107 protein-coding genes and 1 tRNA gene (1 of these 108 only partly in view) are annotated in these 113,310 nt (G+C 60.4%); 40 read left to right on the top strand and 68 right to left on the bottom strand.

Annotation, left to right across the window (positions count from 1 at the left end):
- Positions 1–337: the 3' end of an SAVED domain-containing protein gene (locus ACJ8OK_RS14635; protein WP_289528283.1), read on the top strand. It extends 770 nt beyond the left edge of the window; the window shows 337 of its 1,107 coding nt (coding positions 771–1,107); its start codon lies beyond the left edge, outside the window; the stop codon is at positions 335–337.
- Positions 338–555: 218 nt separating this feature from the next.
- On the opposite strand, the gene ACJ8OK_RS14630 is transcribed toward ACJ8OK_RS14635, so the two are convergent.
- From ACJ8OK_RS14630 to ACJ8OK_RS14585, 10 genes are all read right to left on the bottom strand, one after another.
- Entirely contained in the window at positions 556–2,889 is a 2,334-nt protein-coding gene (locus ACJ8OK_RS14630; protein WP_289528282.1) for a primase-helicase zinc-binding domain-containing protein, read from the bottom strand.
- A 10-nt stretch (positions 2,890–2,899) separates the two neighbouring features.
- Positions 2,900–3,235: a DUF5375 family protein gene (locus ACJ8OK_RS14625; RefSeq protein ID WP_289528280.1), complete on the bottom strand. Its 336-nt coding sequence runs from the start codon at positions 3,233–3,235 to the stop codon at positions 2,900–2,902.
- Positions 3,232–3,495, bottom strand: coding sequence for a hypothetical protein (locus ACJ8OK_RS14620; protein ID WP_043146645.1), 264 nt, complete (start codon positions 3,493–3,495; stop codon positions 3,232–3,234). The genes ACJ8OK_RS14625 and ACJ8OK_RS14620 overlap by 4 nt, the downstream gene beginning before the upstream one ends.
- Positions 3,492–4,037, bottom strand: coding sequence for a host cell division inhibitor Icd-like protein (locus tag ACJ8OK_RS14615; protein ID WP_289528277.1), 546 nt, complete (start codon positions 4,035–4,037; stop codon positions 3,492–3,494). The genes ACJ8OK_RS14620 and ACJ8OK_RS14615 overlap by 4 nt, the downstream gene beginning before the upstream one ends.
- Positions 4,024–4,236: a hypothetical protein gene (locus ACJ8OK_RS14610; protein ID WP_289528333.1), complete on the bottom strand. Its 213-nt coding sequence runs from the start codon at positions 4,234–4,236 to the stop codon at positions 4,024–4,026. Before ACJ8OK_RS14610 ends, ACJ8OK_RS14615 begins: the two co-directional genes overlap by 14 nt.
- A complete protein-coding gene (locus tag ACJ8OK_RS14605) occupies positions 4,236–4,499 on the bottom strand; it encodes a helix-turn-helix transcriptional regulator (RefSeq protein ID WP_442530655.1) in 264 nt (87 codons plus the stop codon). The genes ACJ8OK_RS14610 and ACJ8OK_RS14605 overlap by 1 nt, the downstream gene beginning before the upstream one ends.
- An 808-nt stretch (positions 4,500–5,307) precedes the next feature.
- The gene (locus tag ACJ8OK_RS14600; RefSeq protein ID WP_176326458.1) at positions 5,308–6,483 is read right to left on the bottom strand and encodes a tyrosine-type recombinase/integrase; all 1,176 of its coding nucleotides are present in this window, start codon (positions 6,481–6,483) and stop codon (positions 5,308–5,310) included.
- Between the two features lie 162 nt (positions 6,484–6,645).
- Positions 6,646–6,740, bottom strand: a tRNA-Sec gene (locus ACJ8OK_RS14595).
- Positions 6,741–6,837: 97 nt separating this feature from the next.
- Complete coding sequence (locus tag ACJ8OK_RS14590) at positions 6,838–8,181, bottom strand: esterase-like activity of phytase family protein (RefSeq protein ID WP_060558052.1); 1,344 nt, start codon at positions 8,179–8,181, stop codon at positions 6,838–6,840.
- A 75-nt stretch (positions 8,182–8,256) separates the two neighbouring features.
- Positions 8,257–9,456: a cyanate transporter gene (locus tag ACJ8OK_RS14585; protein ID WP_060558050.1), complete on the bottom strand. Its 1,200-nt coding sequence runs from the start codon at positions 9,454–9,456 to the stop codon at positions 8,257–8,259.
- Positions 9,457–9,582: 126 nt separating this feature from the next.
- Between ACJ8OK_RS14585 and ACJ8OK_RS14580 the strand changes: the two genes are divergently transcribed.
- The 4 genes from ACJ8OK_RS14580 (at position 9,583) to ACJ8OK_RS14565 (ending at position 13,534) form a co-directional block, all read left to right on the top strand.
- Positions 9,583–10,437 carry a LysR family transcriptional regulator gene (locus ACJ8OK_RS14580; RefSeq protein ID WP_033631422.1) on the top strand — a complete coding sequence of 285 codons (855 nt, stop codon included), beginning with the start codon at positions 9,583–9,585 and terminating at the stop codon, positions 10,435–10,437.
- Positions 10,438–10,567: 130 nt separating this feature from the next.
- A complete protein-coding gene (locus ACJ8OK_RS14575) occupies positions 10,568–11,956 on the top strand; it encodes an amidohydrolase family protein (protein ID WP_033631421.1) in 1,389 nt (462 codons plus the stop codon).
- A gap of 100 nt (positions 11,957–12,056) precedes the next feature.
- On the top strand, positions 12,057–12,608 hold the full coding sequence (locus tag ACJ8OK_RS14570; RefSeq protein WP_004934049.1) for an isochorismatase family protein: 552 nt from the start codon (positions 12,057–12,059) through the stop codon (positions 12,606–12,608).
- A 2-nt stretch (positions 12,609–12,610) separates the two neighbouring features.
- Positions 12,611–13,534 carry a GlxA family transcriptional regulator gene (locus ACJ8OK_RS14565; protein ID WP_033631420.1) on the top strand — a complete coding sequence of 308 codons (924 nt, stop codon included), beginning with the start codon at positions 12,611–12,613 and terminating at the stop codon, positions 13,532–13,534.
- On the opposite strand, the gene ACJ8OK_RS14560 is transcribed toward ACJ8OK_RS14565, so the two are convergent.
- Positions 13,529–14,521, bottom strand: a complete 993-nt coding sequence (locus ACJ8OK_RS14560) for an acyltransferase (RefSeq protein WP_049278450.1) — start codon at positions 14,519–14,521, stop codon at positions 13,529–13,531. The genes ACJ8OK_RS14565 and ACJ8OK_RS14560 overlap by 6 nt on opposite strands.
- Positions 14,522–14,738: 217 nt before the next feature.
- Here ACJ8OK_RS14560 and ACJ8OK_RS14555 point away from each other — a divergent pair, with 217 nt between their 5' ends.
- Positions 14,739–15,986: an MFS transporter gene (locus tag ACJ8OK_RS14555; RefSeq protein ID WP_033633516.1), complete on the top strand. Its 1,248-nt coding sequence runs from the start codon at positions 14,739–14,741 to the stop codon at positions 15,984–15,986.
- A 53-nt stretch (positions 15,987–16,039) separates the two neighbouring features.
- On the opposite strand, the gene ACJ8OK_RS14550 is transcribed toward ACJ8OK_RS14555, so the two are convergent.
- Positions 16,040–16,666: a LysE family translocator gene (locus ACJ8OK_RS14550; protein ID WP_033631418.1), complete on the bottom strand. Its 627-nt coding sequence runs from the start codon at positions 16,664–16,666 to the stop codon at positions 16,040–16,042.
- Positions 16,667–16,787: 121 nt separating this feature from the next.
- Here ACJ8OK_RS14550 and ACJ8OK_RS14545 point away from each other — a divergent pair, with 121 nt between their 5' ends.
- Positions 16,788–17,699, top strand: coding sequence for a LysR family transcriptional regulator (locus tag ACJ8OK_RS14545; RefSeq protein ID WP_033631417.1), 912 nt, complete (start codon positions 16,788–16,790; stop codon positions 17,697–17,699).
- A gap of 11 nt (positions 17,700–17,710) precedes the next feature.
- On the opposite strand, the gene ACJ8OK_RS14540 is transcribed toward ACJ8OK_RS14545, so the two are convergent.
- The 10 genes from ACJ8OK_RS14540 to fdnG all read right to left on the bottom strand — a co-directional run bounded on the left by ACJ8OK_RS14540 (position 17,711) and on the right by fdnG (position 28,560).
- Positions 17,711–17,986: a type II toxin-antitoxin system RelE/ParE family toxin gene (locus tag ACJ8OK_RS14540; protein ID WP_033631416.1), complete on the bottom strand. Its 276-nt coding sequence runs from the start codon at positions 17,984–17,986 to the stop codon at positions 17,711–17,713.
- Positions 17,986–18,246: a CopG family ribbon-helix-helix protein gene (locus ACJ8OK_RS14535; protein ID WP_033631415.1), complete on the bottom strand. Its 261-nt coding sequence runs from the start codon at positions 18,244–18,246 to the stop codon at positions 17,986–17,988. The genes ACJ8OK_RS14540 and ACJ8OK_RS14535 overlap by 1 nt, the downstream gene beginning before the upstream one ends.
- A gap of 82 nt (positions 18,247–18,328) precedes the next feature.
- The gene (gene selB / locus ACJ8OK_RS14530; protein ID WP_060558044.1) at positions 18,329–20,170 is read right to left on the bottom strand and encodes a selenocysteine-specific translation elongation factor; all 1,842 of its coding nucleotides are present in this window, start codon (positions 20,168–20,170) and stop codon (positions 18,329–18,331) included.
- On the bottom strand, positions 20,167–21,561 hold the full coding sequence (gene selA, locus ACJ8OK_RS14525) for an L-seryl-tRNA(Sec) selenium transferase (RefSeq protein ID WP_033631413.1): 1,395 nt from the start codon (positions 21,559–21,561) through the stop codon (positions 20,167–20,169). The genes selB and selA overlap by 4 nt, the downstream gene beginning before the upstream one ends.
- A gap of 69 nt (positions 21,562–21,630) precedes the next feature.
- Entirely contained in the window at positions 21,631–22,236 is a 606-nt protein-coding gene (locus tag ACJ8OK_RS14520) for a glutathione S-transferase (RefSeq protein WP_060558041.1), read from the bottom strand.
- Positions 22,237–22,271: 35 nt separating this feature from the next.
- Entirely contained in the window at positions 22,272–22,922 is a 651-nt protein-coding gene (locus ACJ8OK_RS14515) for a DcrB-related protein (protein ID WP_060558038.1), read from the bottom strand.
- Positions 22,923–23,036: 114 nt separating this feature from the next.
- A complete protein-coding gene (fdhE, locus tag ACJ8OK_RS14510; RefSeq protein ID WP_004934019.1) occupies positions 23,037–23,966 on the bottom strand; it encodes a formate dehydrogenase accessory protein FdhE in 930 nt (309 codons plus the stop codon).
- Positions 23,966–24,601 (bottom strand): formate dehydrogenase cytochrome b556 subunit, encoded by a 636-nt coding sequence (gene fdoI / locus ACJ8OK_RS14505; RefSeq protein WP_060558037.1) that lies wholly within the window; start codon positions 24,599–24,601, stop codon positions 23,966–23,968. Before fdoI ends, fdhE begins: the two co-directional genes overlap by 1 nt.
- Positions 24,598–25,500, bottom strand: coding sequence for a formate dehydrogenase subunit beta (fdxH, locus tag ACJ8OK_RS14500; RefSeq protein ID WP_004934014.1), 903 nt, complete (start codon positions 25,498–25,500; stop codon positions 24,598–24,600). Before fdxH ends, fdoI begins: the two co-directional genes overlap by 4 nt.
- A 12-nt stretch (positions 25,501–25,512) precedes the next feature.
- Entirely contained in the window at positions 25,513–28,560 is a 3,048-nt protein-coding gene (gene fdnG, locus ACJ8OK_RS14495; RefSeq protein ID WP_139792507.1) for a formate dehydrogenase-N subunit alpha, read from the bottom strand.
- A gap of 416 nt (positions 28,561–28,976) precedes the next feature.
- Here fdnG and sodA point away from each other — a divergent pair, with 416 nt between their 5' ends.
- The 4 genes from sodA (at position 28,977) to ACJ8OK_RS14475 (ending at position 33,302) form a co-directional block, all read left to right on the top strand.
- Positions 28,977–29,597 (top strand): superoxide dismutase [Mn], encoded by a 621-nt coding sequence (sodA, locus tag ACJ8OK_RS14490; RefSeq protein ID WP_004934003.1) that lies wholly within the window; start codon positions 28,977–28,979, stop codon positions 29,595–29,597.
- Positions 29,598–29,722: 125 nt separating this feature from the next.
- Positions 29,723–31,651 carry a methyl-accepting chemotaxis protein gene (locus ACJ8OK_RS14485; RefSeq protein WP_060558033.1) on the top strand — a complete coding sequence of 643 codons (1,929 nt, stop codon included), beginning with the start codon at positions 29,723–29,725 and terminating at the stop codon, positions 31,649–31,651.
- Positions 31,652–31,749: 98 nt separating this feature from the next.
- Entirely contained in the window at positions 31,750–32,421 is a 672-nt protein-coding gene (gene yiiM / locus ACJ8OK_RS14480; protein ID WP_033631409.1) for a 6-hydroxyaminopurine reductase, read from the top strand.
- A 101-nt stretch (positions 32,422–32,522) separates the two neighbouring features.
- Positions 32,523–33,302, top strand: coding sequence for a class I SAM-dependent methyltransferase (locus tag ACJ8OK_RS14475; protein ID WP_033631408.1), 780 nt, complete (start codon positions 32,523–32,525; stop codon positions 33,300–33,302).
- Between the two features lie 10 nt (positions 33,303–33,312).
- Here the strand turns inward: ACJ8OK_RS14475 and ACJ8OK_RS14470 are convergent, their stop codons facing one another.
- Both ACJ8OK_RS14470 and ACJ8OK_RS14465 read right to left on the bottom strand, forming a co-directional pair.
- Entirely contained in the window at positions 33,313–33,675 is a 363-nt protein-coding gene (locus ACJ8OK_RS14470) for a YibL family ribosome-associated protein (protein WP_004933989.1), read from the bottom strand.
- Positions 33,676–33,748: 73 nt separating this feature from the next.
- On the bottom strand, positions 33,749–35,215 hold the full coding sequence (locus ACJ8OK_RS14465) for an aminotransferase-like domain-containing protein (protein ID WP_004933986.1): 1,467 nt from the start codon (positions 35,213–35,215) through the stop codon (positions 33,749–33,751).
- 142 nt (positions 35,216–35,357) lie between these two features.
- Here ACJ8OK_RS14465 and ACJ8OK_RS14460 point away from each other — a divergent pair, with 142 nt between their 5' ends.
- Positions 35,358–35,966, top strand: coding sequence for a LysE family translocator (locus ACJ8OK_RS14460; RefSeq protein ID WP_033631407.1), 609 nt, complete (start codon positions 35,358–35,360; stop codon positions 35,964–35,966).
- On the opposite strand, the gene ACJ8OK_RS14455 is transcribed toward ACJ8OK_RS14460, so the two are convergent.
- The 7 genes from ACJ8OK_RS14455 to ACJ8OK_RS14425 form a co-directional block, all read right to left on the bottom strand.
- Positions 35,963–36,514, bottom strand: coding sequence for an MltR family transcriptional regulator (locus ACJ8OK_RS14455; RefSeq protein WP_016929575.1), 552 nt, complete (start codon positions 36,512–36,514; stop codon positions 35,963–35,965). The genes ACJ8OK_RS14460 and ACJ8OK_RS14455 overlap by 4 nt on opposite strands.
- Positions 36,515–36,608: 94 nt before the next feature.
- On the bottom strand, positions 36,609–37,754 hold the full coding sequence (locus tag ACJ8OK_RS14450) for a mannitol-1-phosphate 5-dehydrogenase (RefSeq protein WP_021504154.1): 1,146 nt from the start codon (positions 37,752–37,754) through the stop codon (positions 36,609–36,611).
- Positions 37,755–37,812: 58 nt separating this feature from the next.
- The gene (locus tag ACJ8OK_RS14445; protein ID WP_048326771.1) at positions 37,813–39,726 is read right to left on the bottom strand and encodes a PTS mannitol transporter subunit IICBA; all 1,914 of its coding nucleotides are present in this window, start codon (positions 39,724–39,726) and stop codon (positions 37,813–37,815) included.
- A 541-nt stretch (positions 39,727–40,267) separates the two neighbouring features.
- Positions 40,268–40,987: a DUF3053 domain-containing protein gene (locus ACJ8OK_RS14440; protein ID WP_015376162.1), complete on the bottom strand. Its 720-nt coding sequence runs from the start codon at positions 40,985–40,987 to the stop codon at positions 40,268–40,270.
- Between the two features lie 319 nt (positions 40,988–41,306).
- The gene (gene glyS / locus ACJ8OK_RS14435; RefSeq protein WP_082997389.1) at positions 41,307–43,376 is read right to left on the bottom strand and encodes a glycine--tRNA ligase subunit beta; all 2,070 of its coding nucleotides are present in this window, start codon (positions 43,374–43,376) and stop codon (positions 41,307–41,309) included.
- 9 nt (positions 43,377–43,385) lie between these two features.
- Positions 43,386–44,303 carry a glycine--tRNA ligase subunit alpha gene (glyQ, locus tag ACJ8OK_RS14430; RefSeq protein ID WP_004933966.1) on the bottom strand — a complete coding sequence of 306 codons (918 nt, stop codon included), beginning with the start codon at positions 44,301–44,303 and terminating at the stop codon, positions 43,386–43,388.
- Between the two features lie 767 nt (positions 44,304–45,070).
- A complete protein-coding gene (locus ACJ8OK_RS14425; RefSeq protein WP_060558025.1) occupies positions 45,071–47,059 on the bottom strand; it encodes an autotransporter outer membrane beta-barrel domain-containing protein in 1,989 nt (662 codons plus the stop codon).
- 196 nt (positions 47,060–47,255) lie between these two features.
- On the opposite strand from ACJ8OK_RS14425, the gene ACJ8OK_RS14420 reads away from it, so the two are divergent.
- The 8 genes from ACJ8OK_RS14420 (at position 47,256) to ghrB (ending at position 54,682) form a co-directional block, all read left to right on the top strand.
- Positions 47,256–47,822, top strand: a complete 567-nt coding sequence (locus ACJ8OK_RS14420; protein WP_033631404.1) for a DNA-3-methyladenine glycosylase I — start codon at positions 47,256–47,258, stop codon at positions 47,820–47,822.
- Entirely contained in the window at positions 47,819–48,271 is a 453-nt protein-coding gene (locus ACJ8OK_RS14415; protein WP_015376160.1) for an N-acetyltransferase, read from the top strand. The genes ACJ8OK_RS14420 and ACJ8OK_RS14415 overlap by 4 nt, the downstream gene beginning before the upstream one ends.
- A gap of 247 nt (positions 48,272–48,518) precedes the next feature.
- On the top strand, positions 48,519–49,181 hold the full coding sequence (locus ACJ8OK_RS14410; RefSeq protein ID WP_033631402.1) for an OmpA family lipoprotein: 663 nt from the start codon (positions 48,519–48,521) through the stop codon (positions 49,179–49,181).
- Positions 49,182–49,306: 125 nt separating this feature from the next.
- Complete coding sequence (locus ACJ8OK_RS14405; RefSeq protein WP_004933951.1) at positions 49,307–50,341, top strand: LacI family DNA-binding transcriptional regulator; 1,035 nt, start codon at positions 49,307–49,309, stop codon at positions 50,339–50,341.
- A gap of 165 nt (positions 50,342–50,506) precedes the next feature.
- On the top strand, positions 50,507–51,259 hold the full coding sequence (locus tag ACJ8OK_RS14400; RefSeq protein WP_442530654.1) for a sugar phosphate isomerase/epimerase family protein: 753 nt from the start codon (positions 50,507–50,509) through the stop codon (positions 51,257–51,259).
- Between the two features lie 7 nt (positions 51,260–51,266).
- On the top strand, positions 51,267–52,232 hold the full coding sequence (locus ACJ8OK_RS14395; RefSeq protein ID WP_033633515.1) for a sugar kinase: 966 nt from the start codon (positions 51,267–51,269) through the stop codon (positions 52,230–52,232).
- 130 nt (positions 52,233–52,362) lie between these two features.
- Complete coding sequence (locus ACJ8OK_RS14390; RefSeq protein ID WP_049187072.1) at positions 52,363–53,631, top strand: MFS transporter; 1,269 nt, start codon at positions 52,363–52,365, stop codon at positions 53,629–53,631.
- Positions 53,632–53,704: 73 nt separating this feature from the next.
- Positions 53,705–54,682 carry a glyoxylate/hydroxypyruvate reductase GhrB gene (ghrB, locus tag ACJ8OK_RS14385; protein ID WP_442530664.1) on the top strand — a complete coding sequence of 326 codons (978 nt, stop codon included), beginning with the start codon at positions 53,705–53,707 and terminating at the stop codon, positions 54,680–54,682.
- Position 54,683: 1 nt separating this feature from the next.
- Here the strand turns inward: ghrB and ACJ8OK_RS14380 are convergent, their stop codons facing one another.
- Positions 54,684–54,836, bottom strand: coding sequence for a hypothetical protein (locus ACJ8OK_RS14380; RefSeq protein WP_015376155.1), 153 nt, complete (start codon positions 54,834–54,836; stop codon positions 54,684–54,686).
- Between the two features lie 195 nt (positions 54,837–55,031).
- On the opposite strand from ACJ8OK_RS14380, the gene ACJ8OK_RS14375 reads away from it, so the two are divergent.
- The 4 genes from ACJ8OK_RS14375 (at position 55,032) to ACJ8OK_RS14360 (ending at position 59,157) form a co-directional block, all read left to right on the top strand.
- On the top strand, positions 55,032–57,095 hold the full coding sequence (locus ACJ8OK_RS14375; protein ID WP_033631398.1) for an alpha-amylase: 2,064 nt from the start codon (positions 55,032–55,034) through the stop codon (positions 57,093–57,095).
- A gap of 135 nt (positions 57,096–57,230) precedes the next feature.
- On the top strand, positions 57,231–58,481 hold the full coding sequence (locus tag ACJ8OK_RS14370; protein ID WP_004933935.1) for a valine--pyruvate transaminase: 1,251 nt from the start codon (positions 57,231–57,233) through the stop codon (positions 58,479–58,481).
- 74 nt (positions 58,482–58,555) lie between these two features.
- Positions 58,556–58,777, top strand: coding sequence for a ribbon-helix-helix domain-containing protein (locus ACJ8OK_RS14365; protein ID WP_166730463.1), 222 nt, complete (start codon positions 58,556–58,558; stop codon positions 58,775–58,777).
- Complete coding sequence (locus ACJ8OK_RS14360; protein ID WP_004933929.1) at positions 58,777–59,157, top strand: type II toxin-antitoxin system VapC family toxin; 381 nt, start codon at positions 58,777–58,779, stop codon at positions 59,155–59,157. The genes ACJ8OK_RS14365 and ACJ8OK_RS14360 overlap by 1 nt, the downstream gene beginning before the upstream one ends.
- 10 nt (positions 59,158–59,167) lie before the next feature.
- On the opposite strand, the gene ACJ8OK_RS14355 is transcribed toward ACJ8OK_RS14360, so the two are convergent.
- From ACJ8OK_RS14355 to ibpA, 3 genes are all read right to left on the bottom strand, one after another.
- On the bottom strand, positions 59,168–60,826 hold the full coding sequence (locus ACJ8OK_RS14355) for a putative transporter (RefSeq protein ID WP_033631397.1): 1,659 nt from the start codon (positions 60,824–60,826) through the stop codon (positions 59,168–59,170).
- Between the two features lie 167 nt (positions 60,827–60,993).
- The gene (gene ibpB, locus ACJ8OK_RS14350; protein WP_004933922.1) at positions 60,994–61,422 is read right to left on the bottom strand and encodes a small heat shock chaperone IbpB; all 429 of its coding nucleotides are present in this window, start codon (positions 61,420–61,422) and stop codon (positions 60,994–60,996) included.
- A gap of 107 nt (positions 61,423–61,529) precedes the next feature.
- Complete coding sequence (gene ibpA / locus ACJ8OK_RS14345) at positions 61,530–61,943, bottom strand: small heat shock chaperone IbpA (protein WP_004933919.1); 414 nt, start codon at positions 61,941–61,943, stop codon at positions 61,530–61,532.
- 309 nt (positions 61,944–62,252) lie between these two features.
- Between ibpA and ACJ8OK_RS14340 the strand changes: the two genes are divergently transcribed.
- On the top strand, positions 62,253–62,600 hold the full coding sequence (locus ACJ8OK_RS14340) for a YceK/YidQ family lipoprotein (protein WP_082997390.1): 348 nt from the start codon (positions 62,253–62,255) through the stop codon (positions 62,598–62,600).
- Positions 62,601–62,630: 30 nt separating this feature from the next.
- Here ACJ8OK_RS14340 and ACJ8OK_RS14335 read toward each other — a convergent pair whose 3' ends face one another.
- Complete coding sequence (locus ACJ8OK_RS14335; protein WP_442530653.1) at positions 62,631–63,911, bottom strand: DUF3748 domain-containing protein; 1,281 nt, start codon at positions 63,909–63,911, stop codon at positions 62,631–62,633.
- A gap of 38 nt (positions 63,912–63,949) precedes the next feature.
- Positions 63,950–64,267, bottom strand: coding sequence for a hypothetical protein (locus ACJ8OK_RS14330; RefSeq protein ID WP_134942504.1), 318 nt, complete (start codon positions 64,265–64,267; stop codon positions 63,950–63,952).
- A gap of 136 nt (positions 64,268–64,403) precedes the next feature.
- On the opposite strand from ACJ8OK_RS14330, the gene ACJ8OK_RS14325 reads away from it, so the two are divergent.
- Positions 64,404–65,372 (top strand): threonine/serine dehydratase, encoded by a 969-nt coding sequence (locus ACJ8OK_RS14325; protein WP_033631394.1) that lies wholly within the window; start codon positions 64,404–64,406, stop codon positions 65,370–65,372.
- A complete protein-coding gene (locus ACJ8OK_RS14320) occupies positions 65,359–66,300 on the top strand; it encodes an ornithine cyclodeaminase family protein (protein WP_213929647.1) in 942 nt (313 codons plus the stop codon). Before ACJ8OK_RS14325 ends, ACJ8OK_RS14320 begins: the two co-directional genes overlap by 14 nt.
- A 25-nt stretch (positions 66,301–66,325) precedes the next feature.
- On the opposite strand, the gene yidA is transcribed toward ACJ8OK_RS14320, so the two are convergent.
- From yidA to dnaA, 5 genes are all read right to left on the bottom strand, one after another.
- On the bottom strand, positions 66,326–67,141 hold the full coding sequence (gene yidA, locus ACJ8OK_RS14315; RefSeq protein ID WP_021504165.1) for a sugar-phosphatase: 816 nt from the start codon (positions 67,139–67,141) through the stop codon (positions 66,326–66,328).
- 124 nt (positions 67,142–67,265) lie between these two features.
- On the bottom strand, positions 67,266–69,680 hold the full coding sequence (gene gyrB, locus ACJ8OK_RS14310) for a DNA topoisomerase (ATP-hydrolyzing) subunit B (RefSeq protein ID WP_004933898.1): 2,415 nt from the start codon (positions 69,678–69,680) through the stop codon (positions 67,266–67,268).
- A gap of 18 nt (positions 69,681–69,698) precedes the next feature.
- Complete coding sequence (gene recF / locus ACJ8OK_RS14305; RefSeq protein WP_004933895.1) at positions 69,699–70,784, bottom strand: DNA replication/repair protein RecF; 1,086 nt, start codon at positions 70,782–70,784, stop codon at positions 69,699–69,701.
- Between the two features lie 45 nt (positions 70,785–70,829).
- Positions 70,830–71,930: a DNA polymerase III subunit beta gene (gene dnaN / locus ACJ8OK_RS14300; protein ID WP_004933892.1), complete on the bottom strand. Its 1,101-nt coding sequence runs from the start codon at positions 71,928–71,930 to the stop codon at positions 70,830–70,832.
- Between the two features lie 4 nt (positions 71,931–71,934).
- A complete protein-coding gene (gene dnaA / locus ACJ8OK_RS14295; RefSeq protein WP_004933889.1) occupies positions 71,935–73,329 on the bottom strand; it encodes a chromosomal replication initiator protein DnaA in 1,395 nt (464 codons plus the stop codon).
- Positions 73,330–74,011: 682 nt separating this feature from the next.
- Between dnaA and rpmH the strand changes: the two genes are divergently transcribed.
- The 9 genes from rpmH to ACJ8OK_RS14250 all read left to right on the top strand — a co-directional run bounded on the left by rpmH (position 74,012) and on the right by ACJ8OK_RS14250 (position 81,517).
- Complete coding sequence (rpmH, locus tag ACJ8OK_RS14290) at positions 74,012–74,152, top strand: 50S ribosomal protein L34 (protein WP_000831330.1); 141 nt, start codon at positions 74,012–74,014, stop codon at positions 74,150–74,152.
- Between the two features lie 17 nt (positions 74,153–74,169).
- The gene (gene rnpA / locus ACJ8OK_RS14285) at positions 74,170–74,529 is read left to right on the top strand and encodes a ribonuclease P protein component (RefSeq protein ID WP_004933883.1); all 360 of its coding nucleotides are present in this window, start codon (positions 74,170–74,172) and stop codon (positions 74,527–74,529) included.
- Positions 74,493–74,750 carry a membrane protein insertion efficiency factor YidD gene (gene yidD, locus ACJ8OK_RS14280; RefSeq protein WP_004933881.1) on the top strand — a complete coding sequence of 86 codons (258 nt, stop codon included), beginning with the start codon at positions 74,493–74,495 and terminating at the stop codon, positions 74,748–74,750. Before rnpA ends, yidD begins: the two co-directional genes overlap by 37 nt.
- A 2-nt stretch (positions 74,751–74,752) precedes the next feature.
- Entirely contained in the window at positions 74,753–76,390 is a 1,638-nt protein-coding gene (gene yidC, locus ACJ8OK_RS14275) for a membrane protein insertase YidC (RefSeq protein ID WP_004933876.1), read from the top strand.
- A 96-nt stretch (positions 76,391–76,486) separates the two neighbouring features.
- Complete coding sequence (gene mnmE / locus ACJ8OK_RS14270) at positions 76,487–77,851, top strand: tRNA uridine-5-carboxymethylaminomethyl(34) synthesis GTPase MnmE (protein ID WP_099982549.1); 1,365 nt, start codon at positions 76,487–76,489, stop codon at positions 77,849–77,851.
- 149 nt (positions 77,852–78,000) lie between these two features.
- Complete coding sequence (locus tag ACJ8OK_RS14265) at positions 78,001–78,801, top strand: MBL fold metallo-hydrolase (RefSeq protein ID WP_060558010.1); 801 nt, start codon at positions 78,001–78,003, stop codon at positions 78,799–78,801.
- Between the two features lie 133 nt (positions 78,802–78,934).
- Positions 78,935–79,660 carry a 4'-phosphopantetheinyl transferase family protein gene (locus tag ACJ8OK_RS14260; RefSeq protein ID WP_004933861.1) on the top strand — a complete coding sequence of 242 codons (726 nt, stop codon included), beginning with the start codon at positions 78,935–78,937 and terminating at the stop codon, positions 79,658–79,660.
- A 161-nt stretch (positions 79,661–79,821) separates the two neighbouring features.
- Positions 79,822–80,388 carry an NADPH-dependent FMN reductase gene (locus ACJ8OK_RS14255; RefSeq protein ID WP_442530652.1) on the top strand — a complete coding sequence of 189 codons (567 nt, stop codon included), beginning with the start codon at positions 79,822–79,824 and terminating at the stop codon, positions 80,386–80,388.
- Positions 80,389–80,464: 76 nt separating this feature from the next.
- Entirely contained in the window at positions 80,465–81,517 is a 1,053-nt protein-coding gene (locus tag ACJ8OK_RS14250; RefSeq protein ID WP_033631390.1) for a hypothetical protein, read from the top strand.
- Between the two features lie 35 nt (positions 81,518–81,552).
- On the opposite strand, the gene ACJ8OK_RS14245 is transcribed toward ACJ8OK_RS14250, so the two are convergent.
- Positions 81,553–82,890 (bottom strand): NCS2 family permease, encoded by a 1,338-nt coding sequence (locus ACJ8OK_RS14245; RefSeq protein ID WP_033631389.1) that lies wholly within the window; start codon positions 82,888–82,890, stop codon positions 81,553–81,555.
- Between the two features lie 234 nt (positions 82,891–83,124).
- On the opposite strand from ACJ8OK_RS14245, the gene ACJ8OK_RS14240 reads away from it, so the two are divergent.
- Both ACJ8OK_RS14240 and yieH read left to right on the top strand, forming a co-directional pair.
- A complete protein-coding gene (locus ACJ8OK_RS14240) occupies positions 83,125–83,529 on the top strand; it encodes an NUDIX hydrolase (RefSeq protein WP_033631388.1) in 405 nt (134 codons plus the stop codon).
- A 46-nt stretch (positions 83,530–83,575) separates the two neighbouring features.
- A complete protein-coding gene (gene yieH, locus ACJ8OK_RS14235) occupies positions 83,576–84,244 on the top strand; it encodes a 6-phosphogluconate phosphatase (protein WP_033631387.1) in 669 nt (222 codons plus the stop codon).
- Here the strand turns inward: yieH and ACJ8OK_RS14230 are convergent.
- The 23 genes from ACJ8OK_RS14230 to asnC all read right to left on the bottom strand — a co-directional run bounded on the left by ACJ8OK_RS14230 (position 84,241) and on the right by asnC (position 106,871).
- A complete protein-coding gene (locus ACJ8OK_RS14230; RefSeq protein WP_015376138.1) occupies positions 84,241–84,981 on the bottom strand; it encodes an amino acid ABC transporter permease in 741 nt (246 codons plus the stop codon). The two genes, yieH and ACJ8OK_RS14230, sit on opposite strands and share 4 nt — an antisense overlap.
- Position 84,982: 1 nt before the next feature.
- Complete coding sequence (locus tag ACJ8OK_RS14225) at positions 84,983–85,696, bottom strand: amino acid ABC transporter permease (protein WP_015376137.1); 714 nt, start codon at positions 85,694–85,696, stop codon at positions 84,983–84,985.
- A gap of 81 nt (positions 85,697–85,777) precedes the next feature.
- Positions 85,778–86,617 carry an ABC transporter substrate-binding protein gene (locus tag ACJ8OK_RS14220; protein ID WP_019455482.1) on the bottom strand — a complete coding sequence of 280 codons (840 nt, stop codon included), beginning with the start codon at positions 86,615–86,617 and terminating at the stop codon, positions 85,778–85,780.
- Between the two features lie 168 nt (positions 86,618–86,785).
- Positions 86,786–87,520 (bottom strand): phosphate signaling complex protein PhoU, encoded by a 735-nt coding sequence (phoU, locus tag ACJ8OK_RS14215; RefSeq protein WP_004933833.1) that lies wholly within the window; start codon positions 87,518–87,520, stop codon positions 86,786–86,788.
- Positions 87,521–87,531: 11 nt separating this feature from the next.
- A complete protein-coding gene (gene pstB / locus ACJ8OK_RS14210; protein ID WP_016929614.1) occupies positions 87,532–88,302 on the bottom strand; it encodes a phosphate ABC transporter ATP-binding protein PstB in 771 nt (256 codons plus the stop codon).
- 54 nt (positions 88,303–88,356) lie between these two features.
- Positions 88,357–89,247: a phosphate ABC transporter permease PstA gene (gene pstA, locus ACJ8OK_RS14205; RefSeq protein WP_004933824.1), complete on the bottom strand. Its 891-nt coding sequence runs from the start codon at positions 89,245–89,247 to the stop codon at positions 88,357–88,359.
- A 1-nt stretch (position 89,248) separates the two neighbouring features.
- Positions 89,249–90,205: a phosphate ABC transporter permease PstC gene (gene pstC, locus ACJ8OK_RS14200; protein WP_004933822.1), complete on the bottom strand. Its 957-nt coding sequence runs from the start codon at positions 90,203–90,205 to the stop codon at positions 89,249–89,251.
- 91 nt (positions 90,206–90,296) lie between these two features.
- On the bottom strand, positions 90,297–91,337 hold the full coding sequence (pstS, locus tag ACJ8OK_RS14195) for a phosphate ABC transporter substrate-binding protein PstS (protein WP_004933819.1): 1,041 nt from the start codon (positions 91,335–91,337) through the stop codon (positions 90,297–90,299).
- Positions 91,338–91,672: 335 nt separating this feature from the next.
- Complete coding sequence (gene glmS, locus ACJ8OK_RS14190) at positions 91,673–93,502, bottom strand: glutamine--fructose-6-phosphate transaminase (isomerizing) (protein WP_004933817.1); 1,830 nt, start codon at positions 93,500–93,502, stop codon at positions 91,673–91,675.
- Between the two features lie 151 nt (positions 93,503–93,653).
- Positions 93,654–95,027, bottom strand: a complete 1,374-nt coding sequence (glmU, locus tag ACJ8OK_RS14185; RefSeq protein WP_033631386.1) for a bifunctional UDP-N-acetylglucosamine diphosphorylase/glucosamine-1-phosphate N-acetyltransferase GlmU — start codon at positions 95,025–95,027, stop codon at positions 93,654–93,656.
- 290 nt (positions 95,028–95,317) lie between these two features.
- Entirely contained in the window at positions 95,318–95,737 is a 420-nt protein-coding gene (locus ACJ8OK_RS14180; protein WP_004933814.1) for a F0F1 ATP synthase subunit epsilon, read from the bottom strand.
- Between the two features lie 20 nt (positions 95,738–95,757).
- Complete coding sequence (gene atpD, locus ACJ8OK_RS14175) at positions 95,758–97,140, bottom strand: F0F1 ATP synthase subunit beta (RefSeq protein ID WP_033631385.1); 1,383 nt, start codon at positions 97,138–97,140, stop codon at positions 95,758–95,760.
- Between the two features lie 32 nt (positions 97,141–97,172).
- Entirely contained in the window at positions 97,173–98,036 is an 864-nt protein-coding gene (gene atpG, locus ACJ8OK_RS14170; RefSeq protein ID WP_004933811.1) for a F0F1 ATP synthase subunit gamma, read from the bottom strand.
- Positions 98,037–98,095: 59 nt separating this feature from the next.
- Complete coding sequence (atpA, locus tag ACJ8OK_RS14165; RefSeq protein WP_004933808.1) at positions 98,096–99,637, bottom strand: F0F1 ATP synthase subunit alpha; 1,542 nt, start codon at positions 99,635–99,637, stop codon at positions 98,096–98,098.
- A 12-nt stretch (positions 99,638–99,649) separates the two neighbouring features.
- Positions 99,650–100,183 (bottom strand): F0F1 ATP synthase subunit delta, encoded by a 534-nt coding sequence (gene atpH / locus ACJ8OK_RS14160; protein WP_004933806.1) that lies wholly within the window; start codon positions 100,181–100,183, stop codon positions 99,650–99,652.
- 14 nt (positions 100,184–100,197) lie between these two features.
- Entirely contained in the window at positions 100,198–100,668 is a 471-nt protein-coding gene (atpF, locus tag ACJ8OK_RS14155; RefSeq protein WP_004933804.1) for a F0F1 ATP synthase subunit B, read from the bottom strand.
- Positions 100,669–100,725: 57 nt separating this feature from the next.
- On the bottom strand, positions 100,726–100,965 hold the full coding sequence (gene atpE, locus ACJ8OK_RS14150) for a F0F1 ATP synthase subunit C (RefSeq protein ID WP_004093904.1): 240 nt from the start codon (positions 100,963–100,965) through the stop codon (positions 100,726–100,728).
- Positions 100,966–101,014: 49 nt separating this feature from the next.
- Complete coding sequence (gene atpB / locus ACJ8OK_RS14145) at positions 101,015–101,794, bottom strand: F0F1 ATP synthase subunit A (protein WP_015376132.1); 780 nt, start codon at positions 101,792–101,794, stop codon at positions 101,015–101,017.
- A gap of 22 nt (positions 101,795–101,816) precedes the next feature.
- On the bottom strand, positions 101,817–102,200 hold the full coding sequence (gene atpI / locus ACJ8OK_RS14140; protein ID WP_004933796.1) for a F0F1 ATP synthase subunit I: 384 nt from the start codon (positions 102,198–102,200) through the stop codon (positions 101,817–101,819).
- A 639-nt stretch (positions 102,201–102,839) separates the two neighbouring features.
- A complete protein-coding gene (gene rsmG, locus ACJ8OK_RS14135) occupies positions 102,840–103,460 on the bottom strand; it encodes a 16S rRNA (guanine(527)-N(7))-methyltransferase RsmG (RefSeq protein ID WP_060558005.1) in 621 nt (206 codons plus the stop codon).
- Positions 103,461–103,598: 138 nt separating this feature from the next.
- Complete coding sequence (gene mnmG / locus ACJ8OK_RS14130; protein ID WP_033631384.1) at positions 103,599–105,488, bottom strand: tRNA uridine-5-carboxymethylaminomethyl(34) synthesis enzyme MnmG; 1,890 nt, start codon at positions 105,486–105,488, stop codon at positions 103,599–103,601.
- A gap of 380 nt (positions 105,489–105,868) precedes the next feature.
- Positions 105,869–106,309 (bottom strand): FMN-binding protein MioC, encoded by a 441-nt coding sequence (gene mioC / locus ACJ8OK_RS14125; protein WP_016929621.1) that lies wholly within the window; start codon positions 106,307–106,309, stop codon positions 105,869–105,871.
- Positions 106,310–106,409: 100 nt separating this feature from the next.
- Positions 106,410–106,871: a transcriptional regulator AsnC gene (gene asnC / locus ACJ8OK_RS14120; RefSeq protein ID WP_004933786.1), complete on the bottom strand. Its 462-nt coding sequence runs from the start codon at positions 106,869–106,871 to the stop codon at positions 106,410–106,412.
- 155 nt (positions 106,872–107,026) lie between these two features.
- Between asnC and asnA the strand changes: the two genes are divergently transcribed.
- Positions 107,027–108,019 carry an aspartate--ammonia ligase gene (gene asnA / locus ACJ8OK_RS14115; protein WP_442530651.1) on the top strand — a complete coding sequence of 331 codons (993 nt, stop codon included), beginning with the start codon at positions 107,027–107,029 and terminating at the stop codon, positions 108,017–108,019.
- A 6-nt stretch (positions 108,020–108,025) separates the two neighbouring features.
- Here the strand turns inward: asnA and viaA are convergent, their stop codons facing one another.
- Together viaA and ravA are read right to left on the bottom strand one after the other, a co-directional pair.
- Positions 108,026–109,489 carry an ATPase RavA stimulator ViaA gene (viaA, locus tag ACJ8OK_RS14110; RefSeq protein WP_033631382.1) on the bottom strand — a complete coding sequence of 488 codons (1,464 nt, stop codon included), beginning with the start codon at positions 109,487–109,489 and terminating at the stop codon, positions 108,026–108,028.
- Positions 109,490–109,491: 2 nt separating this feature from the next.
- A complete protein-coding gene (gene ravA / locus ACJ8OK_RS14105) occupies positions 109,492–111,000 on the bottom strand; it encodes an ATPase RavA (protein ID WP_099032659.1) in 1,509 nt (502 codons plus the stop codon).
- 283 nt (positions 111,001–111,283) lie between these two features.
- Here ravA and kup point away from each other — a divergent pair, with 283 nt between their 5' ends.
- Complete coding sequence (gene kup, locus ACJ8OK_RS14100; RefSeq protein WP_015379467.1) at positions 111,284–113,152, top strand: low affinity potassium transporter Kup; 1,869 nt, start codon at positions 111,284–111,286, stop codon at positions 113,150–113,152.
- Positions 113,153–113,310 lie beyond the last annotated feature (158 nt).

Below are 113,310 nucleotides of genomic sequence, written 5' to 3'. Positions count from 1 at the left end.
CCCCGCCTACCCGCTGTCGCATCTCTCGCTGAACGCCACAACGCTCGGTAATCACTGGTCACAGTCCAAACAAACCCGGCTGGCGCTGCAATTTATCGAACAGGTCAAAATGCTGACGGCGTGCGGCGCCGAACGCATCCACGTGATTTTGGCCGCCCCCAGCAGCATTGCGCTCAATTTCGGCCGCCGTTATGACAATCGCAATCTGGCGCAGCTCATTGTTTATCAATACGAGAAAGAACAGCAGCCGGCCTACCCCTGGGGGGTGGTGATGCCGACACAGGGGCAACGGCGAGGCGCGGTGGTTAAGCCTCCCACCGTTCCCTCATCCAACTGACTGTCGGACTGGGGCGAAACGAGGATATAAAAAACCGGCCTGAGCCGGTTTGGGAGCACTTGTCATTATTAGATCGGCCGTAGAACGGTCGGGGTAATGCCCTGGTGTTGCTGCGTATTTTCACTGTCACTATAGGCGGTGCGATGATTGAGCGTCCAATGGGTTCGGCAGATCAATAAAGGGCGATTGATCGGCCCGACCGATCGTCCAGCTCATCGTCACACCGCCCCACACTTCGGCAGCCAGTCCGCTTCGCACTCTTCACTCAATACCACATTGGTCTGCATCCCCAGCCGGGTTTTACGCTTGAGCAGGGTTTTCTCATACTCTCTCAGCGTCTGTGGCACCGCCAAACCAAAGGCCGTCAGGTTCATCACGTGCTGATAGCCCCGTGCCGCCATAAACGACAAGTAGGCGTGATACAGGTAGCGGCGCGGGTTCGGTGGGGTGATGTTGGCATTGCCTATCATCATCCCTTCCGGGGTGCCTAGCACCGTCAGGTAGCCGCAAAAATCAACCAGCGGGTCAGCCTGGCGTTTGATGGTCAGCGCCTCGTCCGAGCTTTGCTGCGCCTGAAGCAAGGTACGGGCCTCGTTCGGGTTGGCAAAACGCTGCATCAGGTGACGCACAATCACCGCCAGCTCCTGGGTGATTTTGTCCAGCAACTGCGGGTCGCGCTCGGCCAGCGGTATCGCGTCCGGGAAGGTGATAATCACCCGCCGACGGGATACCCCACCGCTGCGGTCGCTGAACTGCATCGGGTTGTTGTTCACCGCCAGTATCACCGCCGGGATGTAGGCGGCGTAGGCGTCGCGGTATTTCGGGTCAATGGCGACCGCATCGCCGCCGGTGATGGCCTTGATACCCGCCCCGTCTCCGCTCCACTTTTCCTGGTCAGGCAGGAGTATCAGCGAGTAACCCACCACACTGGCCCGCTCGCGCGCCGACTCCAGGTTGTCGATGGTGGCGGAGGTGGTGTTGTCGGCTCCGGCCAACAGCCGGGCGATGGCCGCCATCACGCTCTTGCCGCTGCCGCCGGGGCCGGTCACTTCGAGGAACAGCTGCCAGTCGTAGCGGTTGGCCAGCACCATAAAGAGTGCCGCGAGGATACGTTCTTGCTTGTCGTAATTGCCCCCGGCGGCCCGCGTCAGCCACTGCCAGAAGTGCGGTGCATGGTCGGCCAGGTTCTCCCCGGCGCGCGGCGGCGTGTAGTCCACGCTGTTGACGGTGCGCAGCCAGTGCTCTTGCCGGTGGGCGCTGAACTGCCCGCTGACGGTATCGAATACCCCGTTACGAAAGCCTATCAACCGGCGGGCCGGGTCGCCCATCTGCGGCACCATCAGCTTGAGGGTGTCCAAAATACTGTTGATACCCGCAGCGGAGAACGGCGCGCGCACCTTCTGGAACAGCGCGGCAATCTCCCGGCTCAGCTGCCGGTGCGGCAGCACCTGCCAGGCGCCGCGCGTATAGCGGCACAGCTCTTCCCCCACCGGCGGCACCGCCAGGGTGTTGCCGTAATGCTCGGCCAGCAGCCCGGCCTTCTCACTGGCGCTCATGGCTTTGAGGTCTGCATCGCTCAGCGTGTCGAACGGGCTCGGCTGCGACGGCTGGCTGAACGCCTGGAGCTGTGCGCGCGTGGCCTCGGCCCCTTCCCGGCCATAAACGTCGTTCCAGTCGCCTTCCGAGGGCGGCAGTGCCGGGATACCGCCGGTGACTGTGGCCGCCTCGGCGGCGCGGGTCTGTCCGGTGCCGCTGCGGTCATTATCAGCCGCCAGCAGCAGCCGCGCATCCGGGTAGTGGCTGCGCAGCTGCTCCGCCACCGCCGTCAGGTTATTGGCGCTGAGCGCCACGCACACCGTTTCGCCGGTCAGGCGATGCACGGTGAGGCCGGTGGCGTAGCCTTCGGTGAGCCAGATAACCGCGTTGTCCGGGCCGCTCAGGGTGTGGCAGGCAGCCTTGACCTGCCCGCCTGCCAGCATGCGCTTGTCACCGTTGGCGTTAATCAGCTGCACGTTGACCACCTCGCCCCCGGTATTGTGCAGTGGCAGCAGCAGGTCGTCGGGGTGGAAGGTGATACCGCCAACGCGCAGCGACTGGCCGTGCAGGGTCAGGGTGTCCACCTCCGGCCAGCCCTTGGCGCTCAGGTAGGCATTGCCGCTTTTGCACTGAGCGGCAGCCACCAGAGCCTGTGCCTGTCGCGCGGCCTTGCGCTGGGTCTCGGCCTTGTCTTGTGGTGAATGACCGGCCTCAGCGGCCGGTGGCAGAGCGTTGGTGTTTTCTCCCATCACGGCGGCCACCTGTTCGGCGGCAGCTTTTGCTGACAGCGACAGGGCTTTTTCCACCAGATTGAGGCCGTCACCGGCTCCGCACTGATTGCAGAACCAGGTGCCGCGCCCGTCCTGGTTATCGAAGCGGAAACGGTCTTTGCCGCCGCAGGTCGGACACGGCTGCAGTTTGCCGTTCGGCTGTAAGGCGATACCGAGAGCCGGGAGTATCACCGGCCAGTGGCCGGTGGCGGTGCGTACGGTCTGGGAAACGAACTGGGCGCTCATGCTCTTCTCCTCAGTGTACGGTGGCGCTCTGCGCTGCCGACAGGCGCTCGCAGCACAGCTCGTCCATCATCTTTTGCCCGAGCGCGGTCAGGCGCGGCGCGGCCACCAGAACATCCGGCTGCACCATGTCGCTCAACATCGTGCATGCCATGTCCATGCCATCCTCTGCGCCGTACTGACGCACAAAGAGCCCTTCCAGACGCAGGGCAATCGTCATCTGCAGTTCGTCCAGCGTGTAACCCAGGCTCACCCGGTAAAAGGCGCAGGTATCCAGATAGGCTTGCGCCACGGCGCGACGGAAAACGGCGGTGCGGACTTCAATCGGTAAACAGGATGCAGTGTTCATGCGGCGGTGGCCTCCATGCGGGCAAGGATTTGGGATTCACAGGTGTTGACGACGTGGCCGAGCTGGTCGGTCAGCAGGGCAATGACCGAGGCAAACGACGCCTGTTGCGTGGCATCGGGGCGCTGCCCGCCGAGGTCGAGGGTGTCCAGCAGGTCGAGGAACAGCACGCCGGTGGCGTGCGCATGCTGGAGACGCAGAAAATCGGCGTGCGGGATAGGGTAATGGGTATCGCGGTAGTAGCGGTCGGCCAGGGTGTTCATGCTGCTGCCTTAACCGGCAGACGACCGGCAAAGGACAACACATAATCACGGGCCAGCAGGCGGCGAGCGTTGTGCTCAGAATCCGCCACGGTACGTACGATGCGCGGTGACGCCGTCAGCGCAGAGCGGCGTACGGCCGCAAACAGGAAGCAGAATGTCGGGAGAGTCGGGGTGAGGGTCGTAGCCATGGTGGCAGCCTCCAATAAGTATTGGTTATTGCTACCACCGAAGTTCCTACACTTATGGGTGGTAGCCCAGACGGGGGTAGGAATACCGGCCTTATTGGAAACCGGCCAGCCCGAAGGCTGCCCCGCCTGAGCCACCATTGATTGACTGCTGCGATAGCATAACATCCACCGCGCAAAAAATGAGCGCACTAAGGCCACGACATAAAAAAACACGCCTGGCGCGTGTTGTGTCGCCAATAAGTAACACGGGTTCCTACGCCCGGCTGCCGATTTTGCGGCAGCGGGAGGACTATAGCGCAAGGCCGGACGTGGGAGCAAGCCGTAAGACGCCCCCGGACGTTCAATCGATCGCATTGTGATCAACCACATTACCAACGCAGAACTGACGCTGTTCGGCTTGCCGGTTCGTCAGACGAATAACATTGTGTTTTTCGCTGCGGTGCTCCGGCAAGACGATGCCAGGCTCTTTACGCTGTAACAGGATAGCTTCCGCGATAAACATTGCGTCATTGTCGCTCAGGGTAAAACTGTGCCGACCGAGGATTAACTGCATCACTTGGCGCTCTCCTGATGACGGTTGGCAATACGTTCGTCCATCCATAGTTCGACCTCAGAGGCCAGCCAGGCAACATTTTTACCGCCGAGGGAGACCTGAGCCGGGAACTGTCGGCGACTCATCATCTCGTACACGGTGGAGCGGGACAGACCGGTGGTGTAAAGCACTTCGGGCAGGCGGATAAAGCGCTCGCGCGGGGTGTAGCCGTTCTGAAGCACCGGCGACGGGGTGGATGGGGTGGGAGTGGAAACGGTCAACATAAAACGCTACCTCTTTGTGTCCGGCCAACGCTGGCCGGGACTGTGTGAACTTCGGTAGCGCCCTATTATGTGAATATTTACCAGGGTGGCAACAAGGCGTTGTTGTGTGGTGGGAGAGCTTTTTAGTTTGTTTTTCAATCAAATGGGCATATAGGTTAATATTGACCTTTATTGGCAAACCTTGGCAAACCCAAAGAAATGAACGAGCCATGAATAGCCGTTTATTAATAGGCAGAAACAGGCGTACAGGCACAACCCCAGGCTAGCCAGAGAAAAGGCCCTTTTTAGCCGAGTGAGCAGTAGTGAACACCGGGTGATGAGTTAAAAATTCACTAACCACCATTTTTTCTATTGATTTAGCTATCTTTTTTACTTTTATGAATAGTAGTGAAGAGTTTAGAGAAGAACTAAAATCGCAAAAGTGATTTTGCAGTCAATATCTGAGGCGGCTGCACAACGAAAACGCTGGCGGGAAAAATACAATAGGCTCACACCGGAGGCACAAAAGCTTCATTACGGACCTCGTCCTGATTGGATAATCAGGTCCACTTCCATCACGCTACCTCCTCCCTATCCTTCCCCCGAAAACAGCCTTTTTCCTGGCTAGCGGGTGCCAAATAACGCGTGCATGGATAAGGTGCATGATTTTGCATGTAAGAAAATGCATTTTTTACCCCCTGCCGCACCAGCAGCGACGCGGCCTGCGGCCCCTCATGCACCTGCATGAAAATCGACACATAAAGCGGGCAGGCGAGGCGGGGGTAGCATTGCGCGCCAAGGGGTTTTAACGATTTATTGGCAGCATTTTCTAGCGAGCAAGGCCCGAGATAAAATCGGCGTACCATTGCAGCATCTCACGGCGTTTCTCAAGGTACTGCGCATGGTTGTAGGTACCGCGAATACCGTTCTTGTCCACGTGGGCAAGCTGCATCTCTATCCATGCAGACTCAAACCCCTGTTCATGCAGGATAGTAGACATCGTATGTCTAAAACCATGTCCAGTGGCTCTCCCTTTATATCCCAGCAGCTCAATCACCTGATTCACGCTTTCTTTACTTATAGGCTTTCTACGGTTGTTTCGTCCAATGAAAATGTAAGGATAGTGACCGGTGATCGGTTGAAGCTGTTTAAACAGCTCAATCACCTGAGTAGAGAGCGGCACTATATGGGGGCGGCGCATTTTCATGCGTGCTGCGGGGATCTCCCAGATGGCACGCTCAAGATCGATCTCTTCCCACGTGGCAAAGCGCATTTCTTGCGTGCGCACGCCGGTCAGCATAACGATCTTCGCTGCATTCTTAGTGATGATGCTGCCGGTATATCCTTCCAAATCCTTAACAAAGTAAGGTAGTTCCTCGGCCGAAAGGAATGGATGGTGCTTTTGTTTGGGAACGGCTAGCGCGCTGGCGAGATCTGGGGCTGGGTTATACTCCGCCCTGCCAGTAATAATTGCGTAGCGGAAGACCTCTCCGCAGCGCTGGCGTACCTTACGGGTCTTCTCCAATGCCCCACGCTTCTCAATGCGCCGTAGCACTTCCAGCAACTCTAACGGCTTAATCTCGGCAATGGGGCGTTGACCAACATACGGAAACACATCCTGCTCAAAGGTGCGCATGATTTCTTCCCTGTAGGCTAGAGTCCACCGGTCAGCCTTGTTCGTGTGCCATTCACGGCTAATCGCTTCAAAAGAGTTCTCGACAGAAAGCTTCTGAGCGAGCTTTTGCGCCTTTTTCTCGGCTACAGGGTCAATGCCATTAGCAACCTGCTTGCGAGCCTCTCCGCGCTTTTCTCGCGCCTCAGCCAGCGTTATCAATGGGTAGGTACCAAAGGACATCAGCTTGGCTTTTCCGGCATAGCGATATCGAAAACGCCAACCTTTACTCCCATCCGTATTGATAAGAAGGGACAGGCCTTGGCCGTCGTTGAGGGTGTAGGGTTTTTCCTGCGGTTTGGAACGTCGAATTTGTATGTCAGTTAGAAGCATGTGTATAAGTGGATTCTGTGTATAAAAATGTTATACGCACCATTATACACATTTATCTCGGATTCAGACGGTTATACACGGACTCCAGCGGACAAAGAAACCATATAATCAATTGATTTTATGCATTTTAATGGACTTTTCAGGAGCTACTCGGACAAGCTTTGGCGGAAGATCACAGGAGTCGAACCTGCCCAGGACCGCTGGCGGCCCCAACCGGATTTGAAGTCCGGCCGCCCCACCGGGGACGAGGATCTTCCTTGGAGAAGAGGGAAGCAAGGCGCTGATTATAGCGCAGTTTGTTCGCTGCGCTAAGCGGGAAATGGCGGCCGCCGGCGATTCGGCGGCCGGGGGGAGCTACTTCAGGAAATCCTTCACGTCCAGCAGGATGAACTCGTTGTCATCCGCCATATTGGGCTGGCGGCTGGAGGAGAACGGGAAGTTGTTGTCGTTGCCGACGATGATGTGGTTGGCGTCCACCACGTCCACGTTCTCGATGGTGAAGAACGGGAAGGTCAGCACGCCGTCGTTCAGCGGCTTGCGCGCCAGCTTGTTCGGATCCTGAATGTTCATCAGGTCGATATAACCCAGTTTCTCGACCGGTTTGCCGACGTTGGCGTCCGAGAAAGCGATTTTATACACTCGCTTAAACTTGGCTACCTGGCTGAAGCAGTTGTCGGTTGGCGCACCGACGGCGCAGGCTTTGTCCGGCGTGCCTTCGCCGTTGTCGCGCTCGATCACCAGCCCGTGGGTGGCGTCGATCATGTTGAAGTCGCCGATGGCGTTTTGGTTGTCTTCCAGTACGTACTGCCAGCTGCGGCCGGTCCAGGCCTGCTGTTTGACGTCGAACTCCAGCACCCGCAGGTAGCGTTTGCCGCCGACGTTCTCGAACTGTTCGCCGTCCCACAGCGCCCCTTCCAGCAGCGGGTACAGCTTGCTGCCGTCCGGCGAGGCAGCCATGCCTTCAAAGCCTTTGGAACGCGCCACCTGGAAGTTCTGTTTGCCGTCCGGCGCGCCCGGCAGGGTCAGCGTCGGGTTGTCCGGCGATTTCACTACTTTGCCATCCACCTGGGTGTCGAACACCGCCAGCACTTTGCCGTTCAGGTCGGCCTTGATCAGGTAAGGCCCAAATTCTTCGCCGATCCACAAGGCATCGTCGGCAAACTGGAAGCTTTCCGGATCGAAATCGCTGCCGGTCAGATAGCGCTGCTCGGTGCTCTCGTTGATGATGTGGAACGGCACCTTTTTATCCGGATCGTGCAGGAACACCGTCTTCAGCGGCGCGACCGTGCCGTCTTTGAAATCGATCTTGTAGTGGTTGAGGTACAGCATGGCGTCCGGCGAGTTGGCCTTGCTGCCGAAACCATTGTCGGTCAGCACCCAGTAAGTGCCGTCGGGCATGTGTTTGATGCCGGAGTGGCCCTGCAGCGGCTGGCCGTTGATCGGCAGGCCGATCCCGGTCAGGCGATCGGCGGATTTGCCCGCCACGCTGCCCAGCTCGGTGATGCGTTTGCCGCTGGTGTATTTGCCGCTCTGCTGCAGATCGCTCGGCGCGTCCTTCGGTGTGGCAACGGTGGATTTCACCGGCAGCAGCGCATGCCCGGCCAGCGTCGCCTGCACCGGCTGCGCCTCGGCCCACAGGTTGGCGCTCAGCGCCATGCAGCCGACCAGCAGCGCCAGCCGGGTTTTGGTGTTGTGCATGTCATTATCCCTTTTCGTTGTTATCGCCCAGAAGTAAAAGCAACGTCACTATAGGGAGCGGCAATGACAGAAATATTATTCGGCGAACGCCCGTCGGTAGCTGTGCGGGTGGAAGCGCCAGGTAATGGCGATCAGCACCACCACCAGCAGCGCATGGATCTGCCAGTCCAGCTCGAAGCCGCCGCTGTAGTCGCGCAGCAGGCCGGAGAGGTAGGGCGTCACGCCCGCCAGCAGAAACCCGACGCCCTGCATAAAGGCCACCAGCCGCCCGGCCGCCGCCGGCTGGTGCAGGTGATCGAGCGCCAGCACCAGGCACAGCGGGAACGCGCCGCCCAGCCCCAGTCCGGAAAGCAACACCCACAGCCACGGCAACGTCTGCGGCAGATAAATCAGGCCGATAAAGCCGATCAGTTGCATCATCAGCGCCAGCAGCAGCAGCGGCCGCCGGTCATGATTGCGCGCCAGCGCCGGCAGCAGCAGCGCGCCCATCACCTGGCCGAAAGTCATCAGCGCCAGCAGCGAACCGCTGGCCTGCGGCTGCCAGCCAAGCTGCATGTAATACGGCGGCAGCCAGGCGATCAGGCTGGTATAGCCGCCGTTGATCAGGCCGAAATAGGCGCCGAGCAGCCAGGCGCGCCGGTTGCGCAGCAGGCTTGAGCCTCGGTGTTCGCCCGCCGCGCCCAGGCGAGACAGCCCGCGGCTGACCGGCCACCAGGCCAATAGCGCCACCAGGGCCGGCAACGCCCACCAGGCCAGCGCGCTGTGCCAGTCATGCCCCGCGCTCATCAGCCACGGAGCGATCGCCGCCCCCAGACCGCCGCCGCCCATCAGCGCCGCCGACCACAGCCCGGCCACCAGCGCCATGCTTTTAAGGAAGTGATGCTTGATGATGCCGGGCATCACCGCCTGGATCACCCCGATGCCGAGCCCGCCCAGCACCGCGCTCATTAACAGTTGCACGCTGCCGGGGGCCAGTTCGCGCCAAAGCGCGCCCAGCCCGATCGCCAGCAGGCTCAACGCCACGGCGCTGCGTTCGCTGAACAGTCGGTTGATGGCGCCGCCCGCCAGCGCCATCAGCCCCATCATCAGCACCGGCAGCGTGGTCAGCAGCGCCGCGCCGCCAAAACTCAGCCCGGTGGCCTGGCGCAACGTCGGCAGCAACGGGCCGATCGAAGTCAACAGCGGCCGCATGTTCAGGCCGATCAACACCAGCGCCAGCAACAGAGGGTTGAGCCAGCGACGTGGAGAAGGTGAATTAACAGAATGATTTAACACGGTATATTCCTGGTACTGCAAAATGAAGAGTGCGGCGTCACAGCGCGATCGCCGCAGCGTTGCGTTACTGTAGGCAACGCCGCTAGTATTGGGAAATTAAATAATAAAATAGCCAACAGTGGGAAAATGAATCGCTACCCGATGTTCAATCCGCAGCTGCTGCTCAGCTTCGTCGCCGTGTGCGACAGCAACAGCTTCACCCGCGCCGCAGAGCGGGTGTTCTTGTCGCAGTCCACCGTCAGCCAGCAGGTGCGCCGGCTGGAAGAGATGCTGGGCAAGCCGCTGTTTGAACGCTCCTCGCATCAGGTGCTGCTGACCGAAGAAGGCGTCAAGCTGTTGAGCTACGCGCGCCGCATTATCGCGCTGAATGAAGAAGCCCATGACGCGCTGACCGGCATCTGGCGCGACGGCGTGCTGCGAATCGGTATGCCGGAAGATTTCGCCGTGCCCACCACCGAGCTGCTGGCGGAATTCAGCCGCGAGCACCCGCACCTGCGGCTGGACGTCGCCAGCGGCCTGAGCGCCGATCTGCACAGCGCCTACGCGCGTGAAGAGCTGGATCTGATCCTGGTGAAGCAGCGCCGCCAGCAACCGCCGCGCGCCGCGCGGCCGGAACCGCTGCTGTGGCTGGACAGCCTGGCCTTCCCGGCCATCGAACAATCGCCGGTGCCACTGGCGGTGTTTCCGCTCAGCGGCCTGTACCGCGACGAGCTGTGCCAGGCGCTCGACAACCTCGGCAAACGCTGGCGCATCGGCTACAGCAGCGCCAGCCTGGCGGCGCTGACCGCCGCTTCCGCCGCCGGGCTGGGCGTCACCCTGCTGCCGGCCGGCTGTCGTTTACCCACGCACCGGGTGCTGGGGGCGGCCGAAGGATTGCCGCCGATAGACAGCTTCGAACTGGCGCTCTACTACCGCGACGGCGCCCCCGCCGCCACGCTGGCGCTGGCCCAGCGTCTGACGGTGTTTTGCGGGTTGATATAAACGCCAGCGCACGCCGGTCATTACCAAATCGAATAGTTACCAGTGGCAAATGTCGCTGCCAACCGGCCGGTTCCTCTCCTAAATTGGGGGATGTTTTCACCCACCTCACCTCTGGATTAAGGAACCGAACGTGGAAAACCCTCAACAACCGGGCCGCAGAGCCTTCCTCAGCCAAACCGGCAAACTTACCACCGCCTGCGCGGTGATCGGCCTGACCGGCGGCATGGCGCAGGCCGCTTCGCCTAGCGGCGAGCCGTGTGCGCCAACGCCGATGACCCTGACCGATCGCCATTACTGCCTGAGCGAGGTGCGGCTGGAAGACGGCTTTGAATACGACGGCGACACGGTGATCGGCACCCGCACCGCGCTGTACACGCTTGAGATCAAAGACGGCAAGATCGCCGCCATTCACGCCGCCAACGCCGCGTTGCCCGCCGGCGTGCCCCGCTATCAGGCGCAGGGCCAGCTGCTGCTGCCGGCGTTTCGCGATATGCACATCCACCTGGACAAAACCTTCTACAGCGGCCCGTGGCAGGCGCCGCGCCCGCGCCAGGGCAAAACCATCATGGACATGATCGCGCTGGAGCAGACGCTGATCCCGAAACTGCTGCCCACCTCGCAGCAGCGGGCGGAAAATCTGATCGCCCTGCTGCAATCCAAAGGCAGCACCGTGGCGCGCAGCCACTGCAATATCGATCCGGTCAGCGGCCTGAAAAGCCTGGAGCACCTGCAGCGCGCGCTGGAAAACCACCAGGCGGACTTCAGCTGTGAAATCGTCGCCTTCCCGCAGCACGGCCTGCTGCACTCCAGGGTCGATGCGCTGATGCGCGAAGCGATGCAGATGGGCGTGCAGTACGTCGGCGGGCTGGATCCGACCAACGTCGACGGCGCGATGGAGAAATCGCTGGACGCCATGTTCCAGATCGCCCTCGATACCGGCAAAGGCGTGGATATCCACCTGCATGAAACCAGCCCGGCCGGGGTCGCCGCCATCAACTACATGATCGCCACCGTGGAGAAAAACCCGGCGCTGCGCGGCAAGGTCACCATCAGCCACGCTTTCGCCCTGACCACGCTGACGCCGGGCGAACTGGCGGAAACCGCCACCCGGCTGGCGGCGCAGCAGATCACCATCGCCTCCACGGTGCCGATCGGCAGCCTGATGATGCCGCTGCCGCAGCTCAGCGAGAAAGGGGTGTTCGTGATGACCGGCACCGACAGCGTGATCGACCACTGGTCGCCGTTCGGCACCGGCGACATCCTGGAGAAGGCCAACCTGTACGCCCAGCTGTACCGCGGCTCCGACGAGTATCACCTGTCGCGCGCCATGGCCATCTCCACCGGCGGCGTGCTGCCGCTGGACGATAAGGGCCAGCGCGCCTGGCCGAAAGCCGGCGATGCCGCCGAGTTCGTGCTGGTCAACGCCAGCTGTTCCGCCGAGGCGGTCGCCCGCCTGCCGGCGCGCAGCGCCACCTTCCATCAGGGGCGCCTGGTGGCTGGACAGGTGAGCAAAGCCTAAGGTCGGTCCGCTGTTGTCATCATGATGGCCGTTTTTGGCCTTCTGCCAGAGTAAGGCGCGGCGCAATATGGTCGCTACACACACTGGCGGAGGGCCGAAAATGTCACAGAGCGCGTTATTGATCATCGATGTCCAGCAATCATTCCAGCACCGTCCATTCTGGCAGGAGGACGATCTGCCGGCGTTTCAACAGGCGCTGACCCGCCTGATCGCGGGCTGTCAGCAACGCGGCGCGGCGCTGGTCGACGTGCTGCACGTCTCGCCGCAGGGGCCGTTCTCGCTGGCTTCGGGCCACGTGCAGCGCCTGCCATTCCTCACCCACCAAGCGGATATCACCGTGCATAAGCATGTACACAATGCGCTGACCGAATCCGGCCTCGACGCCTGGCTGCGCGAGCGGGATATCAACCACCTGATCATCTCCGGCATCCGCACCGAACAGTGCTGTGAAACCACCACCCGGGTGGCGTCCGATCTCGGTTATCGGGTGACCTTCGTCACCGAGGCGACGCTGACCTTCCCGATGCGCCATCCCGACGGTGAAGTCTTTACCCCCGCGCAGCTGAAGCGGCATACTGAAACCGTACTGGTCGATCGTTTCGCCCGCATCGCCAGCGTGGATGAGGCGCTGGCGCAACTCGCACAGGAGTAACCATGCCGCAGGCCGTCTATTTTCTGCTGTTGCCCAACGTGCTGTCGCTCGACGTCAGCGGCCCGGCGGAAACCCTGCGCCTCGCCGGGTCGTTCAGCCTGCGTTACCTCAGCCCGGCGCCGCAGCTCGTCTGCTCCATCGGCATGACGCTGAGCGGCCTGCAGCCGTTGCCCGAACGCCTGGAAGACGGCGCCATCCTGGTGTTGCCAGGCGTCGGCGATTCGCAGCGCTATTTCGCCGGTGAAGAGGCCGAGCAGGCCCGCCGCTGGCTGGCGACGCTGCGGCCCGATCTGCAGCGGCAGCGCATCACCCTGGTGTGCATCTGCTCCGGCGCGCTGCTGGCGGCGCAGGCCGGGCTGCTCGACGGCTATCAGTGCACCACCCACCACGACGTCATCGAACGTATCCGCCTGCAGGCGCCGGCGGCGCAGGTGAAAGAGAACCGCATCTTCGTCGAAGACCGCGGCGTCTATACCAGCGCGGGCATCACCACCGGCATCGATTTGGCACTGCACCTGGTCCACCGCCACTGCGGCTCCGGCCGGGCGCGCGACGTCGCACGCGACATGGTGGTTTATTTCCGCCGCGCCGGCGACGATCCGCAGCTGTCGCCCTGGCTGCGTTACCGCAACCACCTGCACCCGGCGGTGCACCGCGCGCAGGACGTGATGGCCGCCGAGCCGGAAGCCGACTGGTCGGTGCCGCAGGTGGCGGAGAAGGCGCACGTCAGCAGCCGCCATCTGGCGCGGCTGTTTCGCAGCCACGTCGGCATCAGCGTGCGGGAATATCATGAACAGCTGCGGTTGGCGGTGGCGCAACAGCGCCTGCAGCAAGGGTATGGGTTGGAGAAGGCCGCGCTGGCGGCCGGTTTTTCTTCCGGGCGGCAGCTGCGCCGCGCCCAGCAGCGCCAGCGCTCGCCGCTATGACACCAGCCGGCGGGTATCCAGCCGCTGCAGGCCGACAGACAGCAGCAGGCTGCCCCCCAGCGCCACGCCGAACACCCAGAAGATATCCAGCAGCGGGTGGCCGGTGAAATCCAAGTGCCGGCTGCGCATCACGTTAACGATAAGGGCGTGAAAACCGTAAATCGCCAGCGAATGGCGGGAAAATACGCTCAGCCAGCCGATCGGCTGCGGCAAACAGTGTTTCACCCACACCAACAGCGCCACCGCCGCCATAAACACCAGCGGGCCGCTGTAGATGTAGTAGGTATCGGCGAAGTTGCCGTTGATGAACAGCTGATGCTTGGTGCCGCGCGCGATCAGCGCCACGCACAGCGCAAATCCTAGCGCCGCCAACCAGCCCACGGCGCGCCCGCGCGCCTCCATCATGCCAATCGCCCGCCCGGCCAACGCATACAGCAGGTAGTAGAAGGTATCGCCGTAGATATACAGGTTAACCGGCAGCAGGTGCGCGTTGCCGAAGGCCAGCTTGTCGGTATTCGGGTTGGCGAGCGCCGCCAACACCACCAGCGCGACGGCCAGATAGCGGCGCGACACCGGCTTGACGCTGATCAGCGGCGACAGCAGGTAAATCACTGCGATGGCGTAGAAAAACCACAGGTGGTAAAACACCGGCTTTTGCAGGATGCCGCGCAGCGACGGCCAGAAACCGATCTTGGTGAAGGCCGCGATATAGATCAGCGCGATGGCGCTGTAGAACAGAATGCAGCAGGCGATGCGGGTGAAATGCCGCCGGCCGGCGCTCTTTTCGCCGAAGAACAGGTAGCCGGAAATCATGAAGAACAGCGGCACCGATACGCGCGACAGTGAGTTCAGCACGTTGGCGATGTCCCAGTTGTGCAACCCTATCGCCGCGCCGTTGGTGACGTAATAGGTGGTGGCGTGGATCATCACCACCATCATGCACGCCATCGCCCGCAGGTTGTCTATCCAGCCGATTTTCTCGCTCAAACGCTCGCCCGATCTTGTGTCATATTGATATGTTAAGAAGAGGTTATCGGGCACGGCGTTCGGCGACAACCCAAAAGCGAAATATCAGAATGCACTTAAACAACACCTTATGATTGCGAAGGTGAACAATTGGCGGCAAAATAGCCGCCACAACTCGCTCAGTTTGCGCTTCCCGCCCTGGCAGTTCCTTTTTCTCTTTTACTATCAGTACAATAATATGAAAACGACATTACCACCTGCGGCACGTTTGGGCCGACAGGCGCTTTTATTCCCTCTTTGTCTGGTGCTGTTCGAGTTCGCCACCTATATCGGCAACGATATGATTCAGCCGGGCATGCTGGCCGTCGTGGCGGATTTCAACGCCGGCGAAGAGTGGGTGCCCACCTCGATGACCGCCTATCTGGCCGGCGGCATTTTCCTGCAGTGGCTGCTCGGGCCGCTGTCGGATCGTCGCGGCCGTCGCCCGGTGATGCTGGCCGGGGTGGCGTTCTTCATCGTCTCCTGCCTGGCGATCCTGCTGGTCACCACCATCGAGCAGTTTATCGCCATGCGTTTCCTGCAGGGCATCGGCCTGTGCTTTATCGGCGCGGTCGGCTACGCCACCATCCAGGAGTCGTTCGAGGAGGCGGTGTGCATCAAAATCACCGCCCTGATGGCTAACGTGGCTCTGATCGCCCCGCTGCTCGGGCCGCTGGCCGGCGCGGCGCTGATCCACGTCGCGCCGTGGCAGAGCATGTTTGTGCTGTTTGCGGCGCTGGCGGCCATCGCCTTCTACGGCCTGTGGAAAGCGATGCCGGAAACCGCCACGCTGCAGGGCGAGGCGTTTTCCGCCGCCAACCTGTGGCGCGACTACCGCCAGGTGCTGGGCAACCGCCGCTTCCTGTGCGGCGCCCTGGCGATCGGTTTCGCCAGCCTGCCGCTGCTGGCCTGGATCGCCCAGTCGCCGGTGATCCTGATCAGCGGCGAGTCGCTGTCGACGCTGGACTACGGCCTGCTGCAGATCCCGGTGTTCGGCGCGCTGATCCTCGGCAACCTGACGCTGGCACGCCTGACCGGCAAAAACAGCGTGGAGCGCCTGATCAAGCTGGGCGCAGGCCCGATGCTGCTGGGGCTGCTGATCGCCGCGCTGGCGACCCAGTTCTCCAGCCACGCCTACCTGTGGATGACCGCCGGCCTGAGTCTGTACGCCTTCGGCATTGGCCTGGCCAACGCCGGACTGTACCGCCTGACGCTGTTCTCCAGCAACGTCAGCAAGGGCACAGTGTCGGCCACTATGGGCATGCTGAGCATGATGGTGTTCACCGTCGGCATCGAGCTGGCCAAGGTCGCCTACGTCTGGGGCGGCAGCGGGCTGTTCAACCTGTTCAACCTCATCAGCGGCCTGTGCTGGCTGACGCTGGTGGCGCTGTTCCTCGCCAAACGCCGCAACGGCGACCCCACGCCGCAGCCGAACGGCGCGGCGTAAACGCGACGATAAAACGCCGGTCCGGTTTCCCGACCGGCGTTTTTTATGCGGCTTCAGCCGAGCAGCCCCCACAGCGCATACCCCGTTCCCACCACCGCCACCCCCAACAGCAGCAACGCCGACAGGACAGAGATCGCCCGCCGCGCGCGCTGCAGCGCCGTTCCCGACAGCAGGGTGATATAGGTCAGCAAAATGGCGAAGTCCGCCAGCACCCACAGCGCGGTCAGCAGCGTCAGGCTGGCGCCGATCGAGGGGGTGACGGCGATGAACTGCGGGAAAAAGGCGACGAAGAAGATAATGTCTTTGGGGTTGGCGATGCCCACCAGAAAACCGTTCAGGATCGCCGAGCGTTTTTGCGGCGGCGCGACGGGCTGCACATCGGGGGCTCGCGCGGATAAATCCTCATACAGCGAGACGATCGCCATACGGCCGATAAACAGGCAACCCAGCAGGCCTATCCACTGCAGCAAGCGCATATCCACGGCGAACAGCCCGGTGATAATCAGCGCGGCGACGCCGATCAGCAACAAGGAGGCTCCGTTGCTGCCCAGCGCGGTCAACAGCGCACGCCGGGCGCCAAAGCGCGCCGCGGTGTTGGCCACCATCGCCACCACCGGCCCCGGCGCGGCGATCAGCAACAAAATGGCGGCGAAATACGCCGCCAGCAACGACAGGTTCATCTTTATTTCACTCACATTCAGTCAGTTGGCGTCGCGCCATTATCATGCCGCCGCCCCCGCCTTGAAAAAGGAGTAATCCTGTCGTTTACTGTGAATCAGACTCATTATTAGAGACGCCGCGATGGCCAGTTCCCTTCCGCCGCTTTACGCCCTGCGCGCCTTCGAAAGCGCCGCCCGCACCGGCTCGTTCACGCTGGCCGCCGAGGAGCTGCATCTCACCCCGAGCGCGGTCAGCAAGCACATCAAAACGCTGGAGCAGCACTTCGGCTGCCGGCTGTTCCAGCGCAACGGCCCGCGTATCGAGGTCACGCCGCAGGGGAAAATCTTCGCCGCCGAGCTGCAGCAAGGGTTTGGCCGCATCGAGCAAGCCTGTGAGCTGTTCAGAAGCCACCGCGATCTGCTGCGGCTGAAGGCGCCCTCCACCCTGACCCTGCGCTGGCTGCTGGACTGCCTGAGCCGGTTCCGGCAAACGGCGCAGGCGTTCGAGGTGCAGGCAGCCAGCGTCTGGATGGACATCGACAGCGTGGATTTTTTCAGCGAACCCTACGACTGCGCCATCCTGCTCGGCAACGGCCATTTTGGCGCCAATACCGCCGCCGCCAAGCTGTTCGACGAATGGCTGATCCCGATTTGCGCCCCCGCGCTGCTCGCCGACGGGCAGCGGGATCTCGCCGCCTGCCCGCTGATCCACCCTTCGCCCGATCGGCGCGACTGGCGGCGCTGGCTGCAGAAAAGCGGCATCGCGACCCCGATCGATCTCATGCGCGGCCAGGTATTTGATTCGCTGGAACAGGGCAACGCGGCGGCCATCGCCGGGCACGGCGTCTCGATCGGCGATCTGGCGCTGAGCCTGCGGACGATTGAGGAGGGATTATTGGTGTTGCCTTGTGACGTCGCCGTGCGCACCGGCGACGGTTACTATCTGGTTTGGCCGGAAGAATCGGCAAAACGGCCGCTGATCGAACGTTTACAGGCGTTTCTCACCGCCCAAACGCCCGACGTCAGCCGGGCCGCCGTCAGGTTTATCGGGTAGGGGAATTCGGCCTATCGCTCTTCGCGGGTATGCCAAATACGCAGAACATAAATCGCTGCCGGCTGTACCTGATAACGTATCTCATAGCGGCCGACCAGAATACGCCTCACTTCCTGCGGTAAAAACTCGTCCAATCTTTCACCCAGGCGGGGATTATCGAGCAACGCTTTAGGCGCGGCGACCAAGGCCTTCACCGAATTCGCTGCCGCAGTGCGGTTAGCCAAGGCAAGAAACTCAAACAAACGCGCCAAATCCGATAGCGCCTTACTCGTCCATTTTAATTCCATCAGCGCGGTACCGGCAGCGGCTCGTCACTGTCCAGGCTGGCCGCCCAGGCTTCTACCGACTCATGATCGATAACGTTTTGCTGTTCGACATCGGCCAGCGCCGCCAGCGTTAATCGACGGCGCTCTTCCTCTTGCTCGAGCCAGGCGGTGAGGGCTTGCTTCACTATCCATCCCCGCGAGCGTTCAAGTTTGGCGGCCATTTCATCCACCTTTTCAGCCAAAGGCAGCGGGACATGAGCGGTGATGACTTTCGTATTCATCGTCTTGCTCCTCAGTACAATCAACATCAATCAAAGTGATTAAAGCTGATTATACCGCCATTGGAGAACAAAAAACATGCAATCAGTTGCCGAACAACCCGCCGTCGCGCAGCAGATGCTCGTTGCTCTTGCGGCGGGTAAAGCCGCTGCGATCGAAGAACTCCAGCACCTGGATCGCCAGCTTGCGCCCGACGCCGAGCCGATCGCGGAAATCGGCGGCGTTGGCGCCCCCGCGCTCCGCATCCAGCTCGCGGATCAGCGCCGCGAACTGATCGATGCGTCGGCTGAGGTAGTAGCGATCCACCACCACCGCCGTCACATGGCCCAGCTGAGCCGCCTTGCGCAACAGCGCGCGCACCCGGCTCTCCTCTTCGCCCAGCTCGCTCGCCAGATCGCGCACCCACCACGGCTCGTCGCCGAACAGCGGTTCGATGCGCGCCCACAGCGGCGCCTCTTCGGCGCTGAACGCCAGGCCGTGTTCCGGCAGGTGCAGCCAGCCGCGCGTATTGCGCAGCGCGCCGGCCCGCAGCAGCCGATCGATCATCATAAACACCAGCGTTTCCGGCTGCTGAGGCAGGGCCATGCGCCGCAGGCGGGCGCGCCCTAAGCCCAGCTGATCGGCGTGCTGTTGGTGGTACTCCGCCAGCACCTGCAGCAGGCGGCTTTCCGCCTGTTGCACCTGATCCTGCGCCAGCGCCCGGTCACCGACGATCAGCAGATCGCGGTTCGCCAGCAGCTCGTCCAGGCCATCGTCCGTCAATTGACGCGCCCAGGCGAACGCTGCCAGTGACAGCGCGCCGTGCGGCAATTCAAGCGCCAGCGCCTGCGCATCGTCTTGCGCCAGCGCCAGGGCTTGCAGCCATGCCAGATAGTCCGGCTGACGCTTGCCGCGCTTGGGCGCATTCAGCCTGAGCACCCGAGCCGCGCCCAGCGTTTGCCGCGCGCCGATATCGCGCAGCACCAGCCGATCGTTCTGCGCCAACCACAGCGGACGATCGAGGATCAGTTCCGCCAGCCCGTCGTTCAGCAACGAGATGCGCCCGGTGATGTGGCTGGCGGCATGGTGCAGATGCAGCGGCTGCCAATGGCGGATCGGCCGATCCGTCTCCAGCGCCACCAGAATGCGTTCCGCCGCTTCGTGCGGACGCTGCGCCAGCAGCCAATCGCCGCGCGCGACCCGCTCTTTATCGACATCGCCGCTGATGTTAAGCGCAATGCGCTGCCCGGCCTGCGCATGTTCCACGGTCTGATTCTGGGCATGCAGGCCGCGCACCCGCACCGGCGCGTCGGCGCCGGTCAGCCACAGCGTATCCCCCACCTTCACCCGGCCGCCGAGCGCGGTGCCGGTCACCACCAGCCCCGCCCCTTTGACGCTGAACGCGCGGTCTACCGCCAGGCGAAAACGGCGCGTCAGCGCATGTTCAGCGGGCGACAACGCCAGCAAATGCGCACGCAGCGCCTCGATGCCCTCGCCCGCCGCCGCCGCGGTCACGAACAGCGGCGCATCGGGCCACCCCTGGCTCGCCAGCTCGTCGCGCACCTGACCGCGCACCTCATCGACACGCGCCGCCTCCACCCGGTCGGCCTTGGTCAGCGCCACCGTCAGCGCCGGGCGCCCGCTCAGGCGCAGGATCGCCAGATGCTCGCGGGTTTGCGCCATCACGCCGTCGTCGCAGGCCACCACCAGCAACGCATGGTCGATGCCGCCGACGCCCGCCAGCATATTGGCGAGGAATTTCTCGTGGCCGGGCACGTCGATAAAGCCCAGCACCCGGCCGTCCGGCTGCGGCCAGTAGGCGTAACCCAGATCGATGGTCATGCCGCGGCGCTTTTCTTCCGGCAGGCGATCCGCGTTGATCCCGGAGATCGCCTGCAGCAGGGTAGTTTTGCCATGATCGACATGGCCGGCGGTGGCGATGATCATGATGCGCTCAGCGCTGCGATCAGCGCCCCTTCCTGTTCCAGACAGCGCAGATCCAGCCACAGCCGGCCGTCGCCGAGGCGGCCGATCACCGGCTGCGGCAGGCGGCGCCAGCGTTCGGCCAGCGCTTCCAGCGTGGCGCCGCGGCCGTCGCGCGGCGTGAAGGTCAGGGCATAGCTGGGCAGGCGATCCACCGGCAGCGAACCGCTGCCGATCTGCGACCAGCAGGGTTCGGCGCGCAGGTCGAAATCGGTGGTGAACCGCGGCGTCAGCGCCGCCAGCAGCCGCTCGGCCGCCTGTTGCATCTCCTGCTGCGGGCGGGTCAGCAGCCGCAGCGTCGGCAGCTGCTCAGCCAGTTTTTCCGGCTGCAAATAAAGCCGCAGCGTGGCCTCCAGGGCCGCCAGCGTCAGCTTGCCGACGCGCAGCGCGCGCTTGAGCGGATGCTGCTGCAGGCGCGCGATCAGCGCCTTTTTGCCGACGATGATGCCGGCCTGCGGGCCGCCCAGCAGCTTATCGCCGGAGAACGTCACCAGATCGACGCCGGCGGCCAGCAGCCGCTGCGGCATCGGCTCGGCGGGCAGGCCGTACTGCGCCATATCGATCAGCGAGCCGCTGCCCAGATCGGTGGCGGTCGGCACGCCCTGTTCGGCCCCGAGCTGCGCCAGTTCGGCCTCGTCGACCGCCGCGGTAAAGCCCTGAATGCTGTAGTTGCTGGTGTGCACTTTCATTAACAAACCAGTCTGCTCGTTGATGGCCTGGCGGTAATCCTTCAGATGGGTGCGGTTGGTGGTGCCGACCTCGACCAATTGACAGCCGGCCTGGCGCATCACGTCGGGAATGCGGAACGCGCCGCCGATTTCCACCAGCTCGCCGCGCGACACCACCACCTCTTTGCCGGGGGCGATCGCCGCCAGCATCAGCAGCACCGCCGCCGCGTTGTTATTGACGATGCAGGCGTCTTCCGCGCCGGTCAGCCGGCACAGCAGATCCGCCACCGCCCGATCGCGATGGCCACGCCCGGCGCCGTCCAGATCGTACTCCAGCGTCACCGCCTCCCCCATCACCGCGTTCACCGCATCCTTCACCGGCTGCGCCAGCAGGGCGCGCCCGAGGTTGGTGTGCAGCACGGTGCCGCTGAGGTTGAACACCGGCAGCAAAGCCGGGCGTTGCTGCCGGGCCAGCTCGGCCCGCAGCGCCTGCGGCCAGTCGCCGCACCAGGCGGGTAAACGTTGCTGTTGCCTGATAGCGGCGCGCGCCTCGGCCTGCAGCCGGCGCAGCAGTTCGCCGATCAGCGTCTGGCCATGCTGCGCCACCAGCGGTTCAATCGCGGGTTCACGCAGCAGGCGGTCGATGGCGGGCAGTTGGCTGTAAAGAAGGTGGGATTCAGTGCTCATGGTCGCTCGGTTTTCAGTTTAAACGTATCGGCATAGCAAAACCCCGCCGCGGCGGGGAGAAAGGAAAGCTCAGGGCGGCGCCGTGCGGGCGAAACTTTCGCGGGCGAACAGGCGTTCGGCCAGTTTGACCAGCGCCGGGCGCTCGACGCACCAGTTGGGCAGGATGCGGCGGAAATTGAGGTAGCCCAGCGCGCAGCCGGTGGCGATATCCGCCAGCGTCAGCCGCTCGGCATTGAGCCACGCTTTTTCCCGCGCCAGCGCCTCCAGCGCGTCCAGGCCCTGCGTCAGCTTGTCGCGCTGACGCAGCATCCAGCTTTCGTCCTGTTTTTCCGGTGCGCGCCGGCTTTCGCGGAACAGCGTCGCCGCCGCTTCGGTCACGCCGTCCGCCAGCGCCGCCACCTGACGAACGCGCAGCGCGGCGGGGCGCTCGACCGGCAAAAACGCCGGTTCCACCGCCAGCAGCTCAAGGTATTCGGCCACCACCGGCGAGTCGTAAAACACCTCGCCGTCATCGGCGATCAGCACCGGCACCTTGGCGAGCGGGTTCAACTCCTTCACCCGGCTGCCGGGCTCATACGGCGGATCGTTGACGAATTCGAACGCAATTCCCTTCTCCAGCAGCATCACGGAAATCTTGCGCACAAAGGGGCTGGTGTAACTGCCGATAAGCTTCATCCGGTCTCCTCCGCTTCGTCCTGGCTGCGGCGTCCTTACTTCACCGCCAGGGTATCGATAATCCGCTGCACCAGCGCCTGATGCACTTCCGGCGTTTTGGCCGGCGACAGCATTTGCAACGTCACCACCCGCTTGTTGAACACCGTCAACACCAGGGTGGAGACCACCTTTTGCCCGTTGACGGTCTGTTCGGTATCCACCCGGCGAAACTTCTGTTTGCCGACGCTGAAGTTCTCTTCTTTGGTGGTCTGGATATTCTGATAGCGTTCGGCCAGCACCGTGATGGCGCTCTGCGTCAGCTCCTTCAGCATTTTGTCGCTGGTGTTGAGCTTCATGCCGTCCGGCGGGATCACTTCGGACGAGACCGCGCTCTGGCGCGACTTGCCGTCAAGGAAGCGCTGAATGGTGGAGGTGCTGTCGTTGATGATGCCGCTGTTCAGCGTTTGATCGCTAAAGCCCGGCGGCAGCTCGAAGGTGATCTTGCCCTTCTGCAGCGACACGTTCAGCCCCGGCGGCGCGGGCGGGGTTTCTACCGACGCAGGCGGCGGCGGTGGCGCGGGCTGCGTCACGGTCGGCTTGGTGTCCGGCGGCGGCACCGCCGGTTTGGTGTCGTCTTTGTTGTCGCAGGCCGCCAGTCCAACCGCCAACACGGCGACCGCGGTCAGTTTTGCCAGGGTGTTTAACATCGTGGTTCCTTTCGCTTGGCGCGTTATGGCCTAAACGTAGCAACTCGCCCGGGCGATTGCCAGAAGCCCGTTCTGAAATTGCTCATCCGGCCCCGCGCGAACGGGGCCGGGCGGTTACTCCGCCGGGAACAGGAACGGATTGATGCTGCTGCGGCCGAAGCCTTCTTCTTCCATACGGGCATCCAGCACCAGCGAAGCCAGATCGTCGGCCACCGCTTCGACCTGCGGGTCTTTTTCCTGATAGAGGATCTTCAGGTAAGTGCCGCAGTCGCCGCAGCTCTCCGCCTTCACCGCCGCCTGCTCGCTGTCCAGCGACCAGTAGTTGAGATCGCGAGTCTGCTCGCAGTTGCTGCACTTCACCCGCACCACGTGCCATTCGCTTTCGCACAGGTTGCAGTGCAGGTAGCGCAGGCCGTTGACGGTGCCGATGTGCACCATGCTGGAGACCGGGATGCTGCCGCACACCGGGCAGAACTGGCGCTGCTCGCCGTATTCGGCGCGCGCCTTGCCGGGGATCAGGCTGGCCATCTGCGCCCAATAGAGCGACAGCGCGGCCCAGAGAAACGGCGCCTTCTCGCTGCCTACCTTGCCGAACTCGCGGTTGAGTAAGGCGTCGGCCATCAGCTCCAGCTCGTGCGCCGAGGCCTTCTCCAGGTTGTCCAGCACCGCCAGAATATGCTCCGGCGCCTGCGGGCGCAGCTCGGCGATCAGCGATGTCAACAGCTTGCGCCAGTGCTCGCTGCGCGGGAACACGCTCAGATCGAGCGGCGGTTTGCCGCTGGCGGCGCCCTGCGCCAACGCTTCGCTAAGATCGAGCGCCAGCGGGTTATCGTGCAGCGCATGCTGCTGCGCCTGCGCCAGCTCGGCGGCAAAGTTCAGGTAGTCGCCCAGCGGGTTGTCGACAGCCAGCTGACGCAGACGTTCGGCGCGGCGGCTGTACAGGCTTTTCAGGTTGGCGAAAAGTAACGGCGGGATGTTCTCCGCCGTTGTGGACTTCTCACGCTGTGCCCCTAACTGCTCTTTAGGAACGATGCGGATACTCATCAGGGTTTATCTTCCTGTCGTTTCTCGCGGACCTCACGGTACCAGCGCGGATGATGTTTCCTGGCCCAGGCCGCCGGCACCCAGCCTTCCACCATCGCGGTAATGGTGCCTTTTACCCACAATGCGGCGTAAATGTGCACCATAATCACGATGATAAGGCCGACCGCGGCCAGCGAATGCACCAGCAGCGCGATGCGGATCAGCGGAATGGAGAACGACGGCGCAAAATACGGCCGCCAGATCACCACGCCGCTGGCCAGCAGCAGCACCAGGCTGATAATCGCCGCCCAGAACACGCACTTCTGGCCGAAATTATAGCGCCCGGTATCACCCACTTCCTCGTTCATGGCGATTTTGTGGATGTTCTTGGCCCAGACGATATCTTCCCGGTTGATCAGGTTGTGCTTCCAGTAGCGCAGGAACATCAGCAGGAACGCGGCGAACATGATCACCCCGACAAACGGGTGCAGAATGCGCGCCAGCTGCGGCGTCCCGAAGATGTTCATCAGCCAGTTGAAGGAGGGGAAGAAGAACCCCAGCCCGCTGATGGCGGCGAACACGAAGCAGAACGCCACGATCCAGTGGTTGATGCGCTCCGGCGCGCTGTAACGCTGAATGGGCTTTTCCTTTCTCATTTGCGCGTCTCCTCGTCGTGCGACTCGTCGTGCTCGTCCTCATCTTCGACGCGGTTAGGCCCGACGCCGACATAGTGGAACACGCTGGCCGCGAAGGTGGCGGCAAAGCCGATGGCCGCCAGGGGTTTCCACACGCCCTTCCAGAAGGTCACCGCCGGGCTGATGCTCGGGTTGTCCGGCAAACCGTGGTACAGCTGTGGTTTGTCGGCGTGGTGCAACACGTACATCACGTGCGTGCCGCCCACCCCCGCCGGATCGTACAGACCGGCGTTCTGGTAACCGCGGGTGTTCAGCTCGCTGACGCGATCCGCCGCCACCTGCTTCATCGCTTCCTTGGTGCCGAAGTGAATGGCGCCGGTCGGGCAGGTTTTCACGCAGGCCGGTTCCTGGCCGACGTCCACCCGGTCGACGCACAGGGTGCACTTGTACACCCGGTTGTCGTCCTTGTTCATGCGCGGCACGTCGAACGGGCAGCCGGCGATGCAGTAGCCGCAGCCGATGCAGTGCTCGGACTGGAAGTCGACGATGCCGTTGGCGTACTGAATGATCGCGCCTTCCGACGGGCAGGCCTTCAGGCAACCCGGATCGGCGCAGTGCATGCAGCCGTCCTTGCGGATCAGCCATTCCAGCTTGCCGTTTTCCTCCACCTCGGAGAAGCGCATCACCGTCCACGACTTGGCGGTCAGATCGGCGGGGTTATCGTACACCCCGACGTTGTGCCCCACTTCGTCGCGGATGTCGTTCCATTCGGAACAGGCCACCTGACAGGCCTTGCAGCCGATACAGGTGGTGACATCGATCAGTTTGGCCACTTCTTCCTGGTGGTCACGGGCGCGCGGCGCCGGCGTGAAACCATTGGTGGCGGATTTACGAATGATGTCTTGAGATTGCATGGCCATAATTCGTCTCCGTTACACCTTTTCCACGTTGACCAGGAACGCCTTGAACTCCGGCGTTTGCGTATTGGCGTCGCCGACGAACGGCGTCAGCGTGTTGGCGATAAAGCCTTTCTTCGCCACCCCTTCGTAACCCCAGTGAATAGGGATGCCGATGGTGTCGACTTCCTGGCCGTGCACCTGCAGCGTGCGAATACGCTTGGTCACCACCGCCTTGGCCTTGATGTAGCCACGGTTGGAGCTGACTTTCACGGTGTCGCCCTGCTTGATGCCTTTCTTCTCCGCCAGCTTCTCGCCGATTTCCACGAACTGTTCCGGCTGGGCGATGGCGTTCAGCCGCGCGTGCTTGGTCCAGTAGTGGAAGTGCTCGGTCAGACGATAGGTGGTGCCGACGTAAGGGAACTTGTCGGATTTGCCCATCGCCGCCAGATCGTCCTTGAACACGCGCGCCGCCGGGTTGGACACCACGTTCGGGTGCAGCGGGTTGGTGCCGAGCGGCGTTTCGAACGGCTCATAGTGCTCAGGGAACGGCCCTTCCGCCATCTTGTCGGTGGCGAACAGGCGGCCCATGCCTTCCGGCTGCATGATGAACGGCCCGACGTCGCTGCCCGGCGCGGCGGTGCTGTAGTCCGGGATATCGGCCCCGCCCCACTTGGCGCCGTCCCACTCCAGCAGTTGGCGTTTCGGATCCCACGGTTTGCCCTGCGGATCCGCCGAGGCGCGGTTGTACAGAATGCGACGGTTGAGCGGCCATGCCCAGGCCCAGCCCAGCGTGTTGCCGAGGCCGGACGGATCGGCGTTGTCGCGCCGCGCCATCTGGTTGCCGGCCGGCGTCCAGCTGCCGGCGAAGATCCAGCAACCGCTGGCGGTGGTGCCGTCGTCGCGCAATTGCGCGAACGAGCTGAGCAGTTCGCCTTTTTTCACCAGCACTTTGCCGTCGGCATCCAGCAGATCCGCCAGCGCCTTGCCGTTGTTCTCCTGCGCCACCTCTTCCGGCGCCGGGTTGTCCGGCGTCAGGTAGTCCCAGGTCATGTTCAGCACCTGCTCAGGCACCGCGCCGCCGTCGCGCGCATACATCTCGCGCAGGCGGCTGAAGATGCCCGCCAGGATCTCGCCGTCGTTCAGCGCTTCGCCCGGGGCGTCCGCGCCTTTCCAGTGCCACTGCAGCCAGCGGCCGGAGTTGACGATCGAGCCGTTCTCTTCGGCGAAGCAGGTGGACGGCAGGCGGAACACTTCGGTCTGGATCTGCGACGGATCCACTTCGTTGAACTCGCCGTGGTTCTGCCAGAAGTTGGAGGTCTCGGTGTTCAACGGATCGATGGTCACCAGGAACTTCAGCTTGGACAGTGAAGCCACCACCTTGTTTTTGTTCGGGAACGACGCCACCGGGTTAAAGCCCTGGCAGAAGTAGCCGTTGACCTTGCCCTGCGCCATCATCTCGAAGTACTGCAGCACGTCGTAGCCTTTGTCCCACTTCGGCAACCAGTCAAAGCCCCAGCTGTTGTCCTTCTGCGCCTTGTCGCCGTAGAAGGTCTTCATCATGCTGACGAAGAATTTCGGGTAGTTGCCCCAGTAGTTCACCTGGCCCGGCAGCAGCGCCTTCGGCGTGTTGGCCTTCAGGTAGGTCTCGAGATCGGTCTGTTTCTCCGACGGCAGCGTCAGGTAGCCCGGCAGGCTCTGCGACAGCAGGCCGAGATCGGTCAGCCCCTGGATGTTGGAGTGGCCGCGCAGCGCGTTGACGCCGCCGCCCGCCATGCCCATGTTGCCGAGCAGCAGCTGGATCATCGCCATGGTGCGGATGTTCTGCGCGCCGACCGAGTGCTGAGTCCAGCCCAGGGCGTACAGGAACGACGCGGTTTTATCCGCCACGCAGGTTTCGGCGATGTATTCGCACACCTTGAGGAAATCGTCCTTCGGCGTGCCGCAGATGTTGCTCACCACGTCAGGCGTGTAGCGGCTCACGTGCTGCTTCAGCAGGTTCCACACGCAGCGCGGATCCTGCAGCGTGACGTCGCGCTTGGCGAAGCCGTTCTCGTCGAACTGGTAGTTCCAGGTGGTTTTGTCGTACTTGCGGTTTTCCGCATCGTAGCCGCTGAACAAGCCGTCTTCGAAGGCAAAGTCTTCCCGCACCAGCAGGCTGGCGTTGGTGTAGGCCTCGACGTATTCGCGGTTGAACTTGTTGTTGGTCATCAGATACAGCAACACGCCCGACAGGAAAGCGATGTCGGTCCCGGAGCGGATCGGCGTGTAGAAGTCCGCCACCGATGCGGTTCGGGTAAAGCGCGGATCGATCACGATCAGCTTGGCATTGTTGTGTATTTTGGCTTCCATCGCCCAGCGGAACCCCACCGGATGCGCTTCCGCCGCATTACCGCCCATGACGATAATCAAATTCGCGTTCTTGATATCAACCCAGTGGTTGGTCATCGCACCGCGACCAAATGTTGGAGCAAGACTTGCTACCGTTGGTCCGTGTCAGACACGCGCCTGGTTGTCTACGGCAAGCATGCCGAGAGCGCGACTAAATTTCTGCGACAGAAAACCGGTTTCGTTGCTGGCGGCCGAAGCGCACAGCATGCCGGTGGTCAGCCAGCGGTTGACGGTAACGCCCTGGTCGTTGGTTTTGATGAAGTTGGCGTCACGGTCTTCTTTCACCAGCTTGGCGATGCGGGTAAAGGCGTCGTCCCAGCTGATGCGCTGCCATTTGTCCGACCCTGGCGCCCGGTATTCCGGGTACTTGAGGCGGCTTTCGCTGTGGATGAAGTCAACCAGGCCGGCGCCTTTCGGGCAAAGCGCGCCGCGGTTTACCGGGTGATCCGGATCCCCTTCGATATGGAAAATGCTTTCTTTGGCGTTTTTGGCGCCATCACCAAGGCTGTACATCAACAGCCCACAGCCGACGGAACAATACGTACAGGTATTACGGGTCTCGCGGGCGCGCAGCAGTTTGTACTGCCGGGTTTCCGCCAACGCCACTTCGGGGGCAAAGCCCAGCGCGGCCACCGTCGTTCCTGCCATACCGCCAGCGCAGATCTTAAAGAACTGCCTTCTGCTGACCTGCATGGGGGTCTCCTTTACTCTCGATTGTCACATTGTTCAAATGCGCCTGCCCGCTAGCGCGGCAAACGCGAATGTCACTGTTGTTATGCTTGCTACGAACGCCGGCCATATTACCACAGCGTGCTTGTGGTTGTTACACACTCGTGCTCATTCAGTGAACGCATTGGCACATTTCGATACATTTCGGCGTTGGCGCTCCCTACAGTATAGAGAGTAACCAAAGCGCCGGGGCGGCGGTTCGACGCGGCCCCCCAGCGCCCTCTTCTATCAGCATGTTAACGCAACAATTTGTTCATTAACCACACAGTTCACAGGGCATTGATAATCATTTTCAATATCATTTAATTAACTATAATGATCCGACTGCTTACGCGGTGCTCGCCCTTTGCGCCGCCCATACACCACTGGAGATGATGATTATGAGTTATTCACTGCCATCCCTGCCGTACGCTTACGACGCACTGGAACCGCATTTCGACAAGCAGACGATGGAAATCCATCACACCAAACACCACCAGACCTACGTCAACAACGCCAACACCGTGCTGGAAGCCTACCCTGAGCTGGCCAAATACAGCGTTGAAGAGCTGATCCAGGATCTGGATAAAGTGCCTGCCGACAAACGCACCTTCATGCGCAACAACGCCGGCGGCCACGCCAACCACAGCTTCTTCTGGAAAAACCTGAAAACCGGCACCACGCTGGGCGGCGATCTGAAAGCGGCCATCGAGCGCGATTTCGGCAGCGTTGAGAAATTCCAGGAAGAGTTCGAGAAAGCCGCAGCCACCCGCTTCGGTTCCGGTTGGGCCTGGCTGGTGCTGAAAGACGGCAAGCTGGCCGTAGTGTCTACCGCCAACCAGGACAGCCCTCTGATGGGCGAAGCCGTCGCCGGCGCTTCCGGTTTCCCAATCATCGGTCTGGACGTGTGGGAACACGCTTACTACCTGAAATATCAGAACAAACGCCCTGACTACATCAAGGCGTTCTGGAACGTGGTCAACTGGGATGAAGCCGCCGCGCGCTTCGCCGCGAAGAAGTAATTCGCCCCCGTTGATGAAGATGCCCGCCGCCGGCGGGTATTTTTTTGCCTGAAATCCGCTAAAGTTTGACCACTTCCTGCCGATGGTTTGTTCAATTGACGTTCGCCCGGAGAAGGAAAAACGCTATGGCGGCATTGCAAGCATTGGCAGGAAAGTTCACTCATCTCACCGTAGGTAAAAAGCTCGGCCTCGGCTTCGCGCTGTTGCTGCTGTTGGCGGTCGTCATCGCCGGCACCGGAGCGCAATATCTGCACATCATCGAATCCCGCGCCGATCGCATCGACTTCAGCAACCGGCTGAACGAGGAGATCAACCAGGCCAAATACAACCGCGCCATGTACGGCCAGACCTACCAGCCGGAGTATCTGCAGAACAACCGCGCCAATATTGAAAACGCCGTCAAACTGATAGATCAGGGACAGGCGCTGGACTGGGACGCCCAAAGTCGCAAGGATCTGCAGCGTCTGGTGACGCTGATCGGGGAATATCAGCAGCAGCAAAAGGTCTTTGAGCAGGCGGTCTCGGCGAAAGACGCCGTGCGCCAGAGCTGGAACATGTCGGAAGTGCAAGCCAGCCTGAGCCAGGTGGAGCGCCAGCTGACCAACGGCGATCTGCAGCTGGCCTTCATCCAACTGAACCAGAAGCTGACCCAGGTGCGCTACGGCGCGCGCGGCCTGCTGCTGAGCCTGAACAAGGAAACCGAAGCGCCGCTGATGGCGGCCATCGACGACGCGCGCGACGCGGCCAACGCCCTGAGCCGCCGGGTCAGCGACGCGCAGCGCCCGCAGTTGCAACCGCTGCTGGCCGCCCTGGACGATTACAAAAACCGCATCGCGGCCTACCTACCGGCTTATGAACACGAACAGCAAATCAGCCGGCAGCTCGGCGAACGCGCGCAAGCGATCGGCACGTTGGTAAACGCCTTTATGCAGGACGAGCTGGTGCAGACGCGCAACAACATCAACCTGGCGCAGCTGCAGATGGGCGTCACCACCCTGATCGCCATCATCGCCGGGGTGCTAATCGCCTGGCGCATCACGCTGCAGATCACCCGTCCGCTGCACAGCACGCTGGCGATGGCGGAACGCATCGCCAACGGCGACCTGCGTCAGGCGCAGACCAGCACCCGCCGCGACGAGCTGGGGCAGCTGCTGAACGCGGTGGCGGCCATGAGCCAAAACCTGCGCACCATGATTGAGAAGATCCAGATGGGGGTCAGCCAGGTCTCCACCGCCTCGGCGGAAATCGCCGCCGGCAACACCGATCTCTCTTCCCGCACCGAGCAGCAGGCGGCGGCGGTCGAGGAAACCGCCGCCAGCATGGAGCAGCTGACCGCCACGGTGAAGCAGAACGCCGACAACGCCCATCACGCCAATCAGCTGGCCACCGACGCCTCGCAGACCGCGCAGCAGGGCGGCAAGCTGGTGGAAAACGTGGTCAGCACCATGCGCGATATTTCCAGCAGTTCGCAGCGTATCGCCGAAATTACTACCCTAATCAACGGCATTGCCTTCCAGACCAACATACTGGCGCTCAACGCCGCGGTGGAAGCGGCGCGCGCCGGCGAACAGGGCCGCGGCTTCTCGGTGGTCGCCAGCGAAGTACGCAGCTTGGCGAGCCGCAGCGCCCAGGCGGCGAAGGAGATCGAAGGGCTGATCGCCGAATCGGTCAGCCGGGTGAAAACCGGCACCGAACTGGTGGAAAGCACCGGCAATACCATGGAGCAGATCGTCCGCTCGGTCACCCACGTGCGCGACATCATGGCCGAGATCGCCGCCGCCTCCGATGAACAGACGCGCGGCATCGCCCAGATTGGCCAGGCGATCGTCGAAATGGACCATACCACTCAGCAGAACGCCGCGCTGGTGGAAGAGTCCGCCGCCGCCGCCGATTCGCTGGAAGAGCAGGCCGACATGCTGTTGCAGAGCGTTTCGGTGTTCCGTTTGGCGGAGCAGACCGAACCCGCCGCCGTGAAAGCCGCCGCGCCGAAAACGCCGGTCGTCAAACCCGCGGCCGCCAACGCCGCAGCGGAAGAGAACTGGACCACCTTCTGACGCCCCGCCGCCCGCCTGATTATTTCGGGCGGGTTGTTATGTCCCCCCGGCACAACTCAGGCTATGCTGAGCCCTCGACGCGAGACACGGAGGCGCACATGCATCACCCAGACGTTTACATCGGCAGCATCCAACCCTATGAGGGCGGGCGCCCCAGCGCCATCGCCAAACGCCAGGTGGATGGTGCCATCCGGCTCACGCCGCTCGGCCTGGAAGGCGACGAACAGGCCGAAAAAAGCTATCACGGCGGGCCGGACCGCGCGCTGTGCCACTACCCGCGCGAGCATTACCTCCACTGGCGCGAGCAGTTTCCGGCGCAGGCCGAGCAATTTTGCGCCCCGGCCTTCGGCGAGAATCTCTCCACCGAAGGGCTGACCGAACACAATGTGTTTATGGGCGACATCTTCCGCTGGGGCGAGGCGCTGATCCAGGTCACCCAGCCACGCTCGCCGTGCTTCAAGCTCAATTATCACTTCGCGATCGAGGACATTTCGGTGCTGATGCAGCAAAGCGGCCGCTGCGGCTGGCTGTATCGGGTGGTGTCGCCGGGCGCGGTCAGCGGCGACCGTCCGCTGGAGCTGGCGGCGCGCAGCAGCGACGTGACGGTCGCCGAAGCTATCGCCATCGCCTGGCATATGCCGTTCGACGCGGAACAGTACCGCCGCCTGCTGGCGGTGGCCGGCCTCTCCGCCAGCTGGAGCAAGACCATGCTCACGCGGCTCGCCGAAGGGCGCCTCGAGGACTTCAATCGCCGCCTGCTCGGCCGTTGAACGCGTGGGCGGAAAAATGAAAAACGTGCGCCGGATGCCGCGTTAACCCTTTTCTTCCGCCTATACTGTAGCCGCACGTTTTTTCAGCCAGGAGCCAGGTTATGACCACCCCGACCCATTCGATTCATCACGCCGCCGCCGAGGGCTATCAGGCCAATGCCGATCGCTATGTGAAAGGCCGGCCGGATTACCCGCCGGAAATCGCCGACTGGCTGCGTGACGTCATCGGCCTGCACGCCGGCATGACGGTCATCGATCTCGGCGCCGGCACCGGCAAATTCACCCCGCGCCTGCTGGAAACCGGCGCGCAAGTGATCGCCGTCGAACCGGTGCCGCAAATGCTGGAAAAACTGTCGGCGGCGCTGCCGCAGGTGAAAACGCTGGCGGGCACCGCCGAGGCGATCCCGCTGCCGGACGAGTCGGTGGATGCCGTGGTGTGCGCCCAGTCCTTCCATTGGTTCGCCACGCCGCAGGCGCTGGCGGAAATCCAGCGCATTCTCAAGCCCGGCGGCAAACTCGGCCTGGTGTGGAACATGCGCGATGCGCGCGTCGGTTGGGTGCGTAAACTGAATCAGATCGTCGATAGCCACGAAGGCGATGCGCCGCGTTTCTATACCGGCGAATGGCGCAAGTTCTTCCCGTTCAAAGGCTTTGAACCGCTGCAGGAGCAGGTCTTTATGCTCGGCCACCGGGGCGCGGTGGAGGACGTGATCTACAACCGGGTGCGCTCAACCAGCTTTATCGCCGCGCTGCCGCCGCAGCAACAGGAGCAGGTTATCGATCGGTTGCGCCAGCTGGTGGCGGAAGAAGAGGAGTTGCGGGGTCAGGACACGGTAACCGTGCCCTATCAGACCAAGGCGTATTTCACCACCAAGGTCTGACGCCCGGGGTTCAGAACGCTTTCTTGGCGTAGCCGGTGACCGCTTTCAGGCCCATCTCGCGGCCCAGCGCGGTCATCGGGTGCACCACGATCAGCCCGCGCGCGCTTTTCTTCAGCGCGCCCATATCGGCCTGTTCTTTCTTGGTGATTTCACGACTGAACGGCAGCTTGCTCAGCTTCTGCGCTTCGGCGCTCAGCTTCTCGCCGCGCACGTTTTTCAGGCGCTCGATCTCCGTCGCCAGTTTCTCTTTCTCTTTGGTGTGCTGCGCGATCAACTCAGGGTTGCCCTGTTGGATCACGGTGGCGTCTTTGTGGTTCAAGGCGTCCAGCAGGTCGCTCAGGCGCTTGATCTCTGCCTTTTCTTTCTCTTTCATGGTCTCTGGCCCGTTGTGCCCAAAATGGCACGCTAATCAATGATACCGGCATTGTAGCAAAAGGCGCGCGCCGTTACCCGTCCTGCGCAATGCCGGGCGGCAAGCCGCTCATCTCGCAGGCTTTGGCGCCCAGCCGGGCCAGCGCCTGGGTGTAGCGCGCGTTGAACGGGTAGCAGCAGGAGAGACGCAGCGCGTTGCGGTAACGCCCGCTGGGCGAATACAGGGTGCCCGGCGTCAAACAGATCTGCTCCTCCAGCAGCTGATGGAACAGCGCCACGCTGTCCACGCCAGGGGGGAACTCGACCCAAAATACGAAGCCGCCCGCCGGCTGCGTGGCCAGCGTGCCGCGCGGGAAATGCCGGGCGATCAGCGCCCGCGCCTCGTCGACCTGCGCCGCATAGCGCTTGCGCAGGTTGCGCAAATGGTGATCGTAGCCGCCGCTCTCCAGGAAGGTCGCCAGCGTTTCCGACAATAGCTGCGACTCGGACATCGACGACACCGCCTTCAGCTTGCGCAACGCCTCGTGGAAGCGGCCGCCGCAGATCCAGCCGACGCGAAAATCCGGCGCCAGCGTTTTGGTAAAGCTGGAGCAAAACAGCACCCAGCCGTCGCGATCGAACGCCTTCACCGCCGGCGACAGCGCGCCGCCGAACTGGATCTCGGCATACAGCCCGTCTTCAATCAATGGCACCTGATGATCGTTCATCAGCCGCGCCAGCCGCTTTTTCGCCGCCAGCGGCATGGTGCAGCCCAGCGGGTTTTGTACCGTCGGCATGGCGATCACCGCATTCAGCCGCTTCTCGTTCAACAGCAGCTCCAGCGCGTCCAACGACAGCCCCAGCTGCGGATCGGTAGGGATTTCCAACGCTTTCAGCCCCAGGCTGGCCAGCAGCGGCAGCAGATAAAAGTAGGTCGGCGACTCCAGCCCGACGCAGTCGCCCGGTTGGGTGGTGACGCGCAGCGCCAGCTGCAGCGCCTCCATGCAGCCATGGGTCAGCACCACGTCGCCCGGCTCCAGCAGCATGCCCAGCGTCATCGAACGGCGGGCGATCTGCTGGCGCAGCCGCAGGCTGCCGGGCGGCAACGGATACTGCCCGATCAGATCCGGCTGGCGGCGCAGCTGAGAGGACAGCATGCGCCCCAACTTGCCGCCGGGATAAAAGTCGCTGGTCTGCGGGCAAGCCAACGCAATATTGGTGAAGGCCGGGTTTTGCTGGGCGGCAAACACGGTGTCGATCAGCGCCAGCACGTCGTCCGCCGGCGGTTCGATGCGCCCGCTGGGCGCCGAGGCCATCTTCAGCGCCGGCAGCGTGCTGCGGACATAAAACCCCGACTGCGGTCGCGCCTCGATCAGTCCGCGATCCTCCAGCGTGCGGTAAGCCGACACCACGGTATTGATGCTGACGCGATGGGTTTGCGCACAGCGCCGCACCGAAGGCAAGCGGTCGCCGGGCCGCAGCGTGCCGCGGCGAATGGCCTCGGCCAGCGTATCCGCCAGCTGCAGGTAACGGGTATCCGGGGTTTCATCGAGCAGGGTCACAGTTTCTCTCCAGGTAATGGGTACAGTTTACATTTTGCACAACTGTAACCATGACAATAGCCGATTTGTGGTTCTGTCACCATCCCATTGCAGCGATTATGCTGATCCTCTCGTTATCACCGTCATTTTCAAGGAACCTGCCATGCTGGACTCCGCCTTTGTCAGCTACGTCACCGTCATGTCGATTACCCCCGGCCCCAACAATCTGCTGCTGGCCTCGTCGGGCGTCAACTTCGGCCTGCGCCGCACCCTGCCGATGCTGTTCGGCATCGGCGCCGGCTGCGCGGTGCAGCTGGCGATCATTATCCCGCTGCTGGCGCTGGCGCTGAGCTGGGCCGGCGTCATTCGCTTCCCGCTGGCGGTGATCGGCTGCGCCTACCTGCTGTGGCTGTCATGGAAATTGTTCAAGGCAGCCTCGCCGGACGCCAAAGAGCAGGCGAGGCCAATGAGTTTCCTCAACGGCGCGCTGTTTCAGGCGGTCAACCCCAAGGCCTGGCTGATGGTGATCAACGTGGCGATCCTGTTCACCCCGCGCGAAGGCGCCACCTTCGTCCATACGTTGAGCGTCATCGCAGGTTTCGTCGTGCTGAATTTACCCTGTGTACTGCTGTGGGCGGTGCTGGGCGACCGGTTGCGCAACGCGCTCCAGGTCGCCTGGAAGCTGCGGGTGTTCAACGGCGCGATGTCCGGGCTGATGGCCGCCACCGCGCTGTGGTTGCTGTTCGACGAGTGGCGCGCGGCCTTTGCTTAGCCGCGGCCGAGAGGAGAGAGCCGGGAGGGTTGTTTGGCGCCGATGCCGGCGATCAGGTCGGTAATGGACAACACCATGGTGGAGCGCACCATCTGCTGATAGCGCTGGCGCTGCATGGCGATCAGCGCTTCATCCGCCTCGCCCGGCTGCAGGAAAGTCGGCACCGGCGGCAGCGCGGCCACGCAATGCAGCTCGCCGAACGGCCCGAGAATTTCGTCGTCGACGAAGCGGTATTCCGATCCGTCGTGGTTCAGCTCTTCGCGCATCGCCATCAGCAGTTCGGCGTCTTCATATTCGTGGCGGGAAATCACCCCCAGGCCGTACATCAGCTTCAGGCGCACCGACAGCTCCCCCAGCGGGCCGCTGCCGGACAATAGCGGTTCGACGGCATATTTCACCGCATAGTCGTCCTTGCGGAATACCTGCACCACCAGCACGTTGAGCGCTTCCGCCAGCAGCTCTACCGCCGCGATCAGGAAGCTGCGCACCGTTTTGCCCGCGTTCAGCTTTTCCAGAACCTGGTTTTCAAATGCCTGTGCTTCTTCCATCGTCGCTTTTCGAAAGGCGTGGGGAGGGCCGTCGATGCCGAACTCGGGTTCCAGGAGCGCAGCAAGCTGCGCTCGGGTGTTCATCATCACGATTCTACTTGTGCATGGCGTTATACACAGCAACGGCCTCTTCTACAACCTCGCTTTCCGCCGGCAGGCCGGAAATTTGCGCCAGCGCGGCTTTCGGCCCGAGCGTGTTCAGCAATTCCGCCAACTCCAGCGCCTGCGGATCCTGTTCGCTGCGGTAACTCATGGCGGCGGCGATGCCCTGGATCAGGTTGGCATGCGGTAGGCCGTATTCCAGCGTGCCCAGCAGCGGTTTGATCAGGCGATCGCCGGCGCTCAGCTTGCGCAGCGGCTGGCGCCCCACGCGCTCGACGTCATCGTGCAGATACGGGTTTTCGAAGCGGCCGAGAATTTTGTTGATGTAGGCGGCGTGCTTGTCGGCGTCGAAGCCGTAACGCTTGATCAGCACCGCGCCGCTCTCTTCCATCGCCCCTTTCACCACGCGGCGGATCGCCGGGTCGAGAATGGCGTCGCGAATGGTTTGCAGCCCGGCCCGTTGGCCGAGGTAGGCGGTGATCGCGTGGCCGGTGTTGAGGGTGAACAGCTTGCGCTCGACGAAGGCCATCAGGTTATCGGTCAGCTCCATGCCGGCGATCGCCGGAGGCTGGCCTTTAAACTGCGTCTGATCGACGATCCATTCGCTGAAGGTTTCCACCGTCACTTCCAGCGGATCGCTGCTGTCCGCCGGCGGCACGATGCGGTCGACCGCCGAATCGACGAAGCCGACGTGCTGCTCAACCCATGCCTGCTCGTCCTGCGGCAGCGCAGCGAACACGTGCTGCTTCAGCTGGCTGGTGCCGCGTACCATGTTCTCGCAGGCGATGATGTTCAGCGGCTGCACATTGCCCTGCTGATGGCGCAACACCAGCCCTTTGGCGATCGTGCCGGCGATTTTGGCGAGAATTTGCGGGCCCACGGCGGTGGTCACCAGATCCGCCTCGGCGATCAGCGCTACCGCGGCTTCGCTGCCGCTGTTGACGGCGCTAACGTTGTTGACGCTCTCTACGCGCTCTTGCTCGCCCACCACGTGCACCTGGTAGCTTTTACGGCTGTTCAGCAGATCCAGCACCGTTTGATTGACGTCGGCGAAGGTCAGCTCAACCCCGGCGTCCGCCAGCAGCTTGCCGATAAAACCGCGGCCGATGTTCCCTGCGCCAAAATGTAATGCTTTCATAACTCTACCTTCTTAATGTCGAAGGGTGCAGCACGCTGCACCCTTTAAAATGATTCTGTTATCCGGCTTTTTTGCCGCCGAGCAGGTCCAGCACTTCCTGGACACTGGTGGTATTCGCCAGCCGCTCGATCACGCTCTCGTCATCCAGCGCGTTGGTCAGGCTGGTGATCACCTGGATATGCTCGTTGTTGCGCGCGGCGATGCCGATCACCAGACGGGCCACTTCATCCTCTTCATCGCCGAAGCGCACGCCCTGCGGGTATTGGCAGAACACCACGCCGGTACGCAGCACCCGGTCTTTGGCCTCGATGGTACCGTGCGGCACGGCGATCGACTCGCCCAGGTAGGTGGACGTGAGCTTTTCTCGCTCCAGCATCGCCGGCACGTATTCCGGCTCAACGTAGCCGCCCTTCACCAGCTGCTCACCGGCGAAGCGGATCGCCTGCTCTTTGTCGCTGGCCTGTAGGTTGAGGAACACGTTGCTCTCGCTTAGCTTGAACAACCCCGGTTCGCCGGCCTCTGCAGCCGCGTGCGCGCCGCTCTGCGGGGCCGCTGCGGCAGCGGTGTTCACCGCCAGCAAACGCTCGACCAGATCGCCATACAGCTTGCTGTCGAGGAAGTTGGTCAGCGAAATATGCTGGGCCTGCGGCGCATGGCGCATCGCGCGCTCGGTCAGATCGCGGTGCGTGATCACCAGGTCCACATCGTCCGGCAAGCTGTTGATGGCGCTGTTGGTCACCGAGATATTCTTCAGCCCGGCGTCCGCCACTTTCTTGCGCAGCACCCCGGCGCCCATGGCGCTGGAGCCCATGCCCGCATCGCAGGCGACGATGATTTTGCGCACGGTGCTCAGATCGCCATCGACCGCCGCCGGCGCGGCCGCGCCGCCCTTGGACTGCGATTTCATCTCTTGCACGCGGCGGGTCGCGGCTTCCAGATCGTCATCCTCTTTCACCTTGGAGGTTTTCAACAGGAAAGCGGACACCACGAAGGAGACGGCAAAGGCTGCTAACACCGCCGCAATGTTGGCGAAGTAGGCGCCTTTCGGGGTCATTGCCAGCACCGCCAAAATCGACCCCGGGGAAGCCGGAGACACCAGGCCGCCGTTCAGCATCGTCAAAGTGAAGACGCCGGTCATGCCGCCCAGGATCACCGCCAGCAGCAGACGTGGATTCATCAGCACGTACGGGAAGTAGATTTCGTGAATGCCGCCCAGGAAGTGAATGATCGCCGCACCGCCGGCGGATTGCTTGGCGCTGCCGCGGCCGAAGAACATATAGGCCATCAGCACGCCCATGCCCGGGCCTGGGTTGGCTTCGATCAGGAAGAACACCGATTTGCCGGCTTCCGTCGCCTGCTGGATGCCCAGCGGCGAGAAGATGCCGTGGTTGATGGCGTTGTTCAGGAACAGGATTTTCGCCGGTTCAACGAAGATGGACGCCAATGGCAGCAGGTTGTTCGTCACCATCACGTGCACGCCCGCCGCCAGCAGCTTGGAAAGCACCTCCACCAGCGGCCCGATGCCCAGGAAGGCCAGGATCGCCAACAGCATGCCGATGATGCCGGCGGAGAAGTTGTTCACCAGCATTTCAAAGCCGCTTTTGATCTTGCCGTCCACCCAGCGGTCGAAGTGCTTGATGGCCCAGCCGCCCAGCGGACCGGCGATCATCGCGCCGAGGAACATCGGCATATCGGCGCCGACGATGACGCCCATGGTGGTGATGGCGCCGACCACACCGCCGCGATCGCCGCCCACCAGCCGCCCGCCGGTATAACCGATCAGCAGCGGCAGCAGGTAGGTGATCATCGGGCCGACCAGCTTGGCTAAGGTCTCATTCGGCAGCCAGCCGGTTGGAATGAATAGCGCGGTGATAATCCCCCAGGCGATAAAGGCGCCGATGTTGGGCATCACCATGTTGCTCAGGAAGCGGCCAAAGTTTTGCACTTTAACCTTGATGTCTGGTGAAAACATAAAACACACCCCTATTGTTACGCGCTGACAATAGAGCGCGTGATTATTGTTGTGACGATCCAGCCGTGTTGCCGCTGTATGCGAAACGGACTCTATCACGCTGTTTTTGTCACGCGAACTTCACGAATTTTTTGTGACACAAGTCACACACAGCACCCCAACAACCCCTCACTTATGGTGATAAAGATCACATTTATGGCGTGTAAAAAAAGCACAGTGAGAAAAAAACCGCCCAAAAACCGACAATAAAGTGATTCTGGTCACATTTTTAACTTGGTAGTTTGTTTTTAAATTGTGACAAATATCACAATTTATTTTTAGCTGCAGCGCCCGAACGCGACGCTCTGTTTGATCTTCCCTGTGAGCACTCATCCCGCCGGGAATTAGCGAAGTGATGAATGAAAGAAAACTACATTGCCGAATGAATGGATTAATTGAAGTGTAGTACAGAAGCCTGCGTAATAAACCAGCAAGCTATTGGAAACGCTGAGGGGAAATAAAACAGGCCGGCAATGCCGGCCTGTAGATCGTCGTAGGCGCGTTATTGCGTCACGCTTTGAATGGCTTTCTGCGCATTCACCAGGTTCTGCTGTTTGGCCACCAGATTCGACATCATGGTGTTGTACTGCGCCACCTGCTGCGCGGTGCGGAACTGCACGCCGTTGTTGTTGAAGCTGACCTGATTGCCCTGGCTCTGCAGGAAATCGCCAACCTGCACCAGATCCTGCACAAAGCTGGCGGTGGTCGGGATCGCCGGCATCAGGGCGTTGGCCGGCGCGGTGACGATTTTGTCATAGGCCTGGTTATACACCGCCTTCAGATCGTCGGGCTGTTTCAGCGCCGTGCGGGCGGTATCCGCCTGCGACTTGGCGGACTGTATCTGCTGGCCCAGCAGGTTCAACGCCCCGACCGATTGCTGCAGCGCATCGCGTTTGTTCAGATAGTCCTGTGCGGTGCGGATCTGGTTAATCTGATCCAGCGCTGGCGTCAGGCTGGCGCCGACCGACTTGGACAGCTGCTGTGAAAAGCCGACCAAAATCGCGTAATCGCCGGCATAGTTGCCGAACTTCTGCTTCTGGTCTTCGCTCAGCGTGGGGATGTTCGCCCCGCTGCGCATCACGGTATTCTGTAAGTAATCGATAAATGCTTTGCGCTGTTCCGGCTCTTTATCGCCGCAGGCGGTCAATTGCATGACCACCAACAATGCCAATACCGGTGCCAACCAACGCGCGAAACCTCTGCTCTGGATCCCTACCGCCATGTGACATAACTCCTGTTATAAACCTGCTTTTTCATTGGACTCCGCCCCTTTTTCCGCACTCCGTGCGCCTATAAGAATAGATCAACTGGCGGCGTTCCGATACGCGATTCCGTTTGCGGTGAACATTGTCTCGGCCGGAGGCGGTTGAACATCGTGCGCAAAACGCACTGAGGTTCATTGCCGTCGGCGACCGGACGCTTCAATTTCCCCAAGTCGCCCCCCAAGTCGCCCCCCAAGTCGCCAGGCGACCTTGCCTTCGCACCCAGGAAACGGAAATAAAAAAGGCGCCCGCAGGCGCCTTTTCACAGCACAGAGCCGTTTACTGCAGTACGGAGATATCCGCCACCTGCAGGAACAGTTCACGCAGTTTGCTCAGCAGCGTCAGACGATTCACGCGCACTTCCGCATCGTCCGCCATTACCATCACGTTGTCAAAGAACGCATCCACCGGCTCACGCAGCGCAGCCAGTTCCACCAGCGCTTCCTGGTAGTTGCCCGCCGCGAAGTACGGCTGCAGCTTGTCGCGCAGCACCACCAGGTGGGTCGCCAACTGGATCTCCGCCGCGTCCTTCAGCACCGAGGCGCGTACGCTGTCGTTCAGCGTTTCGGTAGATTTGGCCAGGATATTGGAGACGCGTTTGTTGGCCGCAGCCAACGCCGCCGCTTCGTCCAGCGTGCGGAAGTGGGATACCGCCTTGACGCGTGCGTCAAAGTCGGCCGGCTTGGTCGGACGGCGCGCCAGCACCGCCTGAATGGTATCGACCGCGTGGCCTTCTTCCTGATACCAGGCGCGGAAGCGGCCCAGCATGAATTCCACCACCTCATCGACCACTTTGGCGTTGGTCAGCTTGCTGCCGTACAGGCGCACGGCCTCTTCGGTCAGGGTCTGCAGATCCAGCGGCAGGTTTTTCTCGACGATGATGCGCAGCACGCCCAGCGCGGCGCGGCGCAGCGCGAACGGGTCTTTATCGCCTTTCGGATGCTGCCCGATGCCGAAAATGCCGGCCAGGGTGTCCATCTTGTCGGCGATCGCCAGGGAACAGGCCACCAGCGACTGCGGCAGCGCATCGCCGGCGTAGCGCGGCTGATACTGTTCGTTCAGCGCAACGGCGACGTCTTCCGCCTCACCGTCGTGGCGCGCGTAGTGCATGCCCATCACGCCCTGGGTGTCGGTGAATTCGAACACCATGTTGGTCATCAGGTCGCACTTCGACAGCAGGCCCGCGCGGGTGGCGTGGTTGACGTCGGCGCCGATCTGGCCGGCAACCCAGCCCGCCAGCGCCTGAATGCGATCGGTCTTGTCGCGCAGGGTGCCCAGCTGCTGTTGGAACAGCACGGTTTCCAGGCGCGGCAGGTTGTCTTCCAGACGTTTCTTGCGATCGGTGTTGAAGAAGAACTCGGCGTCAGCCAGGCGCGGACGCACCACTTTCTCGTTACCGGAAATGATCTGCTGCGGGTCTTTCGACTCGATATTGGCCACAAAGATAAAGTTCGGCAGCAGTTTGCCCGCGGCGTCATACACCGGGAAATACTTCTGATCGCCCTTCATGGTGTACACCAGCGCTTCCGCCGGCACCGCCAGGAATTTCTCTTCGAATTTGGCGGTCAGCACCACCGGCCATTCCACCAGCGAGGCCACTTCTTCCAGCAGGCTGTCGCTCAGATCGGCTTTGCCGCCAATCTTCTGCGCCGCCAGTTCGGCGTCGCGTTTGATGAGGGCTTTACGCGCTTCGTAGTCGGCGACCACTTTGCCGCGCTCCAGCAGGATCTGCGGGTATTGGTCGGCGTTATCGAGGGTGAACTCGGCTTCGCCCATGAAGCGGTGGCCACGCACGGTGCGCGCAGATTCGATGCCCAGCACGGTGCCCGGGATCAGATCGGCGCCCAGCAGCATCGTAACGGTGTGCACCGGACGCACGAACTGCACGTCGGAGTCGCCCCAACGCATCAGTTTCGGGATCGGCAGTTTAGCCAGCGCGGTGCTGACCATGCCGGCCAGCAGTTGTTGCGCCGACTGGCCTTTGACGTGGGCGCGGTACATCAACCACTCGCCCTTGTCAGTCACCAGGCGTTCAGCCTGATCGACGGCGATGCCGCAGCCGCGCGCCCAGCCTTCGGCCGCTTTGCTCGGTTTGCCTTCGGCGTCGAACGCCTGGGCGATCGCCGGGCCGCGTTTTTCAATTTCGCGATCGGCCTGCGCCGCGCTCAGGTTGGCCACTTTCAGCGCCAGGCGGCGCGGTGCGGCGAACCAGCTCACTTCACCGTGTTCCAGGCCGGCGTTGTCCAGCTCGGCGGTGAAGTTGGCGGCGAAAGATTCCGCCAGGGAACGAAGAGCCTTCGGCGGCAGCTCTTCCGTGCCGATTTCCACCAGGAAAGTCTGTTGAGTCATGGCTGCCTCTTAGTTCTCGTTCTTCTTGTTGCACATCGGGAAGCCCAGCGCTTCGCGGGAAGCGTAGTAGGCTTCGGCAACGGCTTTGGTCAGCGTGCGGATGCGCAGAATGTAGCGTTGGCGCTCGGTCACCGAAATCGCCTTGCGCGCGTCCAGCAGGTTGAAGGTATGACCCGCCTTCAGGATGCGTTCGTAGGCCGGCAGCGGCAGCGGTTTTTCCAGCGCCAGCAGCGATTGAGCTTCTTTCTCGTACTGCTCGAAGCAGGAGAACAGGAAGTCGACGTCGGCGTATTCGAAGTTGTAGGTGGACTGCTCCACTTCATTCTGATGGAACACGTCGCCGTAGGTGGTGACGCCCAGCGGGCCGTTGCTCCACACCAGATCGTACACGCTGTCCACGCCCTGGATGTACATCGCCAGACGCTCCAGACCGTAGGTGATCTCGCCGGTCACCGGCTTGCACTCCAGGCCGCCGACCTGCTGGAAGTAAGTGAACTGCGTCACTTCCATGCCGTTCAGCCACACTTCCCAACCCAGGCCCCAGGCGCCGAGCGTCGGGTTTTCCCAGTTGTCTTCCACGAAGCGAATGTCGTGGATGGTCGGATCCAGACCCAGCTCTTTCAACGAGCCCAGGTAGAGTTCCTGAATGTTGTCCGGCGATGGCTTAATCACCACCTGGAACTGGTAGTAGTGCTGCAGACGGTTCGGGTTTTCACCGTAGCGGCCGTCGGTCGGGCGGCGAGATGGCTGCACATAGGCGGCGGCCATCGGCTCCGGCCCCAGTGCGCGCAGGCACGTCATCGGGTGTGAGGTTCCCGCGCCGACTTCCATGTCCAATGGTTGAACGATGGTGCAGCCCTGGCGCGCCCAATAATCCTGCAGTGTCAGGATCAGGCCCTGGAAGGTCTTGGTATCAAACTTTTGCATGTTGAATTCGCACGCGATACAAGTGGATTTAGATGGAATGAGCCAGTATACCCGTTGACCGTAAGATATACAGCCAGAATCCGGCAACAAGTGCGAATCGGGGCGAGAAACGCTGGATTTTCGCGCGCGGTGCGCGCAGGACAGGGCACCGGTTAGCCGGCTAATTTCACCGGCGACGAACGGGGCGAAAATACGGCTCGCCAAAAAACATTAGAATAACTTAACAAAAAACGAGACTAATCGTTGCTTAAATCGTCACTTATTCGCCCGCAGCTCCTGTTCTCACCAACCCTATTTACGCAGATTGAAATGCACACATGCTTATATTTGCCACAGGAAAAAGTTACGCCAATGTTATTTTTGTTAATTTTATCAACTAAAAAACTCGCCTCACCGGCAGATAATGTGACTAACCGCCAAATTATTTCTTATATCGTGAAAAATAAGGAGAGATCACGCGATGGGCCGCTGCAGCGACTCGAGGAGAAACAAGCGGATATGTAATACGCCAACAATGAGCCACATAAACCCATTGACAGTTAATCTTTGGTTATACAATAATAATTAAAATTTTCCCTGGTGTTGGCCAAGTGGCTACCTGATCCTTTCATAGGATCAGTTTTTTTTTGTATTTCCGTCAGCATCATGACGGCCCGCATAATTAATTCCCGCCCGCTTCCTCTTAATTAGTTTCCCTTATAAGAACGTATCGCTTACGCAATGCCATTTAGCGCGCCTTTGGCAAACGCGCTCTGCAGGCACCCCATTCAAAAACGCGCGCTGACGCCGACGTTATACATAAACTGCTCGCCGCTGCTCAGCCCGCCGGTTTGCGAGACGGTGGCGAAGGCCGATACCCTGTCCGTCAACGGCATGTTGGCCCCGAGCGTGACATCCACCCAGTTTTTGTCCTGGCCCGCACTGTCGCGAGTAAATGAGGTTTGCGTCGATTTCAGGCCGCCGCCGGCGCGGTAGACGTCGTCGCCGAACTGGTGCTGATAACTCACTTCCGCATAAGGGTTAAACACGCCGAATTGCGTATCCAGCCGCCAACCCAACGCACCGATCTGCGAGTGGTAGGTTTGATCGTTGAAGCGCATGGCGGTGCTGTCATCGCCGTCTTCGCTGTAACCGGAAACGCGGCTGTAATCCCAGGCGAACTGCGCCACCGGCCCGGTGGTCAGGTAAGAAGCGATCGGGAAGTCATAGCCGGCGGTCACGCGCGCCCCCCACTGCCTGCCGGTGGTCGAACCGGTTTCGGTGCGCGTCAGCGGCCCCAGCCGCATGCTGCGGCGGATGTCGTCATAATCCATCGTCGCATAGTGCAGATCGGCGTTGACCCAGCCGTGCTCGAATATCGCCAGTGAACTGAAAGCCGAGAGCAGCAGCCCGCGCGCCTTGTAATCAAAGCGGCTGGAAGGATGCTGATCGTCGTTGGAACCGGCGATCAACGCGCCGATCAACCAGCTGTCGGTCAGCTGATAGTCCACGCCGACGGTCAGGTTGTGGGTGGTGGCGTTGCCGTCCCCCGCGGCCCGGTTATCGGCATAGTCGTAGTGCTGGCCAGCGTAACCGCCGAACACGCCCAGCGAACCCTGCGGATTGTCGCCGTTGCGCAGCTGCTGGAAACGGCTGTCGAGCGTGGCGCGGCTGTCGCGCGCCATCGCCGCCGTCGCCTGATTCAGCGCCACCACCTGCGCCGGGCCATCCAATACCGCCTGGATATAATCCGCAATCAGCAGGTGCGCCTGTGGGCTGGGGTGGAAATGGTCGGAGAACAGATAGGACTGGCCGGCGTCGAAGCCAGGCATGTCGGAACGGCAAATCGCCGAAGAAACGCCTGGCGGGCAAGCCATGCCGGCGGTGTTGGCGAAGCCGAACTGCGCCGGATTGGCGATCGCTTCGGCGAACAGCTTGTTGACGTCCACCCGCACGATATTGCCGCTCCCCTGCGCCAGCAAACGGTCTTCGCTTTGATTATAGAAATCGGTCAGCTGAGCGGCCTGCGCGCTCAGGCCGTCATACGCCGCGATAAGCTGCGCGGCGATCGCCTGCTGCACCTGAGGAATGGCGCTGCCCTGCTTCGCCGCAGCGGCCAACGCTGCGTGGATCGCCTGCGTGCGTGAAGCGTTGTCCGGCGTCGCCACCGAATTAAGCGTGGCATAGGCCGCCTGGATCGCCGCCCCCTGCACCGGTGACAGCGCCTGTTGAATGATCAATTCCATCAGCTGCGGCGTGGAGCCGATGTTCGGCACCGTCGGCACGATCACCGTGCCGGCGCCGGCGTTCAGCAACGAATGCACCTGCGCGGCCGCCGCGGCGGCGCTGTTATAGGCCACGCCGGGCGCAGTAGCGGCATTCAGCGCCGCCGCCGCCAGATCGTTGCCGCCGATCCAATGAATATACAAACCGTCGCCGTCGGCCTGGCCATTGACCCGGCTCAGGTAACGCTGCACCTGCTCCTGGGTGTTGTCGGCCGGGTTCAGTCCCGGCACCGCCACGGCGCCGCCGGCGGCGTAGTTCTCACCGCCGTTGTCCGAAGCCACCAGCGCCGCCCCGATGCGCTGCGCCAACGCCTCGTCGTACAGCAGGTGCTGGCTGCCGTCATAGGTGAACCGGCCGTTGTTGCCGGTATCGCTCAGGCTGTCGCCAAAGACGTAGAGTTGATCGTACGCCTGAGCCGGAAGGGTCACACTGCAAAGTAACGCCACTGCAAGCGCCGCCGGGCGGGGCATGCACGTTATTTTTAGAGGCATGAATCGACTCCTGAGAGCCTGCAAATGAAGGCCATGTCGTTTTTATCGTTGGTCAGTTTTCCACCGGCCATGTAGTAACTATTGTCGGCTTTTTCGTCACGTCAAGCGGGCTGATGACAAAACAATCAGCGACTTGCCAAGTTCGGCGCTTCGAGCGATGATTACTGTTCATAAACACAGCATAAGGACATTCAGGATGGCAGACGAACGTTGCGGTTGGGTGACGGCCGATCCGTTGTATCTCGAGTATCACGACAAGGAATGGGGCGCGCCCACCACCGACGCGCGCGAGCTGTTTGAAATGTTGTGCCTCGAGGGGCAGCAAGCCGGCCTTTCCTGGATCACCGTCCTGAAAAAGCGCGAGAACTACCGCCGCGCTTTCCACGGTTTCGATCCGCAGCGGGTCGCCGCCATGACCGAACAAGACGTGGAAAACCTGCTGCAGGACAGCGGCATCATCCGCCATCGCGGCAAGATAGAAGCCATCATCACCAACGCCAAGGCCTATCTGGCGATGGAGGCGGCCGGGGAGAATTTCGTTACCTTCATTTGGGACTTCGTCGGCGGCCAGCCGCAGCTCAACCGCTGGCAAGCGCTGAACCAGGTGCCGGCCAAAACCGAGCAGTCCGACGCCATGTCCAAGGCGCTGAAAAAGCGCGGCTTCAAGTTTATCGGCTCCACCATCTGTTACGCCTTCATGCAGGCCAGCGGGCTGGTGAACGATCATCTCACGGGGTGCATGTGTTACCCAAAGCCACGGTGATCCGCCCCTGTGGCCCGGAGGATATCGAACGGCTGATGGCGCTGTGGCTGCCCAGCACCATCGCCGCCCATCCGTTCGTGGCGGAAAAATACTGGCGTGAGAGCGCCGCGCTGGTGCGGGAAAACTACCTGCCGCGCGCGCAAAGCTGGGCCTGCTGGCACGAAGGCGAGATCGTCGGCTTTATCAGCGTGCTGGACGAGCAGTTCATCGGCGCGCTGTTTGTCGATCGGGCGTTTCACGGCCGCGGCGTCGCCCAGGCGCTGATGACGCACGTGCAGCAGCGCTACCGCCGACTCAGTCTGGAGGTGTACCAACAGAACCTGCGCGCCTGTGCGTTCTACCACAAGCACGGCTTCCAGATAACGCAGCGCCTGTTCAATGATGAAACCCAGGCCTATACGCTGATCATGAACTGGCCGGCAGTCGAAAACTCAACCGGTTACGCTTAAAAAAGGCGCATCCGCACCCCGGATGCGCACAATTAGGAATCCGCTGCATGGCGCCGCCCGGCGTTTTGCCGCATAACTCCCCCAGCACTTACCCGCGCTCATCATTTGTCACGTTTTTTTCCGGAACTGCCGGCGAAACCGCGCGTCATAGGTAGCGCGGCGATGCGGGCTTCCTGCGTCACCCACTTTTTTGCGTCCCCGTTTTGGGCCGGCGCGTACAGATTCTGATGCCATTAAGGACAAGAACATGAAAAAACGCATTGCAATTATTGCCGGCGCCGTGAGCCTTACGCTCGCGCTGTCGGCCTGTACCACCAACCCTTACACCGGTGAATCCGAAGCCGGCAAATCCGGCATCGGCGCAGGCCTCGGCGCCGCACTAGGCGCCGGCGTCGGCGTGCTGTCCTCTTCCAAGAAAGATCGCGGCAAGGGTGCGCTGATCGGCGCAGCGGCCGGCGCAGCCCTCGGCGGCGGCGCAGGCTATTACATGGACGTGCAGGAAGCCAAGCTGCGCGACAAGATGAAAGGCACCGGCGTCAGCGTCACCCGTCAGGGCGACAACATCGTGCTGAACATGCCGAACAACGTGACCTTCGACAGCAGCAGCGCCACGCTGAAACCGGCGGGCGCCAACACCCTGACCGGCGTCGCCATGGTGCTGAAAGAGTATCCGAAAACCGCGGTCAACGTGGTCGGCTACACCGACAGCACCGGTTCCCGCTCGCTCAACATGAACCTGTCGCAGCAGCGCGCCGACGGCGTAGCCAGCGCGCTGATCACCCAGGGCGTGGCGGCGAACCGTATCCGCACCACCGGCGCCGGCCCGGACAACCCGATCGCCTCCAACAGCACCGCGGAAGGCAAGGCGCAAAACCGCCGCGTCGAGATCACGCTCAGCCCGCTGCAGTAATCCCGTGCGGGGCGCCACCTGCGCCCCGCCGCCCCCCCTGCGATTTTCTCCTTACCCTTCAACATTCCCGCCCGCACATCGGGTATGGTAGTCTCCTTGGCAATTAACCGCAGGAGGGATCGGCTGTGAGCACTGTCAAGGCAACGCGCGCATCGGGACGCGCCACCATCAGCGATGTGGCCAGCATCGCCAAAACCGGCAAGACCAGCGTGTCGCGCTATCTGAATGGTGAACAACACCTGCTTTCCGACGATCTCAAACAGCGCATCGAACAGGCGATCCAGCAGCTCGACTACCGGCCAAGCCAGATGGCGCGCAGCCTGAAGGGCGGCCAGACCCGCCTGATCGGCCTGATCCTCGCCGATATCACCAACCCCTACTCGGTGGACGTGATGCGCGGCATCGAGGCCGCCTGCCGCCAGCACGGCTTTACCCTGCTGGTGTGTAACACCAACAACGAAGTCAATCAGGAGCAGCACTACCTGCAGCTGCTCAGCAGTTACCGGGTGGAAGGCATTGTGGTCAACGCGGTCGGCATGCGCGAGGAAGCGTTATCCACGCTGCAACAGTCGATGCTGCCGATGGTGTTGATCGACCGCAAAATCCCCGACTTCGCCTGCGACGTGGTGGGCCTGAACAACCGCGAAGCCGCCACCGTCGCTACCGAACACCTGTTGCAACAAGGTTTCGAAGCGATCCTGTTCCTCAGCGAGCCGCTCGGTACGGTCAATACCCGCCTGGAACGCCTGCACGCCTTCAGGCATACCATGGCGCAGCACCCCGCGCTGTTGGCGGAGCAGGCCGAAACGCCGCTCAACGATCGGCAGAAACTGGAGCAGGTGCTGAGCGATTTCAGCGGCCGCCACCGCGGCATGCGCAAGGCGGTGATCTCCGCCAACGGCGCCCTGACGCTGCAGGTGGCGCGCGCCATGCGTCGGCTCGGCATCCAGTGGGGCAACGACATCGGCCTGCTGGGCTTTGACGAACTGGAGTGGGCGGAACTGGCGGGCGTCGGCATCACCACGCTGAAACAGCCCACCTACCAAATGGGGCACGCGGCACTGGAGCGGCTGGTGCAGCGCATTCAGGGCCTCGCCGCCCCCAGCGGCGAGCAGATGTTCTCCGGCGAGCTGATCGTCCGCGGCTCCACCACCCGCTAACCCGCCTTTTCCGGGGCGTTGACCGCCCCGCCCTCACCGGCTGTTTTTTGCTCAGCTTCGTGATTGCGATCATATTTTTACACTCTGCCGCTTTTCGCTGGAACCGGTTCCATTTAACGTACCGGTAACAGCAGCGGCGGCGACAATGCCGCCTCAGGAGTCAAAATGAAAACAGAAATCATCGTGGTCACCGGCGCCTACGGCACCGATACCGTCAAACAACACGGCGGCCAGCGCGCGCTGTTGCCCCTCATCGCCGGCGCTGGCGCCGACGGGGTGGAGATCCGCCGCGAACTGTTCGCCGCCGGCGAGCTGGACAGCCTGCCGGCGCTGGCGCAAGAGATCGATCGCCAGCAGCTGTTTGCCGTCTACTCCGCCCCTGAGGCGCTGTTCACCCCGCAACATACGCTGACCCCCAACCTGCCGGCGCTGCTGGCGGAAGCGCAGGCGCTGAACGCGCGCCAGCTGAAGCTGTCCCTCGGTCATTTCCGCCCCGGCTTCGATTTTACCGAGCTGAAAGTGGCGCTGGAGCAACACCCGGTCAAGCTGGTGGTCGAGAACGACCAAACGCCGGACTGCGGCATTTTGTCGATGCTGAACGCCTTTTTCCACGCCGCGGAAGATAGCCATCTGCCGGTCAGCATGACCTTCGATATGGCCAACTGGCTGTGGGTGGGGCAAGACGCCTTCGCCGCCGCCGAGCGCCTGGCCCGCCACGTCGGTTACGTGCACGTCAAAGCCGCCACCCAAGGCCCGCGCGGCTGGCGCGCCGTCGCGCTGGACGATACCGACGGCAGCTGGCGCGATCTGCTGGCTCGCCTGCCGCACGATGTGCCGCGCGGTATCGAATTCCCGTTGCAGGGCGATGACCTGGAGGCCGTCACCCGTCATTACGTCAATATTTTGCGTGCGGAGTAACCCCATGATGACAACGTTAACGGCAACGACGGCGCAGCAGACGCCCCTGGATGTGGTCACGCTGGGCGAAGCCATGGCGATGTTCGTGGCGGCGCAAACCGGCGACCTGGCGGAGGTGGAAACCTTCACCAAACGCATCGCTGGCGCCGAACTGAACGTGGCGATCGGCCTGGCGCGTCTGGGCATGAACGTCGGCTGGGTCAGCCGCGTCGGCAATGACTCGTTCGGCCGCTTCGCCCTGCAGCAGCTGAAAAAAGAAGGCATCAACTACCGGCAGGTGACGGTCGATGGCCACTATCCGACCGGTTTTCAGGTGAAATCCAAAACCATCGATGGTACCGATCCCAGCGTGGAATACTTCCGCAAGGGCTCGGCGGCCAGCCACCTGTCGATTGCCGATTTTAACCGCGAGTATTTCGGTTCCGCGCGCCACCTGCACCTGAGCGGCGTGGCGGCGGCGCTGTCCGGCGAATCGCTGGCGCTGTGCCACCATGCGGCGCGCGAGATGCGCGCCATGGGCAAAACCATTTCGTTCGACCCCAATCTGCGCCCGGTGCTGTGGCCCAGCCGCGAGGTGATGATCGAGCAGCTGAACCAGCTGGCGTTCGCCGCCGACTGGGTGCTGCCGGGGCTGAAAGAGGGGCAGATCCTCACCGGCCAATCGACGCCGGAAGGCATCGCCGATTTCTATCTGGAACGCGGCGTGCAGGCGGTGATCATCAAAACCGGCCCGGACGGCGCCTGGTTTAAAACCGCCGCCGGCGATAAGGCGGCGGTGGCCGCAGTCAAGGTCGACAACGTGGTGGATACCGTGGGGGCGGGTGATGGCTTTGCCGTCGGCACCCTCAGCGCCCTGCTGGAAGGCAAAACGCTGGTACAGGCGGTGCAGCGCGGCAACAAAATCGGTTCGCTGGCGATCCAGGCCATCGGCGACAGCGAAGGCCTGCCGACCCGCGCGGCGCTGGCCGAATAACAATAAAAAAACGACTTCTCCGCATGACGTCAGCCTCTGGCCCTACAACCGGGACGCGTCGGGAGAGCATCTGCCCCTTCTTCTGGCATGCCGGGCGAAGGGGATGCAACACCACTGAAGGATACTGAACATGAACAAAGCGACTGTCGCGGCCAAACGCTGGTGGTACATCATGCCCATCGTGTTTATCACCTACAGCCTGGCCTATCTCGATCGCGCCAACTTCAGCTTCGCCTCCGCCGCCGGCATCAATGAAGATCTCGGCATCACCAAGGGCATGGCCTCGCTGCTTGGCGCGCTGTTTTTCCTCGGTTATTTCTTCTTCCAAATTCCCGGCGCCATCTACGCCGAACGCCGCAGCGTCAAAAAATTGATCTTCTGGTGCCTGATCCTGTGGGGCGGTTGCGCCTCGCTGACCGGCGTGGTGAGCAATATCCCGATGTTGGCCGCCATCCGCTTTATCCTCGGCGTGGTGGAAGCGGCGGTGATGCCGGCGATGCTGATCTACATCAGCAACTGGTTCACCAAATCGGAGCGGTCACGCGCCAATACCTTCCTGATCCTCGGCAACCCGGTGACGGTGCTGTGGATGTCTGTGGTGTCAGGATACCTGATCCACGCCTTCGGCTGGCGCGAAATGTTCATCATCGAGGGCATTCCGGCGGTTATCTGGGCGTTCTGCTGGTGGGTGTTGGCGAAAGACAAACCGGCGCAGGCCGGCTGGTTGAGCGCCAATGAGAAACAGGCGCTGCAACAGCAGTTGGACGAAGAACAGAAAGGCATCAAGGCCGTGCGCAACTACGGCGAAGCCTTCCGCTCACGCAACGTGATCCTGTTGTGCGTGCAGTACTTCGCCTGGAGCATCGGCGTGTACGGCTTCGTGCTGTGGCTGCCTTCCATCCTGCGCAGCGGCATGCAGATGGGCATGGTGGAAGCCGGCTGGCTGTCGGCGGTGCCTTACCTGGCGGCAACCATCGCCATGATCGTCGTCTCCTGGGCGTCGGACAAAATGCAAAACCGCAAGCTGTTCGTCTGGCCGCTGCTGCTGATCGGCGCGCTGGCGTTCTTCGGCTCTTACGCCGTCGGCACCAACCACTTCTGGATCTCCTACGGCCTGCTGGTGGTCGCCGGCGCCGCGATGTACGCCCCTTATGGGCCGTTCTTCGCCATCATTCCGGAAATGCTGCCGAAAAACGTCGCCGGGGGCGCCATGGCGCTGATCAACAGCATGGGCGCGCTGGGTTCGTTCTTCGGTTCGTGGTTCGTCGGTTACCTGAATGGCGCCACCGGCAGCCCGGCGGCCTCTTACATGTTTATGGCCATCGCACTGGTGGTGGCGGTGGTGCTGACGCTGATCGTCAAGCCCGCCCGCAACGAGATCCAGCCACAATTGGCTTGATCCGGTTATACTTTTTCTCTGTTAACCCAACCGGGGGGGCGCCATGCCCCCTTTGGCCCAGCTGGAGTTCGTGATGAAGCCTTCTATCGTATTGTACAAAAGCCTGCCCGCCGATCTGCGTGAACGTCTGGAACAGCACTTCACCGTGCACGCCTTCAACGGCCTGCAGCCGGAGAACCGCGACGAACTGCGCCAGGCGCTGCAGCAGGCCGAAGGGATCATCGGTTCCGGCGGTAAAATTGACGAAGCTTTCCTGCAGCAGGCGCCCAAACTGCGCGCGGCCTCGACCGTTTCCGTCGGCTACGACAACTTCGACGTCGAGGCGCTCAACGCCCATAACGTGCTGCTGATGCATACCCCGATGGTGCTGACCGAAACCGTCGCCGATACCATCATGAGCCTGGTGCTGGCGACCGCGCGCCGGGTGGTGGAAGTGGCGGAGCGGGTGAAGGCCGGCGAATGGCGCGGCAGCATCGGGCCGGACTGGTTCGGCGTCGACGTGCACCACAAAACCATCGGCATCCTCGGCATGGGGCGCATCGGCCTGGCGCTGGCGCAGCGCGCGCACTTCGGCTTCGGCATGCCGGTGCTGTACAACGCCCGCCGCACGCACGAAGAGGCGGAGCAACGCTTCAACGCCCGTCGCTGCGATCTGGATACCCTGCTGGCCGAATCGGATTTCGTTTGCATCACGTTACCGCTGACCGAACAAACTTTCCATCTGATCGGCCGCGATCAGCTGGCGAAAATGAAGAAAAGCGGCATTCTGATCAACGCCGGCCGCGGGCCGGTGGTGGATGAGCAGGCGTTGATCGAAGCGCTGCAAAACGGCGTGATCCACGCCGCCGGGTTGGACGTGTTCGAGAAAGAGCCGCTGCCGGCCAATTCGCCGCTGCTCAGCATGCCGAACGTGGTGGCGTTGCCGCACATCGGCTCCGCCACCCATGAAACCCGCTACGGCATGGCCGCCTGCGCGGTGGATAACTTGATCGCCGCGTTGACCGGCACGGTGAAAGAAAACTGCGTCAATCCGCAGCTGTTGCGGAAATAACTCAGCGCGGCCGGTGGTCTGCGGATAACCGGCCGTGTTGCTCTTCCTGCTGCGGCGCGAACAGCGCCTGCAGCTGATGTTCTTCGGCGAAGTGCTGCAATTCGGCATCCTGAATTGCCCGAACGATCTCTTCTCGCCAGTTTTTGTCCGTCATCGCTAACCTCCTTTGATGTTCATCGTTTAATCTGCCGCAGCGCGCGCGCAAAGCCAAGCCGAATCAATCCGAAAACGCTCCGCCCTTCTCCTCCTCCCCGAAAAAACCTCGCAGGGAGGAGGCCATTTTTCCGCCGTTTGCCACACTGGCGCTACCCAGCGGAAAAAACGCTTCCTGCCACGCGTAAGGAGAGCCATGAAACTGTTACCCCTGCCCTTGTTGATACTGCTGTCGCCTTCGGCGCTGGCCGGCTGGACGTTGCCGGGTTTCCCGGCCTTCGACGAAACTGCCGCCGGGCTGTTCGCCAGCCAGGCCGCGCTGCCCAAAGGCCAGCTGCCGCTACGGCTGTATCAGGATAACCGCTGCTGGCAGCCGGCCGAGGCGGTGAAGCTTAACCAAACGCTGTCGCTGCAGCCCTGTGGCGCCCATCCGCCGGTCAGCTGGCGGCAGTTCCGCGCCGGCGATTATCAGGTGCGCATCGACACCCGCAGCGGCACGCCGACGCTGCAGCTCAGCCTGAGCAGCGCGCCGGAAAGCGCCGCCGTTGCCGTGCGCAGTTGCCCGCGCTGGGACGGCAAGCCGGTCACGGTCGACGTCGCCTCCACCTTCGCCGAAGGCGAAACGCTGCGCGATTTCTATTCCGGCCAAACGGCGCAGGTGAGCCAGGGGAAAATCACGTTGCAGCCCGCCGCCGCCAGCGGCGGCCTGTTGCTGCTGGAATCCGCCGCCACGGCGAAACCGGCGGCGTTCAGTTGGCATAACGCCACGGTCTACTTCGTGCTGACCGATCGCTTTGAGAACGGCAATCCGGCCAATGACCACAGCTACGGGCGCCGCAGCGACGGCCTGCAGGAAATAGGCACCTTTCACGGCGGCGATCTGGCCGGCCTGACGCAGAAGCTGGATTATCTGCAGCAGCTCGGCGTCAACGCCTTGTGGATCAGCTCACCGCTGGAGCAGATCCACGGCTGGGTCGGCGGCGGCACCCAAGGCGATTTCCCGCATTACGCCTATCACGGCTATTACGCGCTGGACTGGACGCGCCTCGACGCCAACATGGGCACCGAACAGGAGCTGCGCACGCTGGTCGAGCAGGCCCATCAGCGCGGCATTCGCATTCTGTTCGACGTGGTGGTGAATCATGTCGGCTACGCCACGCTGGCGGATATGCAAACGTTCCACTTCGGCTCGCTGTATCTGCAGGGTGCAGAGGTGGAGAAAACCCTGGGGAAAAGCTGGAACGACTGGCGCCCCGGGCCAGGGCAAAACTGGCACAGCTTCAACGACTATATCAATTTCAGCGACAAGGCGGGCTGGCGCCCATGGTGGGGGAAAAACTGGATCCGCACCGACATCGGCGACTATGACGCGCCGGGCTATGACGACCTGACAATGTCGCTGGCCTTCCTGCCGGACATCAAAACCGAAGCGCCCGGCGCCAGCGGCCTGCCGCTGTTCTATCGCCACAAACCCGACACCGCCGCTCGCGACATTCCCGGCGCCACCACCCGCGATTACCTGACCGTCTGGCTCAGCCAGTGGGTGCGCGATTACGGCATCGACGGTTTTCGCGTCGACACCGCCAAGCACGTGGAAAAACCGACGCTGGCGCTGTTGAAGCAGCGCGCCACGGCGGCATTGGCGGCGTGGAAAGCGGAGCATCCGCAGCAGGCGCTGGATGACGCGCCGTTTTGGATGACCGGCGAGGCCTGGGGCCACGGGGTGATGAAAAGCGACTATTACCAAAACGGCTTCGACGCGATGATCAACTTCGATTTCCAGGACCAGGCGTCGCAGGCGCTGGGCTGCTTTGCCGACATCGATGCCACCTACCGGCAGATGGCCGAGCGGCTGCAGGATTTCAACGTGCTGAGCTACCTCTCTTCACATGACACCCGGCTGTTCTTCGCCAGCGACGCCAAAGGCTCGCAGGTGCGCCAACAGCGGGCGGCAAACCTGCTGTTGCTGGCGCCGGGGGCGGTGCAGATTTACTACGGCGATGAAAGCGGCCGCCCGCTCGGCCCAACCGGTTCCGATCCTCTGCAGGGCACCCGCTCCGACATGAACTGGCCTGAGTTGCAGGGGGAAAAAGCCTCGCTGCTGGCCCACTGGCAACGGTTGGGACAGTTCCGCGCTCGCCATCCGGCGATCGGCGGCGGCGTGCAAACCCCGCTGCCACACGCCGCCTACTACGCCTTCAGCCGCCGGCTCGGCGACGATAAGGTGATGGTGGTATGGGCCGGCGAACGGTCACAATAATCCAGCGTAATATGCTGACAATCGGCCGATGAGCGAAGCTTTTGCCCACTGGTCGATTTGTCGGCCGCATTGCAGAGGGATTTGTCTGGCGGTATGGTGGGGGATTACCTGCTAAAAAACAGTATTGCTACACCTATGACTTTCTCACTTTTCGGCGAAAAATTTACCCGTTATGCGGGCATTACCCGTTTGATGGACGACCTGAACGAAGGCCTGCGCACCCCCGGTGCCATCATGCTCGGCGGCGGCAACCCGGCGCAGATCCCAGAGATGGAAGCCTACTTCAAACAGCTGTGCCAGGAGATGCTCGACCAGGGCAAACTGACCGAGGCGCTGTGCAACTACGACGGCCCGCAAGGCAAGGATGCGCTGCTGAAAGCGCTGGCCAATCTGCTGCGCGACGAGCTCGGCTGGGAGATTTCGCCACAGAATATTGCACTGACGAACGGCAGCCAAAGCGCGTTTTTCTACTTGTTCAACCTGTTCGCCGGCCGCTACGCCGACGGTTCGCGCCGCCGCGTGCTGTTCCCATTGGCGCCAGAATATATCGGCTATGCCGATGCCGGGCTGGACGAAGGGCTGTTCGTCTCCGCCAAACCGAACATCGAGCTGCTGCCGGACGGCCAGTTCAAATATCACGTTGATTTCGAACACCTCACCATTGGCGACGACATCGGCATGATCTGCGTTTCACGGCCGACCAACCCGACCGGCAACGTGATCACCGACGAAGAGCTGATGAAGCTCGACCTGCTGGCGCAGCAGCGCGATATTCCGCTGGTGATCGACAACGCCTACGGCGTGCCTTTCCCCGGCATTATCTTCAGCGACGCCACGCCGCTGTGGAACCCGAACACCATCCTGTGCATGAGCCTGTCCAAACTCGGCCTGCCGGGCTCGCGCTGCGGCATCGTGATCGCCGACGAGAAGGTGATCACCGCGCTGACCAACATGAACGGCATCATCAGCCTGTCGCCGGGCAGCATGGGGCCGGCGATGGCAACAGAAATGATCGCGCGCGGCGATCTGCTGCGCCTGTCGAACGAGGTGATTCGCCCGTTTTACAAACAGCGCGTCGAACACACCATCGAGATTATCCGCCGCTACCTGTCGCCGGAGCGCTGCCTGATCCACAAACCGGAAGGGGCCATCTTCCTCTGGCTGTGGTTCAAGGATCTGCCGATCACTACCGAGGTGCTGTATCAGCGCCTGAAAAAGCGCGGCGTGCTGATGGTGCCGGGCCACTACTTCTTCCCGGGGCTGGAGCACGACTGGCCGCACACCCACCAGTGCATGCGCATGAACTACGTGCCCGACCCGGAGAAAATCGAGCGCGGCGTGGCGATCCTGGCAGAAGAGATCGAACGCGCGCATCAGGAAGGCTAATGCCAGCTGATTGAAAATCGACCGATAAAGATATACGATGCATATATCGTATATCTTTTTTTGGAGGGCTAGCGATGACTCGCATCGTGATCGATTTACCTGAAGAAGACCTGCGGCAGCTCGACAATCTGAAAAATATCCGCCACGTTCCCCGGGCCGAAATCATCCGTCAGGCCGTCTCCCGCTATCTGATGGAGAACCACGTTGAAGATCCCAGCAATGCTTTCGGGCTCTGGTCCGGGGCGATGGGAGATGGCGTGGACTACGAAAATCGTCAGCGCGAGGAGTGGGAATAATGGTGGCTCAACGGGCGTTATTCGACACCAATATTCTGATCGATTATCTCAACGGCATTCCTCAAGCCAAAGACGTTTTGACCGAATACCACACCAATCCGGCTATTAGCGCCATCACCTGGATGGAAGTGATGGTGGGTGCCAAAAAGCAGGGGCCGGCGCTGGAGCTGAAAACGCGCCAGTTTTTAGGGCAATTCCTGCTGCTGCCTATTACCGATGAAGTTGCCGAACGCGCCGTAGAACTGCGCCACTCACAGCATGTGAAGCTGCCGGACGCCATTATCTGGGCCACCGCGCAGGTGGGGTTCCGGACGCTCATCTCCCGCAACCCCAAAGATTTTGGCACTGACAACGGCGTGTTAATGCCTTACCGGCTGTAGTCGGGCAGCGCTATAGCGTCCAGAACAGCACCGCCAGCAGCTGCGGCGACATGATGCGCAGGAACATCGCCAGCGGATAAACGGTGGCGTAAGACAGCGCCGCGGCGCCGCTGGTGGGATGCAGACCGTTGGCGAACGCCAGCGCCGGCGGATCGGTCATCGATCCCGCCAGCATGCCGGACAGCGTCAGGTAGTTCATCTTGCCCACCGTGCGCGCCAGAATACCGACGCTCAGCAACGGAATCGCGGTGATCAAGGCGCCGTACCCGACCCACGTCAGCCCCTCGCCGTGCAGCAACGTATCGATGAAGTTACCGCCCGATTTCAAACCAACCACCGCCAGAAACAGCACGATGCCCAGTTCGCGCAGCGCCAGGTTGGCGCTCGGCGGCATAAACCAGTACAGCTTGCCGATGCTGCCGATGCGCCCCAGGATCAGCGCCGCCACCAGCGGCCCGCCGGCCAGCCCCAGCCGCAATGCCGCCGGGAAGCCGGGCACAAACAGCGGAATGGAACCGAGCAATACCCCGAGACCAATACCGATAAAGACCGGCAGCATCTGCACCTGCTGCAGTTTTTGTTGGGCGTTGCCGACAATCGCCGTCACCGCGTCGATGGCCTCCGGCCGGCCGACCAGGTTGAGAATGTCGCCAAACTGCAGCGTCACGTTGCTGCCGGCCACCAGCTCGACGCCGGCGCGGTTGAGGCGTGAAATCACCACGTCATACTTTCGCTTCAGGTTCAGATCGCGGATTTTCTTGCCCAGCACCTGCTCGTTGGTCACCACCGCCCTCACCACCTGCAGCGCAGTGCCGCGCGTCGACAGCGAGGCATCCACCTCTTCACCGATCACCAACCGGGCGTTCTCCAGATCTTCGCGTTTGCCCACCAGGTGCAGGTAGTCGCCAAGCTCCAGCCGCTCGTGCGGCGCCGGCACCATCAACAGCTCCCCGCGCTTGAGGCGCGAACAGACGATCGCTTCACCGTTGAGCAGCGGCACGCTTTTGATCGCCATGCCCTGCAGATTGGGGTTGCGCACCGCCACGTTGATGGCGTGCAGCAACTCGCGCTGATTGCCCAGGCTGCTTTCAAACGCCTGAGCCTCACGCTCGATGTTGATGCGGAAAAACAGCCGGATCAGCCACATTACCAGCAGGATGCCGCATATGCCGAACGGATAGGCCATGGCGTAACCCATCCCCATGCCGTCCACCAGCGCCGGATCGGAACCGAGATCGGTCAGGATTTGTTGACCGGCGCCCAGCGCCGGGGTGTTGGTGACCGCGCCGGAGAACACGCCGAGGATGATCGGCAGCGGCACGTCGAACAGCTTGTGTACCGCCGCCGCCACGATGCCGCCGGTCAGCACCAGCAGCACCGCGAAGGCGTTGAGCCGCAGACCGGAGACGCGCAGCGAAGAGAAGAAACCGGGGCCGACCTGGATGCCGATGGTGTAGACGAACAGGATCAGGCCAAACTCCTGGATAAAGTGCAGCATGTCCCCATTCAGGCTGATTTGCCCGCTCTGGGCAAAGTGGCCGACCAGGATACCGCCGAACAGCACGCCGCCAATGCCCAACCCGACGCCATACAGCTTCCAGTTCCCCATCCACAGCCCAATGACGGCCGCCAACGCCAACATGCTGACGGTCAGGGCGATATCGCTCATAGGTCACATCCTTGCCAAAGTTGAATATGGGATTTGCGGCCAAAGACACACAATTAACAAGGATTATGGCATCGGGCAGACGGGGGGACTGTGGCGTGCGCCACATAACGCAACGGGGGAGATCCGTTTGGATCTCCCCCGCATGATGATGACCGTTTTTCAGCCGGTTATTTCGCTTCCAGCTCCGGCGTCGCGCCGATAGCGATGCGCTGAGGCTGCAAGGCTTCCGGCACCTGACGCACCAGATCGATGTGCAGCAGACCGTTTTCAAATTTGGCTTCGGACACCTGCAGATGCTCCGCCAGGGTGAAAGTCAGCTGGAACTCTTTGCACACCAAGCCCTGATGCAGGTATTCAACCTGTTTTTCCGGCGGCGTGGGTTTACCGCTGACGGTCAGCCGCGGCCCTTCCACTTCGATATTCAGTTCGCTCTGCCGGAAACCGGCCAGCGCCAGAGAAATGCGGTAGTGATTGTCGTCACTTTTCTCGATGTTATACGGCGGGAACCCCTGGGGTTCCTGGCCGCCCATTGAACTGGCCAATTTATCAAAACCAATCCACTGACGCAGAAGCGGGGATAAATCGTAATTACGCATAGGAACAACTCCTTTCATTAAGCGAGATGTGTTTACTCAGCCCCCTGACGGCAGGCTAATCATGACTTCATATTTACCGGCAGCGTACCTGCCGGCGAAACGGAAATTTATTTAATTTCGATGCGGCGCGGTTTTAATGTTTCCGGCACGATGCGTTGCATGTCGATATACAACAGGCCATTCTCCAGTTTGGCGCCTTTAATTTGAATATGTTCGGCCAGCTGGAATTTACGCTCGAAATTACGCTCGGCGATGCCCTGGTATAAATAGGTTTTTTCTGCCGGTTCATTGTTGTGCGCCCCGCGCACGATCAGCAGATTGTCCTGTGTGGTGATCTCCAGCTCCTGCTCGGCAAACCCGGCTACCGCGATGGCGATCCGATAATGATTTTCATCCACCAGCTCGACATTATAAGGGGGATAACCGCCGTTGCCCTGACTCTGGCCAGCCTCCAGCGCGTTGAACAGGCGATCGAAACCGATGGCGGAACGGTATAGCGGGGAAAGATCAAAATTACGCATAAAACAGCCTCCTAAGGCACTTCAGCGAGGTTGAAATAAATACGCCTTCCACTCTGGACAGGCTAATTAAGCCAGAATTCCCTTACGGCGAATTCTCAATTCGGCTCTAATGATAAAATGGGGGTTGCTTTCATCAATTCAACAGGCGAGGATCAAAAAAAACTTGCACCAATAAGGTAAAAGTTTTTTTACCACTTACACTAAAGTGAGAGAGCCGCCACAGAGCGGGATTTTGCTTCTTTTAAAGCAACAACAGGATGTTATAAATCAGCTTAATTTAGGGGAACAGCAACCCTGCAGGATGGATTAATGACGACGATGAAAGCGATAGCGACGGGCTGCATGTTGTTGGTGACCAGCGGTTGCTCCAGCGTAATGAGCCATACCGGCCCGAATCAGGGTTACTATCCCGGCACCCGCGCCAGCGTGGACATGCTGAAGGACGACAACACCAGCTGGGCGATGATGCCGCTGGTGGCGCTGGATCTGCCGTTCTCCGCGGTGATGGATACCGTGCTGCTGCCTTACGACTATCTGCGCTCCGGCAACGACGCCACCGCAGACTCGCCAAAAGCGCGTATCCTGCGCAGCGAGCAGCAGAATTTGGCGGCGACCGGCAATCCCGGCCAGGGCGACGACAGCACCGCCACGCACTAATCGCGCACGCAGCGGGTCATCAGGCCCGTCTTACGCCTCAACCACGAAGATCTGGTTGAACCCCGCTATCTCGCGCATAAACGCCACTTTCTTGCCATCCGGCGAGAACACCACGGCATCCCCCGACGGCGGCTGCACGCTGCGCGGCGTCAAACGCTGCAGGCGACCGCTGGCCACCTCGCACAGCATCACGCTGTTGTCGCACACCAGGGCTATCGTCCCGCCCTGCGGGTGCCAGCTGAACGCCGACTGGATGTCATGCTCGCTGCGGCTCACCTGGTGCGGCTCGCCACCGTTAGGCGACACCGTCCACAGCTGCACCACGCCGCCGTCGTCCTTCATCAGAAAAGCTATCTGGCTGCCGTCCGGCGAACTGCGCAACCAGTGGCGCGGCGCACCAGCCACGCCAGGAAAACGGCGATCCCCGGTAAAGGTTACCCGCCGCTGCCTGACGCCAAGCGGCGGCGCCGGCAGCTCGCTTTCCGTCCCCTGCAGCGGCAGAGCGCCCGCCCGGGCGTAGTCGACGTCGTTCTCCGGCAGATCGACGATAAACACCTCAGGCAGCTTCTCTCCGGCGGCGGACAACGTATCGCCGATAAATGCCAGCGCCCAGCGCTGCCGGCTGCCGTCGGCCTTACGGTAGCCTTCGCGGCCGATCCAGCCTTCTTCGTAAGCGCGATTGATCTGATCGCTGCCCGGCCGCGGCTGCGGCACCGTCTCGCTGACCAACACGCAATAGTGGCTGCCGTCGTACTCGCGCGGGTGCTGTTTTGGCGGATTAACCCCGTGCAGCGGCACGGCCACGCCGACGTTGCGCAGATCGCGCGCCGGATCGCGTTCATGCATCACGTGATCGTTATAGGTAAAGCTAAGGCGGCTGCCGTCCGGACTGAAAACGTGCACGTGGCTGCCGCCGCGCAGCGCGCCGGGGGTATAGGGCGCGGTGATATCCAGCGCGTCGAGGGTGATGGCCAACTCGCGATCCGGTTCGCTGACGATCACCCCGCGGCGGTGGTGAAAATCATACTGCCAGGCGCTGTCCGGGTGCTCAGGTCCGTGAATAAAGGCATAGCGCGCCGGCGCATCGGGGCTGACCGTGACCACGCCGACGTGGGCGCCGTGCTGGGCGCGATAAATCACCTCCACCGCGCCGCTGGCGACGTTGACACGCTTGATGCTGAGGCCGGTGAAAAAGGCGCCGTGCGGGCGCACGTCATAAGCCAGCCATTGGCTGTCCGGCGTCCAGACGTTGATATTGGTTAACTGATGCCCACGAGGGTCGAAAGTCAGTTGTTTTTCCCGATGGCTCATGGCGGCTCTCCTGCACATGCTGGCACTGAGCCGTCATCTTACCGGATCGCCCGCAGCGTTTCATATGGCCTGTGAGGGTGAGGCGGGAGGATTTTTCGATTCGAAATCACGCAATTATTTTCCAGCGTCTTATCATTTAAGCCGATCGACGGCGTCGGCAGGAAATAAGCGGCCGACCAGGCGATCGAATTCCTGCCGGCGAGACTCAACGGCGCCAATGTAATAGAGGTGGGTGATGCAAACGCTATTTTTTCATTCTCACTTCCCTTATAAGAATAAGGCAGCGGCAGCGCCTTACTTAACGCAAATAAATAAAAAATCGGGCCGCTAAACGACAGGTTTATGATTATTTTCACCGAAAACGGCAATGCTCCCGCCGACCATTGCCGTTTTCTGATCGGTGTGCCCGAAGGTCGGGCCGCGGGGTTTACAATCAATACAAAAAAGTACAAACTGGATTTTTAAGTCCAAAATAAATCTTCTGGAGCCGGTATGAACACCCTCTTCGATGCCATTGTTTCCGCTCATCAGCAACTGCGCCCTCAAGTGCGGGTCACGCCGCTGGAGCGCAGCGTGCTGCTTTCTCAGCAATTGGGTTGCGAGCTGTATTTGAAATGCGATCACCTGCAGCACACCGGTTCCTTTAAATTTCGCGGCGCCAGCAACAAGCTGCGGCTGTTGGATAACGAGCAACGCCGGCGCGGCGTGATCGCCGCCTCAACCGGCAACCACGGCCAGGCTGTCGCCCTGGCGGGGCAACGGATGGGCGTTGGCGTCACGGTTTATGCGCCGGAGACGGCGGCGAGCATCAAGCTCGACACCATCCGGGCGCTGGGCGGCACCGTGGAATTGGTGCCGGGCGACGCGCTGAACGCCGAACTGGCGGGGGAACAAGCCGCACGCGAACAGGGGAAAACCTATATCTCGCCGTATAATGACGAACAGGTGATCGCCGGCCAGGGCACCTGCGGCATGGAGCTGGTTGAACAACTCGCCGATCTGGACGCGGTGTTCGTGGCGGTCGGCGGCGGTGGCTATATCGCCGGCATCGGCACCGTTCTGCGGCAACTGTCGCCAAACACGCAGCTTATCGCCTGCTGGCCGGAAAACGCCACCAGCCTGTACAGCGCGTTGGAAGCCGGCCATATCTTCCCGGTGGAAGAACAAGAAACCCTGTCCGACGGCACCGCCGGCGGCGTCGAGCCGGGCGCCGTGACCTTCCCGCTGTGCCAGCAGCTGATTGACCGTAAAGTGCTGGTCAGCGAGGCGGAGATCAAACGCGCGATGCGCCGGATCGCCGCCAGCGATCGCTGGATTATCGAAGGCGCAGCAGGCGTAGCGCTGGCGGCGGCGATCAAACTGGCGCCGGAATACCGAGGTAAAAAGGTGGCGGTGGTGCTGTGCGGTAAAAACATCGTGCTGGAGAAATACCTCAAGGCCATCGCCGATGCGCATCCTTAATCGGCAGCAAATTCTCGCCGCGTTCGACGCCGAGATCATAACGCCGCTGCTGAAGCAGGGTTTTATCGCCTACTCGCAACAGCGGGTACAACAGCCGCCGGCGCAGCATTTCCTGTTCGAGCAAGCCGCCGGCGACTGCTGCATCAAATCCGCCTGGTTGGAAGGCGACGAACTTTTCGTGGTCAAGATCTCTACCGGTTTCTATCGCAATGCCGAACACGGCCTGCCGAGCAATCAGGGGCTGATGATGGCGTTCTCCGCCCAGACCGGCGAGCCGCAGGCGCTGCTGCAAGATGAAGGTTGGCTGACCGCGCTGCGCACCGCCCTGGCCGGCCGCATCGCCGCCGAGCTGTGCGCGCCGCCGCATATTCAGGCGATCGGCATGGTTGGCACCGGCCTGCAGGCGCGGCTGCAGCTGCAATGTCTGAAACCGGTGACCGATTGCCGCGAGGTATGGGTGTGGGGCCGCAACGAACAGGCGCTGGCGGCGTATCGGCGCGATGCCGAGGCTGAGGGATTTCGGGTGTGGGTCACGCAGGAGGCGGCGGAGCTGGCGGCGCACTGTCAGCTGATCGTCACCACCACGCCCAGCCGCGAACCGATTTTGCAGGCGGCGGATATTCGGCCCGGCACGCACATTACCGCGGTGGGTGCCGACGCGCCCGGTAAGCAGGAGCTGGCGACCGAGCTGGTGGCCCGCGCGGACGCGCTGTTGGTCGATGCGCTGGCTCAGTGCACAGACTATGGCGAGATCGCGATGGCTTATCGGCAGAACAAGCTGACTTCAACGCCGATCGTCGAAATGGGCGCCGCATTGGCGCAGGGCGGGCGGGTACGACGCGAGCCGCAGCACATCACCATCGCCGATCTCACCGGCTTGGCGATTCAGGATCTGCAGATCGCCAAAGGGGTGTTGGCGAAAGTATAAAGGGGCGCCGCAGCGCCCCGTTTTCTCAGGCGTTGAGCACGAACTTCTCGATAGCGCGCGCCACGCCGTCTTCGGTATTGGCGCTGGTGACAAACTGCGCCACCGCTTTCAGCTCGGGAATGGCGTTGCCCATCGCCACGCCGACGCCGGCATATTCGATCATCGCCGTATCGTTAGCCTGATCCCCCAGCGTCATGATGTTTTCCCGCGCCACGCCGAGGTGCTCGGCCAGCATTTTCACCCCGGCGCCCTTATCGACGTTTTTATGTAAGATCTCGAGGTAGTAAGGCGCACTTTTCAAGATAGTGTAACGCGCGCGCGTTTCCTCCGGGATGCGCGCGATGGCGCTGTCCAGCAGCGCCGGTTCGTCGATCATCATCACTTTTGGAAAACGCATCTGGCGATCCATCTCTTCCACGCTGCGGTATTTCAGCGGAATGCCGGTCATTTCCGCCTCGTGTATGGTGTACTTGCCGATGTCCTTGTTCGGGGTATACAAGGTATCGAAATCAAACGCCTGGAAGTGAACGCCTAACTCGCGCGCCATCTGCTCGAAGTGCAGATAATCCTCGAAGCCCAGGGTTTCCTGCAGGATGCAGGCGCCGTCGACCGCGCGCAACACCAGCGCACCGTTATAGGTGATACAGAAATCGCCGGGGCCCTGAATGTCCAACTGGCGCAGATAGTCCTGCACGCCGACATAAGGCCGCCCGGTTGCCAGCACCACGTGCACCCCTTTACGCCGCGCCGCCGCGATAGCCTGCTTTACCGCCGGCGTGATTTGATGCTGCGGATCCAGCAACGTGCCGTCCATGTCGATCGCAATCAGTTCAATAGCCATTCAACGCTTCTCCCAGTGGTTTTTATTCATGCTAACGCGTTTCAGCCTCGGCTGTCAGCGCCAAAAAAGGCGTAAAAAAATCCGCGCGGGTCGCCCGGCGCGGATTTTCACAGCCATTAACGCATCAGATATCGATGTTCGCCGCTTTCAGGGCGTTTTCTTCGATAAAGGCGCGGCGCGGCTCAACCGCATCGCCCATCAGCGTGGTGAACAGCTGATCGGCAGCGATGGCGTCCTTGACGGTCACGCGCAGCATGCGGCGGCTTTCCGGATCCATGGTGGTTTCCCACAGCTGCTCCGGGTTCATCTCGCCCAGACCTTTATAACGCTGTACGGACAGGCCGCGGCGCGACTCTTTCACCAGCCACTCCAGCGCCTGTTCGAAGCTGTCTACCGGCTGACGGCGTTCGCCGCGCTCGATGAACGCGCCCTCTTCGATCAGCCCGCGCAGCTGCTCGCCCAGTTGGCAGATCTTGCGGTATTCACCGCCGTGGATGAAGTCGAAGTCCAGCTTGTAGTCGGTATCCACGCCGTGGGTGCGGATGCGCAACGCCGGCTCGAACATCTGGCGTTCGCGGTTCTCGAAGATCACGAAGTCATAGCTGCTGCCGTGCTGCTCTTTGTCGTTCAGCGCCTGCACCAACGACGCGATCCAGGTCTTCACCTTGGCTTCATCGCTGAGATCGCCTTCGTTCAGCGTCGGCTGGTAGATCAGGCTGTTCAGCAGCGCGCGCGGGTAGCGGCGCTCCATGCGGCCAATCAGCTTCTGCACGCCGTAGTGCTCGGCCACCAGTTTTTCCAACTGCTCGCCGCCGAGCGCCGGTGCGCTGGCGTTGGTGTGCAGCGTAGCGCCGTCCATCGCGATGGCGATCTGGTACTGATCCATCGCCTCGTCATCTTTGATGTACTGCTCCTGCTTGCCTTTCTTCACCTTGTACAGCGGCGGCTGTGCGATGAACACGTGGCCACGCTCGATGATTTCCGGCATTTGGCGGTAGAAGAAGGTCAACAGCAGCGTACGGATGTGCGAACCGTCGACGTCGGCATCGGTCATGATGATGATGCTGTGATAACGCAGCTTGTCCGGGCTGTACTCGTCGCGGCCGATGCCGCAACCCAGCGCGGTGATCAGCGTCGCCACTTCCTGCGAAGAGAGCATTTTGTCGAAACGCGCTTTCTCGACGTTGAGGATTTTCCCCTTCAGCGGCAAGATAGCCTGATTCTTGCGGTTGCGCCCCTGCTTGGCAGAGCCGCCCGCGGAGTCCCCTTCCACCAGGTACAGTTCGGACAGCGCCGGATCGCGTTCCTGGCAGTCCGCCAGCTTGCCCGGCAGGCCGGCCAGATCCAGCGCGCCTTTGCGGCGGGTCATCTCACGCGCTTTACGCGCCGCTTCGCGCGCGCGCGCCGCGTCGATGATTTTGCCGACCACGATTTTCGCGTCGCCCGGATTCTCCATCAGGTAATCCACCAGCTTCTCGTTCATCAGCGTTTCAACCGCGGTTTTCACCTCGGAAGAGACCAGCTTGTCCTTGGTCTGAGAGGAGAACTTCGGATCCGGCACCTTCACCGACACCACGGCGATCAGGCCTTCACGCGCGTCATCGCCGGTGGCGCTGACCTTGGCCTTCTTGCTGTAACCTTCCTTCTCCATGTAGCTGTTCAGCGTACGGGTCATCGCGGTACGGAAACCGACCAGGTGCGTGCCGCCGTCGCGCTGCGGAATGTTGTTGGTGAAGCAGTAGATGTTTTCCTGGAAACCGTCGTTCCACTGCAGCGCCACTTCTACGCCGATGTCGTCTTTCACGGTGGAGAAGTAGAACACGTTCGGGTGGATCGGGGTTTTGTTCTTGTTCAGGTACTCGACAAACGCCTTGATGCCGCCTTCGTAATGGAAGTGGTCTTCACGGTCGGTGCGCTTGTCCTTCAGGCGAATAGACACGCCGGAGTTGAGGAAGGACAGCTCGCGCAGGCGCTTGGCCAGAATGTCGTACTCGAATTCGGTCACGTTGGTGAAGGTCTGGTGGCTCGGCCAGAAACGCACCATGGTACCGGTCTGCTCGGTTTCGCCCACCACGTTCAGCGGCGCCTGCGGCTCGCCGTGGCTGTAAGTCTGTTCGTGCACTTTGCCTTCGCGGCGGATCACCAGCTCCAGTTTCTCAGACAGGGCGTTAACCACCGAGACGCCCACGCCGTGCAGGCCGCCGGAAACTTTATAGGAGTTGTCGTCGAATTTACCGCCGGCGTGCAGCACGGTCATGATGACCTCTGCGGCTGAAACCCCTTCTTCCGGGTGAATGCCGGTCGGAATGCCGCGGCCGTCATCCTGTACCGATACCGAGTTGTCGGCATGGATGGTGACCTGAATGTCACTACAGTGGCCCGCGAGCGCTTCGTCGATAGCGTTGTCCACAACCTCGAATACCATGTGGTGCAGACCGGTGCCGTCATCGGTATCGCCGATATACATGCCCGGGCGCTTGCGCACCGCATCCAGCCCTTTTAATACCTTGATACTTGAGGAGTCATAAGAATTCGACATCAACGTTTCTCGCTCATTTTAGTCCTGTGGTTGAACCTCTATTTTACCCTGTTCCACGCGGAACATCTTGCCCTTTTCACCGGCCATGTCGGTCACTTGTTCAGCGCTGACCGCGCTGACAAAAACCTGGGCCTGGGTGGCTTTCAGGCGATCGGCCAGCAACCGGCGACGGCCGGTGTCCAGCTCGGAGGCAAAATCATCAATCAGATACAGGCAACGCCGCCCGCTCTGCCGGGTGAGAAACTCACCCTGCGCCAAGCGCAACGCGCACATCAGCAGCTTAAGCTGACCGCGCGATAACAAATCCTCTACCGGCGTGCCGTCGGCACGAATGCGAAAGTCCGCTTTATGCGGCCCCACCGCGGTATAGGTCAACGCCCTGTCGCGCTCAAACTGGCGCTCCAGCAGCTCGCCGTAGTCGCTCTCTTTGTCCCAGCCGCGCTGGAAGGAGAAGCTCAGGGCAAATTCAGGCAGAAACTGCGCGCAGGTCGCGGTGATATCCGCGGCGATCGCGTCGCTGTATTCCGCCCGCCATTCGCTGATGCGCTCCGCGAGCGGGATCAGTTCCTGATCCCAGGCGCGGATCTGCGCATAGCGACTCACCTGGCGCAGCGCGGCATTGCGCTGCTTCAGTAACCGTTTCAGGTTGCTCCAGGCGGTGAAAAAACCGGGTTCGTTATGAAAACAGCCCCAGTCCAGGAAAGCGCGCCGGAATTTCGGCCCGCCGTTCAGCAGGGTAAAACCTTCGGGGGTGATCAGCTGCATGGGCAGCAGCTGCGCCAGCTCGGCCACCTTGTGGCCGTCGCTGCCATCGATGCGTACTTTGCTGTCACCCTGACGGCTCTTGCTCAATCCTACCGACAGCTCGCGCTCCGCGCCTTCGATGCGGCCGTGCAGCACGAACTCCGGTTGGTCGTGGCGAATGACCCGACCGGCCTGCAGGCTGCGAAAGGCGCGGCCATGGCCGAGCGTATACACCGCCTCCAGCACGCTGGTCTTGCCGCTGCCGTTGGCGCCGACCAGGAAGTTGAATCCCGGCGCCAGCGCCAAATCCGCCGCCTCGATATTGCGGAAGTCTTTAATCAATAAACGCGTCAGAGCCATGCAATCTCTTTACCGATGACGGTGCTGTAATTCAAGGTAACGAGACTACAACCGCATTGGCATGACAACGTAGGCCGCCGCCTGGCTGGCGCCGTCTTCGATCTGCACGCTGGAGACCGAGTCGGTCAACAGCAGGCGCACGTCTTCACACTTGAGCGCGTTCAACACGTCCAGCACGTAGCTGACGTTGAAACCGATCTCCATCTCCGCGCCGTCGTAGCTGACGTCGAGGATCTCTTCCGCCTCTTCCTGCTCCGGGTTGTTGGCGGTGATCTTCAGCTGGTTCTGGCTGACGTACAGCCGCACGCCGCGGAATTTCTCGTTCGAGAGAATGGCCGCGCGGGCAAACGCCTGCTTGAGCAGATCGCAGCCGGCTTCCAGCGTTTTGTCCGGATTCTTCGGCAAGACGCGGCGATAGTCCGGGAAACGGCCGTCAACCAGCTTGGACGTGAAGATGAAGTCGCCAACGTGGGCGCGGATGTTGTTGCTGCCGATCTGCAGTTGCAGCAGCGAATCGCCGCCGTCCAGCAGACGCACCAGTTCCATCACCCCTTTACGCGGCACGATCACCGAATGCGACGGCAGCTGCTGGCCGATCGGCATCGAGCACACCGCCAGGCGGTGGCCGTCGGTCGCGACGGTGCGCAGCTCTTCGCCTTCGGTTTCAAACAGCATGCCGTTCAGGTAGTAACGCACGTCCTGATGGGCCATCGAGAACTGGGTGGCTTCGATCAGGCGCTTCAGCGTCGCCTGCGGCAAGGTGAACTCCACCTCGCTCTGCCAGTCGTCCAGGTTCGGGAAGTCCGCCGCGGGCAGCGTGGACAGCGAGAAGCGGCTGCGGCCGGACCGCACCAGCATGCGCTCGCTCTCCAGCGTGACGGCAATCTCCGCCCCTTCCGGCAGGCCACGGCAGATATCAAAGAATTTGCGCGCGGGCACAGTCGTCGCACCCGGCTCGTGCGGCTGGGACAGGGCGACGCGCGCCACCATCTCCATCTCCAGATCGGTGCCGGTCAGCAGCAGGGAGCCTTCCGTCACCTGCAGCAGCAGGTTGCCCAGGATCGGCAAGGTCGGGCGGCCGCCCAGCGGGCTGCTCACCTGTTGCAGCGGTTTTAGCAGATGCTCACGTTCAACGATAAATTTCATAGCGCTATGAAGATAATGTTCTGATTAAATTGGAGAAATCTTCTTTGATGTCGTGACTTTCCTCACGCAGCTGCTCGATCTTCCGGCAGGCGTGCAACACCGTGGTATGGTCGCGGCCACCAAACGCATCGCCGATTTCCGGCAGGCTGTGGTTGGTGAGTTCCTTTGCCAGCGCCATCGCCATCTGGCGCGGGCGGGCAACGGATCGCGAACGCCGCTTGGACAGCAAATCCGCGACTTTAATCTTGTAATACTCCGCCACCGTCTTTTGGATATTGTCGATGGTGACCAGCTTTTCCTGCAGCGCCAGCAGATCGCGCAGCGCTTCGCGCACGAAATCGATGGTGATGGCCCGGCCGGTAAAGTTGGCGTTGGCGATCACGCGGTTCAGCGCCCCTTCGAGCTCACGCACGTTGGAACGCAGGCGCTTGGCGATGAAGAACGCCACTTCGCCCGGCAGGCGAATGTCGTTTTCGTCGGCCTTTTTCATCAGGATCGCCACGCGGGTTTCCAGTTCCGGCGGCTCGATCGCCACCGTCAGCCCCCAGCCGAAGCGGGACTTCAGACGATCTTCCACCCCGTTGATCTCTTTAGGGTAGCGATCCGAAGTCAGGATGATCTGCTGATTGCCTTCCAACAGGGCGTTAAAGGTATGGAAGAACTCTTCCTGCGAACGCTCCTTGTTGGCAAAGAATTGGATGTCATCGATCAGCAACGCGTCGACCGAACGGTAGTAGCGCTTAAACTCTTCGATGGCATTGTTCTGCAACGCTTTGACCATGTCCTGCACAAAGCGTTCCGAGTGCATGTAGACCACTTTGGCGTTAGCCTTGCGCGCCATGATGCCGTTGCCGACCGCATGCAGCAGGTGAGTTTTACCCAGGCCGGTGCCGCCATACAGGAACAAAGGGTTGTAGGCGCCGCCCGGATTGTCCGCCACCTGGCGAGCCGCCGCGCGCGCCAGCTGGTTGGACTTACCCTCGACGAAGTTGTCAAAGGTGTGTTTAGGGTTGACGTTGGAGCGGTAAGAGAGCTCGGGCTGCGCCGCCGCGTTGTCCCAGCTCGGGCGCGAAGGCGCGGCCGTGCGCGCCGCCGGAGCCGCAGGGGCGCTGCTGACGCTGGCGGTCACGGTCTGGCTGATCACCTGCGTGATCGGCTTGCTGCCGACTTCAAAACGCAGCAAAGGCGCATCCGTGCCGCAGAAATCATTCAGCAGACCATTGATGTTGTTTAAGTACTTATCGCGAACCCAATCCAGCACAAAACGGTTAGGCGCGTACAGCGCCAGGGTGTTGTCACTCAGTTCCGCCTGCAATGGGCGAATCCACATACTAAATTCTGTGGCAGGTAACTCATCCTGCAATCGGGCAAGACACTGCTGCCAAAGCGAAAGTGACACGGCGGACTCCACTCGAACAAGATCAATAAAGAAAAGAAACGGACAACTTTTTTATAACTCATGATTTTTGACACATACCCGGCATCGGCTGTTTGCCTGTGGGGGATGCGAACCGCCTTTCACGGTTTGTGTCCCTCACGATCCCGGCATGAGGGATCGCGATCGGAATGACGGATCATAGCGCAATCCGCGCAAGAGATCCTCCCCTTCCTCACAGATTAGATCCATTTTATCCACAGGCCGCGGCCGGCGGCGATCTTTTCACCGCCAGCGCCGAATGACCGCGCAGATCCCGGCCGCTGCGCCGCGTTTTTTACATTGTCAACCGGTTATACCCTGTTATCCACGCCGGATCCTGCGATCGCGCGCAAAGGATCTCACGGGGATCCTTGCGATTTCACCCCGAGTCCGTATAATCTTCGCCCTACGTGTGATACCTGGTTCCTTATGGTGCGTCATTAGCCAGACAGGATTCTGCGGTGACCACGGGCCAAGAGCGGATTTTGTTCCGTTATTGGCAGACAACCAGGTAGGCTGGCGCGATGCGAATTGACTCAGGACTGTACAATTATTACAATCCCGCTTCTTTATGTATTGCGATTGAGGCGTCGGTCATCTTCACGCCGAGTAGCCAAACGCGTTTACTGATCAGTAATTATTTTAAGTTTAGGTAGAAATCGCTATGAAACGCACTTTCCAACCGTCCGTATTGAAGCGCAACCGTAGCCACGGTTTCCGTGCTCGTATGGCCACCAAAAATGGTCGTCAAGTTCTGGCCCGCCGTCGTGCGAAAGGCCGTGCTCGTCTGACTGTTTCTAAGTAATAAAGCTAACCCGCTGAGTGGTTAAGCTCGCTTTTCCCAGGGAGTTACGTTTGTTAACTCCCACTCATTTCACTTTCGTCTTCCAGCAGCCACAACGGGCTGGCACGCCGCAAATCACCATCCTCGGCCGCCTGAACCAGCTGGGGCATCCCCGCATCGGTCTTACCGTCGCCAAAAAACACGTCAAACGCGCGCACGAGCGTAATCGGATCAAACGCCTAACCCGCGAAAGCTTCCGCCTGCGCCAGCACGAATTACCGGCGATGGATTTTGTCGTGGTGGCCAAAAAGGGGATAGCGGATTTGGATAACCGCGCGCTGACGGAAGCTTTGGATAAATTATGGCGTCGCCACTGTCGCCAGGCTCCCGCATCCTGATCGGGCTGGTGCGGGCCTATCAGCTCGTCATCAGCCCGCTGCTAGGGCCTCGTTGTCGCTTCCAGCCGACATGCTCTCATTACGCAATTGAGGCATTAAGCAGGTTTGGCATGATAAAAGGCAGTTGGTTAGCATTGAAACGCGTATTAAAATGCCACCCTTTGAACCCAGGTGGCGATGATCCGGTGCCGCCAAAAACCGACGATAACAGAGAACACTAACGATGGATTCGCAACGCAATCTTCTTCTCATCGCTCTGCTGTTCGTGTCTTTCATGATCTGGCAGGCATGGCAAACGGACAACGCTCCGCAGCCGGCCGCACAGACCACGCAACAGACTTCGAACGCAGTAGCCGGTGATGCCGCCAGCCAGGCCGTGCCAGCCAGTGGTCAGGGTAAGCTGATTACCGTGAACACCGACGTGCTGTCACTGACCATCAACACCCGTGGTGGCGATATCGAGCAGGCTAAACTGTTGGCCTACCCGGATACTCTGGGTTCATCGACTCCGTTCCAACTGCTGGAAACCACCCCGTCGTTCGTCTATCAGGCGCAAAGCGGCCTGACCGGTAAAAACGGCCCGGACAACCCGGCCAACGGCGAACGCCCGCTGTACCAAGCGGCGCAAGACAGCTACACCCTGCCGGAAGGCCAGGACGAGCTGCGCATCCCGTTGACCTACACCGGTAAAGACGGCGCGATCTACACCAAGACCTTCGTGCTCAAACGCAACCACTATGCGGTCGGCGTGGATTACAGCATCGACAACAAAGGCGCGACGCCGCTGGAGCTGACCCTGTTTGGCCAGCTGAAGCAGACCACCGAATTGCCTAAGCACCGTGACACCGGCAGCAGCAACTTCGCGCTGCATACCTTCCGCGGCGCGGCGTACTCGTCCAGCGAGGACAAGTACCAGAAATACGCGTTCGACAAAGACGAAAACCTGAGCGTCACCACCAAAGACGGTTGGGTTGCGATGCTGCAACAGTACTTCGCCACCGCGTGGGTGCCGGCGACCAAGGGTGACAACACCTTCTACACCGCCAAACCGGGTGACAACCTGTCCACCATCGGCTTCAAATCTACGCCGGTCGTGGTGCAGCCGGGCGCTCAGCAACAGCTGAACGCCACCCTGTGGGTCGGCCCGGAGCTGCAGGACCAGATGGCCCAGCTGGCGCCACACCTGGATCTGACCGTGGATTACGGTTGGCTGTGGTTCATCTCCCAGCCGCTGTTCAAACTGCTGAAGTTCATCCACGGCTTTATCGGCAACTGGGGCTTCTCCATCATCATCATCACCTTCATCGTGCGCGGCATCATGTACCCGCTGACCAAGGCGCAGTACACCTCGATGGCGAAAATGCGCATGCTGCAGCCGAAGCTGCAGGCGATGCGCGAGCGCATCGGCGATGACAAACAGCGCATGAGCCAAGAGATGATGGCGCTGTACAAGGCGGAGAAAGTGAACCCGCTCGGCGGCTGTCTGCCGCTGATCATTCAGATGCCGATCTTCCTGGCGCTGTACTACATGCTGATGGGTTCGGTCGAGCTGCGCCACGCGCCGTTCGCCCTGTGGATCCATGACCTGTCGGCGCAGGACCCGTACTACATCCTGCCAATCCTGATGGGCGTGACGATGTTCTTCATTCAGAAGATGTCGCCGACCACCGTGACTGACCCGATGCAGCAGAAAATCATGACCTTCATGCCGGTGATCTTCACAGTGTTCTTCCTGTGGTTCCCGTCCGGTCTGGTGCTGTACTACATCGTCAGCAACCTGGTGACCATCCTGCAGCAGCAGCTGATTTACCGTGGTCTGGAAAAACGCGGTCTGCACAGCCGCGACAAGAAAAAAAGCTAAGCGTAGTGTAGGGGTTCGGCGCGCCGACCCTTGCAGTCACACCAAAGGCGGTCATTAGACCGCCTTTTTGCATCTTAATCGTCAGAGAGAACCGTTATGAGCACCACCGATACCATCGTAGCCCAAGCCACCCCGCCGGGACGCGGCGGCGTCGGCATTCTGCGCATTTCCGGAAGCAAGGCCAAAGACGTCGCCCAGGCGTTGCTCGGCAAGCTGCCGAAGCCGCGCTACGCTGACTATCTGCCGTTCCGCGACGCCGCCGGTGCCACCCTCGATCAGGGCATCGCGCTGTGGTTTCCGGGGCCAAACTCCTTTACCGGCGAAGACGTGCTGGAGCTGCAGGGCCACGGCGGGCCGGTGATCCTCGATCTGCTGCTCAAGCGCGTGCTGGCGCTGCCCGACGTGCGCATCGCCCGGCCCGGCGAGTTCTCCGAGCGCGCGTTTCTCAACGACAAACTCGATCTGGCGCAGGCCGAAGCGATCGCCGATCTGATCGACGCCAGCTCCGAGCAGGCGGCGCGTTCGGCGATGAACTCGCTGCAGGGCGCATTTTCCACTCGCATCCATCAGCTCGTGGAAGCGCTCACTCACCTGCGAATCTACGTGGAAGCGGCGATCGACTTCCCGGACGAGGAAATCGACTTCCTGTCCGACGGTAAAATCGAGGCGCAGCTCAACGACGTGATGGCGGATCTGGACAGCGTGCGCGGCGAAGCGCGCCAGGGCAGCCTGCTGCGCGAAGGGATGAAGGTGGTGATCGCCGGGCGCCCCAACGCCGGTAAATCCAGCCTGCTCAATGCGTTGGCCGGGCGCGAGGCGGCGATCGTCACCGATATCGCCGGCACCACCCGCGACGTCTTGCGTGAACATATCCATATCGACGGCATGCCGCTGCACATCATCGACACCGCCGGCCTGCGCGACGCCAGCGACGAAGTGGAGCGTATCGGCATCGAACGTGCCTGGAACGAGATCGAACAAGCCGACAGGGTGCTGTTTATGGTGGACGGCACCACCACCGCCGCCACCGAGCCGGCGGAGATCTGGCCGGAGTTTATGGCGCGCCTGCCGGCAACGCTGCCGATCACCGTGGTGCGCAACAAAGCCGACATCACCGGTGAAACGCTGGGCCTGACGGAAGTGAATAACCACTCACTTATTCGCCTGTCGGCCCGCACTGGCGAAGGCGTCGATGTGCTGCGCGATCATCTGAAACAGAGCATGGGCTTCACCAGCAACATGGAAGGCGGCTTCCTGGCGCGCCGTCGCCACCTGCAGGCGCTGGAACTGGCGGCGCAGCATCTGGTGCAGGGCAAAGAACAGTTAGTGAGCGCTTACGCGGGCGAACTGCTGGCCGAGGAACTGCGCCAGGCGCAGCTGGCCTTGAGCGAAATCACCGGCGAATTCACCTCCGACGACCTGCTGGGCCGCATCTTCTCCAGCTTCTGTATCGGGAAATAACGCGCTGCCAGAGGCCTTCACGGCCGGGATAAGCCCTTGTTCCGGCCGTTTTTCTTTCCCGCTCTCGCTCTGCGCGCTGGCTCACAGCGCCGCTGCAACTGCCCGCGATATACTGGACGGTCAGGTGTCTTTCTCAGGAACGAGTCAACATGGCGTTAACCCTCAAGGTATTGCTGGAAAACCGCCGCGCCGCCGGCGCCAACCCGCTATTGCAGGCCAAGGCCGGGTTAAGCCTGCTGATTGAGGACGAGACGACCTCCATACTGTTCGACACCGGCCCCGACGACAGCTTCCTGCGCAATGCGGCGCTGATGAGCGTCGATCTCTCCCGCATCACCGCGACGGTGCTCTCCCACGGCCACTATGACCACTGCGGCGGCGTCGCCTGGCTGCCGGACAACAGCCGCATCATCTGCCACCCGCAGGTCGGCGATGAGCGCTATGCGGCGCTGAAGGTGCTGGGCCACACCCGCAAAATCAAAAAGCTCTCTTTGGACATCGACTACTCACGCCACCGCATGCACTACAGCCGCGAGCCGCTGGCGATCGGCGATCGCTTTATGTGGTCAGGTGAAATCGCCGTGCCCGCACCGCGCGCCTACGGGGTGATTACCGGGGAAAACGCGGCGGTGGATTACGTTATCGACGAAGGGGTGCTGATTTACAAATCGGATCGCGGTCTGGTGATCGTGACCGGCTGCGGGCATCGCGGGATCGTGAATATCGTGCGCCACTGCCAGAAAATCACCGGAATCGATCGGATCCACGCCTTAATTGGTGGTTTTCATCTGCGTTGCGCTTCCCCGCGCACGCTCTGGCGCGTGCGCCGTTTTTTACGGCAGCACCAGCCGGAAAAGATCATGGGCTGCCACTGTACCGGCGCGTGGGGCCGGCTATGGCTGCCGGAAGGTATCGCGCCGGCCACCGGCGATAGCTGGATCCTGGAATAACGCCTGTGCCGCTCATCACTGAAATCGGCAACAAATCGGATAAAACGCATAGTGTTTTTTGATGATAAATCCTCAACTTAGTCTTAATCTAACACCCCTGCGTTCTTAGCGACCCTCTGTCATGGAGCGAACAATGGCGTGTCATTTTGCCCGATGGACCCCGGCCTCCGCTGTCCTGGATACCCAGAGACTCGCCGACGAAGTGATAGCCGCCACCCGCACCTTTTCCGTTAAGCGCCGCACGCGCTACCTGCAAGGGCGCATTCTGCTCGCCGAAATGATGTTCTACCTGTACGGCCTGCCGACGCTGCCACCCATCGCCACCACACCCACCGGCCGCCCCTGCTTCGCCGATCATCAGCTGCCCGATTTTAGCCTCGCCTATGCCAGCAACACCGTGGGCGTGCTGCTCAGCGACGAAGGCAAAGTCGGACTGGATATCGAAGTGATGCGGGCGCGCGGCAGCCGGCAAAGCGCGCTGCAGAACGCGCACCAGACGCCGGCGGAAAGCGCCTGGATCGGTGCGCAGGACGATCGGCTGGAGGCGGAGACTCAGCTGTGGAGCATTCGGCAAAGCGTGCTGAAAATTTCCGGCCTCGGCAACAGCGGCCAGTCTACGCTGCGTCTGCATCCCTTCTCCGGCCACCTGCGTTCCAGCGCCACGCCGGACGTTCAGGTGATGAGCGATGCCGACGAATATCTGAGCTGGGCCTGCGCCGGCAGCCCCGGGCTGGATCGCCTGCTGTGCTGGCGCTACGAAGAGCGCGGCGGCCTGCACAAAGACGGGGAAATCTCGCCGCGCAGCCCGGCGGCATCCTCACGCTTCGTTAAACTGACGGGCCTGAAGACGCCAGGTTGACGCGGCGCAAAGCGGATAACGCGATCTTTACCGCACCAGTTACTGGATTAAATTGTAAAGACAGCTAAATGTTGAGCAATCGCCTATTCTCGACCCGCGCTTTAGCCTACTATTCGCCCATGTTGTACGCTGAATCTGCTCATTCGAAAGGGAGAATCACCATGTCAGACCAAGCCTTAAAAATCGTCACTCTACTCGGCAGCCTGCGCAAAGGCTCCTACAACGCCATGGTGGCCCGCTCCCTGCCTGGCCTGGCCCCGCAGGGCGTCACCATTGAAGCGCTGCCCTCCATCCGCGATATCCCGCTGTACGACGCCGACATGCAACAGGGTGAAGGCTTCCCTGCCGCGGTCGAGGCGATCGCCGAGCAGATCCGCCAGGCCGACGGCGTGATCATCGTCACCCCTGAATATAACTATTCCGTACCCGGCGGGTTGAAGAACGCCATCGACTGGCTGTCTCGCGTACCGAATCAGCCGCTGGCCGGCAAGCCGGTCGCCATTCAAACCAGCTCAATGGGGCCGATCGGCGGCGCGCGCTGCCAATACCATCTGCGCCAGATCCTGGTGTTCCTCGATGCGATGGTAATGAACAAGCCTGAGTTTATGGGCGGCGTGATCCAGAGCAAGGTCGATGAACAGGCCGGTGAACTGAGCGACCAGGGAACGCTGGATTTCCTGACCGGCCAGCTGTCCGCGTTCAGCGATTTTATTCGCCGCGTGGAGTGAAGGTCTCGCGGCGCCCGCTGGGCGCCGCAACAGGACATGACGTCCGTCAATTTATTGAAATTAAAGCCATAGCATCATGTATTTTTTCATTTTAGCGTTATTTTTCGTTTCCATCACCAGTCCCGCTTTCGCCGCAGACATGCGTTATCCCGCCGGTGAAGAGCCGCTGGAGCTGCCGGCGCACAGCGCGCTCAACGCCCAACTATCGCGTTCCGCGCAAACCCAGGAAGACAAAAAGCTCGGCGCCATGTCGCTGTACCTGACGCTGATGCGCGAAGACGGCCGCAACGTCTGGGCGCCCTACCAGCTGGCGGTGTCGTCGGCGGAGAAAGGGCAAACCGAACTGGCGGAGCGTTACCTGCAGCTGAGCGCCGACCGCGGCCTGTGGTACTACTACAACCTGCTGGAGGACGACGCCTTCAACAGCATCCAACACTCCGCCACTTACCAATCCATTTTGGCCGCCACCAAAGCGCGCTATCTGCAGCACGCCCGTCAGTATGAAGGCAAAGCCAGCTACGCGGTGCCGGACGGCGAAGCGCCGCCCGAAGGTTGGCCAACGGTGATCTTCCTGCATACCTACGGCAAAGCCGCCGCCATCAGCCCCGAGGAGCGGCTGCTGTTCGGCGAAATGGGCGTGGCCTACATCGAGATCAACGGCACGCAGATGCTGTCGGAAAACAGCTTCCGCTGGTCAAATTACAGCGACGAGAGCACCCAAACCACCCTGCAGCGCACGGTGCAACAGCTGGCTCCGCAGCTAAAGCTGGATCCCCGGCGGATTTACCTCAGTGCCCGCGGCCAGGGCGCGTTGCACGCCGCCAACCTGATCGCGAAGTACCCGCAGTTTTACGCCGGCGCGCTCCTGATCGCCCCCCACGGCGAGATCAAGCCGGCCCAGCAGTCGCTGGCGGCGAAAAAGAAAATCGTGATGGCGTATTACGATCGGCAGACCTTCAGCGAGCAGGCGCTGGCGCTACATTTCGCCAATCTGTTCGGGGAGGAGAATCAGGTGCAGACGCTGCACTTCGCCCAGGGAGAGGATGCCGCCGGCAGCTGGCAGGCGCGCTTCAGGCGGCCGTTGCAGTGGGTGTTGGATCAGGCGCCGGATGCGACGCCGGGCGTCTAGGGATTCAGGGCCGACCGCCGTCGGCCCTTTGGCTGTCAATGGCCGTCGACGAAGACGATCTTCAGCACGAACAGCAGCGCCACCACCACCACGCACGGGCTGATTTCACGCCAGCGGCCGGTACCCAGCTTCATCACGCAGTAGGAGATAAAGCCGAGCGCGATGCCCTCGGTGATCGAGAAGCTGAACGGCATCATCACCGCGGTGACAAACGCCGGCACCGCTTCGGTCAGATCGTCCCACTTCACCCGCGCCAGGCTGGAGGTCATCAGCACGCCGACGTAGATCAGCGCACCGGCGGCGGCGTAAGCCGGCACCATGCCCGCCAGCGGCGACAGGAAGATCACCAGCAGGAACAGCAGGCCGGTGACCACCGCCGTCAAACCGGTACGGCCGCCGACGGCGACGCCAGATGAGCTTTCGATATAAGCGGTCACGGAAGAGGTGCCAGCCAACGAACCGGCCACTGAGCTGATGCTGTCAACGTACAGCGCCTGCTTCATGCGTGGGAACTTGCCCTGGTTGTCGGTCAGACCGGCTTTATCGGTGACGCCGATCAGGGTGCCGGAGGAGTCGAACAGGTTCACCAGCATAAACGAGAAGATGACCCCGGCCAGCCCGATGTCCAGCGCACCGGCCACGTCGACCTGGCCCACCACCGAGGTAATGCTCGGCGGCAGCGAAAACAAACCGCCGTATTTCACGTCGCCCAGCATCCAGCCGATCAGGGTAGTGACCACGATCGACACCAGCACCGCCGCATGGAAGTTACGCGAAGAGAGCACGGCGATGATAAAGAAGCCGAGCGCCCCCAGCAGCACGTTGTGCGAGGTCAGGCTGCCGATGGTCACCAGCGTGTCCGGGTTGGCCACCACGATGCCGGCGTTTTTAAGCCCCATCATGCCGATGAACAGACCGATGCCGCTGGTGATGCCGACCCGCAGGCTGACCGGAATGTTGGCGATCATCCAGTAGCGAATGCGGAAAATGGTCAGCAGCAGCAGGCCGACCGCGCCCCAGAAGATGGCGCCCATGCCCACCTGCCAGGAGATGCCCATCGCCCCGACCACCACGAAGGCGAAGAAAGCGTTCAGCCCCATCGCCGGCGCCAACGCCACCGGCAGGTTCGCCAGCAGGCCCATAAAGATGCTGCCGAAGGCGGCGATCAAACAGGTGGTGACAAATACCGCCTGGGTATCCATGCCCGCCGCGCCCAAAATTTGCGGGTTAACGAACACGATATACACCATGGTGAGGAAGGTGGTGATACCGGCAATCGTTTCCGTACGCGCCGTCGTGCCATGTTGCTTGAGTTTAAACACGCGCCCAAGCAAGCCTTGCTCAGCGTCAAGGCCAGATACTGGTTTGGTCATTATCAGAATTCCGAAAATGGGAATGGACAGTCGCCGGCTATCCTATAACAAAAAGTGGGGCTTTTGACGCCGGTCACAGGTTTTTTTCGCCGTCTTTACGGCTAAACGCGTCAACGGCTTGTATTTACAGGCATTCATTCTCCATCACAGCCCGCCGCGTTGCCGTTTGCCGGCACGGCCGATAAAATGGCCTATCACATCTCTTACCCTACCCGCTAAAAAACAGGAACCCGCATGTCTTCGACCTTTATCGATAAACTCGCGTTGATCGCGCTGAAAGATGACAAAGTGGCGCTGGTGCGCTCGCACAACAAGACGCTGTTTTATGTACCGGGCGGAAAGCGCGAAGCGGGTGAAACCGATGAGCAGGCGCTGTGCCGCGAAATCGACGAAGAGCTGACCGTTGCGCTGCAGCCGCAATCCATCGCGTTTTACGGCGAGTTCTCCGGCCCGGCGGACGGCAAGCAGGACGGCACCCAGGTGCGCATTCGTTGCTACCAGGCCGACTTTACCGGGCAGTTGCAGCCGGCCGCCGAAATCGCCGAGCTGAAGTGGTGCGACAGCCGCGATCTGCCGCAGTGTTCACACGTCGCCGCGCTGATTTTGCACGATCTCAAGGCGCGTAGCCTGATCAAGTGATCGCTGAGCGGCCTCAGCGGCGTTAACCCGAAGGAACCTGTCCCGCATGAATCAGATTGACTGCATTTTGTTCGACTGCGACGGCACGCTGGTGGACAGCGAAGTGCTGTGCAGCAAAGCCTATGTGCACATGTTCGCCCGCTACGGCATTCATCTGTCGCTGGAAGAGGTGTTCAAGAAATACAAAGGGGTGAAGCTGTACGAGATCATCGATCGAGTCAACGCCGAGCAGGGCACTGACCTGGCAAAAGAGACGCTGGAGCCGCTGTATCGGCAGGAAGTGGCGCGGCTGTTCGACAGCGAGCTGCAGCAGATTGCCGGCGCCCGCGAGCTGCTGGCGCAGGTGACGGTACCTGTCTGCACCGTCTCCAACGGGCCGGTCAGCAAGATGCAGCACTCGCTCGGCCTGACCGGCATGCTGCCTTATTTTGATGACCGGTTGTTCAGCGGCTATGACATTCAGCGCTGGAAGCCGGATCCGGCGATCGTGTTTCACGCCGCCGAACAGATGCAGGTGCCGGTGACGCACTGCATCCTGGTGGACGATTCACCCGCCGGCGCGCAGGCCGGCATCAATGCCGGCATCCCGGTCTTTTACTTCTGCGCCGATCCGCATAACCCGCCGATCGATCACCCGCTGGTGACGACGTTTGACGACCTGGCTCAATTGCCCGCGCTGTGGCGCGAACGCGGCTGGCGGCTGACGGCCGATTAACTGGCCGGCAACGGCGGCTTGTTGCGCCACCAGCGCCAGGACCGCTTCAGCGCGCGAGTTTGCGCGCCGAAGCGGCGGTTGACCGCATTGGCCAGCAGATCGAGCGCCAGGCAGAACACGAAATAGACCAGCGCCACGAACAGGAACACTTCCATCGGGTAGACCATGCTGCGGTTGTTGACCTGGGTCGCCAGGAAGGTCAGTTCGCCAACGCCGACGATATAAGCCAGCGAGGTGTCTTTGATCAGGGAGATCCACTGGTTGATGAACGACGGCACCATCATGCGCAGCGCCTGCGGCAGCACGATCATGCGCAGCGTCTGCCAGCGGGTCAGCCCCAGAGAGAGCCCGGCCTGCCACTGGCCGGGGCCGATGGCGGCGATGCCGGCTTTCACCGCATGGGCCAGATAGGCCGAGGCGATCAGCGCCAGCGCGCACACGACGGTGGTGATTTCCGGGATCTCGACGCCAAACACCATTGGCAGCAGGAAATAGGTCCAGAAGATCAGCATGATGACCGGAATGGCGCGGAAAAAGCCCAACACCGCCGCCAGCAGCCCGGCGGCGATGCCGCGCGACATCGCCAGCGCCACGCCGAGCAGGGTGCCGAGCACCGCCGAGGCCACGCCGGCCATCAGGCTGATCGCCAACGTCAACGCCGCGCCGCCCAACGGCCCGTCCGGCCAGGTGCCCCACAGCAGGTAACCCAGGTTGTCGTGAATCACGCTGAAATCCATCTCAATGTCCTCCCAGCGGTTTACGCTGTTGTCGCCACATGCCCCAGCCTTCCAGCAGCGCGATGATGGCGATATACAGTACCGTCGCCACGCCGAACGCCTGGAAAGTGCGCAGGGTTTCGGTTTCGACCTGACGCGAGGCGTAAGAGAGTTCGGCCACGCCGATCGCCATGGTCAGCGACGAGTTCTTGATCACGTTCATGTATTGCCCCAGCAGCGGCGGCAGCGCGATTTTCAGCGCCTGCGGCAGCACCACATAGCGCATCGCCTGCCAGCCGGTCAGCCCCAGCGCCTGAGCGGCATATTTCTGCCCGCCGGCGACGCCGCGAATGCCGGAGCGGATCTCTTCGGCGATAAAGGCGGTGGAGTACAGCGTCAGGCCGAAGAAACCGGCGAGAAACTCGAACGACGGCCACTCAAGCGGACCGATCTGATGGGCGCTGTTCAGCCACTGCATGGCGGCGGACGGCAAGATCTGGCCGGCGGCGAAGTACCAGAAGAACAGCTGCACCAGCAGCGGCGTATTGCGAAACAGCGAGCTGTAGCCCATCGCCAGCCAGCGCAACGGCCGCAGGCTGCTGTCGCGCATCGCCGCCAGCACAAAGCCCAGCAGCGTAGCCGCCAGCCCCGCGCAGGCGGAAAGCCACAGCGTCAGCAGAAAGCCGTGCCACAGCCAGCTCAGGTATTGCGGCGCCAGCAGCCAGTCCAGGTTCATGTTCAATCCTTGTCTTGCAGAATGCATCAGGGGCGCAGCAAGCTGCGCCCCTCCGTACCGATCTCACCGCGCCCGGTTAAATCAGGCTTTCGGTTGCTGATCCAAAGGCGCGATTTTGAAATCGCCGCGCGGCTGGGCGGATTGGGTTTCCGGCCCGAACCAGCGATCGTAAATCTTAACCGCTTCACCGTCTTTTTCCAGCTTGATCAGCGTCTCGTTCACCGCGGCGGTCAGGCGATCTTCGCCCTTGGGAATGCCGACGCCCTGGTACTCTTTGGTCAGGCTGAACGGCGAAATCTCAAACTCGGCCTTCTGCGCCGCCGGCAGATTGCCAAGCAGGCCGACCAGCTTGGCGTCGTCCTGAGTGATCGCCTGCACGTTGCCGTTGCGCAGCGCCACGAACGCCAGCGGGGTATCATCGTAGGAGATCACTTTCGCCGTCGGGAAACGCTCGCGCAGGGTGATTTCCTGCACCGTGCCCTTATCCGCGCCGATGCGCAGCTTCTTGATGTCTTCCGGCGTTTTCAATACGCCTTTGCGGGCGATGAATTTCTGGCCGGTGGCGAAATACGGCACGCTGAAGTTCACTTCCTTGGCGCGCTCGTCGGTAATGGTGAAGTTGGCGGCAATCAGGTCAACCTTCTTCGACACCAGCAGCGGAATGCGGTTGGCCGGGTTGGTGGCGCGCAGCTCCACTTTCACCCCCAGCGCTTTGCCGATCGCGTCGGCGACATCCACATCGTAGCCCACCAGCTTCTTGCTCTGCGGATCGATGTAGCCGAACGGCGGATTGCTGTCGAACACCGCGATGCGCACCACGCCGGCTTGCTTGATATCGTCAAGTTTGTCCGCGTGCGCGGCGCCGGCGGCGAGGCCGGTCAGACTGGCTAACAACGTTAAGGCCAAAGCGCGATGTTTCATAGAGAGCTCCTAAGTGGTTGATGTCCTGCTGGCGGATAAGCTAGCAAGCGCCACATAGGTCAGGAAATAATATAAAAAGCTATATTTATAACCTTTTTATCTTTACGCGCTTAAGATGGAATAAAGGCGCGGGAAACCGCGCCTTTGAAGGATATTACCCGGAAAGGGTCAGTCGTCTTTTTCGTCTTTACCGCCCGGAGACAGCAGCTTTTCCAGGGCGTCGCCGCCCAAATGACGGAAATCCTGTCCTTTGACGAAATAGAAGATAAATTCGCAGATGTTCTGGCAGCGATCGCCGATACGCTCGATAGAACGGGCGCAGAACAGCGCGGTCAGCACGCTCGGAATGGTGCGCGAATCTTCCATCATGTAGGTCATCAGCTGACGCACGATGCCTTCATATTCCTGATCGACCTTTTTATCTTCCCGGTAAATACGGATCGCTTCATCCAGATCCATGCGCGCGAACGCGTCCAGCACGTCGTGCAGCATCTGCACGGTGTGGCGCCCCAGCGACTCCAGGCTGACCAGCAGCGGCTGGTGCTGGTGCGAGAACTTCTCCAGCGCGGTGCGGCAGATCTTGTCCGCCACGTCGCCGATGCGTTCCAGCTCGGAAATGGTTTTGATGATCGCCATCACCAGACGCAGATCGCTGGCGGTCGGCTGGCGCTTGGCGATAATGCGCACGCAGGCTTCGTCGATCGCCACTTCCATCATGTTGACCTTGGCGTCGCCTTCGATCACGCGCTTGGCCAGCTCGCCATCCTGATTGTGCATCGCGGTGATGGCGTCGGTCAGCTGCTGCTCCACCAGCCCGCCCATGGTCAGCACCTGGGTGCGGATATGCTCGAGCTCTGCGTTGAACTGGCCGGAAATGTGTTTGTTTAAATTCAGGTTATCCATGATGCTTCCTATCAACCATAACGGCCAGTGATGTAGTCTTCAGTCTGCTTTTTCTGCGGCGCAGTGAACAGGTTATCAGTATCACTGAACTCGATCAGCTCGCCCAGATACATAAATGCGGTAGAGTCGGAGCAGCGCGCCGCCTGCTGCATGTTGTGCGTCACAATCACCACGGTGTAATCGGCCTTCAGCTCGCTGATCAGCTCTTCAATCTTGCCGGTGGAGATCGGATCCAGCGCCGAGCAAGGCTCATCCAGCAACAGCACTTCCGGACGAATGGCGATGCCGCGGGCAATGCACAGACGCTGCTGCTGGCCGCCGGAGAGGCTGTAGCCGCTCTGGTGCAGCTTGTCCTTGGTTTCGTTCCACAGCGCCGCCTTGGTCAGCGCCCACTGCACGCGCTCGTCCATATCGGCGCGCGACAGCTTTTCAAACAGGCGAACGCCGAAGGCGATGTTGTCGTAAATCGACATCGGGAACGGCGTCGGCTTTTGGAACACCATGCCGACCTTGGCGCGCAGCAGCGCGATATCCGAGTTGTCGGTCAGGATGTTCTGGCCGTCCAGCAGGATGCCGCCTTCCGCACGCTGTTCCGGGTACAGCTGGTACATCTTGTTGAAGGTGCGCAGCAGGGTGGATTTGCCGCAGCCGGACGGGCCGATAAACGCGGTAACCTTGTTCTTGGCGATATCCAGCGTGATGTTCTTCAGCGCATGGAATTTGCCGTAGTAGAAGTTCAGATCGCGTACCTGAATTTTGCTGCTGGAAGCGTCAGTAACCATACTCATCAAGACTTCTCTCTTTTCATCAGCGCCGCCAAAGCGGCGCTCAAAATTTTATGAATGCTTTTTCTTGGCGAAAATCACGCGCGCCAGGATATTCAGTAGCAGTACGCACAGGGTGATCAACAGCACCCCCGCCCAGGCCAGCTGCTGCCATTCGGCGAACGGGCTCATGGCGAATTTGAAGATGGTCACCGGCAGGTTGGCGATCGGCTGCATCAGGTCGGTGCTCCAGAACTGGTTCGACAGCGAGGTGAACAGCAGCGGCGCCGTTTCCCCCGCGATGCGCGCAATCGCCAGCAGCACGCCGGTGATGATGCCGGACACCGACGCCTTCAGCGTGATAGCGGAAATCATGCGCCATTTCGGCGTGCCCAGGGCATAGGCGGCCTCGCGCAGCGTATCCGGCACCAGCTTCAGCATGTTCTCGGTGGTGCGAATGACGATCGGCACCTGCAGCAGCGCCAGCGCCACGATGCCGGCCCAACCGGAGAAGTGCTCCATCTTCGCCACCACGATGGTGTAAACGAACAGGCCCACCACGATCGACGGTGCGGAGAGCAGGATGTCGTTGATAAAGCGGATCACTTCCGCCAGCCAGGATTTACGGCCGTATTCCGCCAGGTAGATGCCGGCCATGATGCCCAGCGGCGTACCGAAGAGGGTCGCCCACAGGATCAACAGCCCGCTGCCGGCGATGGCGTTGGCCAGGCCGCCGCCAGCGGTGTTCGGCGGCGGAGTCATTTCGGTGAACAGCGCCAGCGACATGCCGTCGAAGCCTTTGGTGACGGTGGCGATCAGGATCCAGATCAGCCAGAACAGCCCGAACGCCATGGTCGCCATCGACAGGAACAGCGCGAGGCGGTTTTTCTGCCGGCGCCAGGCCTGCATTTTGCGGCGGCTTTCCGCCAGAACGACTGCGTTTTGCATATCCATCGTCGCCATGTTAACGCCCCTCATTCTTGGCCAGACGCATGATCATCAGTTTCGACAGCGCCAGCACGATAAAGGTGATAACAAACAGAATCAGGCCCAGCTCCATCAACGCGGCGGTGTGCACGCCGGACTCGGCTTCGGCGAATTCGTTGGCCAGCGCCGAGGTGATGCTGTTGCCCGGCATGTACAGCGAAGCGCTGTCGAGCTGGTAGGTGTTGCCGATGATAAAGGTCACCGCCATGGTTTCCCCCAGCGCGCGGCCCAGGCCCAGCATCACGCCGCCGATGACGCCGTTTTTGGTGAACGGCAGCACGATGCGCCAGATGACTTCCCAGGTGGTGCAGCCGATACCGTAGGCCGACTCTTTCATCATTACCGGGGTCTGTTCGAACACGTCGCGCATCACCGCAGCGATGTAAGGAATGATCATGATAGCCAGGATCACCCCGGCGGCCAGGATGCCGATGCCGAAGGCCGGGCCGGAGAACAGCTCGCCGACGATTGGAATGCCCGACAGTACTTCGCCCACCGGCGTCTGGAAGTATTCGGCGAACAGCGGGGCGAACACGAACAGGCCCCACATGCCGTAGACGATGCTCGGAATGGCCGCCAGCAGCTCAATGGCGATGCCCAGCGGCCGCTTCAGCCAGTTCGGCGCCAGTTCGGTCAGGAACAGCGCGATGCCGAAGCTCACCGGCACGGCGATGATCAACGCGATAAGCGAGGTGACCACGGTGCCGTAGATCGGCACCAGCGCGCCGAACTGCTCCGCCGGCGCGTCCCACTCTTTGGTCCACAGGAACGCAAAGCCGAATTTCTGCATGCTTGGCCAGGAGGCGAAGATCAGCGAAACGATGATGCCGCCCAGCAACAATAGGGTAATCAGCGCAGCCAGTCTCACCAGCGCGCTGAAAATGATGTCACCGTTTTTGCCCGGTGCTTTGATGGTCGGCTTGTACTCAGCCATAGATTACTCTCTGTTTGAACCCTGGCAGCCCCAACCGGGATCGGAGCCTGAAGAACTGTGTGGGGCGCGGCGAACCCGCGCCCCTGCGTTGTTAGTACAGCGCTTTACCTGAACTGTCTTTTACGTTGGTTTTCCAGGCCGCACGCACCTGCTCAACCACTTCTGCCGGCAGGGTGGCGTAATCCAGTTCGTTCGCCTGCTTGGCGCCGGTTTTATACGCCCAGTCGAAGAACTTCAGCACTTCGGCGCCCTGAGCAGGGTTTTTCTGCTCTTTGTGCACCAGAATGAAGGTGGTGGAGGTGATTGGCCACACGTTGTCGCCTTTCTGGTCAGTCAGATCCTGAGCGAAGGTTTTGCTCCAATCCGCACCCTTGGCGGCGTTGCTGAAGCTCTCTTCGGTCGGGCTGACCGGTTTGCCGTCGGCGGACACCAGCTTGGTGTAAGCCAGGTTGTTCTGCTTGGCGTAAGCGTATTCTACGTAACCGATAGAGCCAGGCAGGCGCTGAACGAAGGCGGCGATGCCGTCGTTGCCTTTACCGCCAAGACCGGTCGGCCAGTTAACGGTAGAACCGGCGCCAATCTTCTCTTTCCACTGCGCGTTGGCCTTGGACAGGTAGCTGGTGAACACAAACGAGGTGCCGGAACCGTCGGCGCGGCGCACCACGGCGATGTTCTGGTCAGGCAGTTTCACGCCAGGGTTCAGCTTGGTGATAGCCGGATCGTTCCACTTTTTGACGTTGCCCAGGTAGATATCACCCAGGGTTTTACCGTCCAGCGTCAGTTCGCCGGATTTGATGCCCGGGATATTCACCGCCAGCACCACGCCGCCAATCACGGTCGGGAACTGGAACAGGCCATCGGCCGCCAGCTTGTCGTCAGACAGCGGGGCGTCGGAGGCGCCAAAGTCAACGGTGTTGGCCACGATTTGCTTTACGCCGCCAGAGGAGCCGATGCCCTGATAGTTAACTTTATTGCCGGTTTCTTTCTGATAAGAATCTGCCCACTTGGCGTAAACCGGAGCGGGGAATGTCGCACCTGCACCGGTCAGGCTGGCAGCAGCGAACGCGGACACGGCGGTCAGGGAGAAGGTCGCTGCCACAATACTGGCGACGGTGGTACGCATCAGTTTCATAATCCCTCCTAATGGGATACTTAAAATCGACTTCGAGTCGTTTTAATCAGAGTAAGTATTGCTGCAGGAGGGAAAATAGGACAGTTTGGTGACAGAAAAATGTACGCAATATGACAGTTATATTACAGCGTATTTGATAGGTGTTTGTTTGTATGTAAATCAGAAGGTTAGCCGTGAAACAGCACATTTCCCAAGCAATAAAAAACCGGCTTGGCGCGGCCTATCCGCTTGAATATGACAACGTTTATCACCGAAACGGCAGCGCTGTCATCTTTAAGGTCACTCATGAAAAAAGCCGGCGCTAAGGCCGGCTTTTGCAGTTTACCTGCGACAAATTACTCTACGGTGACAGACTTCGCCAGGTTGCGCGGCTGGTCAACGTCGGTGCCCTTGATCAGCGCCACGTGGTAAGACAGCAGCTGCAACGGCACGGTGTAGAAGATCGGCGCGACGATTTCCTCGACGTGCGGCAGAGGAATGAGGGTCATGCCTTCGCTGCTGACGAAGCCGGCGTCCTGATCGGCGAACACGTACAGCTGGCCGCCGCGCGCGCGCACTTCTTCAATGTTGGACTTCAGCTTTTCCAGCAGTTCGTTGTTCGGCGCCACCACGATCACCGGCATATCGGCGTCGATCAGCGCCAGCGGGCCGTGTTTCAACTCACCCGCCGCATAAGCTTCAGCGTGAATATAGGAGATCTCTTTCAGCTTCAGCGCCCCTTCCATGGCGATCGGATACTGATCGCCGCGGCCGAGGAACAGCGCATGGTGCTTGTCGGAGAAGCCTTCCGCCAGCGCTTCGATCTCTTTATCCATCGACAGCATCTGCTCGATGCGCGCCGGCAGCGCCTGCAGACCATGCACGATCTCGTGCTCCACGCTTTCCGCCATGCCTTTCAGACGGCCCAGGCGCGCCACCAGCATCAACAGCACGGTAAGCTGCGTGGTGAAGGCTTTGGTCGAGGCGACGCCGATTTCCGTACCGGCTTTGGTCATCAGCGCCAGATCGGATTCGCGCACCAGCGAAGAGCCGGCAACGTTACAAACGGCCAGCGAACCGAGATAACCCAGCTCTTTGGACAGGCGCAGCGCCGCCAGGGTGTCGGCAGTTTCGCCGGACTGCGACAGAGTGATGATCAGGCTGCCCGGACGCACCGCCGATTTGCGGTAACGGAATTCGGACGCGATCTCGACATCGCACGGCACGCCGGCCAGCGCTTCGAACCAGTAACGCGCCACCATACCGGAGTGATAAGAAGTCCCACAGGCGATAATCTGCACGTGCTGCACCTTGGCGAGCAGCTCGTCGGCGTGCGGGCCCAGCTCGCTCAGGTTGATTTGGCCATGACTGAAACGCCCTTCCAGGGTGTTTTTCAGCGCCAGCGGCTGTTCGTAGATCTCTTTTTGCATGTAGTGGCGGTAAGCGCCCTTGTCGCCGGCGTCATACTGCACCTGGGATTCGATCTCAGGACGCTCGATGGCGTTGCCCTGTTTGTCGAAGATGTTGACGGTGCGGCGAGTCACTTCCACCACGTCGCCCTCTTCCAGGAAGATGAAGCGGCGGGTGACCGGCAGCAGCGCCAGCTGATCGGAGGCGATGAAGTTTTCCCCGACGCCGCGGCCGATAACCAGCGGGCTGCCGGAGCGCGCCGCGACCAATACGCTCGGATCCCGGCTGTCCATCACCACGGTGCCGTAAGCGCCGCGCAGCTGCGGGATCACGCGCTGAACCACTTCCAGCAGCGTACCGCCTTGCAGTTGTTCCCAGTGCACCAGGTGCGCAATCACTTCGGTGTCGGTTTCAGAGCTGAAACGGTAACCGCGTTCAATCAGCAGTTCGCGCAGCGGCTCGTGGTTTTCGATGATGCCGTTATGCACCACGGTAATGTAGTCGGAAACATGCGGGTGCGCGTTCGCTTCGGTCGGTTCACCGTGCGTAGCCCAACGGGTGTGAGCGATGCCGGTACCGCCGTGCAGATCGGTTTGTTCCGCCGCTTCGGCCAGCTTTTGTACCTTGCCAACGCGACGCAGGCGACTGACGTTGCCTTTTTCATCGACCACCGCCAGACCAGCGGAGTCATAACCGCGGTACTCGAGACGACGTAAACCTTCCAACAGGATTTCTGCGATATCACGTTGCGCTACTGCGCCTACAATTCCACACATCAGTTATATTCCTAATGAACGCCCTTCATGGGCGCTTTCGATGCCTTGACCTGATTTTTGCCGGTTTTTACCGTGCGTCCCCCGAGCCTGTAGATGGTGGGGGTTATTATGTTTTGTATTGGGCTCTGAACGGAGCCCAACGCAAAACACACTATGACTTCTTCTTCACCGGACGTTGCCAACCCTGAATGTGCACCTGCTTGACGCGGCTCAGCACCAGTTCGTTCTCGGCGATATCGCGCGTTACCGTGGTGCCGGCGGCGATGGTGGATCCTTTGCCGACCGACACCGGCGCCACCAGCTGAGTATCGGAACCGACGAATACGCCGTCGCCGATCAGCGTTTTGTGCTTGTTGGCGCCATCGTAGTTACAGGTGATGGTGCCGGCACCGATATTCACGTCATCACCGATTTCGGCATCGCCCAGGTAGCTGAGGTGGCCGGCCTTGGAGCCTTTGCCCAGACGCGCCTTTTTCATTTCCACGAAGTTGCCGACGTGAGCCCCTGCCGCCAGCTCCGCGCCAGGGCGCAAGCGGGCGAACGGCCCCACCGTGCAGTCTGCTTCCAGCACGCTGTCTTCCAGCACGCTGTAAGGGCTGATCTCGCAGTTATCGCCAATCACGCAGTTTTTCAGCACGCAGCCGGCGCCGATTTTCACCCGGTCGCCCAGCTTGACGTGACCTTCGATAATCACATTCGCATCAATAGTGATGTCACGGCCGTGAACAAGTTCCCCGCGCAGATCGAAACGCGCCGGATCCAACAGCATCACGCCGGCCAACAGCAGCTTTTCAGACTGTTCCGACTGGAATACGCGCTCCAGAGTCGCCAGCTGCAGACGGTTGTTCACGCCTTCCACTTCACTTAAACGCGACGGGTGCACGGCTTCGATTTTCTTGCCGTCGGCATGGGCCAACGCAATGATATCGGTGATGTAAAACTCGCCCTGTGCGTTGTCGTTATTCAACATTCCCAGCCAGCGCTTCAGATCGCGCCCGTTCGCCACCAGGATGCCGGTATTGATCTCGTTGATCTGGCGCTGTGCCTCACTGGCGTCCTTGTGTTCGACGATGCCCACCACGTTGCCCTGCTCACGCACGATGCGGCCGTAACCGCTCGGATCGTCCAGCTTGACCGTCAGCAGGCCGATGCCGCCCTGCGGCTTGGCCGCCAGCAGGCGTTGCAGCGTATCCACGGAGATTAACGGCACATCGCCGTACAGCATCAGCACGTCTTCATCGTCGGCAAAGTGCGGCGCGGCCTGCTGCATCGCATGGCCGGTACCCAGTTGCTCGGCCTGCAGCACCCAGTTCAGCGCGCCTTCGGTCAACGTGCTTTTCAACAGATCGCCGCCGTGGCCGTATACCAGATGAACCTGTTGCGCGCCCAGTTTCATCGCGGCATCAATGACGTGTTGCACCATCGGCTTGCCGGCCAACGGATGTAAGACCTTGGGAAGATCGGAATACATGCGTGTTCCCTTGCCCGCGGCGAGGATGACCACGCTCATTGCGCTGTTCGACATAAGCAACCTGATAACTCCATTTTGATAGACGAAAGTAAAACCGTTTAGCGACGATATTACTACATATTTCTCTGCACGAACCCGGCGCAGGCCGCGTGGGCCTTGGTCTGCCGCTATCACGGCGAATTCGGCATCGGGACGAAAAAACTGTCGGCGATCGGCGACGTTTATTTCCCGATATCAGCGGTTATACACCACACCGCCCACCGGGCTGAAATGCTTATTTTAAAGTAAAAAAAAAGCGACCCTATAGGCCGCTTTCTTAAAGTTGGGTGCCGGGCACCCAAACATTACATCGCTTTTCTGGTGAGCTCGATAACGCGCAGTTTTGCGATCGCTTTCGCCAGTTCAGCGGATGCCTGAGCATAGTCGACATCGCCATGAGAGCTGCGAATGTGTTCTTCAGCTTTACGCTTAGCTTCCAACGCTCTCGCTTCGTCGAGGTCAGTACCACGGATAGCAGTGTCCGCCAGCACGGTAACCACGCTCGGCTGCACCTCGAGGATGCCGCCGGACAGGTAGATGAACTCTTCTTCACCGTGCTGCTTAACAATACGCACCATGCCAGGCTTGATGGCAGTCAGCAGCGGCGCATGGCCAGGGAAGATCCCCAGTTCACCTTCGCTGCCTGTCACCTGGATCTTCTGCACCAGGCCGGAAAACATCTGTTTTTCCGCGCTGACTACATCCAGATGGTAAGTCATAGCCATATCACCCTCCTCTCAAGGCGTTACAGTTTCTTGGCTTTTTCCACTGCTTCTTCAATGGTGCCAACCATGTAGAACGCCTGCTCCGGCAGGTGGTCATAGTCGCCGTCCATAATGCCTTTGAAACCACGGATGGTGTCTTTCAGCGATACGAACTTGCCCGGAGAACCGGTGAAGACTTCTGCCACGAAGAACGGCTGAGACAGGAAACGTTGGATCTTACGCGCACGGGATACGACCAGTTTGTCTTCTTCAGACAGCTCGTCCATACCCAGGATCGCGATGATATCTTTCAGTTCCTGGTAGCGTTGCAGAATGGACTGCACGCCACGCGCTACGTCGTAGTGCTCCTGGCCAACAACCAGCGGATCCAGCTGACGGCTGGTGGAATCCAGCGGGTCAACGGCCGGGTAGATACCCAGAGAAGCGATGTTACGGCTCAGTACCACGGTTGCGTCCAAGTGCGCAAAGGTGGTGGCTGGTGACGGGTCAGTCAAGTCATCCGCAGGAACGTAAACGGCCTGTACGGAAGTGATGGAACCGGTCTTGGTCGAGGTGATACGTTCTTGCAGAACGCCCATCTCTTCCGCCAGCGTTGGCTGATAACCTACCGCGGATGGCATACGGCCCAGAAGTGCGGACACTTCGGTACCGGCCAGGGTGTAACGGTAGATGTTGTCAACGAACAGCAGAACGTCACGGCCTTCGTCACGGAATTTCTCAGCCATGGTCAGACCGGTCAGCGCAACGCGCAGACGGTTACCTGGTGGCTCGTTCATCTGGCCGTAAACCAGGGATACTTTGTCCAGAACGTTGGAGTCGGTCATTTCGTGGTAGAAGTCGTTACCCTCACGAGTACGCTCGCCCACGCCCGCAAACACGGAATAACCGGAGTGCTCGATCGCGATGTTACGGATCAGCTCCATCATGTTTACGGTTTTACCCACGCCCGCACCGCCGAACAGACCGACTTTACCGCCCTTGGCGAATGGACAAATCAGGTCCATTACCTTGATACCGGTTTCCAGCAGTTCCTGGGAGTTGGACAGCTCTTCGTAGCTTGGCGCCGCGCGGTGAATCGCCCAACGCTCTTCTTCGCCGATGTCGCCTTTCATGTCGATCGGTTGACCCAATACGTTCATGATACGGCCCAGGGTAGCTTTACCCACCGGCACTTCAATCGGGTGGTCCAGGTTGTTCACTTTCAGACCGCGACGCAGACCGTCGGAGGTCCCCATTGCGATACAGCGAACCACGCCACCGCCCAGCTGTTGCTGAACTTCCAACACCAGTTTTTCGGTGCCGTTTTCTACCTCAAGGGCGTCGTACACTTTCGGTACGGCATCCTGAGGGAACTCGACGTCCACCACGGCGCCGATTACCTGGATAATCTTTCCAGTAGCCATCTTGAATCCTCTACGTAATTCGTAAACCTAGCTTAAACCGCGGAGGCTCCCGAAACGATCTCGGTGAGTTCCTGAGTGATGCTGGCCTGACGCGCCTTGTTGTATACCAACTGCAGCTCTTTGATCAGGCTACCGCCGTTATCGGTTGCGGCTTTCATCGCGACCATTCGTGCGGCCTGCTCGCTGGCCAGGTTTTCCACGACGCCCTGATAAACCTGCGACTCCACATAGCGGCGCAGCAAGGTATCAAGCAGCACTTTTGGATCGGGTTCATACAGGTAATCCCAAGGCGTTTTCTTCAGCTCTTCGTCATCGGCTGGCGGTAACGGCAGCAGCTGAAGCACCTGCGGCTCTTGGGACATCGTATTAACAAATTTGTTGCTGACAATGTACAGCTTGTCCAAACGACCTTCGTCGTAGGCCTGCAGCATCACTTTCACCGGCCCGATCAGATCCGACAGGGAAGGTTTATCCCCCATGCCGGTCACCTGGGCAACCACGTTGCCGCCCACGGAACCAAAGAAAGAGGCCGCTTTAGAGCCAATCAGCGCCAAATCGGTTTCGACGCCTTTTTCGGACCAGGCTTTCATCTCCGCCAGCAGCTTTTTGAACAGGTTGATGTTCAAGCCGCCGCAGAGACCACGGTCAGTAGACACCACCAGATACCCGACGCGCTTAACGTCACGCTCATCCAGGTACGGGTGCTTGTACTCCAGATTCCCTAACGCAAGGTGACCAATCACTTTGCGCATGGTCTCTGCATAAGGACGGCTGGCCGCCATGCGATCCTGCGATTTACGCATTTTGGAGGCGGCGACCATTTCCATCGCTTTAGTGATCTTTTGCGTGTTTTGCACGCTAGCGATCTTACTACGTATCTCTTTTGCGCCGGCCATCTCTGCTTCTCCTCAGTGCCAGACGGCCTGCTGTCTTTCAACAGCAGGACCGTTCGGCGTTACCAGGACTGGGTTTTCTTGAAGGTCTCGAGGATGTCTTTCAACTTGCCCTCGATCTCATCATTGAAGTTGCCAGTTTGGTTGATGTGGTTCAGCAGTTCGGCGTGCTCGCGGTCCGCATAGGCTACCAGCGCGGCTTCGAAGCTCACCACTTTGGCGACTTCGACGTCGTTCAGGTAACCGCGTTCTGCGGCAAACAGCACCAGAGACTGTTGTGCAACCGACATCGGCGCATACTGTTTCTGTTTCAGCAGCTCGGTCACTTTCTGACCGTGGCTCAGCTGTTTGCGGGTCGCGTCGTCCAGATCGGATGCGAACTGGGAGAACGCAGCCAGTTCACGATACTGCGCCAGCGCGGTACGGATACCACCGGACAGTTTCTTCATGATCTTGGTCTGCGCGGCGCCACCAACACGGGATACGGAGATACCCGGGTTAACTGCCGGACGAATACCGGAGTTGAACAGGTTGGATTCCAGGAAGATCTGACCATCGGTAATCGAGATTACGTTGGTCGGAACGAACGCGGAAACGTCACCCGCCTGGGTTTCAATGATCGGCAGAGCGGTCAGTGAACCGGTTTGGCCTTTAACTTCACCTTTGGTGAAGGCTTCAACGTATTCGGCGTTGACGCGCGCTGCGCGCTCCAGCAAGCGGGAGTGCAGGTAGAATACGTCGCCTGGGTAAGCTTCACGACCTGGCGGACGACGAAGCAGCAGGGAAATCTGGCGGTAAGCAACGGCCTGTTTGGACAGGTCATCGTACACGATCAGCGCGTCTTCACCGCGGTCACGGAAGTATTCGCCCATTGCGCAACCGGCGTATGGCGCCAGGTATTGCAGTGCAGCGGATTCGGAAGCGGTCGCCACCACCACGATGGTGTTGGCCAATGCGCCGTGCTCTTCCAGTTTGCGCACCACGTTAGCGATGGTGGACGCTTTCTGGCCGATAGCCACGTAAACGCATTTGATGCCGGAGTCGCGTTGGTTGATGATCGCATCGATCGCCAGCGCGGTTTTACCGGTCTGACGGTCACCGATCACCAGCTCACGCTGGCCACGGCCGATTGGAATCATGGCGTCAACGGATTTGTAGCCAGTTTGAACCGGCTGATCAACGGACTGACGCTCGATAACGCCTGGCGCGATAGCTTCTACCGGAGAGAAGCCGTCGTTCTCAATCGGGCCTTTGCCGTCGATTGGCGCGCCCAGGGTGTTAACTACGCGGCCCAGCAGACCACGACCGACTGGAACTTCCAGGATACGGCCGGTGCATTTAACCTTCATGCCTTCGGCCAGATCCGCGTACGGCCCCATGACCACGGCACCGACGGAGTCGCGCTCCAGGTTCAATGCGATTGCGTAACGGTTGCCAGGCAGCGCGATCATTTCGCCCTGCATAACTTCGGCCAGGCCGTGTACGCGGATGATCCCGTCACTGACGGAAACGATAGTACCTTCATTGTGAGCTTCGCTCACTACATTGAACTGAGCAATGCGCTGCTTGATCAGTTCGCTGATTTCGGTGGAATTCAGTTGCATGCTCCAGTCCCCTTAAGACTGCAAGACGTCTGTCAGGCGTTCAAGACGACCGCGAACGCTGCCATCAATCACCATATCGCCGGCGCGAACAACGATGCCGGCCAGTACAGACTTGTCAATTTTGCAATTCAGCTTAACTTTGCGTGACAGACGTTTTTCCATCGCAGCGGCGATTTTCGCCTGCTGTTCGTCGTTCAGCGCGCTCGCAGAGAGCACTTCGACTTCGACGGTGGATTCCAGCGAGGCGCGCAGTTCGATGAACTGCTGCAGCACGGCAGGAAGAACCAGTAAACGTCCATTTTCGGCCATTACACGGATAAAGTTCTGGCCATGTTCGTCGAGCCGATCGCCACAAACCGCGATGAAAGTCTTGGACAGCGTTTCTGGCGCAACCGCGCCAGACAGCAGTTCAGAAATCTGTTCATTGCGAGTGACTTCAGCCGCAAACGCCAGCATTTCCTGCCAGCGCTCTACGCTTTGGTGCTCAACGGCAAAGTCAAAAGCTGCTTTGGCGTAGGGGCGAGCTACAGTTACAAATTCAGACATCAGCCCCTCCCTCCTTACAGTTCAGCGACCAGTTTATCAACGATGTCGCTGTTAGCAGCTTCATCCACGGAACGTTCGATGATCTTCTCGGCGCCGGCAATTGCCAGCATCGCGACTTGCTTACGCAACTCTTCACGAGCGCGCTTACGTTCGGCTTCGATCTCAGCCTGAGCCTGCGCCACGATTTTGTTACGTTCCTGCTCGGCTTCGGCTTTCGCTTCATCCATGATCTGAGCTTTGCGTTTGTTCGCTTGCTCGATGATCACCTGAGCTTCTGCTTTAGCAGTTTTCAGCTGGTCGGTCGCATTGGCTTGCGCTAAGTCCAGATCTTTTTTGGCACGCTCTGCAGAAGCGAGGCCGTCAGCGATTTCTTTCTGACGCTTCTCGATGGCAGCCATGATCGGCGGCCATACGTACTTCATGCAGAACCAGACAAACAGAACGAACGCGATGGCCTGGCCGAGGATTGTTGCGTTAAGATTCACAGCACAATGCCTCTTTAAAAGTTAATAGTTTGGTTACGTCGTAGAGGGTTGCTCTACTTACGCGACGGCGAACATCACGTACAGACCCAGACCTACAGCGATCATCGGGATGGCGTCGACCAGACCCATAACGATAAAGAACTGTGTACGCAGCAGAGGAATCAGGTCAGGCTGACGAGCAGCGCCTTCCAAGAATTTACCACCCAGGATGCCGATACCGATCGCAGCACCGATTGCCGCTAAACCCATCATCACAGCGGCAGCCATGTACAGCAGATCCATACTCAGGTTTTCCATGACAGTCTCCAGTTTGTTTCAGTTTAAAAGTGCAAGTGTTTTAAGAAAATCAGTGCTCTTCAGACGCCATCGACAGATAGACGATCGTCAGAACCATGAAAATAAAGGCTTGAAGCGTAATGATCAGGATGTGGAAGATAGCCCAAGGCAAGCTCAGGACCCACTGTGACCACCACGGCAACAGGCCGGCAATCAGGATGAAGATCAACTCACCCGCATACATGTTGCCGAACAGTCGCAGACCCAGTGAAACAGGTTTGGACAGCAGGCTGACACCTTCAAGAATCAGGTTGATAGGAATGAATACAGGGTGGTTGAACGGCTGCATGGTCAACTCTTTAACAAACCCGCCAACGCCTTTCATTTTGATGCTATAGAACAGAATCAGGATAAACACGCCCAGCGCCATCGACAGCGTGACGTTCACATCGGCGGTAGGCACCACGCGCAGCGCAGGCAGGCCGAGGATGTGTTCGCCAACGTAAGGCAGGAAGTCGATGGGCAGCAGGTCCATCAGGTTCATCAGGAACACCCAGACGAACACGGTCAGCGCCAGCGGCGCAATCACCTTGCTCTTGCCGTGGTACATGTCGCGCACGCTGCTGTCGACGAAACCGACCACCAGCTCCACGGCGGTTTGCAGTTTACCCGGCACGCCGCTGGTGGCGTTTTTAGCCACTTTGCGGAAGATCACCAGGAAAAGCGCCCCGAGGACGACGGAGAAAAACATCGAGTCGATGTTGATCGACCAGAACCCAGTCCCGACCTGAAGCTGCGTCAGGTGGTGACCGATATACTCCTGTGGAGTCAAGACTTCTCCTGCAGACATGATGCCTCTTACCCTTATTTAGTTAAGTTCGGTAACTGTTAATCACGGCCGGTGCCACTATCTGCACCACTAACACCGCTAAATAGGTCAGGCCAAGCGGTATAAACTCCGCCTTGAACACCCCCAGCGCCACGATCAGCAAAACGATGGTGATCACGACCTTTAGCCCCTCGCCGATGGCGAACGACCAGGCAACCCTACCGGGCGCCGGCGTTTGCGCCTGATGGCGCAAGGCAAACAGCATAAACATTGCACTCGGCAACCAGGCGGCGAGACCGCCTGCCAACGCCGAAGCGCTCCATTCCGGGCTTTTCAGCCAGAAAGCAACGCTGATCAGAACAAAAGTCATTAACTGCAAAAACAGCAGTTTGCGTGCGACTTTCCCGCTGTAAAGGGACACAGACATGACGTTTGTTCTCTCCGTACCCCAGAGGGGGTATGCTGAGTGACGTATACAACTGTTTTTGCTGTCCTGAGTCAAGCAGCAAAAAACGAGCAAATTATACGGGGCATACCAACGAATTCAATCGATAAGTAGCGAAAAGGTGAACAATTATTTAAATTTCCCTATTCCAGCCTATTTTCACAAGAAAACGGTCGGAATAATAGGGCGCATTTAATTGTCTGATTATTCCAGCGTTGCGTTTAGAAACGCGAAGCCGATCACAGTAATGTCCCTTCCTGATTTATAGCCGATGGTCAACCAAACCGTCTTTAGCAATTTGAGCGATCAAAAAATTATATAAATCAAAACATTACTAGTTAACTGTTCAAAAACAATCCGTATACCCGATGAAAACCTTTTATTGACAAGCAGCGGGGCAATATTCCAACAGCCAATTAACATTAGCAGCAAACGCCAATCTTTCGCACATGATTGCTAACGTGACTATTTCTAAATGCAATTACTCTATTGTCGCTAATTAGCCGCGTTTTTTGTGTTAATAAAAAGTAAATTAACTAAAAAAAGCGACCAACTAATTAGCCTGCTTATCTTTCTGCTGGGTACGACCTTTAATTCACGCTTGTTTGATCAAAAGCAAACTCAGTTTGCCTTAAGAATCACCAGATGACGTTCGCCTTCCAGTTCAGGCACCTGCAGCCGCACGATGGACTCCAGGCTAACGCCAGCCGGCAGCGGCGTCAGTTCTTCATCCGGGCGCACGCCTTTCAACGCGTAAAAACGCCCCTGCCCTTTCGCCGGCAGGTGATGGCACCAGGACAGCATATCCTGCAGCGAAGCGAATGCCCGGCTGATCACGCCATCGAACGGTGGCTCGGCCGGAAACGCTTCGACGCGGCTCTGCACCGGCTCGATATTGTTCAGGCCCAGCTCATGCTGCACCTGGCGCAGGAAACGCACGCGCTTGCCCAGGCTGTCGAGCAGCGTGAAATGCGCGTCCGGGCGCACAATCGCCAGCGGAATGCCCGGCAAGCCGGGGCCGGTGCCGACATCGATAAAACGCGAGCCCTGCAGATGCGGATTGACCACAATACTGTCGAGGATGTGGCGCACCAGCATTTGCTGCGGATCGCGCACCGACGTGAGGTTATAAGCCTTGTTCCACTTATCCAGCATGCCGACATAGCCCAGCAGCTGCTGTTTCTGCTGATCGGGCAGCTCAATGCCTGCTGCCGCGAGCAGCGAGTCTAATTTTTTTTGCACAACGGATCCTCTGGCAGGCGCTGAACGACCAGCGGATGGTTAGCTGGCGCAATGAGGCGACTATGATAATTCAGGGCGCAAGTGATGTCAGCGGCCGTTTGGCTACGGGTTGAGCAAACGGCCGCCTGGAAGCGGGATTTATGCGCTGCGGCGCAGCAGTCCCTGCTTTTTCAGCCAGATCAGCAAAATCGAGATCGCCGCCGGTGTAATGCCGGAGATGCGCGAAGCCTGGCCGATGGAGTTCGGTTTGTGATCGTTCAGCTTGGCGATCACTTCGTTCGACAGTCCCGAAACCTGACGGTAGTCAAGATCCAGCGGCAGCACGGTGTTCTCGTTGCGCTGCTGTTTTTCGATCTCTTCCTGCTGGCGAGCGATATAGCCTTCGTATTTGACCTGGATCTCGACCTGCTCGGCGGCTTGTACGTCGTCCAGCGGCGGCGCGAAGGCGTCGGTGCCGGTTAACTGCGCGTAATCCATCTCCGGGCGGCGCAGCAGTTCTTCGCCGTTCGCTTCACGCGACAGCGGCGCTTTCAGCAACGCATTGACCTGTTCGACGTTCTCGGCATGCGGGTGCATCCAGATGTCGCGCAGGCGCTGACGTTCGCGTTCGATTCGCTCCAGCTTCTCGCTGTAGCGCGCCCAACGCACGTCGTCCACCAGGCCGAGTTCACGGCCTTTTTCCGTCAGGCGGAGATCGGCGTTGTCTTCGCGCAGCATCAGACGATACTCGGCGCGTGAGGTAAACATGCGGTACGGCTCTTTGGTACCAAGGGTGCTGAGATCGTCCACCAGCACGCCGAGGTAGGCCTGATCGCGACGTGGCGCCCAGCCCTCTTGTTCATCGGCGAAACGCCCGGCGTTCAGACCGGCCAGCAGCCCCTGTGCGGCGGCTTCTTCATAGCCGGTGGTGCCGTTGATCTGGCCGGCGAAGAACAGGCCCTGAATAAATTTGCTTTCCAGCGTCGGTTTCAGATCGCGCGGATCGAAGAAATCGTACTCGATGGCATAACCAGGGCGAATAATACGCGCGTTCTGCATCCCTTCCATTGAACGGACGATTTGCATCTGCACGTCGAACGGCAGGCTGGTGGAGATCCCGTTAGGGTAAATCTCGTTGCTGGTCAGGCCTTCCGGCTCAAGGAAGATCTGGTGCGCGTTGCGATCGGCAAAACGCATGACCTTGTCTTCGATCGACGGACAGTAACGTGGGCCGATCCCTTCGATGATCCCGGCATACATCGGGCTGCGATCGAGGTTATTGCGGATCACGTCATGCGTTTTTTCATTGGTGTGGGTGATGTAGCACGCCATTTGTTCCGGGTGCTGGCTGGCATCGCCCAGGAACGAGAATACCGGCACCGGCGTATCGCCGTGTTGCGGTGCCAGTACGCTGAAATCGATAGTGCGGGCGTCGATGCGCGGCGGTGTACCGGTTTTCAAGCGGTTAACGCGCAGCGGCAGTTCACGCAAACGCTGCGACAGCGAGATCGAAGGAGGATCCCCGGCGCGGCCGCCGCTGTAATTCTCCAGGCCGATATGGATCTTGCCGTCCAGGAAGGTGCCTACGGTCAATACCACCGCCTTGGCGCGGAATTTCAGGCCCATTTGGGTGACGGCACCCACGACGCGATCGTTTTCGACGATCAGATCCTCAACCGGTTGTTGGAAGATCATCAGGTTAGGCTGGTTCTCCAACGCGGTACGGATCGCCTGCCGATACAGGACGCGATCCGCCTGAGCGCGAGTGGCGCGAACGGCAGGGCCTTTGCTGGCGTTTAGTATCCTAAACTGGATGCCGGCATGGTCGATCGCCGTTGCCATCAGGCCGCCGAGCGCATCAATTTCCTTAACCAGATGCCCTTTACCAATACCGCCAATCGCCGGATTACAGGACATCTGTCCCAGCGTATCGATATTGTGTGTCAATAATAAAGTCTGACGTCCCATGCGCGCCGCGGCCATGGCGGCCTCGGTACCTGCATGGCCACCACCGATGATGATGACGTCAAATTGATCTGGATAAAACATGGAACTGCACCTCGCCGTATTGCGAACGATCGTATTTGCCCTGGGGTCGGGGATTCTACTCAAGTTTAGACGATCGACCAAGTGGTCAGGATCGTCGGTAATTAAAAGAAGATCTTTTTTATTTAAAGATCTCTTTATTAGATCTCTTATTAGGATCGCGATCCTCTGTGGATAAGTGACTATTCACGATGAAGATCAGCAGATTAAGGAGGATCGTTTGCTGTGAATGATCGGTGATCCCGATGCAGATAAGCTGGGATCTAAAAGGCTTGTTATGCACAGGACAAAAAGCGCACTACGGTTGTTATTGGGATAACTACGGCTTTTACCCTACTTTTAAGTATAGTTATCCACAATCGTTCGCACGATCTTTAGACGAATTAGAGTAAATTAATCCAGTTTTTTACCCATTCCTCGGCCGGATCCTCGGGAATTTCATGCTCGGTCACGTCGATCTCGAGACGATCGCCGATCCTTTTAGCGCCTCTGGCGATCAACAGATCGTCGATCTGTTTGATTGCGCCGCAGAAGGTGTCGTATTCCGAACTGCCCAAACCGACGGCGCCGAACTGTACCTCGGAAAGATCCGGCTGCTGCTCAGCGATCTGTTCCAACAGCGGTTGAAGGTTATCTGGTAGTTCGCCGGCGCCGTGCGTGGAAGAGACCACCAGCCAGCGGCCGGTCAACGGCAGTTCATCCAGTTCAGGGCCGTGCAGCATCTCGGTAGAGAAACCCGCGTCTTCCAGCTTTTCAGCCAAATGTTCAGCCACGTATTCGGCGCTGCCAAGCGTACTGCCACTGATCAGAGTAATGTCTGCCATGAACCAACGATCCCAACCTTCTCACTCAAAGTGGCTGCATTGTACGCTGTGAATCGGCTGGGATCTACCTGTGGATAATGTGGGTATGCAATTTGGCGGGTTACGGCACGATGGTGCGCATAATGGGGTTCTGCAGTGAGATCAGCGTTTCGGTGGACTGGATCTCGTCGATGGTCTGGATCTTGTTGATAAGTACCTGTTGCAACGCGTCGATCGATCGGCACATTACCTTAATAAAGACGCTGTAGTGGCCGGTGGTGTAATAGGCTTCCACCACTTCTTCCAGGCTTTCCAGCTTCTTCAGCGCTGAAGGGTAATCCTTGGCGCTCTTTAATATGATGCCAATAAAGCAGCACACGTCGTAGCCCAGCTGTTTGGGGCTGACGTCGATGCGCGCGCCGGTGATGATCCCGGCCTGCTTCATCTTCTCCACCCGCACATGAATGGTGCCGGGGCTGACGGCGAAGTTTTTCGCCAGTTCGGCGTACGGTGTGCGCGCATTGTCCATCAGGGCGTTGAGAATGCCGCGATCGAGATTATCGATCTGATAAATTTCCGCCATTTAATCCCCCATTAATTAACGATTGTTGAATTCTGTCCGGGTAAAAATGAACGATTAAAAGTGAAAAGGCAATATTGATTGATGGATATTGAATTGTCGTGTCGTTTTGTTGCTTAATCGATGGCAACAGAGACAGGTTTACAAGAGATACGGCAATGAAAAAACAGTTTATCCAAAAACAACAACAAATCAGCCAGGTCAAATCCTTCTTCTCCCGCCAGCTGGAGCAACAGCTCGGTCTGATCGAAGTGCAAGCCCCGATCCTTAGCCGCCTGGGCGACGGCACGCAGGATAACCTTTCCGGCAGCGAGAAAGCGGTGCAGGTCAAAGTCAAAACCTTGCCGGACGCCACCTTCGAAGTGGTGCATTCGCTGGCGAAATGGAAACGCAAAACCCTGGGCAGCTACGATTTCGGCGCCGGCGAAGGCCTGTATACCCATATGAAGGCGCTGCGCCCGGATGAAGACCGCCTGACGCCTATCCACTCGGTGTACGTCGATCAGTGGGACTGGGAGCGGGTGATGGGCGACGGTGAGCGCAGCCTGGACTACCTGAAAAACACCGTGCGCAGCATTTACGCTGCGATCAAGGCGACGGAGGCGGAAGTCAGCCGCGAGCATGGCCTGACCCCGTTCCTGCCGGAACAGATCCACTTCGTGCACAGCGAAACCCTGCTGCAGCGCTACCCTGATCTGGACGCCAAGGGGCGTGAGCGGGCGATCGCCAAAGAATTGGGCGCAGTGTTCCTGATTGGCATCGGCGACAAGCTGTCACACGGTAAATCGCACGATGTGCGGGCGCCGGACTATGATGACTGGACCACGCCGACGGCGGATGGCCTGGCGGGCCTGAACGGTGATATCGTGGTGTGGAACCCGGTGCTGCAGGACGCTTTCGAGCTGTCCTCCATGGGGATCCGCGTTGACGCCGCCGCGCTGAAACATCAGCTGGCGCTGACCGGCGATGAAGAGCGCATGGCGTTGGAATGGCACCAGTCGTTGCTGCGCGGCGATATGCCGCAGACCATCGGCGGCGGCATCGGTCAGTCGCGTCTGGTGATGTTGTTGCTGCAACTGTCGCATATCGGCCAGGTGCAATGCGGCGTGTGGTCGCCGGAAGTGCGCGGCGCGGTCGAAGGCCTGCTCTAATCTCGCCTAGCGCCGCCAGCGGCGCATCAAACGGCTTTTCAGCCCGGTATCAAAGCGCCAGATATGATCGAAGATGCGCATGATGCCGGGTTTGCCGTAGGCGGACATCGCCACCGCGTGGAAACGTTGCTGGTGGCTTTGTTGCTGCTGTTTCACCTTCTTTATTACCTCCTCCGGCAACCGCTGGGCAATAAAATCGGAAATGATCACCGCATCGGCGTCGAACCAGCCGCTCTCCGCCATTTTGGTGACGGTGGCGTTCAGGCAGGCCGCCAGATCGGTGCCGCCACGAAACTGCTGGCCGAGAAAGCGCACTGCCTGCTCGATGCCGCTGGCGGCGGTGAGTTCGTAATGCACGATCTGGTTGGCGAACAGCATGATATAGCATCGGCGGTTGTCCGCCAGCGCAATGCGCAGCAGCGCCAGACAGAACGCCTTGGCGCACTGTTCGTTGAAACCGCCCATCGATCCGGAGGTGTCCACGCAGACGATAAACGGCCCGCGCGGCTGTTGATCCTGCTGCTGGTGAGTGACCTGGCGGATCAGGATCTGTTCCTGCCAGACGTCGCCCTGCAGACGGTAGCTCAGCAGCCGCTTTTCCAACAGGCGACGATAAAACTCGAATTCCAGCTCTTCAATCCCCAGCGTCGCCAGCTCCGGCGGCAGCAGGCGCAGAATGTCGTCGCTTTGATGAATGCCGCTCACTTCTTCCGGCAGCGTGGCCGGCACCTGCACCATGACCCTGAACGGCTCCGGCTGCGCGTCCTGTTGCTGCACCGCCTTGGCCTGATAGCTGCGGCCCAGCTGTTGCGCCAGTTTTTTCAGCTCCGGCTGCTGCTGCAAAAAGTTGCCGTACTCCACCAGCCGCTGATAATCGCCACGCTGCAGCTGGCCTTTGCTCATGTCCCACAGCCTGCCGGCGGCGGTGTCGTTTTCCGACAGCAGAGGTTCCAGCGCGCCGCTCAGCGCCAACCGCTCCTGCAGTTCCGCCATCAGCTGCTCGCGCTCTTGTTCCAGCAGTTGGTGGTGCAGCATGGTGGCCTGCAGCGTCAGGCTGATGCGCCAGCGCTGCAGAAACAGCGTTTGAAAGCTGTCGTCCAGCGGATGATTGGGCAGATCGGCGGCGTCCACCAGCGCGCGCGCCTGTTCATAAAACGGTGAGGCCAGCTGGCGCAGCAGCTCCATGGTGTCGTTGAGGTTGTGATAGAACTGGGTGTTGTTCTCCAGCTGGCACTGCTGGTAGCGATAGAATTCCTGCGCCAGCGCCGGCGGCACCATCGCCTCCTGCAGGCGTTCCTTAAGCTGCAGCTTCCAGCGCGGCAGATCGCGATCCAGCGCCCGGCGAAGGGCCGGAAACTTTTTAAAGAATACCGACAGCTGCGGCGCCGCCAGCATGCCGACGATCATCTCTTCGATCATCTCGCCTTCGGTGATCGCCAGCAGCAGATCGAGCGTCTCCAGACTGAGCATGGTTACTGGCCGCGCATTTGCTGCAGTTGCTGTTTAACCTGTTCCGCGACCTGCAGCAGACTGGCTTCGATCTTGGCCAGGCCGGCGGCGGGGGTGAACAGACAAGGCTGATGTTGGCTGAAGGCGCGGCGTTGCTCCGCCAGGCGCTGGGCCAATGCGTCCATTTCATCCAGCAGCGCCTGCGGCGTGGCGGTGGCCTGTTTGCCCGGCAGCGCCAGCAATGACGGCTGGCGGCTGACGTCCAACACCGTGAGGTGCAGTTGGTCATCCACTTCCAGGTCGATCGGCTGCGCAAAGCCGATACCGTTCAGCTTGGCGCGCACGTCGCCGCCTTTTTGCAGCCAATTGTCCAGCGCGCTGCTCTCGATGCTCAGGTGGTTGACCTGAATGTCATGCAGCTGCAGCGGCTTTTGCAACAGCAGGGTGAGGGTGCCGCCGGCGAATGGCGTGGCCGGCGCGTATTGCGGTTTACGGCTGAACATGCCGCCTTTTTTCACCAGGCTGATGGCCTGCCGGTCGCTTTGTTGCTGCTGGTCCTGCAGCCAGCGGGTGTGGATCTGTTGCAACTGGATCAGCATCGACTGCTGCTGATAGGCCGACTCGGTCAGCAATTGGTCGATCTGCTGTTGCAGCAGTTTCAGCGAGGTGAGATCGTGCCACAGGCAGTCTTTCAACAGCATCAGATCGAGCGGAGCGATGGCGTCGCGCCCGCTGAAGAAGGCGCAGGCTTGCAGCAGGCGCAGGGCTTTTTTCCAGCGCCGATCGGAGACGTATGGCGCCTGCTCCAGCGCGTCCAGCCGCTGGCGCAGCTGGAAAATCAGCTCAAAACAGGTTTCCGGCAGCGCGACTTTGTCGATCTGCGGTTGCCACTGCAGAAACTCTTCGTCGCTGATGCTCAGCGCCGCCGGCACCGGGTTTTGGCTTTCGCTCTGGCGGTTGACCAGCAGCGAGCGGAAATTCTGTTTATCCTGCACCTTGTCCAGCCACAGGCGGATCAGCATGCGGTCATATAAGGCTTCGAGGCTGTTGTCCGCTTCGGGCAGTTCGTTGGAGGCGGTGACCAGCAGGCGCAGCGGGATCGGTTCTTCGCTGTTGCCGTTGCGAAAGCGGCGTTCGTTGATCGCCGTCAGCAGGGTGTTGAGGATCGCCGGGCCGGCCTTCCAGATCTCGTCCAGAAACACGATCTCCGCTTCCGGCAGATAGCCGGCGGTCAGACGCTGATAGCGCCCCTCATCTTTCAGCGCCTGGATAGAGAGCGGGCCGAAGACCTCTTCCGGCGTGGAAAAACGCGTCATCAGGTATTCAAAGGAGCGGGCGTTGCGGAAGGCAAACTTCAGCCGGCGCGCGATCAGGCTCTTGGCGATGCCGGGCGGGCCGAGCAGGAATACGCTTTCGCCGCTCAGCGCCGCCAGCAGGCACAGGCGGATCGCCTCTTGCCGCTCATAAAGGCCGCTCTCCAGCGCGCTGCTGAGGCGGGAAATTCGTTCTGCCAGAAGGGATGATGGCGTCATATAATTGTCGCATTGTCCGAGAGTTAGCCAATCTTGGTCGATAATCCGATGATAAACCACCATTATTTTTAGTGGTATAGCCCGTTGATTAGTAATATTTTTCTACGTTAAGCCGGATATTCGGTTCACATTTTGTTTATTTTTCGGCTCTGATATAAGGGTAGGCAAGCGGTATAAATGGTGCATACTGTGCGGCTTTCTGGTGGGCGTGACGGATCTTTGAGCCCGTATTTTGCCTGATGCGGATGCATCGCTAACGGATGTTCTGATAAAGAAACGAATTATGAGCGCAGAGCATAAGCAGTCCTTATCGGCGGTAACCCTGGCTGCCATCGGCGTGGTCTACGGTGATATCGGCACCAGCCCTCTCTATACGCTGAGAGAGTGTTTCTCCGGCCATTACGGCTTCGATGTTCGTCCAGACGTGGTTTTCGGCTTCCTGTCGCTGATTTTCTGGATGCTGATCGTGATCGTTTCCCTCAAATATCTCACCTACGTGATGCGCGCGGACAACGCCGGCGAGGGCGGTATTCTGACGCTGATGTCGCTGGCCGGGCGCAATACCTCGGCGCGCACTACTGCGGTGCTGGTGATACTGGGCCTGATCGGCGGCAGCTTCTTCTATGGCGAGGTGGTGATCACCCCGGCGATATCGGTGATGTCGGCGATAGAGGGGTTGGAAATCGCCGCGCCTGCGCTTGACGCCTATATCGTGCCGCTCTCCATTCTGGTGTTGACGCTGCTGTTCGTTATCCAAAAGCACGGCACCGGCAGCGTCGGCAAGCTGTTCGCCCCGGTGATGCTGCTGTGGTTCATCGTGTTGGCGGTACTGGGCGCGCGCAGCATCATTTCAAACCCGGAAGTGCTGCAGGCGCTGAATCCCAAATGGGCGCTCAACTTCTTCATGGAATATAAGAAGGTGTCGTTCTTCGCCCTGGGGGCCGTGGTGTTGTCGATCACCGGCGTCGAGGCGCTGTATGCCGATATGGGGCACTTCGGCAAGTTCCCGATCCGTCTGGCCTGGTTCACCGTGGTGCTGCCTTCGCTGGTGCTCAACTACTTCGGCCAGGGGGCGCTGCTGCTGAAAAATCCGGAGGCGATCAAAAACCCGTTCTTCCTGCTGGCGCCCGATTGGGCGCTGATCCCGCTGCTGATTCTGGCGACCCTGGCGACGGTGATCGCTTCGCAGGCGGTGATTTCCGGCGTCTTCTCGCTGACTCGCCAGGCGGTGCGCCTGGGCTATCTGTCGCCGATGCGCATCATTCACACCTCGGAAATGGAATCCGGCCAGATCTACATTCCGGTGATCAACTGGACGCTGTACATCTCGGTGGTGCTGGTGATCATCGGTTTCGAGCACTCCAGCAACCTGGCGGCGGCGTACGGCATCGCGGTCACCGGCACTATGGTGCTGACCAGCATTCTGGTCACCTCGGTGGCGATCAATAATTGGCACTGGAATCGCTTCCTGGCGATCGGCATCGTGACCATCTTGCTGATCATCGACGTGCCGATGTTCTCCGCCAACGCCCTGAAGCTGTTCTCTGGCGGCTGGCTGCCGCTGACGTTGGCGCTGGTGATGTTCATCATTATGACCACCTGGAAGAGCGAGCGCTTCCGCCTGCTGCGCCGCCTGCATGAACACGGCAACTCGCTGGAGGCTATGATCGCCTCGCTGGAGAAATCGCCGCCGGTGCGGGTGCCGGGTACGGCGGTGTTCTTGTCGCGCGCCACCAACGTCATTCCTTTTGCGCTGTTGCACAACCTGAAGCACAACAAGGTGCTGCACGAGCGTGTGGTGCTGCTGACGCTGCGCACCGAGGATGCGCCTTACGTGCACAACGTGCGCCGGGTGACCATCGAGCAGCTGTCGCCGACCTTCTGGCGGGTGGTGGCCAGCTACGGCTGGCGCGAAACGCCGAACGTCGAGGAGGTGTTCCACCGCTGCGGGCTGGAAGGGTTGCCGTGCCGCATGTCGGAGACGTCGTTCTTCATGTCCCATGAATCGCTGATCCTCACCAAGCGGCCGTGGTACCTCTACCTGCGTGGCAAACTGTTCGTCGCCCTGAGCCGCAATGCCCTGCGCGCGCCGGATCAGTTCGAAATCCCGCCGAACCGGGTCATCGAACTCGGCACGCAGGTCGAGATCTAATCCGCCTGACAGGGGCTCAGCATGGCTGAGCCCCTTTTGTTGTAAGCCTTAAACCACCTCCTAAGGAGGTGGTGATTGAACCTGTGAGGCTCTAGCCTGAAGGAAACCCATGCCGGAATATTCCAGCTTACTCACCACAAGTAAGAAGGAAATCACCA

The sequence above is a fragment of the Serratia sp. CY71090 genome (assembly GCF_052166845.1).
Taxonomy (GTDB): Bacteria; Pseudomonadota; Gammaproteobacteria; order Enterobacterales; family Enterobacteriaceae; genus Serratia; species Serratia nematodiphila.
Note: the sequence above shows the minus strand (reverse complement) of the source record. Positions and strands in the feature narration are given on the sequence as shown.

What these genes read in the sequence shown, in the direction of transcription:
- ACJ8OK_RS14630 (WP_289528282.1), bottom strand. Translation starts at nt 2,889, where the DNA reads ATGAGCGCCCAGTTCGTTTCCCAGACCGTACGCACCGCCACCGGCCAC.
- ACJ8OK_RS14625 (WP_289528280.1), bottom strand. Translation starts at nt 3,235, where the DNA reads ATGAACACTGCATCCTGTTTACCGATTGAAGTCCGCACCGCCGTTTTC.
- ACJ8OK_RS14620 (WP_043146645.1), bottom strand. Translation starts at nt 3,495, where the DNA reads ATGAACACCCTGGCCGACCGCTACTACCGCGATACCCATTACCCTATC.
- ACJ8OK_RS14615 (WP_289528277.1), bottom strand. Translation starts at nt 4,037, where the DNA reads ATGCGATCGATTGAACGTCCGGGGGCGTCTTACGGCTTGCTCCCACGT.
- ACJ8OK_RS14610 (WP_289528333.1), bottom strand. Translation starts at nt 4,236, where the DNA reads ATGCAGTTAATCCTCGGTCGGCACAGTTTTACCCTGAGCGACAATGAC.
- ACJ8OK_RS14605 (WP_442530655.1), bottom strand. Translation starts at nt 4,499, where the DNA reads ATGTTGACCGTTTCCACTCCCACCCCATCCACCCCGTCGCCGGTGCTT.
- ACJ8OK_RS14600 (WP_176326458.1), bottom strand. Translation starts at nt 6,483, where the DNA reads ATGCTTCTAACTGACATACAAATTCGACGTTCCAAACCGCAGGAAAAA.
- ACJ8OK_RS14590 (WP_060558052.1), bottom strand. Translation starts at nt 8,181, where the DNA reads ATGCACAACACCAAAACCCGGCTGGCGCTGCTGGTCGGCTGCATGGCG.
- ACJ8OK_RS14580 (WP_033631422.1), top strand. Translation starts at nt 9,583, where the DNA reads ATGAATCGCTACCCGATGTTCAATCCGCAGCTGCTGCTCAGCTTCGTC.
- ACJ8OK_RS14570 (WP_004934049.1), top strand. Translation starts at nt 12,057, where the DNA reads ATGTCACAGAGCGCGTTATTGATCATCGATGTCCAGCAATCATTCCAG.
- ACJ8OK_RS14565 (WP_033631420.1), top strand. Translation starts at nt 12,611, where the DNA reads ATGCCGCAGGCCGTCTATTTTCTGCTGTTGCCCAACGTGCTGTCGCTC.
- ACJ8OK_RS14555 (WP_033633516.1), top strand. Translation starts at nt 14,739, where the DNA reads ATGAAAACGACATTACCACCTGCGGCACGTTTGGGCCGACAGGCGCTT.
- ACJ8OK_RS14550 (WP_033631418.1), bottom strand. Translation starts at nt 16,666, where the DNA reads ATGAACCTGTCGTTGCTGGCGGCGTATTTCGCCGCCATTTTGTTGCTG.
- ACJ8OK_RS14545 (WP_033631417.1), top strand. Translation starts at nt 16,788, where the DNA reads ATGGCCAGTTCCCTTCCGCCGCTTTACGCCCTGCGCGCCTTCGAAAGC.
- ACJ8OK_RS14540 (WP_033631416.1), bottom strand. Translation starts at nt 17,986, where the DNA reads ATGGAATTAAAATGGACGAGTAAGGCGCTATCGGATTTGGCGCGTTTG.
- ACJ8OK_RS14535 (WP_033631415.1), bottom strand. Translation starts at nt 18,246, where the DNA reads ATGAATACGAAAGTCATCACCGCTCATGTCCCGCTGCCTTTGGCTGAA.
- selB (WP_060558044.1), bottom strand. Translation starts at nt 20,170, where the DNA reads ATGATCATCGCCACCGCCGGCCATGTCGATCATGGCAAAACTACCCTG.
- selA (WP_033631413.1), bottom strand. Translation starts at nt 21,561, where the DNA reads ATGAGCACTGAATCCCACCTTCTTTACAGCCAACTGCCCGCCATCGAC.
- ACJ8OK_RS14520 (WP_060558041.1), bottom strand. Translation starts at nt 22,236, where the DNA reads ATGAAGCTTATCGGCAGTTACACCAGCCCCTTTGTGCGCAAGATTTCC.
- ACJ8OK_RS14515 (WP_060558038.1), bottom strand. Translation starts at nt 22,922, where the DNA reads ATGTTAAACACCCTGGCAAAACTGACCGCGGTCGCCGTGTTGGCGGTT.
- fdhE (WP_004934019.1), bottom strand. Translation starts at nt 23,966, where the DNA reads ATGAGTATCCGCATCGTTCCTAAAGAGCAGTTAGGGGCACAGCGTGAG.
- fdoI (WP_060558037.1), bottom strand. Translation starts at nt 24,601, where the DNA reads ATGAGAAAGGAAAAGCCCATTCAGCGTTACAGCGCGCCGGAGCGCATC.
- fdxH (WP_004934014.1), bottom strand. Translation starts at nt 25,500, where the DNA reads ATGGCCATGCAATCTCAAGACATCATTCGTAAATCCGCCACCAATGGT.
- sodA (WP_004934003.1), top strand. Translation starts at nt 28,977, where the DNA reads ATGAGTTATTCACTGCCATCCCTGCCGTACGCTTACGACGCACTGGAA.
- ACJ8OK_RS14485 (WP_060558033.1), top strand. Translation starts at nt 29,723, where the DNA reads ATGGCGGCATTGCAAGCATTGGCAGGAAAGTTCACTCATCTCACCGTA.
- yiiM (WP_033631409.1), top strand. Translation starts at nt 31,750, where the DNA reads ATGCATCACCCAGACGTTTACATCGGCAGCATCCAACCCTATGAGGGC.
- ACJ8OK_RS14475 (WP_033631408.1), top strand. Translation starts at nt 32,523, where the DNA reads ATGACCACCCCGACCCATTCGATTCATCACGCCGCCGCCGAGGGCTAT.
- ACJ8OK_RS14470 (WP_004933989.1), bottom strand. Translation starts at nt 33,675, where the DNA reads ATGAAAGAGAAAGAAAAGGCAGAGATCAAGCGCCTGAGCGACCTGCTG.
- ACJ8OK_RS14460 (WP_033631407.1), top strand. Translation starts at nt 35,358, where the DNA reads ATGCTGGACTCCGCCTTTGTCAGCTACGTCACCGTCATGTCGATTACC.
- ACJ8OK_RS14455 (WP_016929575.1), bottom strand. Translation starts at nt 36,514, where the DNA reads ATGGAAGAAGCACAGGCATTTGAAAACCAGGTTCTGGAAAAGCTGAAC.
- ACJ8OK_RS14450 (WP_021504154.1), bottom strand. Translation starts at nt 37,754, where the DNA reads ATGAAAGCATTACATTTTGGCGCAGGGAACATCGGCCGCGGTTTTATC.
- ACJ8OK_RS14445 (WP_048326771.1), bottom strand. Translation starts at nt 39,726, where the DNA reads ATGTTTTCACCAGACATCAAGGTTAAAGTGCAAAACTTTGGCCGCTTC.
- ACJ8OK_RS14440 (WP_015376162.1), bottom strand. Translation starts at nt 40,987, where the DNA reads ATGGCGGTAGGGATCCAGAGCAGAGGTTTCGCGCGTTGGTTGGCACCG.
- glyS (WP_082997389.1), bottom strand. Translation starts at nt 43,376, where the DNA reads ATGACTCAACAGACTTTCCTGGTGGAAATCGGCACGGAAGAGCTGCCG.
- glyQ (WP_004933966.1), bottom strand. Translation starts at nt 44,303, where the DNA reads ATGCAAAAGTTTGATACCAAGACCTTCCAGGGCCTGATCCTGACACTG.
- ACJ8OK_RS14425 (WP_060558025.1), bottom strand. Translation starts at nt 47,059, where the DNA reads ATGCCTCTAAAAATAACGTGCATGCCCCGCCCGGCGGCGCTTGCAGTG.
- ACJ8OK_RS14420 (WP_033631404.1), top strand. Translation starts at nt 47,256, where the DNA reads ATGGCAGACGAACGTTGCGGTTGGGTGACGGCCGATCCGTTGTATCTC.
- ACJ8OK_RS14410 (WP_033631402.1), top strand. Translation starts at nt 48,519, where the DNA reads ATGAAAAAACGCATTGCAATTATTGCCGGCGCCGTGAGCCTTACGCTC.
- ACJ8OK_RS14400 (WP_442530654.1), top strand. Translation starts at nt 50,507, where the DNA reads ATGAAAACAGAAATCATCGTGGTCACCGGCGCCTACGGCACCGATACC.
- ACJ8OK_RS14395 (WP_033633515.1), top strand. Translation starts at nt 51,267, where the DNA reads ATGACAACGTTAACGGCAACGACGGCGCAGCAGACGCCCCTGGATGTG.
- ACJ8OK_RS14390 (WP_049187072.1), top strand. Translation starts at nt 52,363, where the DNA reads ATGAACAAAGCGACTGTCGCGGCCAAACGCTGGTGGTACATCATGCCC.
- ghrB (WP_442530664.1), top strand. Translation starts at nt 53,705, where the DNA reads ATGAAGCCTTCTATCGTATTGTACAAAAGCCTGCCCGCCGATCTGCGT.
- ACJ8OK_RS14380 (WP_015376155.1), bottom strand. Translation starts at nt 54,836, where the DNA reads ATGACGGACAAAAACTGGCGAGAAGAGATCGTTCGGGCAATTCAGGAT.
- ACJ8OK_RS14375 (WP_033631398.1), top strand. Translation starts at nt 55,032, where the DNA reads ATGAAACTGTTACCCCTGCCCTTGTTGATACTGCTGTCGCCTTCGGCG.
- ACJ8OK_RS14370 (WP_004933935.1), top strand. Translation starts at nt 57,231, where the DNA reads ATGACTTTCTCACTTTTCGGCGAAAAATTTACCCGTTATGCGGGCATT.
- ACJ8OK_RS14365 (WP_166730463.1), top strand. Translation starts at nt 58,556, where the DNA reads ATGACTCGCATCGTGATCGATTTACCTGAAGAAGACCTGCGGCAGCTC.
- ACJ8OK_RS14360 (WP_004933929.1), top strand. Translation starts at nt 58,777, where the DNA reads ATGGTGGCTCAACGGGCGTTATTCGACACCAATATTCTGATCGATTAT.
- ACJ8OK_RS14355 (WP_033631397.1), bottom strand. Translation starts at nt 60,826, where the DNA reads ATGAGCGATATCGCCCTGACCGTCAGCATGTTGGCGTTGGCGGCCGTC.
- ibpB (WP_004933922.1), bottom strand. Translation starts at nt 61,422, where the DNA reads ATGCGTAATTACGATTTATCCCCGCTTCTGCGTCAGTGGATTGGTTTT.
- ibpA (WP_004933919.1), bottom strand. Translation starts at nt 61,943, where the DNA reads ATGCGTAATTTTGATCTTTCCCCGCTATACCGTTCCGCCATCGGTTTC.
- ACJ8OK_RS14340 (WP_082997390.1), top strand. Translation starts at nt 62,253, where the DNA reads ATGACGACGATGAAAGCGATAGCGACGGGCTGCATGTTGTTGGTGACC.
- ACJ8OK_RS14335 (WP_442530653.1), bottom strand. Translation starts at nt 63,911, where the DNA reads ATGAGCCATCGGGAAAAACAACTGACTTTCGACCCTCGTGGGCATCAG.
- ACJ8OK_RS14325 (WP_033631394.1), top strand. Translation starts at nt 64,404, where the DNA reads ATGAACACCCTCTTCGATGCCATTGTTTCCGCTCATCAGCAACTGCGC.
- ACJ8OK_RS14320 (WP_213929647.1), top strand. Translation starts at nt 65,359, where the DNA reads ATGCGCATCCTTAATCGGCAGCAAATTCTCGCCGCGTTCGACGCCGAG.
- yidA (WP_021504165.1), bottom strand. Translation starts at nt 67,141, where the DNA reads ATGGCTATTGAACTGATTGCGATCGACATGGACGGCACGTTGCTGGAT.
- gyrB (WP_004933898.1), bottom strand. Translation starts at nt 69,680, where the DNA reads ATGTCGAATTCTTATGACTCCTCAAGTATCAAGGTATTAAAAGGGCTG.
- recF (WP_004933895.1), bottom strand. Translation starts at nt 70,784, where the DNA reads ATGGCTCTGACGCGTTTATTGATTAAAGACTTCCGCAATATCGAGGCG.
- dnaN (WP_004933892.1), bottom strand. Translation starts at nt 71,930, where the DNA reads ATGAAATTTATCGTTGAACGTGAGCATCTGCTAAAACCGCTGCAACAG.
- rpmH (WP_000831330.1), top strand. Translation starts at nt 74,012, where the DNA reads ATGAAACGCACTTTCCAACCGTCCGTATTGAAGCGCAACCGTAGCCAC.
- yidD (WP_004933881.1), top strand. Translation starts at nt 74,493, where the DNA reads ATGGCGTCGCCACTGTCGCCAGGCTCCCGCATCCTGATCGGGCTGGTG.
- yidC (WP_004933876.1), top strand. Translation starts at nt 74,753, where the DNA reads ATGGATTCGCAACGCAATCTTCTTCTCATCGCTCTGCTGTTCGTGTCT.
- mnmE (WP_099982549.1), top strand. Translation starts at nt 76,487, where the DNA reads ATGAGCACCACCGATACCATCGTAGCCCAAGCCACCCCGCCGGGACGC.
- ACJ8OK_RS14265 (WP_060558010.1), top strand. Translation starts at nt 78,001, where the DNA reads ATGGCGTTAACCCTCAAGGTATTGCTGGAAAACCGCCGCGCCGCCGGC.
- ACJ8OK_RS14260 (WP_004933861.1), top strand. Translation starts at nt 78,935, where the DNA reads ATGGCGTGTCATTTTGCCCGATGGACCCCGGCCTCCGCTGTCCTGGAT.
- ACJ8OK_RS14255 (WP_442530652.1), top strand. Translation starts at nt 79,822, where the DNA reads ATGTCAGACCAAGCCTTAAAAATCGTCACTCTACTCGGCAGCCTGCGC.
- ACJ8OK_RS14250 (WP_033631390.1), top strand. Translation starts at nt 80,465, where the DNA reads ATGTATTTTTTCATTTTAGCGTTATTTTTCGTTTCCATCACCAGTCCC.
- ACJ8OK_RS14245 (WP_033631389.1), bottom strand. Translation starts at nt 82,890, where the DNA reads ATGACCAAACCAGTATCTGGCCTTGACGCTGAGCAAGGCTTGCTTGGG.
- ACJ8OK_RS14240 (WP_033631388.1), top strand. Translation starts at nt 83,125, where the DNA reads ATGTCTTCGACCTTTATCGATAAACTCGCGTTGATCGCGCTGAAAGAT.
- yieH (WP_033631387.1), top strand. Translation starts at nt 83,576, where the DNA reads ATGAATCAGATTGACTGCATTTTGTTCGACTGCGACGGCACGCTGGTG.
- ACJ8OK_RS14230 (WP_015376138.1), bottom strand. Translation starts at nt 84,981, where the DNA reads ATGGATTTCAGCGTGATTCACGACAACCTGGGTTACCTGCTGTGGGGC.
- ACJ8OK_RS14225 (WP_015376137.1), bottom strand. Translation starts at nt 85,696, where the DNA reads ATGAACCTGGACTGGCTGCTGGCGCCGCAATACCTGAGCTGGCTGTGG.
- ACJ8OK_RS14220 (WP_019455482.1), bottom strand. Translation starts at nt 86,617, where the DNA reads ATGAAACATCGCGCTTTGGCCTTAACGTTGTTAGCCAGTCTGACCGGC.
- phoU (WP_004933833.1), bottom strand. Translation starts at nt 87,520, where the DNA reads ATGGATAACCTGAATTTAAACAAACACATTTCCGGCCAGTTCAACGCA.
- pstB (WP_016929614.1), bottom strand. Translation starts at nt 88,302, where the DNA reads ATGGTTACTGACGCTTCCAGCAGCAAAATTCAGGTACGCGATCTGAAC.
- pstA (WP_004933824.1), bottom strand. Translation starts at nt 89,247, where the DNA reads ATGGCGACGATGGATATGCAAAACGCAGTCGTTCTGGCGGAAAGCCGC.
- pstC (WP_004933822.1), bottom strand. Translation starts at nt 90,205, where the DNA reads ATGGCTGAGTACAAGCCGACCATCAAAGCACCGGGCAAAAACGGTGAC.
- pstS (WP_004933819.1), bottom strand. Translation starts at nt 91,337, where the DNA reads ATGAAACTGATGCGTACCACCGTCGCCAGTATTGTGGCAGCGACCTTC.
- glmS (WP_004933817.1), bottom strand. Translation starts at nt 93,502, where the DNA reads ATGTGTGGAATTGTAGGCGCAGTAGCGCAACGTGATATCGCAGAAATC.
- glmU (WP_033631386.1), bottom strand. Translation starts at nt 95,027, where the DNA reads ATGTCGAACAGCGCAATGAGCGTGGTCATCCTCGCCGCGGGCAAGGGA.
- ACJ8OK_RS14180 (WP_004933814.1), bottom strand. Translation starts at nt 95,737, where the DNA reads ATGGCTATGACTTACCATCTGGATGTAGTCAGCGCGGAAAAACAGATG.
- atpD (WP_033631385.1), bottom strand. Translation starts at nt 97,140, where the DNA reads ATGGCTACTGGAAAGATTATCCAGGTAATCGGCGCCGTGGTGGACGTC.
- atpG (WP_004933811.1), bottom strand. Translation starts at nt 98,036, where the DNA reads ATGGCCGGCGCAAAAGAGATACGTAGTAAGATCGCTAGCGTGCAAAAC.
- atpA (WP_004933808.1), bottom strand. Translation starts at nt 99,637, where the DNA reads ATGCAACTGAATTCCACCGAAATCAGCGAACTGATCAAGCAGCGCATT.
- atpH (WP_004933806.1), bottom strand. Translation starts at nt 100,183, where the DNA reads ATGTCTGAATTTGTAACTGTAGCTCGCCCCTACGCCAAAGCAGCTTTT.
- atpE (WP_004093904.1), bottom strand. Translation starts at nt 100,965, where the DNA reads ATGGAAAACCTGAGTATGGATCTGCTGTACATGGCTGCCGCTGTGATG.
- atpB (WP_015376132.1), bottom strand. Translation starts at nt 101,794, where the DNA reads ATGTCTGCAGGAGAAGTCTTGACTCCACAGGAGTATATCGGTCACCAC.
- atpI (WP_004933796.1), bottom strand. Translation starts at nt 102,200, where the DNA reads ATGTCTGTGTCCCTTTACAGCGGGAAAGTCGCACGCAAACTGCTGTTT.
- mnmG (WP_033631384.1), bottom strand. Translation starts at nt 105,488, where the DNA reads ATGTTTTATCCAGATCAATTTGACGTCATCATCATCGGTGGTGGCCAT.
- mioC (WP_016929621.1), bottom strand. Translation starts at nt 106,309, where the DNA reads ATGGCAGACATTACTCTGATCAGTGGCAGTACGCTTGGCAGCGCCGAA.
- asnC (WP_004933786.1), bottom strand. Translation starts at nt 106,871, where the DNA reads ATGGCGGAAATTTATCAGATCGATAATCTCGATCGCGGCATTCTCAAC.
- asnA (WP_442530651.1), top strand. Translation starts at nt 107,027, where the DNA reads ATGAAAAAACAGTTTATCCAAAAACAACAACAAATCAGCCAGGTCAAA.
- viaA (WP_033631382.1), bottom strand. Translation starts at nt 109,489, where the DNA reads ATGCTCAGTCTGGAGACGCTCGATCTGCTGCTGGCGATCACCGAAGGC.
- ravA (WP_099032659.1), bottom strand. Translation starts at nt 111,000, where the DNA reads ATGACGCCATCATCCCTTCTGGCAGAACGAATTTCCCGCCTCAGCAGC.
- kup (WP_015379467.1), top strand. Translation starts at nt 111,284, where the DNA reads ATGAGCGCAGAGCATAAGCAGTCCTTATCGGCGGTAACCCTGGCTGCC.